Genomic DNA, 112005 nt, shown 5'->3' with positions numbered 1-112005 from the left:
AGGAATTCATGGGCTTCGTGGCTGGCTTCCAAATCGCCGTGTTCGCGTTCGTGGGCATCGAGCTGGTGGGTACGGCCGCCGCCGAAACCAAGAACCCTGAGCACAACCTCCCCCGCGCCATCAACGCGATCCCCCTGCGCGTCATGCTCTTCTACGTAGGTGCCCTGATCATCCTCATGTCCGTCACCCCGTGGACCGAGTTCAAAGCCGGCCAGAGCCCGTTCATTGCCATGTTCTCCCTGGCAGGCCTGGGAATGGCAGCTACCGTGGTCAACCTCGTGGTCCTCACCTCGGCCATGTCCTCCGCCAACTCGGGCATCTACTCAACATCCCGTATGGTCTACGGCCTGGCCAACGATGGCGACGCACCCAAGCTCTTCGGCCGCCTTTCCAGCCGCAAAGTACCCCAGAACGCACTGTTCCTGTCCTGCGTCCTGCTGCTGGCCGGCGTCGCGCTCCTGTACGCGGGCAAGGACGTTGGCGTGGCGTTCGACATGGTGACCACCGTGTCCGCAGTCTGCTTCATGTTCGTTTGGTCGATCATCCTGGCCAGTTACCTCGTGTACCGTAAACGCCGCCCCGAACAGCACGCGGCCTCATCGTTCAAGATGCCCGGCGGAATCCCCATGGTGTGGGTGGTGTTCGCCTTCTTCGCGTTCCTCGTCTGGGCGCTGACCACTCAGCCGGACACGCTCACCGCCCTGCTGGTGACGCCCATCTGGTTCGCCATTCTTGGTGTGGCCTACGCGGTTGTTCGGAAATCACCCCTGCACCAGGCCCGCGTGGCTGAGTGGAAGGCGATGGTGGAAACCGAAACCGCGGCAACGCGCTAACTCTTAGGACAGAAACAGCGACGTCGGCACCCTGACTTGAGTGCCGACGTCGCTGTTTTATTTCACCTTATGCCCCGCGTTAGGCGCTCCCTCGCCGGCGGCTGGCAACCAGTGCCAGGCCTCCAGCAACCAGAAGCCCTGCAGCGGCCCAGAGTCCGATCATGACACCGGTTGCGCCGGTGTCAGGAAGGTCGCCCGTCGTCGCAACGGGCGGCGGGGTGGACGCTGCGGCGGGAGGAACAGTGGCTGACGCGGCGGGAGGAACATCCACCACCGGCTTCACTATGACCTCGCTTGAGTCACTCCCCGTGGCCTCTCCTCCGCCGGGCACCGTTGCAGAAGCAACCACGACGTTGACGTAGGACTCTGTGACATTGCTCTGGGCAATGACCCGGCTGACCGTTTGCCCGGGTGCGAGAGTGGCAACTGGCTCGATGGCCCCGAGCGCGGGGTCGTCGAATCGGACATCCGTGAGTACCGTGTTGCCGGTGTTGGTCACGCTGAGTTGCCAGAAGACCGTCTCAGCCGGGTTGATGGTGACAGCCTCGCTCCAAGGCCCTTCTTGGGTAGTTGAGACGAGCTTGCCCACCGTCAAGCCGGGGAGAGCACCGAAGTAGTACGAGTCATCAGCAGCACTCAGGTCAGAACCGCCAAGGGGGTTCTCCGCCGATGCCGTCACAGTGTTCTTGTACTGGCCCTCAATAGCCTCGCCCTGAGCCGACAACACCACAGAAGCACCCGGCGCCAACAGGGGAACTGTCCCGGAGAACACCTCCCTGCCAGCGCTGTCCTTATCAACAACCAGGACATCCTTCAGGACAAAGTCGCCGGTGTTCTTCACGGTGTACGTCCACTTCACCTCGCTGCCGGGAACAACCTGCGGCCCCGGAGCAGCTTTAACATCCTCGCCATTGGTGGTCTTCACAACAGACAAACCGGTGTTGCCGCTGAGGTACCAGGATTCAGCGGTGACTGGAGCGGGCTGCTGCGCCAAAGGGGTCCCTGCTGCGTCCGTTGCCGTGGCAGTGGCAGTGGCTGTGTTGTGGTACTGACCTGCCACGGCGGCATCCTGAGCGGTGAAGACACGGGTGTCTCCGGGGGCCAGTGCGCCTGTATCGCTCGAGGTGGGTATCAACGTACCCGTGCTGCCATCCCCTGCGGAGAAGGCATCCGAGACGGCTACGTTTGAAAGCGGCGTATTGCCCGTGTTGGTGACCTCGTAGGTCCATGTCACATCGGAACCGTTAGCCACTATTGCACCGGGAGCTGAAGAGTAGACGGTCCCGTTGGTTTTCTTCACGATTCCGAGCCCAGGAGTTCCGGCCACATTCACAGCTGCCTCGTTAGTAGCGAACTGGACCGCTTCCCCGTTATACGTTCCTGTTGCGAGGAGTACGTTGCTTGCTTTCGCCCCGAAGCCGGGATCTCCTGCCACCTTGGTGGGAACCACCAAGGTGAAGTCATCCCCGGATGCCAGGACGTCAACGAACATCCGGAAGGCAGTGGCGTTGAGGGGATCAGTGGACCAGTTGCCCGAGGTGGCATCCGTTGCATCTGTGGAATATTCGATCCTTGCCCCCGCCGGTGCGCCCGTTACGGCGCCCGAAAGGACCACATCGAAATCGTCGCCCGTTGCCACCGCCGGCAAACGGTCGAAGAAGGTGGCGCCCGTCACCGGGTTTGGCAGGACGTTGCTGACGTAAACCTGCCAGAACGCGTCCTCGCCTACGGTGGTGGCCAAGGACCACGGACCCGTTGCCGAGGTTCCGGAAAGCTTATCCAGCAGCAAACCACCGGCAATATTGATCGATACACGGCCAATATCTTTGGCGACACTTGCCCGAGCGGCATCAAAATTGTAGATGTCTTCGCTGAAGAAGGGGGCGTAGCCAATCATCGGTACCGTCTGTTCGGCTGTGCCGCCGTCAGCAACTCCGATGAACCGTGGGTCTGCTGTGGAGGCATACGACTCAACCTGAACCGAGGAGGTGGTGGGCTGGTAGGCCTTGGCGAGGACCGTGACAGGAATGTCGTACTGCCACCCCGTGTTCTCAACCTTGCGGTCAGAAGCTTCCTTCGGATCCCGCATGGGAGTGATGTGATCGAAGGCGAAGGTAATGACCTGCAGTTCGCATCCTTCTGCATCAACCACCCGCGAGGTGGAATTCACCTTCACACCGTTGCCGATTGCCGGGATGGGCTCCACTCCCACCGAGAGGTCGGTGATGGGTGTGATGGCCTTGGTGGGATCGTACTGGACGCCGCAGGGAAGCACCACGGACATCGAGGCGTCCTTGTAGGTTTCCGACGGGTTTTGGTTGACGATACCGGCCCTGATAGTGCCGGTATCGCCCACACTCAGGACCGAGGGAGCTGAGACGTTGGTGGTCAGGTAGACAGAATCCACGGGAGTAAAGACGTCAGAAGCCTCGCCCGTGAGGTCCCCGGCCTTGAGGGTGGCCGTGTTGTTCACGGGTCCTGGCGGACTGCCGGCAGGACTGTTCACGGCGACCACACCATCGGTGATGTCCCGGAAGATTGGCACGCTTGCGACTGTGACTCGCATTTCCGAGCCAACGGACACCGTCTCGGCGCCAGGTGCAACGGAGATGCGCCACCCTGTCAGGACGGAGCCCGGCGGCAGGTCGAGCGTATTGTTCCCATTGAACGTCTCCCAGCTGCTGGAACCAGTGTTCTGCACGGTCAGCGCCAGATTGGTACTGGTGGAAGGCTGGGCAGGTGTAAAGGTCTGCCAAGCGTCAGAATAATCAGTCTGGTACTCAACGCGGTAAGGGAGATCATCGGTAGCCAAGACGGGGCTGAAGGCCACGTTGATAGCGGTGACATCGTTGTGGTGAAACCACTCCTCCGACGGGCCGCCGGCGGTACCGCTATCGGTCACTACGAGGTCCTCGGCCTTGGGGCTGTCCCGGGGCCCGAGGTAGGAGGCATTAACGTAGGTGCTTCTGGCGATCATGCCGGCGGAGGTCTGGCCTCCTGAAGATTTCTCGATGGCCGTTGTCACGCCACCTGCCGGACTGAATGCAGGGCCCTGTGCAGTAGCGGGTACGCCTGCCCTGACCACACCGTTGGCGTCTGTTGTCTCCAACGTGGCGGTGTTGACCGGAGGCCGCTGGCCGTCTTCCCAACCAGCTACATCCTCCGGGTACCGGACGGTCAGCCAAATGCCCGTGTTGCTTCGGTCCAGGCAGTATCCGGTGTGGTCGTATTGTTCGGTGCTGGTCCACGTAGCTGTGGGCCATGCACTCGTGTCCCATGTGCCCAGGTCGGTAGAGGCCGAGGCGAACACGGCACCGGCAGGCAAGACGTCAGTGAGTTTCTGCGCGTAGGCGGAGAAACTCAAGTAGCTTTCCTCCGAGCACACATTAAACCGGTAGGTCACCTCGCGATGGGTGGAGCCGGTGATGGTGGTGGCCGTCTTCTGCGCACGGTAATCATGGGGACCAGTGACCAGTGACGTCACCGGACCGGATGATACTTCCCCGCCTGGTCCTCCGGTACCGGTCATTTCCGTGCTCAGCGGAAAGCCCTCGTACTTGCGCCCGTTGTCCACCTGAGACACCGTGTACACAATGCTGACAAGATCCTCAGTGGTTTCGTCGAGGATCATGCTCAGTACTCGGGTAGCGGGATCGTAGCTGTGGCTCAAAACTGGTGAAGAGCTACCGGTAGGGAGCCCCGCGAAGGTAGTGCCCTCCGGGAGTGTTGTGGTCATGGTTACACCGGTTGCCGGATGGGAGGCGTCGACGCCCTCGAAATCAACGGTTGCAGTGTAGTTGTAATTCTGGCTCAGCGGGACCGTTTCCGGGGCGGTCAGTGAGATGGTGAAATCCCCTGCCGCTGCCATGGCCGGGGAAACGCCCAGCATCAGCGAACCCGCACTGACCACTGCGGCCAGTGCTGCCGCCGGAATCCGCATCACAGAGCGTCTCCGTGACGGGGGTATCCGAGGCTTGACTGTGGAGTCCTCCCTCGAACCCGGCGATTTTTGCCGCCGGCCGAAACGACCCCGTGACTGTACTGCGGACATCTATAGCTCCCTTGCTAGTCCCGGCCTCCCAACCCTGGTGCACACACAGCGGTGCACAGGGCAAGGAAGCTCGGGGTTTGGAAAGTGAGCGTTCGCTCTCTTCTCCTATCTAGTGGGGGAGGTATCGCAAACGTGACGAAGAGATTGCTGACCGGGGACATATGTTGATAACTCCGGCATGGGAAAGGGAGTGTCAGGCGAAGTACACGCCGATTCGGTTGCCGTCGATTTCCTCTATGCGGATATCGATGTCGTAGACGTCGTACAGCATTCCGGCGCGCATGATGTCTGCAGGCGTGCCCTGATGGATCAGGCGTCCGTTCTTCATGGCCAGGATGGTGTCCGAATAGCAGGATGCGAAGTTGATGTCGTGGACCACCAGCACGATGGTCTTTCCGAGCTCGTCAGCCAAACGACGCAAAAGCCGCATCATTTCCACCGAGTGCTTCATGTCCAGGTTGTTGAGCGGCTCGTCGAGCAACAGGTATTCCGTGTCCTGCGCCAGGACCATGGCAATGTAGGCGCGCTGGCGCTGACCACCGGAGAGCTCATCAACGAACTTGTCCGCCATGGAGGCCAGGTCCAGCTGCCGGATGGCCTCTTCAACGTGCTCAAGGTCCTCAACTGTTGGCCGCCCACCACTGTGCGGAAAGCGCCCGAACGCCACCAGATCACGCACGGTCAATCGCATGGTCAGGTGGTTTTCCTGCCGGAGGATGGCCATGGTCTTGGCCAGTTCCTTGCTGGGAGTGGCCGTCACATCCAGCCCGGCAACGGATACTCCCCCTGCGTCCATGGGCTGCAGGCGGCTGATCAAAGAGAGCAGCGTGGACTTGCCGGCGCCGTTGGGGCCGATGATGGACGTGATGCCGCCGCGGGGGATTTGGCAGCTGACATCGTCCAGCACAGTGGTGCCGCCGTAGCGCTTGGTCACATTGCGGACGGTAATCATGGACGGATACCGATCATTTCAGTGAGCCTTTCAGCAACAAATAGAGGAAAAGAATGCCTCCGGTGAATTCGATAATCACGCTCAAGGCAGTGGCGAACCCGAATACGCGTTCCAGCAGCAACTGGCCACCCACCAGGGCAATTGCACCGAGGAGGACCACGATCGGGAGAAGCCAAGCGTGCCGGAAACCGCGGCATAGTTGGTAGCCGAGGCTGACCACCAGGAGCCCGAAGAATGTCACCGGACCCACCAATGCCGTGGAAATCGCCACCAGCAGGGAGCATGCCAGCAGCACGCGCATCACCACTGGCTTGTGGTCGACGCCCACGTTGATGGCTACTTCGCGGCCCAGCGCCAGGACGTCCAGTGTGTGCCGCATGCGCCAGACGCCAACGCAGACCAGAGCGACCAGTACAGCAGAAACACCCAGCAAACCCGGGTCAACGTTGTTGAAGCTGGCGAAGAACAAGTCCTGCAGGATGATGAATTCGCTGGGTTCCATGAGCCGCTGAAGCAGCGAGGAGAACCCCCGGAACAAGGTCCCCAGCACAATCCCCACCAGCAACAGCAGGTGCAGCGATCGCGTGGCACCTGTGAACATCCACCGGTACAGGATGGCGCTGAACCCCACCATCAGCAGGATCTCCACCCCGAACTTGAGCGTGGACGGCGCCGTGGCCAGCGTTGCAGCTCCGGCCACGAAAGCCAAGCCGGTCTGCACCAGAATGTACAGCGAATCGAAGCCCATAATGGACGGCGTCAGGATCCGGTTTGCCGTCACTGTCTGGAACAGCAGCGTGGACACGCCCACCGCGACGGCCACCAGCAGCATCGCGGAGACCTTGATGATCCGACGCGGCAGGACGTACGCGATGTTCCCTTTGAGGTCGATTGTCAGGAAAACAGCAACCAGCACGACGGCGGCAATCGCCACTACGGCGATCACCAGTCCCGGCGGGGTGCTTCGGACGGCATCACGCCAGCGCGACGGCGACCATGGCCGCGGACCCGGCCTGACGCCGTCGGGCATTGGACGGATATGGGAGGCCGTCGCCGGGGTCACAGGAGTTTCAGGCATTGCGTTTCCTCAGGAGCAGGAAGAGGAACAGGATGGCGCCGAGCACGGACATGACCATGCCAACCGGCACCTCGTAGGGGAACCTGATGGTCCGGCCGATGATGTCGCAAACCAGCACGAAGGCAGCACCGAACAACGCGGTCCACGGAACGGCCCGGCGGAGGTTGTCTCCGAACAGCAGGGACACGATGTTGGGGACCACGAGTCCCAGGAAGGGCACAGCTCCAACCGTGGTGACCACCACGGCGGAGATCAGGGAGACGATCATCAGGCCAAGCCGCATGGTGCGGGCGTAGTTCAGGCCAAGGTTGGTGGTGAAGTCCTGGCCCATGCCTGCCACCGTGAAGCGATCGGCGGCGAAGAGGCCCACCAGGACAAGAACAGCAACAATCCACAGCAGCTCGTACCGGCCACGGAGAACACCGGAGAAATCGCCGATCATCCAGTTGCTGAGTGTCTGCAGGAGATCAAAGCGGTAGGCAAAGAACGTGGTAACTGCCGCAATAATGCCGCCCAACATGATGCCCACCAAGGGAATGAGGAGGGTGTTGCGGGCCGGGAGCCGCCGCAGGATGGCCAGGAACAACGCTGTGCCGAGGATCGCGAACACAGAAGCCACCACCATCTTGGTGAGAATTGGAGAGTCCGGAGCCAGCACGGTGACTACCAGGATTCCGAGCGTTGCGGATTCAACCGTTCCCACGGTGGAGGGCTCCACAAAGCGGTTCCGGGCCATGAGCTGCATGATCAACCCGGCAACGGCAACAGCCATCCCGGCCAGGACCACAGCCACGGTGCGCGGCACCCGCGAAACCCAGAAGATTTCCCAAGCGCCGGCGTCGTTCGCCAGCAACGCGGGCAGTGAGACGTCACTGACCCCTACGAAGATGCTGCCAACGGCGATCACCAGCACCACGGCAGCAGCCGCAACCAGGCGGGCGGTCTCGCCAGCCCGGTTGCGGCTTGCTGGTGCCGTGGGGCGCACGGCTGTGATTGTCACTTCAGTTAAGGGCTAGGCGACGGAGTCGGCCACTGCTGTGACCATGGCTTGGACGTTGTTCAGTCCGTAGCCCACGATGTACCAGCCGGCAGGATCGAGGTTGACGATCTTGTTGTTCTTGGCGGCGTTGGTGGACTTGACGAGCTCGTTGTCCAGGATCGGATTTGCCGTGGAACCGGCGGTGCCGATGGCGGTGTCGCGGTTGATGACGTAGAGGATGTCCGGGTTGGTTTCCTTGATGTATTCGAAGGAAACGGCCTCGCCATGGGAGCCTTCAGCCTTGACCTCAGCGGCCGTCGGAACGCCCAAGACGTCGTGGATGATGCCAAAGCGGGAGCCCGCGCCGTACGCTGTGACTTCGCCGCCGGAGGTCAGGACGATCAGGCCCTTGCCGGCGGTAGCTGCCTTGGTCTTGGTGTCCGCGACAACCTTGTCTACCTCAGCGAGCTTGGAAGCAACTTCGTCTTCCTTCTTGAAGATCTTGCCGAGCTTCTCTGTCTGGGCCTTGAAGCTTTCCATCGGCTTGGCGGCATCAACGGAGAGATCAATGGTGGGGGCGATCTTGCTCAGTTCTTCGTAAGCGCCGGCGGTGCGGCCGGAGACGATGATGAGGTCCGGAGCTGCGGAGCTGACGGCTTCGAAATCGGGTTCCTTGAGGGAGCCGACCTTGGCGTACTTGGCGTCGGAGAACTTCTTCAACGCTTCCGGGTAGCTGGCCTCGGGAACACCGGTGGGCTCGACGCCGAGCGCGTTCATGGTGTCCAGAACGCCCAGATCGAACGTGACAACCTTCTCCGGGTTCACGGGAACGTTGGACGTGGAGCCCTGGGCGTGCTCGATGGTAATGGTGCTGGCTTCCTCGGGTTGCGAAGACGCCGTTGCCCCGCCCCCACAAGCCGTAACAGTCAGCAAGGCAGCCCCTGCAGCCAGTGCCCCAATGTAGCTCGACAGCCTCTTCTTCACGCCAGTACTCCACTCACTAATAAGTCATAGATGTGTTGCCTAATTGCGCTTTGACTCTATTAGTTAGGTGAGGCTAACTTCAAAGCCGAAAGGCCCTCCAGCGGGTAAAAGTGAGCTATCTCACTGGTTTTTCTCCCGCTGGAGAGCCTTTATGACGATCGGTGGTTAAACTTACGCTTCGGCCTGCCGGTCCTCCACAAGCTTCTGGACGGCGGCGAAGAGCGGGTGCGGCGGCGTCAGTTCCGTGATGCGCTCGACGGCGGTCGCTGCGTCCAGCTCGGACAGAAGCTTTGCCAGTTCCACGGCTTCGTCATCATTGCCGTCGTCAAAACGGAGGGCTGCAGACATTGCCTCAAGCAATGCAACCGGCGTGACGCCGCGTTCGGCCAACTCCGCCGCCGGACCAACGAACCGTTCGTGCCGGCTTAGCTTCCTCAAGGGCGCCCGGCCCACGCGGTTCACGGTATCCGGCAGGTGCGGGTTGGTGAAGCGGGACAGGATCTTCTGCACATACGCTTCCTGCTCGGCCTCCGCAAACCCGTGCTTGGCCACCAGCAGTTCCTTGGTTTCCTCCAGCACCGCCCGGACCTTTGCTGCCACAGCCGGATCCGCCATGGCATCGGAGATCTTCTCAAGCCCGGCTGCGTAGCCGAAGTACGCCGCAGAAGCATGGCCGGTGTTCACTGTGAACAGCTTGCGCTCGATGTACGGGCCCAGCTCGTCCACGAAGGTAGCTCCGGGAATATTCGGGGCGTTGCCACCAAACGGCGTACGGTCGATGACCCACTCGTAGAACGTCTCCACGGTGACGTCCAGGCCTTGGCCCGGCACCTGGTTGGGGACGATGCGGTCCACTGCAGTATTGGCGAAGACAGCGACGGCGCCCAAGTCGCCCGCGGAGTCGTCCCAAGCCGCCTGGATTTCCGTGTGCAGGAGGTCCGTGGCGTTGATGGCGTTCTCGCAGGCCATCACCTGGAGGGGCGGCAGGTCCGTGGACCGGGCGGCCAGCCCGCGGGCGATCACCGGCGCCACGAACTTCAGGATGTGCGGCCCCACAGCAGTGGTGACCACATCCGCCGTCGAGATTTCCTCCACAACGGCAGCTTCCTGCGACGCGGAATTGAAGGCGCGGAAACCGGTGACGGTCTTGACCGCCGGGTGGTCGCCTACCTCGTGGACGTCGTAACTGCTTGCCGAAGCGAGCTGGCTGATCAGCGCGTCCGCGACGTCCGCGAACACCACCTCATAGCCGGCCTCGTGGAGCAGCAGCCCCACGAAACCACGCCCGATGTTGCCTGCCCCAAAATGAACTGCCTTCACTATGCGTTGACCTTTCCGAACAGCTCCAAAACTTCATCAACCGTGGTTGCTTCCTCCAATTGGGCCACCTGCGCCTTGTTGGTGAAGATCTTGGCGATCGAGGACAGGATGTGGAGGTGCTCGTTATTGATACCGGCCACGCCCACCACAAACTTCACTTGCTTGCCGCCCCAGTCGATGCCCTCCGGGTAGCGGATGATGGACACTGCCGAGTGGTTGATGTGTTCCTTGGCATCGTTGGTGCCGTGCGGGATCGCCAGGAAGCTGCCCATGTACGTGGACACGGATTCCTCGCGCTCGTGCATGGCGTGGACGTAGCTGACATCCACGGCACCGCGATCCAGCAGGAGCTTTCCGGCTTCATCGATCGCGGCGTCCCGGTCAGTCGCAGTTCCGTTCAGGACCACGCTTTCGCGGAGCAGGACACCTTTACCTTCAACGGGTTGACCGTCTGTTGCTTTACCGCCTGCGGCGGGGGCCGGCTCAGCGGCATGCGCACCATGGGCGGGGGCTGCTGTTGTGGCAGCTGCGGCGGGCTGTACGTCGGCGGCGGGCTCCGTCGTCGTGCCTGAGTCGGGCGTTACGCCTGTTTCAGATGCCGCACCTTCGCTGTTGCTGCTCCGGACCAGGTCCACGATTTCGTCGTACTTGGGGCTGTTCATGAAGTTGTCCACCGAGTAGTGAACGGCGCTGGCCGTCCTCGGCTGGGCACGTTCGGTGAGGTCCTGGTGCGTGACCACAACGTCGTAGCTGTCGCTGAGGTTGGCGATGGCCGAGTTGGTGACCTTGACGTCCGGGAAGCCGGCCGCCTTGATCTTGTTGCGCAGGACCGAGGCACCCATGGCGCTGGAACCCATGCCGGCGTCGCAAGCGAACACGATGTTCTGGACCGGGCGGGTGAGGACAGTGCCAGCCTGGGCACCGGCGCGTACTTGGCCGCCGGCGCTCTCACCGGTCAGGGCAGAGGAGACGGAGCTCTTCTTGCCCTTCATGGCTTCCATACGGGACGTGGCTGCGGAAAGGTCGTCCTCGCCCTTGTTCTTGGACGTGCGCAGGATGACCGCAGCGATGAGGAAGGACACGGCCGTCGCCAAAACAACCGCCAGGATGACGCCCACATAGCTATCACGGGATGTCTGTGCCAACACGGCAATGATCGAACCCGGGGCAGCCGGAGCCACGAGGCCGGAATTGGTGACGGCCATAGTGGCAATGCCCGTCATGCCGCCACCGATCGCAGCGAGGATCAGGATGGGCTTCATGAGCACGTATGGGAAGTAGATCTCGTGAATACCACCGAGGAAGTGAATGATTGCTGCGCCGGGAGCCGAAGCCCTGGCTGCACCGCGGCCGAAGAACATGTAGGCCAGCAGGATGCCGAGGCCCGGGCCGGGGTTGGCTTCGAGCAGGAACAGGATGGACTTGCCCTGTTCCAGCGACTGCTGAATACCCAGCGGAGTAAGCACGCCGTGGTTGATGGCGTTGTTGAGGAACAGGACCTTGGCGGGCTCGATGAAAATGCTGGTCAGCGGCAACAGGCCGTTATTGACCAGGAACTCCACAACCTCGCCAGCACGGTCCGTGAACCACTTAACAACATAGGAAAGGCCGTAGAAACCGCCCAGCGCCAACACTGCGCCCCAAATACCGGCGGAGAAGTTGTTGACCAGCATCTCAAAGCCCGGACGGATCTTGCCGTCCCAGAGCCGGTCGATCTGCTTCATGGTCCAGGCACCCAGCGGGCCCATGATCATGGCACCGATGAACATGGGAGAGTCTGTACCCGCGATCACGCCCATGGTGGCAATGGCGCCCACCACGCCGCCTCGGACGTCATAGACCATCCGGCCGCCGGTGTAGGCGATCAGGATTGGAAGCAGGTACGTGACCATCGGGCCGACGATGCCGCCGTTGGGTTCGCCTTCGGCATTGGTTCCGAAGCCGCCCAACTCGGCTACGGGAATCCAACCCTTCTCAATGAACAGGGCAGTGATGAGGCCCCAGGCGATGAAGGCGCCAATGTTGGGCATGATCATGCCGGACAGGAATGTTCCGAACTTTTGGACACCAACGCGGGCGCTGGTGCGGGGCTTCGCAACGGTCTCTGTTGCCATGTGAATTCCTAACGTGTGTCCCGCTGCGGCGCGGGGTCAGTCGATATAGATCGAGAGAGAACAGCCTTAGGAGCTGCTGGAAATGCGGTGAAGCCACTCAAGGAACAGCTTCAATTCAGAGCTGGAAAGTTGGTCCGAATGTGAGGCCTGCAGTGCCGCATTCAGGGCGATTGCCGCAACAACCACGGACGACTTACCGGAGTCGTCCGCTGCGGCGCCACGGGCGGTGTCCGTGGAGACGGCGAAAATCATGGAGTCCCGGGTCATCGTTGAGAGCTCGAGGTTCCGTTCTTCCACCGGTTCTGCGATCAGCATGAGCGTGACGCCCACGTTGGCGGCCAGAATGCTGCGTGCCGCCTCGCGGGGCGGCACGTTGATCTGACCGGCGATAGCGGCTTTGTTCAGCATTTCTTCCAGAAGCGCTTCAGCATCGGCCACGATTGCCGGCCGGCTTTCCGGTCTGATATTGCCGAACATCACCAAATACAGATGGGGTTGGCTCAGCCCGAACTGGACGTGGTTGTCCCACATCCGCCGGACGTCTTCCAAGGGCTCCCCGGACGGTGCAAAATCCCGCTCCCCCGCCACATACTCTTCAAATCCGGCCGATACGACGGCGTCGAACAGGCCTTCCTTGTCGCCAAAGTGGTGGTAGAGCGTTGGCGCCGTGACCCCGGCAAGCTTGGTGATCTGGCGCGTTGAGACCGCTGACCCCTCCGAATTCGCCAGCAATTCGGCAGCTGCGCGAAGCAACCGAATTTTGGGCGGAAGCTGGTCATCGAAACTCATAACCGCTACCCTAGCACCTATAGCGTTGCTATATGAAGTGGCTCACAAAGGAATTTTGTAGGCTAGTTTTCGAGGCTCCCGGTGCCGTCGCCGGCGGGCCTGAACCAACAAGCAGGAACAGAGGATTCAGTGCAGAATTTCCAAGGAGTAGGGGTAAGCCCTGGCCGCATCATTGGTTCCGTCCGCCAGATGCCCAAGCCGGTGAGCGAACCGCCGTCGGGAGAGCGTTTGGCAGCGGACGTGAGTCCGGAAGACGCCGTCGCGGGTTTGAAAGCGGCTGCGCAGGCGGTGCATGACGAACTCAAGGGACGCGCGGACAGTGCTTCCGGCGACGGCAAAGCCGTCCTCGAAGCCACTGCGCTCATGGCCAAGGACACCATGCTCCTGAAGTCGGCCGCGAAGCTGATCAATGCCGGCTCCTCGGCCGAAAGGGCTATCTGGGAAGCCGGCGCTTCCGTCTCCGAAATGCTGCACAACCTGGGCGGCTACATGGCCGAGCGCGCCACCGACGTCCTGGACGTGCGCGCCCGCATCGTTGCCGAACTCCGCGGCGTCCCCGCTCCAGGTATTCCGGCCTCGGACACGCCCTTCATCCTGGTGGCCGAGGACCTCGCACCGGCGGACACCGCAACACTGAATCCCGCCGTGGTCCTTGCACTGGTGACCTCGGGCGGCGGCCCGCAGTCCCACACGGCCATCATTGCGCGCTCACTCGGCCTGCCCGCCGTGGTGGCTGCACACGGCGTTGACGATATTGCCGACGGCTCCGAGGTCTACGTAGACGGCGCAGCTGGTTTCGTCGCTGTTTCACCCTCTGATGAGCAACGCGCTGCGGCGACTGCCTGGGCCGAGACCTCCGCGACACTTGCGGAGTTTGACGGAAACGGCACGACGGCGGACGGCCACCTGGTGCCGCTCCTCGCCAACGTCGGCGGAGCCAAGGACGCCGTGGCAGCTGCCGCTTTGGGCGCCCAGGGTGTTGGCTTGTTCCGCACCGAATTCTGCTTCCTTGAACGAGACACCGAGCCCTCCGTGGAGGAGCAGGCCGCGGCTTACAAGGCCGTTTTTGACGCGTTCCCGGGCAAGAAAGTTGTCCTTCGCACGCTCGACGCCGGCGCCGACAAGCCACTCCCCTTCCTCACGGATGCCACCGAACCCAACCCTGCACTGGGTGTTCGCGGCTACCGCACCGACTTCACCACACCAGGTGTCTTGGAGCGCCAGCTCGAGGCCATTGCCCGGGCAGCTTCGGAATCCGACGCCGACGTGTGGGTCATGGCCCCCATGATCTCAACGGCCGCCGAAGCCGGCCGCTTCGCTTCACTCTGCGCAGCTGCCGGAATCCAGACCCCAGGCGTGATGGTGGAGGTCCCCTCCGCTGCGCTGACCGCCGCCACCGTGCTGCGCGAAGTCGGGTTCGCGTCCCTCGGAACCAACGACCTCACCCAGTACGCCATGGCCGCCGACCGCCAGCTCGGACCCCTCGCGGAACTCAACACCCCGTGGCAGCCTGCCGTGCTCCGCCTCGTGCAGCTCACCGTTGAAGGTGCGGCGCAGGAAAGCTCCGGCCGCGAAGGCGATCCCAAGCCGGTGGGCGTCTGTGGTGAGGCAGCCGCGGACCCAGCCCTCGCCGTCGTGCTGACCGGCTTGGGTGTCACCACACTGTCCATGACCGCGCGCTCCCTGCCCGCCGTCGGGACCGTGCTGAAAACGGTGACGCTGGAGCAGGCGCAGGAACTGGCCCGGCTCGCTTTGTCTGCTCCGAGCGCTCTTGAGGCCCGCGACTGGGTCCGCGCCAAACTCCCCGTGCTCGAAGAGCTCGGCCTCTAACTTTTCGCTTCCGACTTTTAGGAGAAATCCATGCCCGAACGCACAGCCACCATCGCCAGCCGCTCCGGACTGCACGCCCGCCCCGCCGCCTTGTTCGCCGAGGCTGCAGGCGAGCAGCCCGTGGAGGTCACCATTGCCATGCAAGGCGAACCCGCCGATGACGCGCTCGACGCCGCGAGCATCCTTTCGCTCATGACGCTCGGCGCTGCCAAGGGTGACGTAGTGGTGCTGCGGGCCGAGGGGGACGGAGCCGACGCCGCGCTGGACGCACTGGTCAAGCTGCTGGAGACGGACTTGGACGCGGAGTAGCTGCTCGCCGGGCTGGCCGATACGACGATTCGCTGCACCTTAGACGATAGGAGTCGTCTAAGGTGCAGCGATCCGTCTCAATGGATGCTGGACGCGGTGTGCGACGGTTCAACGTGAGCCACGCGCTAGGCTTCTGCCATGGCATTGATAGCTCCCCGCGTCACTCCTGGCTTGCCCGCCGATGACGCCCGGAATCTGGCACGCTCCCTCCAAGACAGCGATGACATCACCGTGTTCGTAGATGGCACGGTCCACCGCCTGCCCACCGAGGCGAGGGACGCCGTCGTCGACCTCCTCGCCAGGCTGAGCCGTGGCGAAACGGTGACGGTGAGCAGCGTGGAGGAAATGCTCACCACCTCACAAGCCGCTGAGCTTGCCGGCATCTCCCACACCTATCTGCGCAACATGACCGATCGCGGCGAAATCCCGGTGGAGTACCGGGGAACGCATCGTCGCATCCGGCAGGCCGCCATCATTGAATGGCTGGCAACGCAGAAGAAAAAGCAGCAGGCCCAAGCGGCAGCGGAAGATGACGTCTCCACCGATTCCCAGAGCTAGCCAACCCACATCACCAGCATGCTGTTCAATAGCGGTATGGCAAAAAGCTCCCCTTCGACCGTTTGGCCCGTGGTGCACCAGGAGCGTCGTGCGCTGATCCAAGACCTCGAACCGCTTGAGCCACCGCAATGGCAGACGCCGTCCCTGTGCTCCGGCATCCGCCGCGACTACCCCGCCCAGCACGGGGCCACCGTACTCAGCGCATTACTGCTTGCGGTGTCAGGGCGGCCGATCGGGAGCGATGAAGTGAGCGGACCCGGAGCTCCGGTGTTCCTGCAACGGTTGGGAAACGAGTGAAGATGCCAGGGGACACAAAAGGATTGCTTTCTGCCGACGTCCCGGCCTTAGGCCTGACCGGCAGGATCCATTGGACGAAAGGCTCGCCTGCGCCGGAGCCGGGCGCAGAGCCGGGGAGCGAACCCGCGTACATCTTGATTCACGGGATCGGGGTGTCGCATAGATACCTGGCGCGGTTGCATGCTGTTCTCGCGGCGAGCGCACCGACGTACTCGCTGGACCTGCCCGGTTTTGGCGGGACGCCCAAGCCCGGGCGCCAGCTCTCGGTGGAGGACTACGGCGCGTTCATTGCCGATACACTCGCGTCGTGTGGCATCGACTCCTACGTGTTGGTGGGGCATTCGATGGGTACGCAATTTGCCATCGAGGCGGCCCTGCGCGCCCCCGAGCAGGTCAAGCAGTTAGTACTGATGGGTCCCGTGGTGGATTCACGGCATAAAAATGTGTGGCGGCAGTCGCTGGCCCTGACCCTCGACGGAATACTCCGCGAGAGTCCCACGTCCAACGCGATCGTCATGTCCGACTACTTCCGCTGCGGCCCCCGCTGGTACCTCACCGAGCTGCCGGTGATGATGAAATACCCCACGGAGAAAAGGCTGGCCGGCATCCAGGTACCGTTGCTGGTCCTGCGCGGTAGCCGCGACCAGGTGGCGGGCCCGGATTGGTCACTGCGGTTGTCCAGGACAGTGGTACAGGGTCGCTTGGTGGAGATTCCGGGCGTCGGGCACGTGGCGCAGCACATGCGTCCCAAGGCTGTGGCGGATGCCATCCGGAGCTTCGTCACCGCTACCACTCCGCACCGCTAAACACTGACGCACGACGCCGGCACCTGGACTGGGTGCCGCTTGTCGGGTAGCCGCGTCCCGGCTAGGCTGACGGAGCAAGCGCATTAGTAAGTTTGCTTACGAAAGGGCTGATCGTGACTGACAAAGACTCAACTGAAGAGACACAGGGCTTCGGCACCACCGGCGCCACAGGACCCTTCGCCACAGGATCCTATGACACGACCTCCGATGCCGACAGCATCCACGAAGATCCCGATATGCGCCAGGACGAGGACGAGGATCCCGCAGCCTCCGCCAACCCGGACCCCCTGGACGGCAACGTCACAGGGTTGGAGCCCGGCGGTGGAGTTCCTCCGGGAGAAACCCCGCCGGCCGAAGGCAGCATGAGCAGCGACCAAGGCCACCACGAGTAACTCCGCTGCAAGCCTCGCTGTTACGTTGCTAACCCGCTGTTTCGTTGCTGGCCAGCGACGTAACAGCGGGTTGGCAACGTTCTAGGCGTTCGGTAGCTTCAGGATCGCCCCGAGATCGTACTCAGCGGGCTCTTCCAGCTGCGCGTACGTGCAGCTCCCGGGGGTCCTGTCCGGCCGCCACCTGCGGAACTGCGTGGTGTGCCGGAACCTGTCCCCCTCCATGTAGTCGTACTTCACTTCGATCACGAGCTCGGGGCGCAGGGGCACGAAGGAGAAGTCCTTGCCCCCGCTCCAGCGGCTTTGGGCGCCCGGCATGCGTGAACCCCCGGCAGCCTCGTCCTGCCTGGCCCATTCGCCCCACGGGTGTTGGTCGAGTTCAATCTGATACGGCTCAAGCTCAGCCACCAAGGCCTCGCGCTTGGCTATGGGAAACGATGCCACTACTCCCACGTGATGCAGCCGGCCGGTGTCATCGTGCAGGCCAAGCAGCATGGAGCCCACTACTTTCGCGGTCTTGTGCCAGCGGAACCCAGCCACCACGCAATCGGCCGTGCGCTCGTGTTTGGTCTTGAACATCACCCGCTTGTTCGGGAGGTACGCCCCATCCAGTGGTTTGGACAGCACACCATCCAGGCCCGCGCCCTCCAGTTGTACGAACCACTCCTGTGCCCGTTCCAGATCAGTCACCGCAGGAGTCACATACACAGGCGGCTCGGCCTCGGCGAGCGCACGTTCCAAGATGGCCCGGCGCTCGGAGAACGGCTTGTCCATGAGGTTCTGATCGCCTAGCGCGAGGATGTCGAACGCAATCATGGACGCCGGGGTCTTCTCAGCAAGCATACGGACGCGGCTGTCGGCGGGGTGGATCCGCTGCTGGAGCACCTCGAATTCGAGCCGGCCACCCTCGATCAGGACGATTTCGCCGTCAATCACGCATTTGTCCGGCAGGTTCTTCCTGAGGGCATCCACCACCTCGGGGAAGTAGCGGGTCATGGGCTTCTCGTTGCGGCTGCCCAGGACGATCTCGTCGCCGTCCTTGAAGACGATGGTCCGGAAGCCGTCCCATTTGGGCTCATAGTGCCCAACATCGGGGATGGTTGGAACGGATTTGGCGAGCATGGGCGAGACGGGTGGCATCACAGGCAGGTCCATAGACAATGTCTACCCGCCGGTGCGCGCCGAAGCTAGTGTTGGCCAGGGATATCTTGGTCGAGCGGCCCAGCGAGTGCCGCCCAGCACCGGCCCCGAAGCCTAAGCGCTAGAAGCCTACCGCTTAGGCTGAACTACCGCCCGTTACATTAATGTGACTTTACTTTCCGGCTCATGTACCGTCGTAGGGCGACCCATATCTCCGCTGGGCCGCTTCCGGATTGACGCCGAGCTCTGCCGCAATCCGGGATCCGCCAGACCCGCGGCAGAGACGGGGGACCCAGGTTCCCGGGCTTGTTACCCACAAGCCCTTGGGGTGAAGCCGCCTTGCGCGGCCGGACGGCCTCGTCCGAACCCGACAGCTAACCTCGAAGGCGTTGAGAGGCAACCACCATGTCCCCAACCATGGATCAGCCGCGCCGCGCCCAGACTGAAGGCGAGCGCACCAAGCCAACCGGACGCCGTCGGGCCCAACCCAGCGGATTCCTTGACAACGCGCCGGCAGATTCCGCCGCCGTCAGCGGAACGTCAAGCACGACGCCGGAACCCGCCACTGCGGCCATGCCCGCCGCGGTGAAACCCACCACGCGTGCGGAAATCCGCGCAGCCGAGCGCGAGCGTGCTGCCCGGGCCGTACTCGCGCCCGAGGAATCGGCGGCAGCTCCGAAGTCCACCACACCGGGACCTCCTACCGCAGCCATCCCCATCGTTCCGCCGGCCAGCCAGAAGCCCGATTCACGGGAATCCAGTAGCCAGGAACCCGCCACCACGGCTATTCCAGTGGTGCAGCCTGCAACGCCGGAACCCGCAACTGCGGCCATTCCCGTAGTCACTGCCCGCGATGAGTCCGCGAGCACGCCGGAACCCACGGAGTCCCCGCGCGGCAAGTCTCCAGCTCAGGTGGCCGCAGCCGCTACAGCCTCGGCATCACTGGCAAGCCGCCGGGACGTTCGAAAGCCGGCCGCTGCGCCCACCACCAAGTCCGGTTTTGGCGCCACATCCTCGTTCGGCCGCGAACCGTTCAGCCGTGAACCACAGGCCGCCCTGCGCAAGGCAGCTTCGGTCAAACACATGAGCCAGCGCATGGCCGTGGTGGCGGGGGCCCTTGGCCTCGTGCTGACAGCCGGCGCTTTGGGGCCAGCCCTTGAACTTCCGTTCTTCGGCCAGGAAACCCCGTCGCAGGAAGCCAGCGGGGGCGAAGGCCGCACCTCGGGTTCGGCATCCCCCGGGCCCAAGGCTTCCTACACCACGGCGTCATCACCTTCGGCCTCCACGCCATCCACAGCATCAGGGGCAACGGCTTCCTCCGAGGCCGGCCAGCCCGCGACGATCGCGGAGGCACCCGGGGCGGTGTCGCCGTCGTCGACTCCCACCCCACAGGTTTCGCTCGCGGACCCGGTATGGGTTCCGTCAGCGGGCTCGTCCGCAGTCCCGGCAGTTCCTGGCGCCACCAGCCCGGCACCCACCCAGCCGGCCCCCGCGCCGAGCGATGTGCCGCCCTCGGACACCATCACTACACCGCCTGCGCCGACGCCAACGGGCACTCCCACACCGACCCCGACTCCCACAGGAACTGCGACTCCCACACCGACTCCAACGCCGACGGACACTGCAACGCCGACGTCCAAGCCGAAACCGGGCAAGCCGACCGCTGCCTCAGCACCGCAGCCCAGTGAATCGGCACTTCAGGACATCCTCGATGCCGCCCAGAAGGTATTCGGTTGAGCACCCGCGTGCCCCGTACGTCCACCCATGCGGGGTGGCATAGCCGGTACTGCAGCAGCAGCCGGACCGCCACGTTTCGTCGGCGGATGGGGCGCTGGAGCTGCCAGCGTTTGCGGCGCTCCTAAGGCAACACCGCATACTTCGTACTTACAAGAGGAGGCAGGCTTAGATCCGTGGCCGGACAGCCCAACGCCTGGCCTTCAGGGCCGCATGCAACTCGAGTCGGATCGCGCCACTCAACGGATCAGCACCGATGAGCTGGCGGATCCGGCCGAGCCTGTTGTAGATGCTGCTCCTGTGGAGATGAAGTTTGGCGGCGACGTCCTGAACCGAGCCGTCATTGTCATAAAGCAATTCAAGGACGGGCAGGAGTTCGCCGTTTTTGTCATGGTCCTCGAGTGCCCTGAAATGCACAGATCCTGTGTCATCCCAACCGCCCGGTGCTACCAAACGATCGAACAGCTGGTACACGCCAACAGTTCGGCTGTCCACGAGCTCACCCAAAGGGAGGTCTACTGCGGCCGCTTGGGCAGCAACCTTCGCTTGCCGGTACGCACCGGACAGCTGCCGGATAACTTGGAATGGTTCGCTGATCCCCAGGATTACCCTGTCCACTTTGCGGCCTGCGCGTTTGGCGAGCTCCAGTTGATAGTGCACCAAAACCTGGGCATGGTCCGCCCGGCCGCCCGACTCGCGGAACAACACAACGGAATGCGTCTCCGTTCCGGCGCTGAACAACGCGGCGTTCACGCCAATGGTGGACTGCAGCGCGGCAGATCGATGCGTCAGGGTAGCTGCAATGGGATCGACGTCGGACCTCGCGCCATCGGGGTCGAGGATAGTCACCAGCTGCCACGGACCGCGGCCTTGGATTTCCTTCCAACCCGCGACGGCGGCCACAGCGTTGGATTCGCCGCCGCAGGCTGACAGAAACTCCTGTTCACGCCGTCGCCGGAACTCCGATTCAGCCGTGTTGGAATCAAGGAGCAAGCCCGCCAGCAGGTCCAGCTCGTCCCGCACGCCTGGCAGTTCGGCGAGTATCGCCGTCGCGCTCTGTTCTTCAAGGTCAAGCTGCACCCACAAGTACCCCACGCGGAAACCGCGCACCAGCAAGGGGACACAGACGCGGCCCAACATGCCCAGTTCGTCGTTGGCTGGAACCACCACGGGTCGCACCGCCGTAGCAATGCCGTGAGCGAGCTGCCATGCGCTGACGTCGCTGGGTACCCGCTTGCTCAGGAGGAAGTTCACGCGGACGCGGTCGGCGTGGGACTGGTTGGAGCTGTAGGCGAGGAGAACGCCGTCGAGGTCTTCCAGGGAGAGCCCGCGGCCCAGCTTCAAAGCCACCCGTTCAACGATCTGTTCCACGTCCTGCTGCATCGGAAAAGCGTACCAACAGCAGGCGACACTTGACGCTTCAGTGCTCGACAAATGTCGAACTTGCCCGGCTAGGATCCTTGTATCCACAGGGTTTTCCTGTGCGGGCAGTTCTTGCTCCATGTCGCCTGCCTCACAGCCGGATTTATTCTGGAATCACAGCCCGCAACACATTTTTCGGCCGAAGAGGCCGCTAACGATGGAGCCCACAGATGATCATCGGTGTCCCCAAAGAAATCAAGAACAACGAGTTCCGCGTAGCCATCACGGCTGCCGGCGTCCACGAGTTCCGCACCCACGGACACTCCGTTCTGGTTGAACGCGGCGCAGGCCTCGGCTCGGGCATCACCGACGAGGAATACTCGATCGCCGGCGCAGAAATCGTCAACGAAGCCGACGACGTCTGGGCCCGCGCGGACATGGTCATGAAGGTCAAAGAACCCATCGCGGCCGAGTACCACCGCTTCCGCAAGGGCCTCATCCTCTTCACCTACCTCCACCTCGCCGCAGAGCCCGAGCTCACCGCCGAGCTCATCAACTCCGGCGTCACGGCCATCGCCTATGAAACCGTTCAGGAGGGCCGCACGCTTCCGCTCCTCGCCCCGATGTCCGAGGTCGCAGGTCGCCTGTCCGTAGTGGTCGGCGCTTCCTCCCTCATGGCTCCGGCCGGTGGCAAGGGTGTCCTCCTGGGCGGCGTACCGGGTGTGCGCCCGGCCAAGGTTGTTGTCCTCGGCGCCGGCGTTGCGGGAACCAACGCCGCCGCCATGGCGCTGGGCCTCGGTGCTGATGTCACCATCATGGACATCAACATCAACCGGCTGCGCGAACTCGACGCCCTCTACCAGGGCCGCCTGAAGACCGTTGCCTCCAACGCCTACGAGATCGAGAAGTCAGTCATCGACGCAGATCTCGTGATCGGCTCCGTCCTGATCCCCGGCGCCAAGGCACCCAAGCTGGTCACCAACGACCTCGTTGCCCGCATGAAGCCGGGCTCGGTTCTTGTGGACATCGCCGTTGACCAGGGCGGCTGCTTCGAGGACACGCACCCCACCACCCACCAGGAACCGACGTACAAGGTCCACAACTCGATCTTCTACTGCGTTGCCAACATGCCTGGCGCCGTTCCGAACACCTCCACGTACGCACTGACCAACGTCACCCTGCGCTACGCCGTGGCATTGGCCAACCTGGGCGTCAAGGCCGCCTTCGACCGCGATCCCGCGCTCGCCGCCGGCCTCAACATCGCTGCAGGCCACGTGGCACACCACTCCGTTTCCGAGGCACACAACCTGCCGCTGGTGACGGACTGGCACAGCCTGGTCACCGCATAGCGAACCCTTCGCGGCGACAGAAACACGTCCCTGGCCCGCTGTTCCGTTGCTGCCCAGCAACGGAACAGCGGGCTTCCGACGTTTCAGCGCGAAAAGTTCCGATGGGTGTCTCCACCTCAAGCTGCAGCACAGGCTCCTGGATGCCCAGCTTGTGGAGAAGCAGGCGAGTGCGTGTCTCCCCCACTGACTCGGATCTCTTATCCATTGCGGCGAGAACCTGACGCAGCCGCCGCGCACCCCGCGTGATCCTGCCGCTGTCCGGAAAATGTTGCAGGATTCCCGGATCAGCACCCCGCCTGAGGGCCTGGTCCGCGATAACCACGGCTGCTTCGAAAGCCAACGTTCTCGCACAGTCGATCACTGTCCGTTCAAGGCTCGTGACTCTGACCCGGCCTCCCCACGGCGCGGGCACTTCCGTGATTTCTTCCGGGTTCAACGGCCCACCGTGGGCAACCACATCCGCACCCGAACTTGCCTGGGCAGGAGAGAATGGCGTGGTGACATGCACTTGAGGGCCACCTTCCCAGTCAAGGCACCCATGGAGCCGGGCAGCACTCAGGTGGCTATACGTTGCTTGGCCCGACGTGCTGCACGCATGGGCCTGAATACGGAGTATCTCCCGTTCCCAGGGCTTGCGACGACGCCAGTCAACTGTCCGGACATAGGCACCGCGCCTCAGCCTCAGGAGCTTCCCCGAACGCACTCCTGCGGTCAGCGCGCGGTCCCCCAGGCCCGTGGCCGCAAGCTCGGGGGTTGAGGCAACAAGGGTGGACGGCCAATGCTCAGCGAGAAGGGCATCAAGCTTTTGTGATTGCATCTACCCATTTTTGGTGCAGGGGCGGCCGACAACCATCGATGATGCATCCTATGTGGACAACTACGTGCCGAGGCCGCTGTTCCGTTGAGGCCCAACGACGGAACAGCGGGCCGAGAACGGATTTGCGGTTAGGGCCTCGACGGGAGGGACGGAACCAGCTGCGACGGAACCGGCACAGGAACACCCGAGGGGCCAAGCTTGGAGGGATCGATCGTGGAGGGGTCGATCTCCGGCGGGGTCACGGGCAACACCGGCGGCGTGGGGACGACGCCGTTTCCGGGCTCCTGGTGCGACGGCGCGTTGGGGGTACGTTGCGATGGTTCGCCCCCGGGCTGCGGCTGGGGTTCGGGAGCAACAGGACTGACGGGTGCCGCCGGAGCAGGCTGGGGTTGGACAGTGGCAGGACCTTGCTGCGGCACGTCCGGAGCAGGCACCTGCTGCTCGGGGGTGGTGCCAGCGGGCGCATCGGGTTGGGGAGCGCTGCCCGAACCCGGGTTCAGTTGTGACACCACCGAACCGATTGCTGCTCCAAGATGCTGGAAAGCGCCCGGCAGGCCGCCCTCCGATGCGACGGCAGCGGTAGCCCCGCCTGCCATGGACACGGCAACGGCAAGGCCCGCGATGGCGGCGCGGCGCTTCTTACGACGACGTGCAGCGAGTTCGTCCACAGGAGCGGACCCGGGCTGGGGCTCCGGCGCAACGGTGGCGAGTACCGCCGTGGGTGCACCCGACGACGCGGACGGTCCCTCCGCCGTCGAGGGCTGTTCGGTGACAGCGAGCCGTTCTGTGGCGGCTGGGCTGCTGACCATGAGCGCGCGGACTGCGTCGGACGGCAAAGGGGCAGTGCCGGCCAGTGAACGGAGCTCCAGAAGTTCCGTGCGGAGGGCTGCGTCGCCGGAGAGGCCGGAGTCGGCCAGCAAATGGTCGATGGCCTGCTGGTCGCGGCGTCCGCGAGGCGTGAATTGTTCGCTCATGATGTGCCGTTCCTTAGTAGTGCACGCTTCTTCAGTGCACCCAATGCCCTGCGCTGGAGTTGTTTGACGGATCCCTGGGACTTGCCCATGATGGCCGCCGTGTCTTCCACCGAAACATCTGCGACGACCCGAAGTGCCAGGACCTCCCGATAATCGTCGGGAAGATCATCCATAATCTCGGTGACTCCCAGGCCGGCGACTCGTCCAAAAGCCTGGTCTTCGGCCGATGGTGACCGCCGCGCGTCCAGGTCCACTTCATATGGCGTGGAATCGGGCGTTCGTTCCCGCTTGCGATAGTGGTCAACCATCCGCGCGTGCGCGATGGTGAACAGCAACGTCTTGGCACCCTGAAGCCCTCCACGGAGCGAATCCAGCTTGGGATACAGGGCCAGGAATACGTCCTGCGTCACGGCTTCGGGGTCGTCCACGCCCCGTGCCCTGAGATAGCCAAAAACCGGTCCGGCGAAGTTGTTGTAGGCAGCCGTGAAGAGCAGGGCGGGATCATCCTGATCCGCCTGCACGTATTCATCAGCCAAAGGGTCTAGCACCCGTGGATGCCTCCGTCCCACACCACACTACGTAGCGGGGCTCCTTGTCCTAAGCCAAGGAGCCCCGCCCTTAAACCGTAACCGCTGCTTGCTTAGCGGACAGAATCGAGGGGTGCGCCCGGAACAGCCGGGACCTCGGAGGGAAGCTGAGTGGGCAGCTCAGGAGTCGCGGGAACGGCAGGAACAGCCGGCGCGGCGGGAACGCCCGGCACTGCGGGGACAGCCGGTACGGCAGGGGTTGCAGGCAGTTCGGACGTAACGGCGGCGTCGACGTCGGCCTCAGCCTTTGCCGAACCGTCAGCCTTCAGGCCGGCGGCCTTACCGGCTTCCACCACGGACTCGCAATGCGCCTCCACCTTGGCTTCGCCGCCGGCAGCGATGGTCAAGGACTCGAAGCCCGGAACCTTCGTGTCGGACTCCAGGCCGCCGTTGAGGAAAGCGGTGCAGAGACCGAAAGCCTCCGGGGAGGTGGCATCTTCTGCCGCAGCTTTGGCATCGGACACTGCGTCGGCAGCCTTGGCCTGGCCGGCTTCGGCGGCCTCAGTTGCCGTTGCCTTCGCGGTCTCGACGGCGTCAGTGGCCTGAGACTTGGCGGTTTCGGTAGCGTCGGCTGCTGCAGCTTCGGCTGCTGCGACGGTCTTCCCGGCCACCGGGGCCGGTGCTCCAACGAGGTCGTGGGCGGACTGCTGAATATCAGTGGGAAGTGCGCCATTGAACGCAGCGACGCCGGTTCCACCGGCAGCTACAGCTCCGGCAGCCAGGACGCCCGCGGCGACTTTGCTGGTGGCAAGGACAGTGAACAAGGACATGAAACCCTCCGACAAACGATTTTGGGATTGCCCCGGCCGCGGTTGGGTCGCGACCGGATGATCAGCGTGCGGACGTGGCCCGCACACCCCTTACATCGCTCGCGACGCCGGTGAGGTTACGCCTTGTCCGAATTTCTTTTTCAAGAGCTCGGATACTGCTTCTTGGCCGTGCTGCTACTTATCCACATAACGCTCCTTTTCCACACTGGCTAGATGTCCCCATGGCCGGGCACGTTGGGGCCAACTATGCTCAAGAAACCGCCCGGCACCTTTGGACGCCCGGCGATTGACATGGCACTACGTTCAGGGGATACGTGATGGGGCTGAGAATCTGATGGGGCAGGGACTGGTAGGCGCGGATGTCGGGGATCTCCGGCGTTTGTCCGCTGTCATGGACGCCGAGGCTGAGAAGATCACAAATCTTCAACAGCAGCTCACAGCCATGATCCAGGCAGGTTCGTACTGGCAGGGAAATGACGCCGACCAGTTCCGGAGCAGGTGGCAGAGCGATCTCCGCGGACGGTTGGGAGCAGCAGCCACATGTCTGCGGACCAACGCCCGCGCCCTAAAACTCAACGCAGACCAGCAGGAACAAGCCTCCACGGGCGGTCCCGGGGGACCCAAGGGAGGACCGTCAGCAGGGACGGGGAGGACAGCACCCGGGCCGCTGGAGTTCACTTTTGATCCCACCACCTACGGCCCGGTCACGGTGGAAGGCAGCGGCTCCTTCGACAGTAAAGCGTCGGGCGAAACGCACGGTTCCATAGGTCCGGCCGGCATCGACGTTGGCGGCTCCGGCGAGGCTTCCACCGGAGGTGAGATGACCTGGAAGGCAGGCTCTGAGTTCGGTCCTGTCAAGACGACAGTTACCAACGAAACGTTTGTGGGCGCGCGCGCCGAAGGCGAGTACGGGGCCAGTGTGCCGTTCGGGTTCGGACTGCCGAACGCCCACGCCAACGGCGAAGCATTCGCAGGCGCAGAGAACGTGACCACCGTACGATCCGACTTCTTTGACGGCTGGGTGACCGACACCTCCACCACGCGAATGATGACAGGAGTGGAGGCCAGCGCACACGCCAATGCCAGCAGCCCGTTCCTGTTTTCCGCGGGTGGGGAAGGCTTTGCCGGTCAAAAGGTCACCATAGATAACAAGACCGAGTTCGCCGGCGGCTTGTTCTCCGTGGGTCAGGGCGGAGAATTGCGGGCCGGAGCCTGGGCAAGCGCCGGCGAAGGCGAGGTCAGCGTCAAGGGCCGCGAGACCACCGGGACAGCCTTCAGCGCAGGTGCCGGAGCGGAACTGACTGGAAGCCGGTATGTAGAAGTTTTGGGCCAAACCGTAACTCTCAACGCAACGGTCGCCGCCGGAGCGGGCGAGGGTCACTTCTTCACGGCATCCGTTGACGAGGACGGGCTCACTCTGGGCGCGGGCGCCAAGCTCACCGCGGAACTGGGCCTGGGTGCGGGTGGCCAGATCACCCTCAGCCCCAAGGGGTTGGTGGATTCCGTCACCGGATTCGTCGATTTCCTGAACAACTGACATTCCTCACTCCAGTCCACTGCCGGAAAGGCTCCCATGTCGCAGCAGGTATTCCCGTCCACAGCTTTCCCCGCCTACCCCACCATCAAACTCAGCCCGCCAGCCGGGTGGACCCATCAGGTGGTCCCCGACGCCGTGGGCGCCTTGATGGCTCCTGCATCCGAAGGCCGCTACACGCCAAACGTGGTCATCTCCGTGTCCCGTCGATTGCCTGGCTACCAGCTGCAGGACATCGCTGCGTCCGTTGACTCGTTCTTGGACGCTTTGCCGGACGCCGTCCTGCTGGGCACAGAACCGGTAGTGATCAACGGAAGGGACTGGTACGTACGCGAGGCACGTTATACACACCCGCAAGCGGGCTCACTGACCCAGTTCACCGCCGTGACGGTGGTCCATCAGGACGCCGCTTCGGATATCGTCCAGCTGACTGGCAGCTGCCAGCCCAGTGAAGGCGAGGACCTGAAGGCCATCTATTCGTTGGTCGCCAGCGCTGACATTACGCCAGCGTCCTAGCCTGCTCGATCAGCTTCAGCACCTCAACCGAGTCCGCCGGATCCACAGGTAACGGAAGCGCGGATGCTGAGCCGCCGTCGTCGAGCTTTTCGGCGAGGATCCGGTAAAACTCAGGGTATGCACCGCGCTCCGTGGGGATAGCGGTGCGCTGCCCGTCTCCCTCCAGCGTGCCGTGGTTTTGGGGAGCTTCGACGCCGTACTCCGCATCCGTCGGCAGCCCGCCACCCAGCAGGTACGGCTCCTGCGGATCGGTGCCGAACTTTACGTAGCCGCCCTCTGTGCCGAGGATGCGAAAGCGTGGGCCATGGAGATGGCTGTTGAGGTTGAGGGTGACATGGCTGATCACCCCTGACTCGTGCCGGAGAGCCAGGAACACGTCGTCGTCGGCGCTTTCCTGAGGACGACGCGCCGTGATCTCTGCGAAGGTGACAGTGGCCGGTCCCAGGAATCGAAGAGCGAGATCGAGCACGTGCGTGCCGAGGTCAAACAGGACACCGCCACCGTCTTCGGCCGTGGCGCTGGCCTTCCAAGCCTTGGCGATTTCCGGTGCCCAGCGCTCCATGCCCACCTCGAACCGGGTCACGGTTCCCAGCGTCCCGGCGTCGAGCAGTTTCTTCACGGTGAGCGAGTCACCATCCCATCGCCGGTTTTGGTAGACGGTGAGGACACGGCCCAGTTTCCCAGCCAGTCGGATCAGTTCCTCACCCTCGGCGCTGCGCACCGTGAACGGTTTATCAACGACGACGTCGAGCCCGGCTTCCAGCGCAGCTTTCGCGAGTGGGAAATGGGTGGCGGGCGGAGTGCCCAGGACCACCAGGTCCAGTTGGTCCGCGAGAGCCAGGATGTCCTGTGGGGAACTGACGATGCGCGTTTCCGGGTACCGCTCTTTCGCTTTGGCCTGCCTTCCGGCGTCCGAGGTTGAAATAACTGCGAGCTCATAAGCAGGGTTGCTCGCGATGAAGGGCGCATGGAAGACGCTGCCCGAAAGGCCAAAACCTGCAACGGCGGTACGTATCGGCTGGGAAGTCATGTGCCTAGGCTACCGATCCTCTCTCACGTAATAGCCCTTTTACGCCAACCCTCTATCACCGGGTGAGAGAGGGTCCGGCTAAAGCACGAGGGAAGTGAGAGAGCATCCGGCTAAAGCCCGAGGGAAGTGAGAGAGGGTGGGCATGGCGAAGGCCGGGGACCTCCCCGAACCCGATTCAGGTTGAGGGAAGTTCCCGGCCTTCAGGAAACTACAGCTGGTCAAACTACAGCTGCGGGGAGCCTACTTCTTAGCGCCCTTTTCCCAGCCGATGGTGGTCCAGTCCGGAACGTTGGAGAGGCTCTTGAACAGGGACGGGCCGTAGTTGGCCAGGCCCGTGCGCACGAACTGGATCTCCGGGCCGTTCAGGACGGTACCCATGGAGAAGTACTTCTCCATGTGCTTCTTCTCTACTTCCATGGCGGCCTTGTTGCGCTCTTTGTCATCAGCGATGGTTGCAAGTCGCTTGATTTCAGCGTCGAGCTCAGCGTCGCCCAGGCCGTTTTCGTTGGTGGCGGAGTCGTAGTACTGCTTCACGGCGTCGGTGGCGTCCGGACCTACGGTGTAACCGGAGATGGTCACATCGAACTCGCGGCTACCAATCACCTTGCCGAAGTCAGCGTCACCGCGCTGGTCGATGGCAACATCCATGCCTGCAGCCTGAAGCTGCTTCTGCAGGGTCTGCGAGGTGGCAGCCGTGGTGGGGTCATCACCGAAGTTGGTGATCTTGAAGGAGACAGGAGTGCCGTCCTTGGCCATGATGCCCTTGTCGTTGGCCGTGTAGCCAGCGTCGGTCAGGACCTTCTTGGCAGCTTCCGCGCCGGTGTCCTTCACGGGGTAGTTGTCCTGGTAGTACTCGGAGAACGGCATGAGCATCATGGATCCCGAGCTTTCTTCGGACCAGTTCAGGCCGTTGAAGCGCACATCGCGGATAGCTTTGCGGTCTACGGCTGTGAAGATCGCCTTACGGACTGCGACGTCGGTCAGTGCCGGCCGCTTGGCGTTCAGGTTCAGTCCACCAGCAAACAGGCGCTGACCGCGGCGGACCTCGGAGTTGGTGGTGCCTTCGAGCTGCTTGTAGCGGCCCAGTGTGCGGCCGTTGGCCGCATCGATTTCACCGTTCTTGAAAGCGGCAATGGTTGCGCTGGGTTCCATCTGACGCCAGATGACCTTTTCCAGAACCGGCTTCTGGCCCCACCATTTGTCGTTGGGAACCATGGTGACGGTCTTGGCCGTGGTGTCGTAGTTCTCCACCTTGAACGGTCCTGCCATCCATTCGGGATGCATGTTGCCGGCAAATCCGGTGTTGAAGATTTCCGGGGTGTTGATGGCCGGGTGGATCAGGCCGAAGAACAGGCCTTCCAGCGGGAAGACGGGCTGGGTGGTGGTGACAATGACTTCTTTGTCGTTGGCCCCTGCTTTGACGGAGTCCACAAAAGCGTAAGCACCGGCGCTCACGATGTCGATGGACTTGTCCTCACCGCGGAGCATCTTCCAGGTGTTCTCAAAGGTCTTGACGTCGATGGGGGTTCCATCGTTCCACGTCGCTTTGTCGTTGATCTTGATGGTGACGGTCTGCTTGCCGTCCTTGACTTCGCTCTTGACCTCTTCGCAGAAGTCCTTGTTGGGCTCTGCCTTGCCGTCGAAGTCCAGCTTCCAGCAACCGCCGATGCCACCGCTGTTGATGGACGCGGTGTTGATAGGCGTCATCAGCGCGGAGTTGTCGGCACTGTTGCCCACATTGGAGAACCCGTTGAAGTCGGGACCAATGCTGCCTACAGCCAAGGTGACGGTGCCACCCTGCTCCAGGTCTTTGGCTTCCTTGGCGTTGACGCTGATCAGCTTGCTGATGTCGCCGCCGCTCTCTTCGGCCTTCTGCGAGGCCGGACCCGACGGCGTTCCCCCGCCGCAAGCGGTCAGCATGAGCGTTGCTGCGAGCGCTACGCCACCGATCGTCGTGTATTTCTTCATGGTTTGCCCTTCATGTTTACGACTGAAATATCTTGTGCGAATTGAGACCAGGGATTCTTCAATGCTTCATATGTCGTCAGGCATGCACCACCAGCATGTCGGCATCTATCTCTCCGTCCGGGAAGAAGCAGGCGAAGTCCTGTGTGCCTTCCTTTTCCGAAGCCAGTGGCGGCTCCAGAGTAAGGCACTTTTCCTGCTTTGCGGCAGGGAGGGCGGCAAACACGGGACACCGGGTGGCGAAGTTGCATCCCTTGGGAGCATCAAGCGGGCTGGGAAGGTCACCCTGCAGGATGATGCGTTCGCGGGTGCGTTCCAGGGAAGGGTCCGGCACCGGGATCGCGGACAGCAGTGCCCGGGTGTAGGGGTGGCGCGGGTTGTCGAAGACGTCGTCCACGTCTCCGGTTTCCACAATCTTGCCGAGGTACATCACGGCCACACGGTCTGAAATGTGCCGGACCACCGAGAGGTCATGCGCCACCATCAGGTAGCTCAGGCCCAGCTCTGCCCGGAGCTTGTCCAACAGGTTGATCACGCCGGCCTGGACGGAGACGTCCAAGGCAGAAACCGGTTCGTCCAGGACCACGAGCTTGGGGTTGACCGCCAGTGCCCGGGCAATGCCGATGCGCTGGCGCTGGCCTCCGGAGAACTGGTTGGGAAAGCGGTTCACATGGTCAGGTTGCAGGCCCACCAGCTTCATGAGTTCCATGATGCGTTTCTTGATGGCGGCCTTGGGCATGCCCAGGTTTTCCAGCGGTTCGGCCAGGACTTCATACACGGTGAAACGCGGATCCAGGGCGCCCGTGGGGTCTTGGAAGACCATCTGCATTTCTTTGCGCATGGCCATGGTGGTCTTGTGGTTGGTTGCTGCCTTGTTGCTGACGCCGCCGATCACCACTTCGCCCACCTGGTCAGGGTGGAACTCCATGATTTCCAGGAGCGTGGTGGTCTTGCCGCAGCCGGACTCCCCCACAATGGAGACGCACTCGCCTTCGCGGATGTCGAAGCTCAGGCCGTCCACGGCCTTGACCGTGCCGATCCGTCGCTTGATCAAGGCACCTTTGAGCAGCGGGAAGTGCTTCTTCACGTCCTTGAGTTCCAGGACCTTGGTACGCTCGCCGCGCGCCACGCCGTCGAACTTTGAGATGGGCTTGGGCGGTGCGTGGAAGATCTTGTGCGCGTCCGCGTCGCCGGAGAGTTCATTGGACTTGATGCACGCAGCCTTATGCCCCAGCGTCTGGCCTTCCGTGCCCGGCACCGGGAACAGCTCCGGCTCACCGTGCAGGCAGGCGTCGCTGACCAAGGGGCAGCGGGCGGCGAATGAACACCCGGTCACTGGCAATGCGAGGTTGGGCGGCGTTCCTTCGATAGGAACCAGCGACTGCTTGGTGGCGGTGTCCACGCGCGGGACGGCACCCAGCAAGCCGAGCGTGTACGGCATCCGGGGGTTGTAGTAGATGTCCTCCACAGTTCCGGTTTCCACGGGCTTGCCGGCATACATGACCATGATGTCGTCGGCCATGCCGGCTACGACGCCGAGGTCGTGCGTGATCATGACGACGGCGGCGCCGGTTTCCTCCTGCGCGGTGTGCAGGACTTCCAGCACCTGCGCCTGGATGGTGACGTCCAACGCCGTCGTGGGTTCATCCGCTATAAGTACGCGAGGATCGTTGGCGATGGCGATGGCGATCATGACGCGCTGGCGCATGCCGCCGGAAAATTCGTGCGGGAATGCTTTGAGCCGGTCCTTGGGGCTTGGGATGCCCACCATCCGCAAAAGGTCGACGGCGCGGGCTTCTTTGGCCTGCTTGCTCATGGTGGGGTTGTGGACCGTCAGTGCCTCGATGATCTGGTTACCCACCGTGTAAACGGGAGTGAGCGAGGACAGCGGGTCCTGGAAGACCATGGCGATGTCGCTGCCACGGTGCTTGCACATGGCTTTGTCGCTGAGGCCCAGGAGTTCCTTGCCCTTGTAGCGGACGGAGCCGGTGATGTCAGCGGTTTCAGGGAGCAGCCCCATGATGGCCATGGACGTGACTGACTTGCCGGAACCGGACTCGCCCACAATGCCCAGGGTCTTGCCGGGCATGAGGTCGAAATCCACGCCGCGGACTGCGTGGACTACGCCATTCTCAGAGTTGAACCGGACGTTCAGGTCGCGGACGCTGAGGACGGCGTCACCGGGGGCGTAGAGTCCGGCGTCGCGGAGGCGTTCGGCGGGAGTGATGTTGGTGCTCATTTGGTGGTCTTCTTCGCAGTCTGGGGCTTGGCCTGCTTCGCCCGGCCAATTGAACTGGAGCTGGGATCGAAGGCGTCACGGAGTCCGTCGTTCATCATGGCCAGCGAGCCTGTCAGCAGGAACATGACGGTCAGCGGAACCCAGAACATCCACGGGAAGGAGGACACCTGCCCCGTGGCTTGCCCGATCAGGACACCGAGGCTGACATCAGGGAGTTTGATGCCGATCCCGATGAAGGAGAACGCGACTTCGGCCAGGATGGCGCCGGTGATGCCACGGGTGAAGTCGAGGACCAGCAGCGAGCCGATGTTGGGGACAAGGTGGCGCCACACGATGCGTCGGGAGGGGACACCCATGTATTTGGCGGCTTTGACGTAATCGCGCTGCATGAGGGACATGGACAGCGAGCGCACCAGGCGGGCGGTTCCCATCCAGCTGAAGAACAGGAGCACGACCACTAGCAGGAGCCAGCTGGGGAGGTCCTTCAGCCCACCGCTGCCGCTGGTTGCCACTGCCACCACCAGGATGGCGGGCATCATGATGAGCGCTTCGAGGATGAACAGCATGGTGGCGTCCACCTTGCCGCCGAAGAACGCCATGGTGCAGCCGTACACGGCGGAGATCAGGACAGATAAGCCGCCCACGATCAGACCGATGAGAATGGACGTCCGGGTGCCATCGACAATGAGCGCCATGAGGTCTATACCGGCCTGCGTGGTGCCGAGCAAGTGGTCCGGCGACGGCGGCATGCCAATGTTCAACGGATCAATGGTGTCCTTGTCCCATGAGGTGAGGAACCCGCCAAAGATCGAGAAAAGGAACAACGCGAGGAAAATGAACAAGCCGGCGACGGCGGTCCGGTTCCGCATGAAGCGGCGGAAGATGATTCGGGACTTGCCAATGACGACGTCCTGGTCGCCAACCCGGGATTCGTCGATTTCCGCAATGGGATCAATGATGTTTGTCATTACTGGACCCTCACTCGTGGATCGACCAGTGTGGTGGCGAAGTCGGCAAGGATGGCGCCGATCGCGAAGATCACTGACCCGTAGGCCAAGGTGGCCGTGGCCACGTTGACGTCCTGCAGGCTGATGGCCTGGATGCTCCAGAGGCCGATTCCTGGCCAGGCGAAGATGGCCTCGGCGAAGAAGCCGCCGGTGAAGATTGCGGGGATGGTGAACGCGATGCTCTGGGCAACCGGGATGAAGGACACGCGCAGCGCGTGCTTCCTGATGGCCTGGTTGCGGGTGAGTCCTTTGGCCCGGGCGGTGCGGACAAAGTCGGCATTGACGTTGTCCAACAGGTACTGCCGCTGGGCGATCTGGTAGCCAGCCCAACCAAAGACGGTCATCGCGAAGGTGGGCACGGCATAGTGGGCCACCATGTCAACGAAAGCGGGCCAACCGGGGTCGATTCCCGGCGTCGAAATTCCTGTCACGAAGAAGATGCGCTCCCCGACGGCCTCGTTGATGCCGATGGCCCCGAGCTGCACCAGGAAGTAGGCGATGGGCGCGGGGAGGATGTGGACAAGGTAGCTGTAGGACGTGATGACGCGATCCTGGAACTTGTACTGGCGTGCGGCGGAATAGACACCGAGGGCGACGCCGATCACCAAGGTCAGGATGATCGAGGCGATGAACAGCCGGGTGGAGACCAACACGCGGTCGGCGAACTCGGCGTTGACGAACGCGCCGTTGGGGCTGCGGCCCCAGTCCCAGCGGGTGACAATGCCCCAGAGCCATTGAATGTACCGTTCCCACGGGTTCAACTCCGGATCAAGACCGAGTCCCCTGAAGGACGCCGCTACCTGTTCGGGGGTTGGCCGCGGGATCTTCTCCTGCTCCAGAACTGCGGGCTTCAGGGACGAGACCGCCAGGAAGTACCCTGCACTCGTGGTCAGGAAGATCATGATCAGGTAGATTCCCGACCGCTTCATCAGATATTTCAGCATGTCGGGTAGCTGCCCCGAATCGTGGCAAAACTCAAAGCTCGTCCTTCCGCGGTTCCCGGCTGTGGCCGGCGTCAGCTGCGAAGTGGCGCAGCGGGTGGTTGGGTCCCCCACGCCCCTTCAGTGATCACCAGCCCTGTATGGCATGCGTCACATTCAAGAGGAAACTACCACAATAACTGCTTCACGTTTTGCTTCACGGTGTCCAGTTTCGCGGCTGCAGCCAGATTGTTATGTGCAGGTTGCGTCATGTTTAGGACCCCAGCGATACTTATGGGCTCACCGAGGAGCGGGCAGGAGTGCCCCCACGGGCATATTCGCCGGCCCTTGGCTGTTTAGGCCGCGCGCAGGAGCCGCGTGATCAGCTCACGCCAGGAATCCGCAAGCCGGGTGGGTGAAATGCCCCGGACGCGGACGTCGTCCACGATTCGCTCAGGGTCCAGAGCGTACGTCAGGGACATCGCCATCACCCAAGGATCCGCGATTCCCGCCTCCCGCAGCAGGACCTCCAGATGTCGATGCGAAAGTTTGGTCGCGGGAACATCGAACCTGTTGCGGGTTGCAGCCCCGGCGGCCTTCAGGAGTTCACCGTTTTCCAAGACGAAATAGATCCGCCCCTCGCCGAACGCCACCAAACGATCCTTCGGTGACGCCCCGGGACCCAGAGGGGGTGGGCCGAACATGAAAGCAGCCTGGAATTCAGATTCCGAATCACTCAGCAGCGTCATCATCAGCCCGGCGCGGCTGCCAAACCGGCGGAACACAGTCCCCTTGCCCACCTGGGCCTTGCAAGCGAGCGCATCCATGGTCAGCGCTTCGGCACCAAACTCGGCCACCAGATCCCGGGCAGCGTTGAGGAGGCGCTCGCGATTTCTCGCTGCGTCGCTGCGCTCGTGGGGCGCACCTAGGGGCACGTCCGGCCTCATGGGGATCGAGCTCACAGAAATATTCTAGACCCCGGGAATAGAAAGCGGACCATAGTCCGTTTAGTATCGGTGAAGGCCACAAAGCCCACACAACGCAGGTCGGACCCGCAAGGCACCGGCCAGACACAAGGAGACACCATGTCCAAGAGCACAGTTCTTACCCTCGTCGGCAGCCTGCGCGCCGATTCCCACAACAAGAAGCTCGCCGAAGCCATCCAGCTGAACGCACCCGAGAACGTTGATGTGCAGATTCACGGCTCGCTGGGCACCATCCCCTTCTACAACGAAGACATCGACGTCGAAGGACAGGTCCCCGCCGAAGCCGCCGCCCTCCGCGCTGCAGCAGCCGACGCCGACACCATCCTGCTGGTCACCCCCGAGCACAACGGCACCATGCCCGCCTCCCTGAAGAACGCCATTGACTGGCTGTCCCGCCCGTTCGGTGCCGGCGCCCTCTCCGGCAAGCCGACCGCCGTCGTCGGAACCGCTTTTGGCCAGTTCGGTGGCGTGTGGGCGCAGGATGAGGCCCGCAAGGCCGCCGGGATCGCCGGCGCCAAGGTACTTGAGGACGTCAAGCTTGCAGTACCGGGTTCCATGATCCGTTTCGCTGAACTGCACCCGAAGGACGACGCCGAGGTTGTAGAGCAGATCAAGGCCATCTTCGAGCCCCTGACCGCCGTTCAGGAAGAAGAAGAAGCAGCAGCCTGATCCCCCGCTTTTGATGCCCCCGTTCCGCTAGCCGCGGAGCGGGGGCATTCGCGTTCCAGCGGCCTGCCTCGGCGGACGTGATCAACTCTTGTCCGAACCGTCACCGGAACGGCATGTTGTGTTCGGCCATCCCGTCCTACCGTTGGAAGTACAGGTGGATGGACAGGAGCGCGGGGCTGTCATGCATGCCGGCCGGGGAACAAAAAGCACGACGGCGATCACCGCTGCCTGCCTCATCTTCGGTCTGTGGGTGGCTGGCTGCACTACCGCACCTACCCCAGCTGCCGGTCCCACCCCCTTACCGACGGTTTCGGTCACCCCACGCTCCCCATCACCCAGCACCGCGCCCACGGCATCCGCGCCCGCTGCGTCAGTTCCTGCCCCACCTACTCCTCCCCCTGCACAGTCCGGGACTCCCTCCGTTGCCGTCCCTGCCGCTCCACCCTCACCGGCAACACCCACTCCCGCGCCCTCGATCACTCCTTCCGAGGCCCCACCGACCCAGCCGACCGCCGTCGTCGAGCCCTCACCCCAGCCAGGCACCAGCGCACCCGAACCAACAGCTACGCCCACCGTCATCCCCGTGGATGCTGACACCACCGGGCCGGCGGTCTACTACGTGGCAATTGACGACGGCGGCGCCCGGGGCGTGCGGTTCGGCTGCAACGACAGCCTGGTACCCGTCAGGGGCGTTGCCGTACCCGGCGATCCGCTGTCCGTTGCCCTCGGCCGGCTCCTGGAAGCCGGAATGCCAGTGGATAGCGATGCAGCCCTCTACGACGCGCTGGCCAATTCGTCGCTGCGCTATCTCTCCGGCTACATGAACGGGGCCACGGTGGTGGTGAACCTCAGCGGATCACTGCGGCCCGGGGGTGTGTGCGACATCCCGCGCATTCAGGCGCAACTGACGCAGACCATAGTGCAGGCCAGCGGCGCTTCACGTGCCGAGATCTACGTGAACGGCCGAACACTGACAGAGGCGCTGAGCGTGCGGTGATGACGGGCTGGGGGTGGCCCCGCAACCCGTTGTGAAGCCGCTGTTCCGTTGTCGCCCGGCAACGTGATAGCGGGCCGGCAACGTGATAGCGGGCTGGCAACGTGATAGCGGGCTGGCGGGGCTTGGAGCTTCATGCCGTGGCGATTGCCAACACCCTCCGTAGCGCCCACCCCACGCGAAGAAGCGCCAGGACGGAAGCGAACGCCAGCAGGAAAGCCAGAGCCTCCGGGATCCACAGTCCCGTAACGGAGTCTCCCTCCAGAACCACCGTGACCAGGGCGGCAACCACCAGCAAGCCCAAACCAGGGATGGCAAAAAGGAACACCTCGCCGATCTGGCGCCGGTGTGTGGCGGACAGCTTCTCCAAGGGAAGTTCCCGCTGACCTGGTGCAGCTTTCTTTCCCAACACGTTGATCAACATGGACACGCTGGTGAGAGTCAGCCCCGCCGTGGCCCCGGCCAGGGTGGCGAGTGTCTGGAACAGTGTTCGCCGGGCCCCAGGGTCCACGCTCTCCAGCATCAGCGGTTGACGCGCAAGCAGCGATATTGCCAGCCAGATGATCACGGCAAGCGCAGCCCAAGCGAAGTCAGCACCGGGATGCAGGAGAAACCAACGCCACAGAGTCCTGCGGCGCCCGTTCCGCTGGACGTCAACCTCGTACAAGCTCATGGTCGCCACCACCTTGGCTCTCCCCTGCTGACTGATCCGCCTCTCCGGCCGCCTTGCCTGCCTTTCCAGCTACTTGACGGGCCCTTTCAGCTACTTGCCCGGCCTTTTCAGCGCTCTCCGCGGCCGCCAGTGCCGCCCGGACAGTGGCCATTCCACCCGCAACGATGTCCGGCACCATACCCGAATCAGCTGAGCCCTTGATGTCCGGCAAAGTCCTGGCGAAAAACGCCTCGTTGTCCCTGGCTTGTTTGTTGAGGATAACGATTGCTTCTGCGGTGGATTTTTGAGGATCGTTGAAGACGTCCGGGTCCACTTCGATGTGCGAGATGAACCGCTCCTTGAGAAGGTCCACCACTTCACGGTCCCCAGTCAGGGAGTCCTTGCCCTCAGCCACCACATAGTCGAAATGATCCACGGATCCGGCCCGGCGAAAAAGGTGGATCAGTTGTTGGATCCGCTCCCGAATCCGCTGCTTGTCCTCGGCCTTGCCGGACCTGCCAACGCTCAAGGAAATCCGGAACGTGCCCTGATTCATGAGACGGGAAGCGCTGTCCAGGACGTCCGCCCATTCGCCGTCCATGAGCTTTCCGGACAAACGTTCAGCAGGAAGCGCGAACTCGAAACGGCTCACCTCCAGCCGGGTCAGGATTTCCTCGATGTCCTCGCGGACTACCGGCACCAGGCTGGGCTCAAGTCCCAGCATTCCTTCGAGGTACTCGCCCAGCCTGGACGCACGTGGTCCGTTACCGCTGGTCAGCACCGCGATGACATTGCGCTTCAGGAAGGCAAAGTACGTGGTCTCCAGCAGGTGGTCACCGGGAGCCAAAGGCAGGGGCTTGCGGCGGCCAAGAGCATCGCCGACACTCGGCAGGTTGGTGTCCCTTACCCTGTCCAACAGCAGCACTGGAAACGGTGATGATGCGGCGGCCTGTGCGAGCAACACCGTGCCGTCGATGCTCGTGAAGTGCCTGTCCGTCCCCGTATCCTGGGCCGTCTTCAACACCTCGACCACACGGCGGGCCGGAAACGGACGGCTGAGATCGTCACCGTTCAGCTGCTCGATCCGCCAGAACTGCACACTGCGCCGTGCCATGGATTCTCCCCTCGTCTTCCGTGACCCACGCTAGTGGCGAGGTCTGACATTAAAGCCGCGCGCCGCCGTCGTGCCTCATCCGGTTCCCGGTGCAGCGAAAGGTCACAGACTGTATTTGGGCCCCGGCGCGAAGAGCGAATCCATCTCATCGTGGCTGCGCGTGCCTGAGAGCCCGGCCCAGTTGCCATCGCCGAGGATCTCCTTCGCAACGCGGGCCACCTGGGCGTACGCCGCTTTGGCCGTGTTGCCACCGATGCTGACGCGCCGAACGCCGGCGTCGTGCAATTCCAGAGGCGACGGCGCACCGACTCCCGCAAGTGCGTTAAGCGGGGCGGGAATCCGGTTGGACAGCTCGTGGAGGACATGCAGATCCACCACGCCGGGAACGAAGATTCCGTCCGCACCCGCCGTGAGGTAGGCCTCGGCACGCCGCAGGGTCTCCTCGTAGGCGGTGTCCGGGAACTCGCCTGACAGGTACGTGTCCGTGCGGGCATTGATGAACAACGGAATGCCGCGCTCGTCAGCGACCAGGCGGATCAACGCGATCCGGCGCGATTGCTCGTCGATGTCAGTGAGCGGCTCGGTTGCTGAATCCTCGATGTTGATTCCCACTGCACCCGCGTCCAGGACGGCGTGGACGGTCGCCCGGAGTTCGTCATCGGTTCGCCCGTAGCCCGTCTCGATGTCGGCCGAAACCGGCAATCGGGTTGCCCCCGCGATGCGCCCCAGTGCTGCCATGGCCAAACCCCACGGCACGTGGTCCCCGTCGCGGAACCCCAGGCTCCAGGAAACGGCTGAACTCGAGGTGGCAATCGCCGTCGCACCTGCCTCCTCCACAACCCTGGCGGACGCGGCATCCCAGACGTTCACCAACACCAAGGGGGCGGGCCCGGCGTCGTGGAGCTTATGGAAGTGTTCGGCTTTGGTCACGGATCCCCGGTGCGCTGTCATAGCTACATTCCAGCCTTTCCCGATCCCCGCGTAAAGCGTGACCTGAGAAAGTAAAAGCTTACGAAAACATATGTTGCCTCATTAGCAACATCGGGGAGTATCCTGAGACTGTGACCCACGAAACATTGGATGCCGGCGCAACGCTGCCCGCTGAAGCCATCGACGCCATTGAGCGGGCCGCCACGGCCTCTCACCCGCACGAGGAACTGTTCTCCGCGCGGGCCGCCAACATCAAACAGTCCGCTGTCCGGGACGTCTTCGACATTTCCATGCAACCAGGCCTTGTCTCCCTTGCTGGCGGCAACCCCTACTTGCAGTCGCTGCCGCTGGAAAAACTCGGCCAGACCGCCGCCCGCATTATCGCGGAGGAGGGAATGACCGCCCTGCAGTACGGCGGCGGCCAAGGCACCGAAGAACTCCGCCAGCAGATCTGCACCATCATGGCCGCTGAAGGAATCACCGATGCCCACCCCGACAACATCGTTATCACCGCGGGATCCCAGTCGGCTCAGGACGTTGCCACCAAGGTCTTCTGCAACCCCGGCGATGTTGTGTTGGTGGAGAACCCCACATATGTAGGCGCCCTGAACACGTTCGAGGCGTACCAGGTTCAGGTGGAACCGATCGAAATGGACGACGACGGCCTGGTACCGGAACTGCTTGAGGCCAGGATCGCGGCACTCCAGTCAGAGGGCAAGAACATCAAGTTCCTCTACACGATCCCCAACTTCAACAACCCCTCCGGCATCACCTTGGCCGAGGAGCGCAGGCAGCGGATCGTCGATATATGCCGCACTGCGAATATTATTGTCCTCGAGGACAACCCCTATGGACTGCTGCGGTTCGACGGCCACCCGATCGCCCCCATGCGGGCCGCCAACCCGGACGACATCATCTACCTCGGCTCGTTCTCCAAGATCTTCGCTCCTGGACTCCGCATTGGCTGGGCGCTTGTTCCCGCACACTTGCAGCGGCGCTTCTACCTGGCCTCCGAGGCAGTGACGCTCTGCCCGCCGCCACTGAACCAGATGCTCGTCTCGGCATATCTCCGCGAGTACGACTGGCAAGGTCAGATCGACACCTACCGGGCCCTCTATGCAGAGCGCTGCAAGGCACTCCTGTCCGCGCTCCAGGAGTACATGCCGGCCGGACTCACCTGGACCCGCCCGGATGGCGGCTTTTTCGTCTGGGTCACCCTGCCTGAAGGCGTAGACACCTATCCCCTGCTCGGAAAGGCGATCGACGCCGGCGTCGTCTTCATCCCCGGCGCAGCCTTCTCACCAGCCGACGGGCCGTCCAATAAACTCCGCCTCGCATTCAGCGCCGTGCCGCCGGATACGATAGCCGAAGGCGTCCGCCGCTTGGCCCCCGTCCTGGCGGAAGCCATTGAAGCTACCAATGAAGGAGCACCGCAATGACCGGAGTTGTGATTGTAGGAGTAGACGGCAGCGAGACCGCAATGAGGGCAGCGCAGGCCGCCCAGCAGTTGGCGATCGGCCTCGGAGCCAGCCTTCGCGTGGTGAGTGCCTTCGACAGCAACCGGACAGAGGTTGTTGAGATCGGCACGGACAAGTGGATCGTCTCCGATGCCGCCGAGGCCGAAGCTGTGGCCCGCGCAGTAGCCGAGCGTCTGGCTGACGACCGCCTTGAGGTCACCTACTCTGCAGCCCGCGGCAAGCCCGGGGAAGCTTTGGTCAAGGAAGCTGAAGTGCATGAGGCCCGCCTGATTGTGGTGGGTAATCGTCGCATGCAGGGCTTGGGCCGCGTGCTTGGAAGCGTAGCCAACACCGTGGCACACACGGCACCCTGCGATGTCTACATCGCCAAAACCGACCAACCGTAAAGCGAGCTGAATCACGCGGCCGGGTGGGGAGTCTCACCCGGCCTTCGGCGCTTTTTAAGCAGGATCCACAAAGTCATCGTTATAAAATCGAGATGCCCCCAATGGCGCGTGCCACCTCCACTTACTGACTTCAGGGGATCATCTTTTGCTTACTTTGCAGCCGCGCCAGCGCGTGGGACACGACATTCTGCTTGCCCGCCACGGCAACCACATCAGCACCATGCGCTACGACCGGGGCAACGATCGCATCATCGCCATGCTCGACGACGGCTCCTGGGACAGCGCCCCCAACATGATCTCCCCCAGCCTTGAGATGCCCGAAACATTCGGCAGCGTCTTCCGCAAAGATTGGCGCTTCCTGTCCCTGGCGTGCGTCGCCATGGTGACCGTGGCCGCCGTCGCCATGGGCATCAGTGTTGAAATGGCAAACCACATGTCGACGACGGAACTTCAGGCGCTGCTGGTCAGTTACCCGGCGTTCTAGCGCCCTCGCGTTCCCCGGGCTTAGGTCCCGTCGGGGCCGCAGCCGCGGCGACCATGCCGTCGTCGAACGTGAGAGCTACCTGCCCTCCGGACTTCCGCCTGCGCAGCAGGAAAATAACGGCTCCGACTGCAAGCCACGCGGCGCCCAGCAGGTACGTGAACCAGGCCAGCGAAGTCCATAGCCAGGCGATGAAGGCAAAACCCAGCACCGGCATGACCAGATTGCGCACAATCCCCGCTGCTCCCCGCTTCCGCAGGTCGAAAAAGACCACCTTGATGGTTGCCAGGTTCACCACGGCGAAGGCGACCAGAGCCCCGAAGTTGATCATGTACACCGCCTGTTCCAGCGTGATGACAAGGGCAATCAAAGACACCGCAGAGACAAGCACCGCTGCGAAGTAGGGCGTCCGGAAGCGCGGGTGCAGCCTCGCCAAGGCCTCGGGCAGAATCCTGTCCCTTCCCATGGCATAGATAACCCGGCTAACGCTCATCTGGGCAGCAGTCCCGCACAGAACCAAACCGCAAAGGTTCACGATCACGAAAACCACCATGAGCACATCCCCTCCTGCGCGCTGCATGAGTTCGGTCCCCGCGGCGTCGAGGTTCATGATGGATCTCCACTCGGGAGCGATCAGACTACCGGCCACGGAAAACACGGTGTAGCCCAAGCCGGCACAAAGCGTGGACAGGACGATGCCCCGCGGCACATCGCGTTGGGGATTCCGAGACTCTTCGGAGAGCGTGGAAACGCCATCGAATCCCAGGAAGGCAAAGGCCACAATGGCAGCAGCCGCCATCACCGGTGCGACCCCACCTTCCCCCGGAGTCAGCGGCCGGGTAAGACTGTGGAAGGACACATCCGGGGCATTGACCACTGCCAGGACGAGGAACACCAGAATCACAAGGACCGAGGCCACCACCACGATGTTCATCTTCTTGATCCAAGCAACACCGATCACGCTGAAGAGCCCCACCACCATCAGGCAAATCAGGACAGCGAGCTGCGGCGGTATGACGGGCACCAGGCTATTGAGATACAAGCCGAACAGCAGGAAGTTCACCATCGGAAGGAACAAATAGTCCAGCATCATGGCCCAACCCACCATGAATCCCACCGGGCTGCCGAAAGCCCGCGAGGCGTAGGCGTACGCACCACCAGTAACGGGGACGTGCCTGGCCATCTGGCCATAGCTATGCGCGGTGAACAGCATCGCCACCAGTGCAGCGATGTATGCGGCCGGTAAATGCCCGTCACTGATCTCCGTCCCAGCCCCATAGACCGCCACCACGGACAGGATGCCCATTGATGTCAACCCAAAAGCGATGAGCGACGGTAGGCCCAGGACACGCTTGAGCGTAGGGGCCGATTGCGGTCCATCCGTTGCGTTTTTTCCAGTGATGGTCATGGTTCTCCTTGATGCGATCCAGGTCACATAAATGAATGTTGTTCATTAGAGTAGATCGCTCATGAGCCCATGTACAGCTTTGGTATCCCAGAAGAGCCAGCGACTTGGTTCTGTATCGACTTCTCTGCGAAATTTGTAGCCTCTTTGGTGCGGCCTTCTTTCCTTTAGCGAATTTTGGTATACCTAAATGAGGAAACGAGAGGACGCGAATGATGACACAAACGCCATCGACCGGCAGCAAGGATGAGCCCTCTCCAGGGCGGGGTTTGCTGTTCACGCCGGGTTTTGTTGACGCGCATATCCACCCCGACAAAACCACATGGGGCTCCGGCTGGCTATCCCGTTCACCGGCGCACACGCTGACGGATCTCATAGGGAACGATCTGAAGGCACAGCTCGAGTTCCAAGACAGCGTCGAGGACCGGGCTTTTGCCCTCATGAGCCATGCTGTGCTCAACGGAACCATGGCAATGCGGGCCCACGTGGACGTTGCCCCGCAAATTGGCCTCAGGAACATCCACGGTGTCCGTGCAGCCGCTGAGCGTTTAGCTCCGTTCCTGGACGTTCAGGTGGTCGCCTTCCCGCAGTTCGGACTGCTGAGCAACCCCGGCACGCTCGATCTCATGGAGGCCTCCTTGGCGGACGGGGCTGACCTTGTGGGAGGCATAGACCCGGAGTCAGTGGATGGCGACCTGCATGGACATCTGGATGTCATCTACGCGCTGGCGAACAAACACGGCAGGGATCTTGACATCCACCTGCACGACGTCGGCGCAGAAGGGTTGGCGCAGCTGCGTCTCATCGCCAAACGCACCGTAATCGAAGGCATGCAGGGCAGAGTCACCATCGGGCACGGCTTTGCACTCTGCGATGCCTCACAACCCGCCCTGGGCTTTACCTTGGACGCCATGGCCGAGGCCGGAATCTGGATGGCTACCTGCGCCCTGGGAGCAGACCCCGTACCTGACCTTGACCTCTTGGAAAAGCATGGGGTCAAGGTTGCCGTCGGATCAGACGGAGTCCGCGATGCCTGGTCACCGTTCGGCACCGGCAGCATGCTGGATCGCGCACACCTGCTGGGGTACCGCACAGGAGCATCCACCGATGCCGAGTTGGAGCGTTGCTTCCGGCTTGCCAGCTCAGCTGGGGCCGAGCTTGTTGGATCCGCTGCGGTAAGGAGCTTCACCGGTTCATCATCCCCTGATCGGCTCGAATTTGCTGCGAACTCCATCCCGGAACTCGTAGTAGACCGGCCCGCTCCACTGCGGGTGGTGCGGGGCGGTGGAGCCGTGACCCTCGACGGTTGAGGGCACCGCACGCCTGAAGATGCTGCGGCTAAGAGGTGCTGCGGCTAGAGCATCCACTCCCGCAACAGCCACCACAGGCCGGCGATCACAATGCCTCCAAACAAGGAGCCAGCAATGACCTGCGCTAAGGTGTGGGCCCGCAAAACCAGCCGTGACCAGCCAACAGCCGGCACGAGGAGCAGCAAAGGGAGCCAAGCCGGCCCAAACATGAGGATGGCAATCACCACTGCGGCCGCCAGGGCCGAGGCATGCCCGCTCATTTTCCAGAACGCACTGACAACGGCCAGAACACCGATGCCCCCTATGAGCGCGATGATCATCACCGTGACTCCCACAGGGCCGTTAAGCAAGTGCAGCACCAGCAACCCAACTAGCACGGAAACAAGCGTCATCAGAAGCAACGCGGGCCGCTGACGACGGTCGCTGACATGGTGGTCTGAGATCCTGCCCAGCTTCACCATCACCAGGACATAGGCCAAGGGCAAGACGCAGACGAACATCGCCGCGAGCAGCCCGAACCACATGGTCCCCGGGAACCCGGGTTCCGTAGCAGGGCTGATCATCAGAAGAACGAACACGACAACCGGTGGCTGGAAAACTTCCGTCAGCACGCGGGCCACCCTGCGCAACGGCCCAGTCACCACGTGAAGCTGTCCGTGGCCGGTTTCCTCCAGTGTTGCCCCGGCGCCAGAAGTAATCCCGGCGCCAGAAGTAGTCCCGGCGCCCGCTGTTGTCCCGGCTCCGGTACGGGCTTTCTCGTCAGTCAAGCAGAAGCGCCGGTTCTTCGAGTATGGAGGCTACGTCCGCCATGAAGCGTGCGGACAAATCACCGTCTACTACGCGGTGGTCGAAGGAACCCCCGAGCGTGGTGATCCAGCGGGGAATGACCTCGCCGTCCAGGACCCAGGGCTTCTGCTTGATGGTTCCGAACGCAATGATGGCTACTTCGCCGGGGTTAATAATGGGAGTTCCTGTATCAATGCCGAGTGCGCCGATGTTGGTGATGGTCAGACTTCCACCCTGCATCTCAGCCGGCTGGGTCTTCCCTGCCCTCGCTTTGGTCGCCAGTTCGTTAAGGGCCAGGGCCAGTTCCTTGAGGGACAGATCCTGGGCGTCCTTGATGTTGGGGACCATGAGGCCCCGAGGAGTCGCGGCGGCAATGCCCAGGTTCATGTAGTGCTTCACCTGGATTTCCGCACCACCTTTACCGTCGACGTTGTCCACCCAGGTCGCGTTGACGCTGGGGTTTCGTGCCGCGGCCCAAATCACTGCTTTGGCCAGGATAAGCAGCGGCGACACCTTGATACCTTCAAAGTCGCGGGAGACCTTTAGCCGCTTGACGAACTCCATAGTCCGGCTGGCATCCACATCCACGAAAATGCTGACGTGCGGAGCCGAGAAAGCCGAATCCACCATGGCCTTGGCGGTCGCCTTGCGTACGCCCTTGACCGGCATCCGCTCTACACGCTGGTCCTGCGGTTTCTTGGAAGCCCCCCAGAAGCTATCGGCCTGGTCAAGTTCGGCGTCGCGTTGGGCCTGGTAGCTCACCAGGTCCTCGCGGGTCACTTCGCCGCGTTGGCCGGTAGCCACCACATCTGCGAGATCGATTCCCAGATCCCGCGCGAATTTGCGTACGGGAGGCTTTGCCAGGACCTTGTTGACCAAGCCGCTGATGGTTCCGCCGATAGCGGCACCGCGGGAGGCCGCGGCCTGCGGCGCTTCGGGTTTGGCCGGCGTCCGGGGCTCCGGTGTACGGGATTCTGCCGCGACCACGGCGGAGGCCGCCGTCGTGCGGTGTGCAACCGAAGCTTCGGCTGCTTTGGCTTCAACGGCTGCCTGATGGTCCTGTACGGTGCCCTCCGCGCTCTCGGCGATGGTGGCTGCCTCAACCACTGACCCGGCTGGGCGTTTGCGCGCACGTCGCTTGACGGCGTCGGCCTTGGGGCCGGAACCGACCAACGGCCCGCCGGCCGGACGGTTGTCATCGCCGTCGTCGGTAGGCAGCTTGCCGTAAAGGGGCGTCTCGACGACGGGGGCCTCCGGAGCAGCCGGCGTTACCGGTGCAGCGTCCCCGTCCTGTCCTTCCGATACAGCGATGATCGCCGTGCCCACCTCAACCGTGATGCCTTCCTCAACCAGCAGCTCGGTGACAGTACCCGCAAAAGGCGAAGGGAGCTCGACGAGGGACTTGGCGGTCTCGATCTCGCACAGGACGTCGTTGATGGCAACGACGTCACCCGGCTTGACCTTCCAAGCCACTACCTCGGCCTCGGTCAGGCCTTCGCCAACGTCCGGCAGGTTGAATTTCTTTACAGTCACAGTGGTCCTCGTTTTCCGGTTACCCGGCAGCGAAGCCGGGCTGGATCAGGGCGGTTAGTAGGACGGCGGTGAACAGGCGGTCCTGGTGGAACCGGCGGTTCTAGTAAGAGAAGGAGCGGTCGAGCGCCTCAAGGATTTTGTCGATGTCCGGCAAGTAGTCCTCTTCCACCTTGGCGACGGGGTACGGCATGTGGAATCCACCGACTCGGATGACCGGTGCCTCCAGGTGCAGGAATGCCCGTTCACTGATGCGGGCAGCGATCTCTCCGCCGATGCCGCCGAACGTGGGGGCCTCGTGGGCTACGATCAACCGGCCAGTCTTCTTTACCGACGCTTCCACAGTGTCGAAGTCCAGAGGTGAGATGGAACGGAGATCGATGACTTCAATGCTCCGCCCGTCCTCCGTGGCAGCGTTCGCCGCCGCCAGAGCCACTGGCACCAGCGGGCCATAGGCCACGATGGTTGCATTCGTGCCTTCGCGGACTACGTGGGCTTTAAAGGGGTCCTCGGACAGCCCGGCGTCCTCTACATCAACCTCACCCTTGAGCCAGTAACGGCGCTTGGGTTCGAAGAAGATCACGGGGTCCTGGCATTCAATGGCCTTCTGGATCATCCAGTACGCATCGTGGGCGTTTGAAGGCGAAATGATGCGTAGGCCGGCAGTGTGCGCGAAGAGCGCCTCGGGAGACTCGGAGTGATGCTCGATGGAGCCGATGCCGCCGCCGTACGGGATGCGGATGACAACAGGAACGGTCAACTTCCCGAGGCTGCGCGCGTGGATCTTGGCCAGCTGGGTGGTGATCTGGTTGAAAGCCGGGTAGACGAAGCCGTCGAACTGGATCTCGCAGACCGGCGAGTATCCGCGCAGCGCCAAGCCAATGGCAGTGCCGACGATGCCCGATTCAGCCAACGGGGTGTCCACGACGCGTTCGTCGCCGAACTCTTTGATCAAGCCATCGGTGACACGGTAAACACCGCCCAGGTGACCGATGTCCTCGCCCATCAGCAAGGACTTGGGGTTGTTCGTCAGCGATGCCCGGAGACCTTCATTGATGGCCTTCGCAATGGTCATTGTTGCCATCAGTTAGCTGCCTCCTGGTCGCTCTCAAAGCCGGCCGAGTATTCCTCGAACCAAGCAAGTTCTTCCGCAATCAGCGGGTGTTGTTCGGCGTACACGCTGGCGAAAGCATCGCGGATGTCCGGGACCTCGAGGCCATGTGTTGTGCTGCGGACGTACTTGGCGAGTTCATCGCCGTCGGCCTTTACTTGGTCGAAGAACGCTTCGTCCGCCAGGCCTTCGGTGCGCAGGTACTTCTCCAAGCGGTCCAGCGGATCCTTTTCGCGCCAGGCAGCTTCTTCCGCGGATTCCCGGTACTTCGTGGGGTCATCGGCAGTGGTGTGTGCACCTACCCGGTAGGTGTAGGCCTCAATGAGCACAGGGCCCCGGCCCTCGCGGGCATGCTCGAGAGCCCACTCGGTAACAGCGTGGACGGCGATGACATCGTTTCCGTCCACCCTGATTCCCGGGAAACCGTAGCCCTTGGCACGGTTGGCCAACGGAACCTTGGTCTGGACCTCTGTGGGCACCGAAATGGCCCAGTGGTTGTTCTGGCAGAAAAACACCACAGGAGCGTTGTACGACGCAGCGAAGACCATGGACTCGTGGACGTCGCCTTCAGAGCTTGCGCCATCACCGAAGTAGGCGATAACCGCTGCATTGGGGTCCGCGGAATCTGTAGCCGCAGCGAGCTTCTGGTCTCTCTGGATGCCCATGGCATAGCCAACTGCGTGGAGTGTTTGAGCTGCGAGGACCAAGGTGTACAGGTGGAAGTTGTTCTCCCGGGGATCCCAGCCGCCGTTGGAGACGCCACGGAACTGCTTGAGTAGTTCGGCAAGGTCCACGTTGCGGACCAGGGCGACGCCGTGTTCGCGGTAGGTGGGGAAAATGTAGTCCTGCGACTGGCTTGCGTGGGCCGAACCGATCTGCGCGGCCTCCTGACCGGTCAGCGGTACCCACAAGGCAAGCTCACCCTGACGCTGCAGTGCCGTGGCTTCCTGGTCAAAGCGTCGGATCCTTGCCATGTCTGTGTAGAAGACACGGAGTTTCTCGGGGTCAATCCGCTTGGCGTAGTCCGAAAAGACGGGATCGGATCCCAATGTCCCGTCAGGTCCGAGCAACTGCACCATTTCCACTGGTTCGCCTGGCGCGGCTGCTGCCGCGGTGGTTGCCGCGAGAGTTTCTTCCGTCCCGGGGGGCAGTTGTGTCGAGCCCATTCCGTCTCCTTGCTTGCCGTGGCGAGGCGCCGGGCAATGTCTGTCGCTGGGATATATGCCCGTTCCGGAATGCATTCCGGAACGGGCATATATTTTGGCTTTCGTCCCTTACTTTATCGGCAGTAAGTAGCGTTGGCGCATTTGTTAACCGCTAGGAACCTTGCGGAGCCTTTGTATAACCTGCACAGAGATCCAAGAAGCGGGTGTTGGCTTCCACCTCGCCAATGCTGACTCGTACACCCTCGTTTCCAAAGGCACGGACTGACAGGGCCTGTTCCGCCGCCAAAGCAGCAAACTCCGCGCTGTGCTCCCCAAGATTCAACCAAACAAAGTTGCCTTGAGCCTCTGGAACAAACCAACCGAGTTCCCTCAGGCCAGCCGTCACGCGATCCCGTTCATCCACCAGGCTTTGTACCCTTTCCACAACCTGATCGAAATTCTCGATGGACGTAACGGCAGCTCGCTCCGCAATCTGGGAAACGGCGAACGGAGTGGCCGTCACCCGGAGATGCTGGGTCAGCAAGGGACCGGAGACACTGTAGCCAACGCGCAGGCCAGCCAGTCCGTGCGCTTTGGAGAAGGTCCTCAGAACCACCACATTGGGGTATTTACGGTAGAGCTTGATGCCGTCCACAGCCTCCGCATCCCGGACGAACTCCTGGTACGCCTCATCGATGACAACCACCACATTGGGCGGCACCGCCTGGATGAAGCGTTCCGTTTCCTCGGCCGTAAGGATGGGACCAGTAGGGTTGTTCGGCGTACACAGGAGGATGACCTTGGTGCGGACGGTTACTGCGGCAGCCATGGTTTGGAGGTCGTGGCGCCCGTCTGGCAGCAGCGGAATTTGGACACTTGCTGCCCCGGCGAGGCCGACGCAGATGGGGTACGCCTCGAAGGAGCGCCAGGCGTAAATCACCTCGTCCTGCTTACCGTCGTCATTCTGCCCTGCAAAGGTGCCCAGGATTTGGTTCAGTGCCCCCAGGCTGCCAGCGCCCGTGACAACATCGTCAGCCGGAACATCAAGGAAGTCAGCCAAGGCGTTACGCAGCTTTGTGGCCAGCGGGTCCGGATAGCGATTGATATCGGTCTGATCTGCGATTGCCTGCAACACTGCAGGAATCGGAGGCAGAGGGTTTTCGTTGGACGACAATTTATAGCTGGTGAGGCCCGCAATCGCAGCAGGTGGTTTACCAGCTGCATATCTGGGGAGCCTGTCCACGACCGGACGAGGGATTACGCCCTCCGGTACGTTGTCAGTAGTAGTCATGGCTTCAAGCCTACTTGCCCACCCATGGCTGACACCGAGCTCTTTAACAGCAGCGTGTGAAAGCATGGGTCCATGGGTTCATTCATCATTCGTGTCTTGATCAACGGGCTTGCCTTGTGGGTTGCAACCTGGCTCCTGCAAGGCATGGACATCTCCACCAGCGCCACGGAATCGGCCGCGGCCAACGCCGGACTCACCCAGGGCGCAGACACCGCCGGCATCATCCTGGCGTACCTGTTCATCGGCCTGATCTTCGGAGTGGTGAACGCCTTCGTCCGCCCCTTGGTCAGGCTGTTGTCCCTTCCGGTGACCATCCTGACGCTGGGTCTGTTCACTATCGTGATCAATGCAGCCATGCTGTACCTGACGGCATGGCTGAGTACCTTCACGCCCGTGCACCTCACTATTGACTCCTTCTTCTGGACAGCAATCCTTGCCTCCATCATCATCAGCATCATTTCCATGGTGGCGGGCCTTATTCCGGGTGCCAAGAAGCGCTAACACTTCCCCATCCGGACACGTCCGTACGAGCCCTACCTTGTTGCAGCTCCCTGCTTAGTCTTCTGGATGGTAGGTGGCGAGGGTGGGTGTGGAGACGGCGGTTGGACCGGAAGCGGAGCTCTTTCCAGCTTGAACCGAGTCACCTTGGCAACGCCGCCCACGCCCACAACACCAACAAACGCTGCAGTCGAGGCTGCCAGTGACTCGTCATGGCTCGCGGTCACCAGCGCAGCTCCTGCAGCATAGTTCTCCTGGGAATGTCCGGGGCCGATGCCGGGATCCTGCCCGTCCGGAGTTTTGACCTCATTTGTCAGCGTCACCGTCACCCGGTCTTTTGTGTCGACGTTAACTCGGCCTTCGGCTCCAGGAACCCAGTCTTGGGTATGTTCCAAATGCAGTGAGCTGATACCGGGCTCGGGGGTGATGCCTCCCACGGGAGATCCGGCCGTGAGCACATACTTAAGGTCGAATTCTTCGAGGAACGCCCTGTTCTGGCTGAGATTCATGGCGTGGAGACCTCCTTGGCTATGTCCTACTGCCACCACTTGATCGCCCGCCTCAGCGCCGGCTTCACGGAGTGCCTGCCCAACGGCAGAGACAACTTCTTCAGAGTCGTATCCCAGTGCTTCGCCAATTCCCTGCGTGTCGAAGGGATTGGTGCTGGGTGAATGAGGTTGGGTGCCCGGGATCAGTACCATCCAAGAAGGCGAGCCGTTGTTGTCGAGGCAGATAATCTCAATCTCACCGTCGTTGCGGGCATGGAGTCTCTCGAGACGACGAAGGCTTTCCGCCATGGACGGTTCCATATCCTCGACCGATTCGTCCATCTTTTCGATGCTGACGGGTCTTGGCCGCATGTCCGAAAGCCGGGGCACCTCAAGGATCTGGTGAACGACGCCCCCTGGAGTCGTCCAGAATGGAAGAAGACCTGAGGCCAGATAGTTGCTCATGTCCCGGGTAGGCGGCCAGGCCGGCTTTATCTCGCTAAGGTTCGGGAGCAGCGGCAGGACGTTTTTGGCTTCCCCTTCCACATAATCCCGGTGGCTTGCCCGCACACTTGCGCTGACCTCCACCAGTTCCTGCCGGACTCTTCCCACTTCCTTGCGGCTCTCGGCCACAGCATTGAGGGCTTTGCAGCCTGTTTCATAGGAGTCGTACAGAAAAGGTTCCAGGCCGTCTTGGACCTGGCGGGCCTCGTTTTCTATACCCACTAGTTGTTGAACCAGTCCATCGAGCGTTCCCGCGCCGCGGAGGAGTTCTTCGAGCTGAAAAGACATTCCGCCCACACCTCCCCTGATACTGAGGATTCCATCGTTGGCCGGAGGGGTGGGCTGCGGCGCTGCGCCGGCCCCGACGGGAGCTGAATCTGCCATCACTGCCCCCGTTCGCTGGAGACGGAGACGTTCTGAGAGTGCCTGAGCACCACCGCCACTGCGGCCTCCAGAGACTCACGTGCTCGCATCAGCGCTGAAGCATGCAAGGCAAGGGTTGTCCTGTATGCCCGCCCGGCAGGGGAGAGCCAGTCGTCTACCTGGGCTCTGCGCAGCGACGCAAGGACCACGTCCACTTGGTCCACGCACGATTGCATTCGCCAGGCCAACCTCTGTACTTCATGGCTTCGGGAAGCGCACTGCAAGGGATCAAATATGGGCGGGTTGGGTGCAGGCATCAAGCCGACGCTCATTGTCTGTGTACTCCATTGATTGTTCTGCTGATCGATAAGGTCGACGCTACGGAGCAGCAGAACCCACCGGAAGTTGCTTTGTCGCTTATGTGGATAACCTGAACGGCCGTCCACATAGCCTCGTCATGGTCTGCATGACCCCTCGCGGAACATGAAAGAATAGGCATCATGGCTGAATCCCTCCGCGTGTCTCTCGCTTCCGAACCCCTCGCCCTTGGCGCCCTCGACGGGCGCTACCGTGCCGCCGTCGCGCCCCTCGTGGATTACTTGTCCGAGGCCGCGCTTAACCGCGATCGCGTTCACGTCGAGGTCGAGTGGCTCATCCACCTGACCAGCCAGTCCGTTCTGCCCGGTGCCGGGCCTCTGTCTGACCAGCAGGTGGCCCAGTTGCGTGCCATCGTTACCGAATTCAATGCTGCGTCCGTCAACGAACTCGCGGAAATAGAAGCCGTCACCGTCCACGACGTCAAAGCTGTTGAGTACTACATCGGCCGCCGGCTAGGGGCAATCGGCATCGAGAACCTCACCGCCATGGTGCACTTCGGTTGCACGTCCGAGGACATCAACAACCTTTCCTACGCTGTGGGAATCAAGGGTGCGGTGGAGGATGTGTGGCTGCCCAACGCCACCGCCCTGGTGAAGCAGATCGAGGCCATGGCCGAGGCAAACCGCTCCGTGCCCATGCTGTCCCGCACCCACGGCCAGCCTGCCACGCCCACCACCTTGGGCAAGGAACTTGCTGTCATTGCTCACCGTTTGAACCGCCAGTTGGCGCGCATCGCCAAGACTGAGTACCTCGGCAAGATCAACGGCGCCACCGGAACGTACGCAGCCCACGTGGCTTCAGTTCCCAGCGCTGACTGGGAAGCGGTCGCCAAGACGTTCGTGGAAGGCCTGGGCCTCACGTGGAACCCGCTCACGACGCAGATCGAGAGCCACGACTGGCAGGCTGAGCTGTACGCGGACATCGCGCGCTTCAACCGCATCCTGCACAACGTTTGCACGGACATCTGGAGCTACATCTCCATCGGCTACTTCCGTCAGATTCCGGTTGCCGGGGCCACCGGCTCCTCCACCATGCCGCACAAGGTGAACCCGATCCGCTTCGAGAACGCCGAAGCCAACCTGGAAATCTCCAACGGGCTCTTGGACACTTTGGGGGCCACCCTGGTGACCTCCCGCTGGCAGCGCGACCTTACGGACTCCTCGTCGCAGCGGAACATCGGCGTCGCATTCGGCCACTCGTTGCTCGCCATCTCCAATGTGGCCAAGGGTTTGAAGGCCCTCGACGTCGCAGAAGAGGTCCTCGCGGGCGATCTCGACACCAACTGGGAAGTCCTTGGCGAAGCCATTCAGATGGTCATGCGGGCCGAGGCAATTGCCGGCGTCGAAGGCATGGAAAACCCTTACGAGCGCCTCAAGGACCTTACCCGCGGACAGCGTGTGGACGGCGCCCGCATGCAGGAATTCGTGCAGGGTCTCGGCCTCTCCGCTGACGCCGAAGCCCGCCTGCTCGCGCTGACCCCGGGCAAGTACACGGGCATCGCGGACAAACTGGTGGACCACCTTCAGTAAGGATCATCTGTTGTAGTACAGAACGCTCGACGACGGCGGGCCGGGGCTGGGTGCCTCGGCCCGCCGTCGTCTTTATCCAGCGATCGGCGATTAGGCTGGTGAACAGAAGTGCGTTCCATCCCGGTTGCTGCTACCAGCAGCTCAGCGGGGGCCCTGAGACACGGCGTGTCGGGCTATTCCGGTGCTCAGCCGGCTGGTTGGCTGGGAGTAACCGGGCAGGAGCGCGGGAGGCGAGCAAGGCCGAAACTGTTCCATCGGAAGGAGCGGAGCACCCATGAAGCTCCTGTTGATCAGGCACGGACAGACACCCGGCAACGTCGCAGGCCAGTTGGACACTGCGTTCCCGGGCCCCGGGCTGACCAAGCTCGGTGAGCGCCAGGCGTCCGCCCTGCCGAAGGCTCTGGCCCACGAAGCAATCGAAGCCCTGTACACCTCCACCCTGCTGCGCACTCAGCGGACCGTCGCTCCCCTGGCGAAAGCTACCGGATTGGAGCCGGCAATCCTGGACGGAGTCCATGAGATCGAGGCCGGCTCACTTGAAAAGAAGACCGACCACGAATCTCACCGCCGTTACATGAGCACCGTCTTTGCGTGGACGGATGGCCACTTGGATGTGCGCATGCCCGGGGCTTCTGACGGACACGACTTCTTTGCCAGATTTGACGATTCAGTCCAGCAGGTTGCGGCCGCCGGACATTCGACGGCGGCAATCGTCAGCCACGGTGCTGCTATCCGTTGCTGGGCGGGCCGTCGGGCGACAGACATCGACACCGTGTTCGCCGAAACGCATCAGCTCCCCAACACCGGGATTGTTGCGTTGGAAGGGGACCCGGAAAGCGGATGGCGGGTGCTGCACTGGGACCAAATCCCCGGCGGAGGCACGGCGCTGGCAGACCACACCGCCGATGACCCGACGGGCGAGGCACTTCACCCCTGATTCCATACTGCCCATGCCGGCGCACCGTCCGCCTTGCACGCTGCGGGCCCTACTCTGCACGCTGCGGGGCCTGCTCTGCACGCTGCGGGCCCTGCTCTGCTCGGTAAAACCACCCATAAGGGCGCAGAGCGGGCCTCACAACGCAAGAAAGTCCCGCAATTCTCCCACCCCTTACGCGCAGGAAACACCGCGGTAACCGCAGCTCCCTAGGCTTAGTACGCATAGACACCTCCCCGAAACCCGGCGAAAAGAGGCAAAGATGCAGACAAACCCACGGCTCAACATCCGGCAGGTAACTTGGGCGAATCCCGTGGGCGCAGACCTCCGCGCCGCACAGCAGGCAGAACTCGACGCGAGGTTCGGCACCACGGACCATGAGCCTGGGCCACCGCCGACGGAAGCAGACACAGCAGTTTTTGTGGTGGCTTACGAAAAATGCTCGGGCCAGCCTCTGGGATGCGGCGGTTTGAGAATGCTGGATGAGAACACCGCCGAGATCAAGCGGCTCTATGTGGTCCCGTATGCCCGCGGCTCCGGAGTGGCGAGCTCCATCCTGGCCGCCCTTGAAGCGCAGGCTCATTCGCACGGTTTTACTGTGATCGCAGCTGAGGCGGGGTCGGCCCAGTCAGACGGTCGAAGCTTCTATGAGAGCGCGGGCTTTGCGGCCGTCCCGAATTTCGGTCCTTACGTCGGTGCCAGCGGATCGTTTTGCTACTCAAAACGGATCGACTCGCACAGTGCCTCGCACACCGCCATGGCCTAGCGTTCGGGCGCAACATCAAGCGCAGGTTGCTTCAGTTCGATAATCTCGGATTATGGAAAAAGCAGACATCACCTTCCGTACCCGCAAATGGGTGCGGCCCGAGGACCTCAACGCCAACGGCACGCTCTTTGGTGGCAGCCTGCTGAAGTGGATCGATGAAGAGGCCGCGATCTACGCCATCCTCCAACTGGGCAACGGCCGTGCCGTCACCAAGTACATTTCGGAGATCAACTTCGTCAGTTCCGCAGTTCAAGGTGACCTGGTTGAGATGGGCCTGACCGCGAAGCGCTTCGGCCGCACGTCCTTGACCATGCGCGCCGAGGTCCGCAACATGATCACGCGCGAAGCGATCCTTACCATCGAGGAGATCGTCTTCGTGAACCTCGGCCCCGACGGCCGCCCTCAACCTCACGGCTACACGGAGATCACGTACGACCGCGATCGCATCCCCACGCACCACCTGACTGAAACGCTCGACGAAGACTGAACCTGCCGCCGTCGGGCGCTTGATGACCGCTGGTACCCGAAGACCGTCTGTGAGAGGGAAGGCGGGACGCTAACCGGGATGGAACGTTCGGTGAAACCAACAACCGCACCGTTGAACCCACCTGCCCCAGCAGGGTAGAACGGGTAGATGAGCAACGACGTGAACTCCTGGATGGATCAGTACGAACGCGCGTGGACCTCGAATGATCCCGCAGAAATCAGGGCGCTTTTCACCGAGGACGCCGTCTACTACGACCGGCCCAACACGGCGAAACCGTGGAACGGCCACGAAGAGATCGTCAAAGCATGGGCTGACGCCGGGGACAAGCCGGAGGACTGGACGTTCGAATGGACGCTCTTGGGCAGGGACGGCGACACGGCTTTCGTCCAGGGCCTGACCACGTACCTTAACGGCGACCCCACCTACGACAACCTGTGGGTCATCCGGTTTGCTGAGGACGGCCGCGCCCGCGAATTCACGGAGTGGTACATGGCCCGCAAATAGCTAGCGGGATTTATAGAGGACGTTGGGGTGGATCCAGGCGGACCCGCCAGTGGAGCTCTTGGCCGCGTAGTACTCCACGTCGTCGTACGTTGTCAGCAACCGGGCTGACCCGGCTTTGATGTCCGTATCCACACTGATAAGGCTCACGGTCCCCGGAAGTTCGTCCTCCGCCGTCGCTTCCCGCACCAGGACATCCAGGCCCGTCGGCGACGAACAACCAGCCACTCCGAGCATAGTTACAACAGCAAATACAGCTACAACACGACGATTCATGGGACTGTCCCTCAGGCTGCCTCGTTCATTCGAGCCTAACCCACGCGCAGGCCGCGGATACCAAAGGGTCAGTAGCTTTCGCGGTCAGCCGTCTTAGACACCGGAATGAACGTGGATGCAAAGCCCTCGGAAGCGCGGGCCAGCACCGCAACATCGGCGCCCACCAGGACAAAGGAGGCCCCGGCGTCGAGATAGGCGCGGGCTGTTGCCTCGTTGAAGGCGTTCACGCCTGCGGGCTTGCCGGCCGCTTTTGCGGCTTCAAGGCAATGCTCGACGACGGCCCTCACCAAGGGATTCTCCTGCTGTCCCAGCAGCCCCATGGAAGCGGCCAGGTCCGAGGGGCCGAGGAAGATGCCGTCCACGCCGTCGACCGCCAGGATCTCCTCCACCGCTGATGCCGCAGCCTCCGATTCGATCTGGACCGTCAGGCTGATCGATTCCGAAGCGGACGCCAAGTAGTCCGGGACCCGGTTCCAGCGTGATGCGCGGGCCAGAGCCGAGCCGACTCCCCGCACCCCGAGTGGCGGGTACCTTACCGCGGCCACTGCGGTGGCTGCCTCGAAGGCCGAGTTCACCATGGGGATCAGCAGGTTCTGCACACCGAGGTCCAGGTATTGCTTGATGATCACGGTGTCGTTGACGGGTGGCCTGACCATGACCTGCGGCGGGTACCCGCTGACGGCGTGGAGCTGCGCAAGGATGGATTCGAGCCCGTTGGGGCTATGCTCGGCGTCGATCAGCAGCCAGTCCAAACCGGAGCCCGCGCAGATCTCCGCCACGAGCGGACTGCCGGAACAGACCCACATGCCGGCCAACGGACGGCCGGCTTCGGAGAGGGCCGAATAGAAGGTGGGGCTCAGCTGAAGTGACATGTCACAACTCCCAACGGTCCGTAGTCCGCGTGCACGGTATCACCTTTGTACACCCATAGGGGACGTGTAAACGAGCCCGCCAGGATGATATCTCCGGCTTTCATCGAGTCACCGTGCGCGGCAATTTTGTTGGCCAGCCAGTGGACCCCGTTGGCCGGGTGATCGAGCACTCCAGCGGCCACTCCGGTCTCTTCCACGGTCTGGTTTTTGTACAGAATGGCGGAGACCCAGCGGAGGTCGACGGCGTCGGGCCGCACCGGGCGGCCGCCCACCACCATGGCGCCCATCGCAGCGTTGTCCGAGATGGTGTCCACGATGGTCCGGCCCTCCATTTCGATCCTGGAGTCCAGGATCTCGAGGGCCGGGACCACGTAGTCGGTGGCGTTGAGGACGTCGAAAATGGTGCAGCCAGGTCCTTTGAGCGCGTCTTTGAGGACAAACGCCAACTCCACCTCAACCCGCGGATGCGTGTACTGGTCCCACTCCACTGAGCAGCCGGTTTCCAGGACCATGTCATCGAAAATGGCACCGTAATCAGGCTCGGTGATGCCCGTGGCGGCCTGCATGGCTTTGGACGTGAGGCCGATCTTCCGCCCCACCAACGTGCGGCCTGCTTCTTCGTTCCGCCGCATCCAGAGCTGCTGAACGGCGTAGGAGTCCTCCACCGTCATATCGGGGTAGCGGGCAGTCAACCGCGGAACCGGCGTACGGGAACGGCCGGCTTCGAGGAGCTCGTCGGCAATGGCTTCGATCGTCTTCGCGTCCATCATGGTTTAGACCTGCGCTCCCAGTTTGAAGCCCTCGGCAGCTTCGCCGGAGGCAGCGTCGGCGCGGGTGTAGGAGAAGCCATCGGCGCCCACGGTGACGGCCATTTCGGACTTGTCTTCGCGTTCAATAATGGGCTGCGGGTTTCCGTCGAGGTCCAGGACCGGGGAGGCCTCCGTGTACCAGGACGGGACCACGGGGTTCCCCCACCAGTCACGGCGCTGGTTGTCGTGGACGTCCCACGTGACGGTGGGGTTGTCCGGGTCTCCGGTGTAGTAGTCCTGGGTGTAGATCTCCACGCGGTGGCCGTCCGGGTCCAGGATGTAGAGGTAGAACGCGTTGGACACGCCGTGGCGCCCGGGGCCGCGTTCGATCCTGTCCGAGATGCGCAAGGCGCCCATCTTGTCGCAGATCTGGATGATGTTGTGCTTCTCGTGCGTGGAGAACGCGATGTGGTGCAGTCGGGGTCCGTTGCCGCCGGTCAGGGCGGTGTCGTGCACGGTCTGCTTGCGGTGCATCCAGGCGGCGTACGTGACGCCGTCGGAATCTTTGATGTCCTCAGAGACGCGGAAGCCCAGACCCTCGAGATAGGCCCGGCCGCGCGGAACGTCCGGGGTGACCTGATTGAAGTGGTCCAAGCGGACCAGTTCACCGGCGGAGTAGAGGTCGTAGCGCTGGGTGAGGCGTTCCACGTGCTCCACGTCGTAGAAGAACTCGTACGGGAAACCCAGCGGGTCCTCCACGCGGACGGAGTCGCCCACGCCCTTGGTGAAGCCTTCCTTGCGGCGTTCCACCCGGCAGCCCAGCTCGCGGTAGTACGCCTCGGCGGCGTCCACCTCGGCCGGGGACTTCACCCGGTACGCGAACGCTGCAGCGGCGGCGACGGGGCCCTTGCGAAGGACCAGGTTGTGGTGGATGAACTCCTCGAAGGAGCGCAAGTAGATGGTGTTCTCGTCCTCTTCGGTGACGTGCAGGCCCAGGAGGTCCACGTAGAACGCGCGGGACTTCTCGAGGTCCGTGACCACGAGTTCCAGGTAGGCGCAGCGGACAATGTCCGGCGCAGGGACCGACGGGGTGGGGATGGGGCCGGTGAAGTTGCTCATGGGATTCTCTCTTCGTTGAAAGGGGTCAGATGGATGGAGTTTTTGTACAGGTACGGCCCTTTAGAACGGGTTTAAGGGGCGTTATCTGTACAAAAACTCCGAGTTTAGGCGCCGAATTTGGGGGTGTGCACGGATCCGAGGGTGATGTGCACGGCCTGCTGGTCGGTGTAGAAATCGATGGAGCGGTAGCCGCCCTCATGGCCCAGACCGGACGCCTTCACGCCACCGAACGGGGTGCGGAGATCGCGGACGTTGTGGCTGTTGAGCCACACCATGCCGGCTTCCACGTTCTGGGAGAAGTTGTGGGCCCGGGTCAGGTTCTGCGTCCAGATATAGGCCGCCAGGCCGTACTTGGTGTTGTTGGCCAAGGCGAGGGCTTCGTCGTCGTTCTCGAAGGGCGTGATGGCCACGACGGGACCGAAGATTTCCTCTTGGAAGATCCGCGCGTCAGGCGCGACGTCGGCAAACACCGTGGGTGCGATGTAGTTGCCTTCAGGGAGGTGGTCGGGTCGGCCGCCACCGGCCAGGAGCCGGCCTTCGGACTTGCCGATCTCCACGTAGGACGCCACCTTGTCGTAGTGCTCCGGGTGGACGAGTGCGCCCACCTGGGTCTTGGGATCGTGGGGATCGCCCACCACGATCTTCTTGGCCCGTGCGGCGTACTTCTCGCAGAATTCGTCGTAGATGGCCCGCTCCACCAGGATGCGGGAGCCGGCGGTGCAGCGCTCGCCGTTGAGCGAGAAGACCCCAAAGAGCGCGGAATCAATGGCTGCGTCCAGGTCTGCATCTGCGAACACGACACACGGGGACTTGCCACCGAGCTCCATGGACAGGCCCTTGAGGTTTTCGGCCGCGTTCCGGAAGATGGTCTGGCCCGTGGTGGTCTCACCGGTGAAGGAAATCAGCGGAACATCCGGGTGCTTCACCAGTGCATCGCCGGCTTCTTCGCCTAGGCCGTTGACCAGGTTGAACACACCGTCAGGCAAGCCTGCGTCCTTGAAAATCTGCGCCCACAGTGACGCGGACAAAGGTGTGAATTCGGCAGGTTTCAGGACCACGGTGTTGCCCGTGGCCAGGGCCGGGGCAAGCTTCCAGGACTCCAGCATGAACGGGGTGTTCCACGGGGTGATCAGGCCGGCGACGCCGATCGGCTTCCGGTTCACGTAGTTAATTTGTGAGCCCGGGACCTTCATGGCGTCGTCGAACTGGGCCACGATCAGGTCCGCGAAGAAGCGGAAGTTCTCCGCCGCACGGAGGGCCTGGCCCTTGGCCTGGGTAATCGGCAAGCCGGTATCGAAGGTTTCGAGTTCGGCGAGGCGTGCTTCCTGCGCCTCCACGGCATCGGCAATCTTGTTCAACACCCGGGCACGCTCGCGGGGCTTCATCTTCGGCCACGGGCCGTTGACGAACGCTTCGCGTGCCGCGGCGACAGCAAGGTCGATGTCTTCCTTTTGGCCGGCAGCAGCGGTGGCGTAGTTGCCGTTGGATACCGGATCCAGGACGTCGAAGGTCTTGCCGGACACGGAGTCAACGAACTCACCGTTGATGAAGTGCTGGATGTGGGTGGGCAGGTCCTGGGGGACGTAGTGCTTGGTGGTTTCTGTAGAGGTACTCATCATTGAAGTCCTTACTGGTTCTTTGCTGTGGCGAGGTACGCGTCCAAGGTGGCGGCGCGGTGTTGTCGGGCTGCTTTTTCGATGGTGTCGGCATCTGCTCCGCCCTCGATGAGCTGAAGGAGTGCCTCGTGTTCGCGCACCGATTCCTGGGCGCGTCCGGGGACAAAACGGAAGGTGGTCGATCGCAGGGACGCCAGCCTGTTCCACCCCCGGTGCACGAGGTCCAGGATGTGCGGGTTGGGGCAGTGCTCAAACAGGACGCTGTGGAAATCCTGGTTCAGCGCGGTGAAGCGGACGGGATCAAAATGCTCCAGGCATTCACGCATCTCGGCGTTGACCGCACGCGCACGTTCTATGGCAATGGCATCGATCAGCGGCGCGGACAACGCGGTGGCCGCACCTTCCACGATGCTCAGCGTCTGCATGGTGTAGAGGTACTCGGTGGGATCAATGCCCGAGACCGTGGCGCCCACGTTCCGCTCGAACTTCACCAGCCCTTCGGCCTCCAGCCGGCGGATCGCTTCCCGCACGGGAACCACGCTAAAGCCCAGGTCCTCGGCGATCTTGGCGAGCACCAGCCGGTACCCCGGCGTGTAGGTGCCGTGGATGATCCGCTCCTTGACGGCGGCATACGCCTGCTGGGATTTACTCTCGACGGCGGCGCTATCGACGGCGGTTTCAGGCACCGTGGGCTCCTTCCGCGGTTTGCTGGCGAGCGGACCACTCCTGGAAGCGTGCCTGCCATTCCTTGTTCATGGGGTAGAGCCCGTCAACGCTGTTGCCTTCCTGCACCATCTGGAAGATGAAGGTTTCTTCCTTCTCCTGGGCAATGCAGTCATCGGCAAGTTCATCGGCGATGGCCGGCGGGATCACCAGAATGCCGTCCGAGTCGGCCACAATGATGTCCCCCGGCTGCACGGTAGCGCCGCCGCAGGCGATGGTGATGTCCGTGTCCCACGGAATGTGGCGGCGGCCCAGCACTGCCGGGTGCGGGTTGGCGAAGTAGGTAGGCATGTCAAGGTCAGCCACGGCCGAGTAGTCGCGGACGCCGCCGTCAGTGATGATCGCAGCGGCGCCGCGCACCTGGGCCCGCAGTGCCAGGATGTCCCCCACGGTGCCGGTGCCCTTCTCGCCGCGGGCTTCCATGACCAGGACTTCGCCCTCGTTCACGGAATCGATGGCACGTTTCTGGGCGTTGAATCCGCCGCCATGGGTTGTGAACAGGTCCTCGCGGTTGGGAACGTAACGGAGAGTCCTGGCGAGGCCCACCACTTTGCGGTCCGGACGGGTTGCCTGCAGTCCGTCGATGCTGACATTGTTCAGTCCACGCTTGCGGAGCTGGGAAGAAAGGGTCGCCGTAGCAACGGACTCCAGCTTCGCCTTCAGCGCCGGAGTCAGCACGGAAACGGCAGGAGCCAAACCGGCAGCTTCGCGCGATCCGTAGGCCTCTTCCCGCTGGGTGTCATCAGTCCTGGGCCGGGCACCAAAGTCCGCGAACGGCGTCGTACCTTCCGTTACTCTGGTGGCCAGACGGCCGCTGCTGAAGTCGCCGCCGGTGACTTCAATTTCGACGACGTCACCCGGCTTGGCAACAGAGGCGCCGGCCGGGGTGCCGGTGAGGATGATGTCGCCCTCTTCGAGCGTGAGCAGTTGGGAGAGGTCCGCGATGAGCTGCGCGAACGGGAAGAGCAGGTCCTCGGTGGTGTCGTCCTGGACCAGGTCCCCGTTGTGCCAGGTGCGAATTCGCAACTGGGCCGGGTCAACGGCGTCGGCCGGGATCAGCGTGGGGCCAACGGGAGTGAAGCCGTCGCCGCCTTTGGAGCGGACATTGGAGCCCTTGTCCGCGTAACGGAGGTCGTACACGCCGAGGTCGTTGGACGCGGTGACCCACTCGACGTGGCTCCAAGCGTCCTCAAGACTGACGCGGCGGGCGGACTTGCCGATGACGAGAGCGATCTCGCCCTCGTAACCGAGCAGTTCGCAACCGGCGGGGCGCTCAACCGTGCCAGGTACATCCGCGGAGCCGAGCGCCAAAGACGAGGACGGCTTCAGGAAGTACGACGGCTGCTCGGGAGTACGCCCGCGCTGGGCAGCACGGCTGGGGTAGTTGATGTGGACGGCAATGACTTTGCGCGTCCGGGCCAGCATGTCCTGGCTGACTTCCTGGGTCCGAAACTCCAATGTCACGGCGCCTCCTCTTCCTCGAATACGATCAAGTACGAAATCGTATACGAATTACTATGACGGCGAACGTGACCTTCGTCAACCCCCCGTACGCACCCAACCGAGTAGCAGCAGAGCGCGTTTTCAGGGCTCACAACGCGCTCTGCTGCTACCTAGTTGGGTGAGGGTGGGTTTGGGGGGAAGCCTACAAACTGTCGGTGGGCTCCCGTAGGGTACCGGCATGGACATCATCCTTGTACCCGGATTCTGGTTAGACGCGTCGTCGTGGGAGGAGGTGACGCCGCCCCTGGAAGCAGCTGGCCACACGGTTCATCCGCTGACGCTGCCAGGGCTGGAGTCGGTGGATGCCTCACGCGCGGGCATCGGCCTCCGCACGCACATTGACGCCGTGGTGGCGAAGGTGGACTCCCTGGACGGCAAAGTCGTCCTGGTGGGCCACTCAGGTGGAGGGGCCATCATCCACGGCGTGGCAGACGCCCGCCCGGACCGGGTGGCCCACGCCATTTACGTTGACAGCGGACCGCTCGGTGAGGGCGGGGTCATCAATGATGAACTGCCCGACGACGGCGACGACCTCCCGCTGCCGCCTTGGGAACTGTTCGAAGACGAAGACCTGATTGACCTGACTGACGAACTGAAGGAAGCGTTCCGTGCGCGGGCCATCCCCGAGCCCAAAGGCGTTGCCTTTAACCAGCAACACCTGAGCGATGCCCGGCGCTACGACGTTCCGGCCACCATCATTGCCTGCCAGTTCCCGTCCTCTCTCCTCAAGGAGTGGATGGATGCCGGGCACCCTTTCACCGCGGAACTCGCCAGGATCCATGACGTCGGGTACATCGACCTCCCCACGGGACACTGGCCGCAATTCACCAAACCCAAGGAACTGGGCGAGGCGATCCTGACTGTGGTGGAACGCGTCAGCTAAGGCTTGGGCGGCGTGTTGGTGGCAGGCCCTTCCGGTGCAGCGCCGCCCTCGCCGGTCCAGTCGCTTCCTGTGGTGTCATCAAGGGCGGGATCAGAGACGACATCCGACTTAATGGTGGGAACGGTGGACGTGCTGCTGGAAGTGGAGTCCGTGTGCTGGCCCGACTTGGGGGAAGTAATGCCCGGGAACATGGTCTCGGCCTTTTCCATCAACTTCTTGCCGGCCTCATACAGGTTGTCCAGAATGTCCGGAACCGACTCTTGGACCGCTTCCGTAGCTTGATGGACGTTCTCTTGCACGTCCGGGTTCTTCCAGACCTTCTCCGTGCCTCCGCGGATCCGCCGGTACACCTCCGGCCAGGACTTCGATCCCCACACGTAGCCGACAGCCACGCCAACTGCGAACAATGCTTTGCCTTTCACAGCGATCACTCCTTTCGAGGTGTTTGTATATCGACATTAGCCCCGCGCGCCGCACCCTGTCACCTGCACTTTGACGGCGGGGCGGCTTATTTGATGGCGGGGTGACTTAACTGTGACCGCCAAAATAGAGCATTAAATTCAACTGCTTTGCCAACCATTGGAATTCCACAGAACTAACAGGATGACAACCCCATGGATGAAAACCCTGAGGACCGGGGCTGCGGGCCGATGGCCCGGAGGAGCATGAGGGCGCAAACCTGAAGCCGTCGCGCGAGAAAGTTCAGCGCACTGCCAAGGGGTTCATGGACTCCCTTAAGGGCCACTGGAGCACGAATCCCCGGTGTTTGGAGGCCGCAAGCAAGGGCGCGCTAATAGTCAGGTTACTTGCTACTAGTCCCGGGAGCAGCTAGCGTTGCTGATGTAGCACCCAGTCCGACCCCATCGGCACGGGTACTTTGTTCGCTGTAATTCATAATTTCATCGGGGTTGCGCAGTTCGTTCCACTCCCCACATTCCATAGGGCCTTCAGGGCCCGCATTTGGTGCCTACATTTTGGAACAGGGCACCCGATGAACTGAACCTCTTCATAATGTTCATGGGATCTCCATCAACAAGAAAGTAGGAACAAAAATGGGTTTCTTTGGTTTTCTTCTGCTCGGTCTTTTGGCCGGCGCTATCGCTAAGCTTATTCTTCCCGGCCGTCAGGGTGGCGGCTGGCTCATCACTCTCGTGTTGGGCGTCGTCGGCGCACTCCTGGGTGGTTGGATCGGCAGCCTCATCTTCGGCACCGGGCTGCAGGAATTCTTCTCCCTCACCACGTGGCTCCTGGCCATCGGCGGCTCCATCATCGTGCTGCTGATCTACGGCCTGGTCACCGGCCGCAAGGCACACCATGGCTAACAGCCAGAACCACGACGCCAATGGCGATGAACTCGACGGCCAGTATGTCGAGGGCGATTACGGCGACGCAGGCGCGTCACCGGAAACGCTGAAGGAGGACGCCGGCGGTGATTACACCGAGGGCGACTACGCCGAGAAGACGGTCCCATCCGCGGACGCAGAGCTCGACGAGCACAACACGGAAGACACCCCAAAGGACCGGCCCTTCTCATCCGAACCGGATGAAGAAGCGTCAGGCTCCAGTCGGCCGTAACATCTGAATACAGTCAAGAGCCCGGAGAACTGCAGCTGCAGTCTCCGGGCTCTTGCGTTGCCCGGGACCTGATATTTTCGGGCACGGATTGTTGGGCGCTCGGTCTGGACACGCGGGTAGCGTCGAAGGAAAGGATGGAGGCAGGTGCAAGAGGGAGACGGGGTGCCGGACATGATGCACGGCTGGAACCGGGCAATAGGGCTGATCGAGCAGGACTTGACCACGGACATCGAAGTACGGTTTTTGGCCAAAGCCGCTTTGACGTCCGAATATCACTTCAGACGGATGTTTTCCTCCCTGGCAGGCATGCCGGTTTCTGAGTACATCCGTAGGCGGCGCCTCACCGCAGCCACGGCGGAGATCCTGGAGGGCCTTACGGTCCTGGACGTGTCCGTTCGCTACGGATACGGATCGGCAGAAGCATTCGCCCGTGCCTTCAAGGCCATGCACGGGCTGAGCCCCTCCGAGGCACGGCTTCCGGGCGCAGTTCTCCATTCCCAGCCTCAACTGAGGTTCCACCTCCGAGTCGAAGGGAACACCGACATGAAACACCGCATAGAAGACAAAGAAGCTTTCCGCCTTATTGGCCTCAAAGCCCGCGTACCGCTGGTCTACGAAGGACCCAACAACGCCATCATCGAATTCCAGCGCGGCGTGGATCCTTCTGTCACCAAGCGTTTGCTGGAGCTTGCTGATATGGATCCGGCCGGCTCTGTGTCCGTAACGGACAACCTCGAAGAACAGCGCACCGAGGGCAGCGAACTGGACTACTGGCACGCGGTGGTCTCTACCCAAGCGGCTCCGGAAGGTTTCGAGTCCCTTGAAGTCCCGGCAGGCTTATGGGTGGTCTTTGAAGCTGAGGGAAAGTTCCCGGAAGTCCTGCAGGGCATGTGGGCAGACGCCGCAACGGAATGGTTTCCTGCCAACCCTTACAGGTGGGCACCGGGACCCGAAATGCTCAGCGTCCAAGTGGGGCCCGGGGGCACGCACGGCCGCGGCCAGTTGTGGATCCCCGTGGAAAGGGAAGAAGCGGGTTAAAGCCCCTTGCCACCCGTAACGGGAAGGACCGCCCCTGAGATGTAGGATCCTTCGTCGGATGCCAGCAGCACGTAGGCCGGTGCCAGCTCGGCCGGCTGGCCTGCCCGGCCCAGGGGCGTGTCCTGCCCGAACGTGGGCAGTTTGTCCGGCCATTCGGTAGCTGGGATCAGCGGAGTCCAGATGGGGCCCGGCGCCACAGCATTGACGCGGATACCCTTGGGTCCCAGTTCCTCGGCCATGGCCTTGGTGAAGGCTACTTGTGCTGCCTTGGTCATGGCGTAATCGACCAACTGTGCGGAGGGGTTGAAGGCCTGTATCGAGGCCGTGACAATGATGGAGGCACCTGGACGAAGATGCGGAATGGCTGCCTGTGCCGTCCAGATGAGGGAATACAGATTGGTCTTGAAGACGCGGTCGAACTCCTCGGTGGGGATAGTCTCCAGCCCTTCGCGGTTCTTCTGGTACGCCGCGTTCAACACCACTACATTGAGCCCGCCAAGCTCCTGCACCGTACGTTCCACGATCTGCGCCGCGAAGCCTTCATCCCGTGCGTCGCCGGGCAGCAGCAGGACCTGCGAGCCGCACTCACGGATCCATTCCGCCGTCGACTGCGCGTCTTCTTCTTCCTCCGGCAGGTAGCTGATAGCCACGTTGGCACCTTCACGGGCGTACGCGATGGCGACTGCCGCGCCGATGCCCGAGTCACCGCCGGTGATGAGCGCGATCTTGCCTTGGAGACGCCCATGCCCCACGTAACTTTTCTCGCCGTGATCTGGTTGCGGATCCAACGGTTTGGTAAGTCCGGGCTGTTTCTGTTCCTGCTGGGGGAACTTGCCCGAGTGGTACCCGCGGCGGGGGTCCGATGGCGCGGAGGAGAGGCGGTTCCCGTCGGTTAGCGGCTTATCAGCCTGGTTCGGATCACCTTGCGTCATGGTTCTGCCCCTTTTCAGATTGCACTACACGGTTCCTGTGCCCTGTACCCAGCCTCCCAAGCTCCTAAACCTGGATAGCCCTAGGTCCGCAGCGTCCTCGCTTTGACCATGAGAAACAGACCGTAGGCAATGAGCCCCAGAGCCACGGCAGCCAACAGATAAGGCCCGTAGGGCTGCTCCTTCAGGGCTTTCAGGCCGCCGTCAAGCCCGGTTGATTGTTCGGGCTGGGCGCGGGCCGCGGCGATAACCACCAGCAGGCCAACCAGGAACAAAGCGATTCCTTTTGCGATGTAGCCCACCACGCCAACCCAGAGTTGGAACTTATGCACCGACTGGTTGGACGACAGCGAAAGGTCTTTGGTGAACTTCTTCCGGAAGCCCCTGACCACAAACACGATGCCGGTAATGGCGATACCTGCACCGAGGGCAATGAGCAGGAATACCCCGAACGGCGCCTGCATGAGAGTCGCGGTGAAGTCGCTGCTGGACTCCCTGCTGTTCCGGCCTTGCCCCAGCACGAAGGACACGATGGTGGCAGCCAAGGCGGCGAATACCAAGGCCTGGCCAAGGGCAGAGAGCCTCTTGGTCAGCTTGTTGTCCGAGACGTTCCGATAACCAAGGATGGCGTTTCCCAATTGCCACAGAGCAAGCGCCGCACAGGCCGCGAAGCAGGCCCAGAGCAGGACGGGTCCGGCTGGCTTGTTGGCCAGCTCGGTCACTGCCCCGCTGACGTCGGCCTCGCCGCTGCGGCCCACCGCGAGCTGGATTGCGATGACGCCAATGAGGACGTGCAGCAGGCCGCTCACGGCGTATCCCGCGCGGGCAACGGCTGCGAAAGTCTGCGAATTAGCGGCTTCCTCGGCCACGTCGGCGGCCTTTCTCATCTCATCCTTGATGACAAGCCTCCTTGTTGAGTGGACTGGATTCCATGGTCCCTTAATCGACGTCGGGCAGGGTACCTTCCAAGGGAAAGGTCCCTGCCCGAATCACAAACCGTGGTGTCCTAGAACCCAACAACCGACTGCGGCCAGATGCTCCGGAGACCCGCGCCAAGGGGATTGAACTGCTCACGGATGGTCACCACCGCACGGGCCTGACCAGCGGCGTCCGCGGCATGGCCAGCGGTGTCGGCCGTGCCCGCAAGTGCTTCGGACTTCGTGTGAGCCGAGCCGGCAGGTACGGACTTGGCGGAGATCTGGTCAGTCATTTCGGTGGTCCTTCCTGGAAGTTCCCGTCAGCTAATTGGCTGATGTTTCAACCATCGGACGGGGTCCTCAAGAAGGACGCCGGGTCATCTCAAGATTCGCTCAAGATTTCGCACCAGCGCACCAGCGGGACTGCATGAGGAGACTCAAGGCATATCCAGCATCTTCCGGGCACAGGGCCGCAGGGCTACTCCTCCAGGCGCTCGTTCAGCAACTGCTCTATATCGGCAAAACCAAGTCCCGCCGCGATGGCAAGATCCGGAAGGCCCGCACCGGCCGCTGCGGCGGCACGCATTGCCGTAGCCAGGCAATCCCGCGCCTCGTCCATCTCCCATTGAAGACCCTCAACCCGCGCGGAGGCCGTCCACACTTCGTCCAGCAGGCTGGTCCTCACTGAGGGACTGGAGGTGGCACTTGGCGCCCCGGAGGTCACCGTAGGGAGAGCCTCGCCCTGTTCTTCACTCACAAGTACTGCAGTCATTAGAGCCCTCCCGTGTAAGAATGTGTCTCGACAAACTAGTTATATGGGAATCTAACTAAATAAGCCAGTGATGACCTTCGGACATGTGATGCACATCACATAAATCAACCGTGAGGAATGCCCCAGTCGTCACGTCCTATTCATGACGGCGCAACAAGCACCGCATCAAACCGAAAGGAGTGATCGTCTTGACGATCCAAACGCACACCCCCGCAGACGTTCCCGCCAAGAACTCCCAGGCGACCCCGGCACCCGTGCTGGACACCCCCAACAAGGGTAAAGACGGCCGCGGAGCCACCACCGTCGCCGACGGCGTAGTAGCAAAAATTGCGGGCATCGCCATCCAGGAAATTCCCGGCGTACACGCCCTTGGCGGTGGAGCAGCCAGGGCAATCGGCAATCTCCGCGAGAAGGTGGGCCAGAAGGACCTCACCCAAGGCGTCAGCGTAGAAGTGGGGCAGACCCAGGTGGCTGTGGACGTGACCCTGGTGGTCGAATACCCCCATCCGCTTCAGGAAGTCGCAGACAACGCACGCGACGCTGTCTACACCGCGATCGAAGACCTGGTGGGCATGGAAGTCACGGAAGTCAACGTCACCATCACTGACATCCACGTGCCGTCCGACGACGCAGACGTAGAGGACTCCGAGCGTGAACCGAGGGTGTCATGAACCCCACTATCGCAGGCGTAGCCATCGGCGCCATCCTGGCCGTGGCGGGGCTCGCCTTCGGGTTCTGGGGCCTGCTGCTCACGGCACTGTTCATGGGAATCGGAGCAGTGCTGGGCCGCGCAGCCGAAGGAAAGCTTGACCTTCGCGGGGTGCTGGACGCCTTGCGGGGCAAGCGCTCATCCACATGAACGGGACAAGATCCGCCACCATGAGTCCCCCCACGAGGCGGCCTGACGGCAAGGAAACACGGGGCCATAACCGGATCACCCATCACGCGATCCGGCAAACCGTGGAAGCAGTCACCGCCCGGGCCTTCCGCGTCGGCAAAGACAACGTCACCGCTGCTTTGGAGGACGACGCCGGCAAACTCGGCGTCAGCGTCTCCATCAAGTTGAGGCTCGAGCCACTTTTGGAACCGCGGAACAGTAGCGGCACCATCTTCGAACGGGCTCAGCAGGCCCGCGCTGAGATCACGTCCCGGGGTACCGAACTCGCCGGACTGGAGATCGGACGGGTGGACATCCGCCTTACCGGCGGGAAACAGGAAGTGCCCAAGGAAAGGAGAGTGACATGAGCAAGGATCCACACATCCGGCGCCTGGTTCGCCGGGAAACGCACTCTTCCCGCGCCGTGCCCTCTATCCTGACGGCTTCTGTCCTGCTGGCAGCCTCGCTCTGGCTGAGCCTCGAATCCGTGCTGTGGTTACTCAAGGATCAACCCCTGCTCGTCAGCCCGGCCCAGATGCTGCGGTGGCTGGAGGAACTTCCGGGAAAGACTGTCCCGGCGGGCCTGATCGCGGCCGGCATCGGCGTGGCATTGCTCGGGCTGCTCGTCCTGGGACTCGGTGTGGGGAGGGGCCGTCGGCGCCGCCGTTCCCTGGAAAGCGACCGCGCAGCAGTAGTGGTGGACGACGACGTCATCGCAGCAGCCGTCTCCGGACGGGTTCGGCTCGCCGCCGGCCTTGCACCGGGCCAGGCGACCACCACCGTGGGCGGACGCTCAGTGCGAGTCCAAGTGCGTCCGACGTCGGGCCAACCGCTCGCGGTGGACAGGGTACGGGAAGCGGTCGACGGCGAACTGGCCGCCTACGGATTGGACCGCCGGATGACATCCGGCGTCCGGGTTCTGACGGAAGGAGCGGTGGGGCAATGAGAAACACACATCGGGGCCTCAACCGGATTTTGCTGACCCTCGTGGGGATCCTGTTGCTGGGTATTGGTGCCGCACTCATCGCGACCGGTACCCTCCCATCGGCGGCGGACATCTGGACCACCACGGCATCCTCAGTGCGGGACCAGGCCCGGAGCCTTGCCGGGACGGCACCTCTACCCGAACCGGTTCGGAGTTGGTGGCTGGTGCTGGGAGTTGCCCTGCCCTTGGTGGGCGCAGTCCTCAGCGTCGCTTGGCTGGCGAGCCAAGGCGGAGGCAAAACACCCCGCTTGGCCGAGCAATCCGACGGTACCGCCGGACGAACTGTTGTTGACGCCGGGCTGGTCTCCACCGCTATCCGGGAAGCCCTCAACGGGAACAAGGATGTGCTCTCAACCTCCGTCTCCGCTTGGGAATCACGCCGTGGCACCGCGCTCCACATCCGCCTGGAGGCCCGCAAAGGGGCATCCCCCAGGGAGCTCACGCACACGGTGGAACACCTCCTCCGGAGCACCGACTCCTGGCTGGGACATCCATTGCCCGCGCTGGTCCGGATCACCAGCGGCCCACGCACACAGATTTCCGGAACCCGTCGCGCGCGGTGACCGTCTCTCAGAATTTCCACTAAAACACGCGCGACTCAGCAGAGACCGTGCACAACAAGAAAAGGGAACACCATGGGAATCAACGACAAGATCAACAACGCAGCCACCGAGCACCTCGGTGCAGCCAAGGAAGGCGCCGGAAAGCTCACCGGAGATCAGTCGCTGGAGCGCGAAGGGCAGCACGATCAGGCACAAGCCAAGATCCAGCAGGCAGGCGAAAAGGTCAAAGACGCTGCAGCCGATATCACCGAGAACATCAAGGATGCGGCGCAGAAGCTCAAAGAAGGTTTCTCCAAAAAGTAGCTTGCGGCCCGGGACGGTTCTGCTGGCCAGCGGGACCGTCCCGCCACTGAGCATCATCAGGACCACCGAGACCTTGGACGACCATAGATGGGGAAGGCAGAAAACGTGACTGGTTCACCCGCAGCGCAGCACCAATTGGACCTGGTGCCCGATGCTCTGCTGGCCGGCCGGGCCGCAGACGGTGACACCGCAGCCTTCGAGGCACTGGCGCGGCGCCACGGCCCGTTGATGCGGGCCACGGCCCGGCGATTGACCGGCTCACAGGCAGACGCCGACGACGTCGTGCAGGAAACACTCGTCCAAGCCTGGAAGCAACTGGACAACCTCCGCGACCCCGCAGCAGTCAAGGGATGGTTGCTCAGGATTGTCGGCAGCCGCAGCATCGACCACCTCCGGAGACGCCGCAATCATGCAGGCCTCGACGCCGTGGAGAACCAGGTGGAACACGACGCCAAGCCGCAGGCAGCTGACCCCGAGCACAGCGCAGTTATCACCTCCCGCGTGGAGGCCCTAAAAGCGGCGCTCGCAAAGCTTCCCGAGGAACAACGCCGATGTTGGGTTCTTAAGGAATTCAATGACCAGAGCTACGAGGAGATCGCACTGACGTTGAATATCAGCCAAGCCAGTGTCCGCGGCCGCTTGGCCAGGGCACGGATCACCCTTGCGCGCATGATGGAGGAATGGCGATGAACACCCCCGAAGATTCCTTGGACTGCGGGCACAGCCTTGCCGAACTAAGCACTTACCTGGACACCGGAGAGATTGCAGATCCCGCCCATCTCCACTCATGCCCTGAATGCCAAGCTGGCCTGGCATCGTTGCGCCGGCTATCCCAACTGGGCAGCGAACTGCTGACGTCGGATCTGGCCGATGCAGGCTCGGGCCATGACGACTGGATGCAGTCCATCCTGGACAACCTCCGGCTGGAGCTGCGTCCAGGCAGGAGCATTCCCCTGCAGGCCGGGAACCCGAAGGACACCCTTTGGGAAACCGAGGGTTCAATCTCAGCACTCATCCGATCCGTGGCTGACGCCCTGCCTGGCACGGCCGCCGGCAAGTGCCGGTTGCATGGCGACGTCACCACACCAGGAGCCGGAATTACCGTGGACGTGGAGATAGCCGTGGTGTACGGACACCCCCTGGATGAACGTGCCGAAGAGCTGCGCCGTGAGTTGGCGCAGACGCTCGCCTTCCAAACGGAGCTGAACATCGAGACCATCAACATCACCGTGAGGGACGTTCTGGAACCGCCTTCCGCCGCAGACCAGGTTCCCTCTCCACCCACCAGCCCCGCACCCACCACTCGGGAGGATCAGCCATGACGGAACATCTGGAACCCGGGAGCATCCAATCCGCAGGTGCTTCACCCGCAGTGGCGGAGGAACTGCTCGGTGTCATCCAAGGAGTGGAGGGAGTTTCTGCCGTATATCCGGCCCAGCCCTTATGGCAGTCGATAGCGGGTGCGGCCATGGCTGCCGTGACCGGGGAGATTCTTCCCTTGGTCTCCGTCACCGGCGATGGAGACGCGCTCGCAGTCAAGGCCCGGATTGGCGTAGGCACCCTTCGCCCCGCACCCAGCGTGGCCCGCGAAGTAGCCGGCGCGGTCCGCACGCACCTGCTCCCCCGGGATGCCGCCGTCGAGGTATACGTGGTCAAGGTAGGACCCTGACCGTCTTCTCATCCACCCGGCGCTTAGGTTACCTGTAACTGCTGGACGGTTATGGCCCCTTTGAGTACCAGCCGAAGCGTCCCGCTCGCGGTCCAAGCCGGGAGAACGGAGGGGTCGACGTCGATTCCAACCTCGCCGCTGTAACCCTCCTTCAGTTGGCACTGGCCAAGATCGAGCCAGGTGTCGGCTGGCCCGGAGGTCTGCACGCTGATGCTGCAGTCACCAAAGCCCTTCCCTGTCCTGGCGGACAAGACCTCACAGTTGACTGCAGTTATTGGCAGGCCGTCCCACTTGCGGTAAACCGCCCATGCAGGTTCGAAGGGATCTGCTGGAGTGATCGCTGTACCCGAGAGGGGCTGAGAGGGCACCAGGTCAATGTTTGATTTCGTGTCGTAAAGCCGCGCCGGCACCCACGTCCCTGCTATCCGCCGGGAACGCTGTCCGCGATCCGGGACCTGAATGGCCACGCTCACTGGCAGCCTCTGGGCGGAAGAGCCCACCAGGATCCGGTACTCCCCGGGTTCCACCACCATGGCCTCCGCGACGGTACTGAACGTGGCCAACCGTTCCACAGGGATGCGCAGGGTGGCCGTTATGCGAGCGCCTGGAGCGAGTTCAACCCGCCGGTGGGCAACTAAAAGCCGCCGCGGAAAGTGGTCCTGATGGGTGGGAGCTGAGGCGTAGGCCTGCACCAACTCGTGGGCCACCCGATCTCCCTGGTTGGTGAGGGTGACGTCCACGCCGATGGTTTTGCTGGCAGGGTCGCTGCTGACAACGGCATTCGTGTACTGGACATCTCCATAGCTGAGGCCATGACCCAGCGGATAGAGCGGCTCCGCACGCGTGTACAGGTACGTGGATTCGGATCCGATGATGTCGTAGTCAAGAATGTCCGGCAGGTCCCGGTTCCGGGCGAACCACGTTTGCGGGAGGCGTCCCGTGGGTTCGGCGTCTCCGCTGAGCACGTCCACCACCCCCGGACCCAGTTCCTGGCCCCCGTGCGATGTCCAGGCGATAGCGGGGAGATCGGCCAAATCACCCAGTGCATAGGGATAAGAGGAGACAACAAGCAGGATGGTTTTGGGATTCGCATCCTGCACGATCCTGACGAGTTCCTGCTCGGACTGCGGCAGGTCCAAGGATTCCCGATCCTGGGTTTCCCTCCCGCCAAGGTGGGGATCGTTGCCTACTACTACCACTGCCACATCTGATGAAGCGGCCGCAGCATGCGCTGCATGGTGCCCGGATTTGATGGTTCTGACCACAAAGCGATCAGCGGCGGCTTCCACCCCGGAGGCCAGCACCAAACTCCCTGTCCCTGACTCGACGCGCACCCATTGGGAGGAGGCAACGTGCTGGATGGCAACGGTTCCGTCGTGGGAATGCACCAGGCGGAAGGTTTCCTGCACCACCCACCCTCCGATTCGATCCGCCGAAGCCCTGAGGTAGTTGTCGGTGCCGGCTGCGACAAAACGCCCGGTCAAACTTGACTGAAGACTGAACTCGCCGCTCCCCCAGTCCTTCAGCGTGAAGTGTTCCCCAACAGCTGGTGAGGTTGTGTCCGCGACCAGGACGCCGCCGTCGTCGTCGGTGGTTTCCGACGGCGACGGCAGCCCCAGGTAGGTGCCTGTACGGACGCTTCGCAGGGTTATAACGTCCAGGCCGTCCTCAGCTATGACGTCCTGGTAACGCCGGGAAAGAGCCTCTGCTATGCCACACTCGTTCTGCAAGGTGCCGCTGTACCAGTCACTCAGGACGCGCTGGCCCAAGGTTCCAATGACGGCAATGGACCCAGGGTTGTTCCCCAGTGGGAGCAGGTGGGGATCCGGCTGATTACGCAGCAAGACCACGGACTTCCGGGCAGCTTCGCGGGCCAGGGCCACGGTTGCAGCCGCATCGCTCTCCCCTGCGCTGGTCGAAGAAGAGCCGTGATGGTCGCCGAATTCTCCCGTCCTGGCGCGGAGCGTGAGGAGCCTGAGCACGCTTCGGTCAAGGTCATCCACCGTCAGCAGGCCCCGTTCCAAGGCGTCCTCAAGGTAAGACACTGACGGGCCCGGGTTGTCGCCGTCGTCAGTGAAGTTATCCACCCCTGCCTTGAGCGCGGCAGCGTAGGCGGACGCGCCGTCGGGAAAGTACTTCTCGGCGCGGAAGAGTGCGGAGGGCGCACCTGCGTCACTCACCACAACCACCGAGCCGCCGTTGGTCCATGTCCGCAGATGCTTGTTGACCAGGTCCGAGACGTGGGCCGGGCGTCCGTTGACCAGGTTATAGGAGAGCATTACCGCTCCAGCTACGCCGTCCTCGATGGGTTGCCGATATGCCGGCAACTCGTATTCGTGCAGGACCCTGTCGCTGAGGTTGCTGGAGGTGAGGCTGCGATCGTGCTCGTTGTTATAGCCAAGGAAATGCTTCAAGGTGGGCACCGTCAACCAGGTCCCGGCATCGGCTCCTTTGAGTCCTGCGCAAAAGGCGCTGGCAAACCGGGCAGTCAGGTGCGGGTCCTCGGAAAAGCCTTCCTCGTTCCTCCCCCATAGCGGGTGTCGCAGCGGGTTGACCACGGGGGCCCACACGTTGAGGCTGACGCTGGGGTCCATTTCCTTTTTTGCTTTGACCTCGCGCCCTATGGCTTCGCCCACCCGGGTGATGAGGTCCTCGTCCCATGTTGCAGCCAACCCTACGGGCTGCGGGAAGACGGTTGCCGGTCCAAGCCACGCCACACCATGGGCAGCTTCGGTGCCTGTCCTGAAAGGTGCCAGGGCAAGCTCGGGAACCGCGGGGGCATGCTGATGGAGCATGGCGATCTTTTGCTCCAGCGTCAGGAGGCGGAGCAGGTGTTGCGCTGCCTGGACATGGCTTTTAGTCACGAAGAGTGTCCTGTCATTGACTGTTGAATCGCTTCTACGAATGGGCGTCGAACTTCAGTGTTCCATCAGCTCACTGTGATGTGCAACACCCAAACCATTGCGTCAAAGTCAGCGAATAGCCTAGGGTGGACGCAATCGAAGCGTTTCGACAGTTCTTGCAATGAATTCATCACAAAGGAGTGTTTCATGCTTGGTTCCAACACGCCGCCGTTTAAGACTTTCCGGGAAAAACGCTCGGAAGCACCACCTCGCGGAACGGGGGCAATCAACGTCAACCGCCGGTCCTTCCTGGGCGTCCTTGGCGGCGCGGTATTTCTGGCAGCTGCACCGTCAGCCCTCACAGCCTGCAGCCCGGAGCGTCCGCACCCCTTGCCACAACTTCCGGTGGTCTGGCCGAGGCAGTCGCCAAACTGGTCCCGAGCTACATTCCGCTGGATCTGGTGAAGCCGGACATTCCCTCAGTCAAGGGATCCACCCCCGGATTTACCACGCTCCCGGCCACCCTGGTTAAGTCCGTGAAGGACACGCCCGGCAAGGGAGGCACCTATACAGCCATGACACCTGCATGGTGGGCAATCCCGCCGTCCCTGCCGGAGAACAGCTACTACAAAGCCGTGAATGCCGAGCTCGGAACCACCATCAACTTCCAGGTCAACGACGGCAATAGTTATGCAGACAAGATTCAAACCGTCCTCGCCTCGCCCAAGGACGTCCCGGATTGGGTAGTCATACCCTCCTGGAACCTGCCGCCGCGATTCGGTCAGGCGGCCAAGGGCATCTTCACCGACCTGTCAGAGTTCCTGGCCGGGGACAAAGTGAAGAAATACCCCAACCTTGCCAACATCCCCACTGCCTCGTGGAAACTGGGCTGCTTCGATGGCGGCCTCTACGGACTTCCCTACCCCGGCGCCCTGATCTCCGACGCCATCTTCTACCGGGCAGACATCTTCGAGCAGCTGGGAGTGGAACCGCCAAAGTCTGCCGACGACTACCTCAAGGTGGCCAAGCAGCTGACGGATCCAGCCAAGAACCGCTGGGGTTCGGAGGACGTGTGGAACGGCGCCCAGATCATTCACGGAGTGGTTCCCAAATGGAAGCAAGTGGACGGAAAGCTCCAGAACAAATTCGAAACGGACGAATACCGCGCTGCGTTGGAGTGGACTGCCAAGCTCTTCGCGGACGGTTCGGTGCACCCGGACGCCGTGGCCGGCAACGCCCAGCAATCCAAGCAGCGCTTCGAGTCCGGCGCATCGCTCATGGCATCGGACGGCGTAGGTGGCTGGCACGAAGCACTGGCCCGGGTCCTGCCCTCCAACCCGGGTTTCAAAATGCTCCCCATGGACTACTTCGCACCCGACGGCGGGGCGCCCACCCTGTTCCGTGCCCAGCCGGCAGCAATCTTCAGCTTCATCAAGAAAACCGATGACCCCGCCAAGGTGGAGGAGCTGCTCGCATTGGCCAACTTCATTGCTGCCCCCTTTGGAACACAGGAAAACCGGCTGATCACCAGCGGCGTGGAAGGCGTGCACTACACCAAGGACTCCCAGGGCATCCCTAAAATGACTGAAAAGGGAAGCCAGGAAGTTACCAGTACTTACGCCTTCCTTGTGGCGGGCCCGATCGTCAATTCCATGGTCCAGTACCCGGGACTCGTAGAAGCCCAGTCCGGATGGGAGGCCCGCCAGGCACCCCATGTGACGGAGGATGCTTTCTTCGGTATGCAGATTGAGGAACCCACCAAGTTCGCCTCATTGGGTAAGCCCTTCAACGACCTCGCCAAAGACATCGTCCGGGGCCGCAAGAGCATTAAGGACCTGGACAGCGAAGTGGCCTCCTGGCGGAGCAAGGGTGGAGACGAACTGCGCGACTTCTACGCCGGCTTCCTGGCCTAGGACGGCACTCCATGACTATCGAAACCGAAAAACCCTCGCCCTCAGCGGGAGGCGATAAAACGGCAGCCCACAGCAGCGGGTCAGCCAGGGAACCCCAGACCGGCAAGAAATCACAGACCGGAAAGCGCCTGCAGGAGCAGGTGTCCGGACGACCCCGGGCCGGCAGGCTGGCCCGATTCAAGCGCGACCGGTCGTTGGTGTTCATGGCCTTGCCCGCGGTCCTCCTATTGGCCGTATTCGCCTACCTCCCCATGCTCGGTAACGTGGTGGCGTTCCAGGATTACTCCCCCTTCATAGGCTTCGCCGACAGCCCATGGGTTGGCCTGGATAACTTCTCCAGGGTCTTTGGCGATCCCGATTTCTGGATGGCCGTCAAAAACACCCTGGTCATCACTGCCTTTCAGCTGGTCTTCTTCTTTCCCATTCCCATCGCTCTGGCCATTCTGCTGAATTCGCTGATCAACCCCAGGCTGCGCGCAGCCATCCAGGCCGTGGTGTACCTGCCACACTTCTTCTCGTGGGTTTTGGTGGTCTCGGTATTCCAGCAAATCTTCGGCGGCGCCGGCCTGTTGAACCAGTCCCTGCGCGCCAACGGCTGGGAGGCCGTTGACGTCATGACCAACCCGGATACCTTCCTCTTCCTGATCACCTCCCAAGCCATCTGGAAGGACGCCGGGTGGGGCATCATCGTGTTCCTCGCTGCGCTGAGCGCCATTGATCCCGCCCAATACGAGGCGGCTGCAGTGGACGGCGCCGGCCCGTGGAAGCGCATGTGGCACGTCACCCTGCCGGGGCTCCGAAGCGTGATCGTCCTGCTGTTGATCCTGAGGCTGGGAGATTCCCTGTCCGTGGGCTTTGAGCAACTCATCCTTCAGCGGGACGCCGTGGGTGCCGGGGCAGCGGAGGTGCTGGACACGTTCGTCTACTACACCGGCGTGCAGAACGGCGATTGGAGTTATGCAGCCGCGGCCGGCCTCATCAAAGGCGTTATCAGCCTGGCCCTGATCCTTGCGGCGAACAAAGTCGCCCACATATTTGGCGAGAGCGGTGTGTATTCAAAGTGAGCATCCTGGTCAGAAATACCAGAAAACCGGACAGCATCTCCCAACGCGCAGCCTGGGAGGAGGAACCCGGCGTAGTGGCGAAGGCCGGGAAGTTCCTGATTCTCGGCGCTGTGGTCCTGGCCGTGCTGGGGCCGCTGTACACCATTGTGCTGACCAGCGTTTCTTCCCAGGCCACCATCACGCAAGCCGGTGGTTTGGTGTTGATCCCGGGGGAAATCACCTTTGCCGCGTATCAACAGATCCTCAGCGGCGGGGTGGTCACCAGGGCCGTCCTGGTCAGTGTGGGCGTCACAGCGACGGGAACGGCATTGAGCATGGTGGTTTCGGTGCTGTGCGCCTATGGGTTGTCGCGTCCGGGCTCGTTCGCACACACACCCATCCTGTTCACGCTGCTGATCACCATGTTCTTCAGCGCGGGAATCATTCCGGCCTATCTGCTGGTGTCCAGCCTGGGCCTGATCAACACATACTGGGCGCTGATCCTGCCCAGCTGTATCTCCGTTTTCAACATCATCATCCTCCGCGGGTTCTTCATGGGCATTGACCGCGGCATCCTGGACAGCGCGCGCATGGACGGCGCCAGCGACTGGCGGACGCTCACGCAGATTGTGCTGCCCATGTCCAAAGCTGTCACCGCCGTCATTGCCCTCTTCTATGGGGTTGGCTATTGGAACGCTTTCTTCAACGCCGTCCTCTACATCAACGACAGCGCCATGAATCCGCTCCAGGTGGTGCTGCGTTCCTACGTCCTTCAGGGCGTGACGGTGCCTGGGCAGATCGACGTGGGACAGGGCGCAGCTGCTTCGCCGGCACTTCAAATGGCCGTCATTGTGCTGGCCATGGTGCCGATCCTGCTTGTTTATCCGTTTGTTCAGAAGCACTTCACCAAGGGCGTCATGATCGGTGCGGTCAAGGGATGACTGGGGTTCAGGGAGCTTCGGCCGTTGTCTCGCCCGGCGTCAAGGATGGCGCAATAAGCCTCAGTTCTGCGGGCTTGTCACGGCTCAGCCGATCCATCACCATTTCCACTGCGGACCGCCCAATGTCCATGGCCGGAATGGATACGGCGGTCCACGGGCGGGCTGCCGCTTTGGCTACATCTGCCGGCGCAATGACAACCACTGAGATGTCCTTGGGAATGGCCAGGCCCCGGAGTGAAAGCTCTTCCCGGAGCATGGGAAGCAGGGCCTCGTTGTGCACCACCAGCGCAGTGGCCGGATGTTTTCCGGTGAAGATGGCGTCCAGGGACTCTGCCAGCTGCGGGGAATCCGCCTCACATGCCACGGCCCGGCCGGTGGCGCCAAAACTGTTTGCGGCGTCGGTGAACCCCTGCAAGGCGCGGTCTGCATACGTGGCGTGGCGTTTCAGGGAGGCAGGCGGTGAGCCGATGAACGCGATGCTTCGGTGCCCCAGGTCCCAGAGATGGCGGACCGCCAGCCGGGATGCGCCGGAGAAATCGAAGTCCACACAGCTCAGCCCCCGCGGCTCGTCCGGCATGCCGATCAGGACCGCTGGCTTCTGCAAACGGGCCAGGACGGGAATACGGGGATCGCGGGCTTCGATGTCCATCATCAACAACCCGTCCACCATCGATTGCGAAGTGACTCGTTCGATGCTTCCGGGGTCGTCCTGCGTCAACAGCAGGACATCCTGGTTGAAGGTCCGGGCAGTGGTTACCACGGCGGTCACGAACTGCATCACCACGCCAACGTTCACGTCCGGCCGGAGCGGAACCACCAACCCCAAAACGTTGGACCGGCTTGAGGCCAAGGCCCGGGCGCTGGACCGGGGACTGTAATTCAACCGCGCCATGGCGGCCTCAACGACGTCGCGTGTTTCTTTCGAAATAGTCCGCTTACCACTCATCACATAAGACACCGTGCTGGTGGATACCCCGGCCTCCCGGGCGACATCGGTGATGGTCGCACTTGTTGAAGCCCTTCGATTATCCATAGCCACCATTTAACCAAGGAAAAAGAATGCAACTCCGTAGCCACGGCCTGAAAAACGTGACTGATGGGACCGGCCTGCTCTTCGGCGCGGACTACAACCCCGAACAATGGCCGGAAGAGACCTGGCCGGAAGACATAGCCCTCATGAAGCGGGCAGGCATCAACATAGTGACCGTTGGGGTGTTCAGCTGGGCCCGGCTCCAGCCCGAAGAAGGGCAGTGGAACTTCGGCTGGCTGGACCGTCTCCTGGACTTGTTGGCTGACAACGGAATCCGTGTTTGCCTGGCAACACCCACCGCTTCCCCGCCCCCATGGCTGGGCCACCAACACCCTGATTCGCTCCCCACCACCGCGGACGGCACCACGCTCTGGTACGGCTCCAGGAACCAGTTCTCGCCGTCATCCTCCGCCTACCGTGCAGCGGCGTTGGCCGTCACCTCCCGGCTCGCCGCGCGCTACGCGGCCCACCCAGCCGTTGCCATGTGGCATGTGGGCAACGAGCTGGGTCAAATCAGTTACGACGACGAAACGGCCGTGGCGTTCAGGTCATGGCTGCTGCGCCGCTACGGATCCCTCGACGCCGTCAACTCGGCGTGGGGGACGGCTTTCTGGAGTCAGGGCTACGGCAGTTGGGAAGAGATCCTTCCGCCGCGTGCCGCGCCGTACATGCATAATCCCACCCAGGTCCTCGACTTCCACCGGTTCACCTCAGAGGCTCTCCTCGAGTTGTTCGTGGCGGAACGTGATGTGATCCGAAACCATGCCGAGCAGCCGGTCACCACCAACCTGATGGGCTTCTTCCGGGGTGCTGACTACTTTCGTTTTGCGCAGGAAACAGACTTCATTGGCAACAACCACTACGTTGATCCGGCAGAGCCGCAATCTTGGGAAACCGCAGCGCTCACCCACGATCTTTGCCGGGGCCTGGCCGGGGGTGCGCCGTGGATGCTGATGGAGTCGGCAACCTCGGCGGTCAGTTGGCGCGGTCACAACGTGCCCAAGGACCCGGGCGCCCTCCGCGTGGACTCACTGGCAGCTGTCGCACGGGGCTCCGATGCCGTGTGCTACTTCCAATTCCGCCAGTCCGCCTTCGGAGCCGAACGCTTCCACTCCGCAATGGTTCCCCTTGCGGGAGCAGACACGAGGGTGTTCCGCGAAGTTTGTAACCTGGGTTCAGACCTTCAAGAGCTTCGCCTTCTGGCAGGCACCCCTGCTCACGCACGGATTGCAGTCTTGTTCGACTGGGACAGTTGGTGGGCTTCGGAATCACCGGACCGCCCCAGCAACCGGCTGGGTGTCATGGACCAGATGCTCGCGTATTACCGGCCCCTGCTCCGGCGCGGGCACTGCGTGGAAGTCATCCACCCCTCAAGCCGCCTGGGACGTTACGATCTGGTGCTGGCACCGAGCCTGTTCCTGCTGACCGAAAAGGACGCTGAAGCACTGGACGCGTGGGTACGCGCGGGGGGCACCGCCGTAGTAGGTCCCTTTAGTGGAGTGGCCGATGCCAACGGCCATCTTCGGAACGGCCGCCACCCGGCAGTGCTCGCGGACCTGCTGGGAGTGACAGGGGAAGAGTGGCGCCCGTTAGCCAGCCCGGTGCGCCTGGCATTCGGCCAGGGCGTCGCGATGGACGCAGAGGCGCTCAGCTGGTCCGAGGACCTCCGCATCCACTCAGGCAGCGCCTCACCCGTGGCGTCCTTCGCCGCCGGCCCATTGTCCGGCCAGCCGGCGGTGGTGCGTAACAACCACGGCAAGGGGTGGAGCTGGTATGCCGGAGCCGACCTGCCCGAGGACGCCGTGGATGTAGTGGTCGAGGGCGCGCTACGGGATGCAGGAATCGCCTCTGTGGTGGCCGGGAAACTGCCGGCCGACGTCGAACTCGTCCAGCGCGGCGACTACCTTTTCCTGCTCAACCATGGGGACGGGAGCCGCCACATAGAACTCAACCAGCACATGAGAGCCAACGGACCCTCCATAGACATGCTCACAGGCACCAGCCACGAGGCGGAACTGACGCTTCCTCCCTACGGAGTCCTGGTCCTGAAATGCGGCCCGACTACCCAAAACCCGCACTCGCCACAAAAGAACGGAAACTGAGTCACCATGAAATTCACTGACGGATATTGGCTCTACCGCAAGGGCTTTTCCGCCCTGCGCCCGCAAGACGTCTCTGATGTGGTGGTCAATGAAGATGCCTTGACGGTTTACGCCCCTACCAAGCGCATCGCCACCCGCGGGGACGCGTTGAACCTTCCCCAGATCACCGTCACTTTCGACGCCCCGATGCCCGACGTGATCGGGGTGACCATTGAGCATTTCCAAGGCGGTTTGGACAAGGGGCCCAGGTTCGAGGTCAAGCACGACGGCGCCGCACCAACCTTCCGGGTCGATGAAGACTCCGCGCACATCACCTCGGGAGGCCTCACGGCCACAATCAACACCCGTGGGGACTGGGGCGTCGATTTCTTCGGCGACGGCCGCTTACTGACCAGTTCCACGCCCAGAAGTGTAGGGGTCATTACGGACGATCAGGGGCGGACCTTCGTCCATGAGCAACTCAGTCTGGGTGTTGGGACCAACATTTATGGATTGGGCGAGCGCTTCGGCGCCTTCGTCAAGAACGGTCAATCCGTGGATATCTGGAATGAGGATGGCGGAACGTCCAGCGATCTTGCCTACAAGAACGTCCCATTCTTCATGACCAATGACGGCTATGGCGTGTTCGTGAACCACCCGGAGTTGGTTTCGTTCGAAGTTGGCTCGGAGGTGGTCTCCAGGACCCAGTTCAGTGTGGAGGGCCAGAGGCTGCAGTACTACATCATCCATGGGCCCTCCCCTAAGGACATCATCCGCCGGTACACCGAACTGACGGGCCGGCCGTCCCGAATCCCGGCATGGTCCTACGGTTTGTGGCTGTCCACGTCATTCACCACGGACTATGACGAGAAAACAGTGACCTCGTTCATTGACGGAATGGAGCAGCGGAAACTTCCGTTGTCGGTGTTCCATTTTGACTGCCATTGGATGCGTTCCTTCCATTGGAGCGACTTCATCTGGGATCCGGCCACGTTCCCTGACCCTGAGGGAATGCTTCAACGCCTGCATGATCGTGGACTCAAGGTCTGTGTGTGGATCAACCCCTACATCGCCCAACGTTCACATCTCTTCCGTGAGGGTGCCGATCTGGGCTACCTGGTGAGGCGTCCGGATGGTTCGGTGTGGCAGTGGGACATGTGGCAGGCGGGCATGGGTCTTGTGGACTTCACCAACGCCGATGCGGTGCGCTGGTATCAGGACAAGCTGCGGGTGCTGCTGGACCAGGGGGTTGACTCCTTCAAAACGGACTTCGGCGAGCGCATTCCCACCGATGTTGCCTGGCACGACGGCTCTGATCCGCAGAAGATGCACAACTACTACTCCCAGCTGTACAACCGCGCGGTCTTTGATCTGCTGAAGAAAGAACTGGGCGAAGGTGAAGCCGTAGTGTTCGCCCGTTCCGCAACTGCCGGCGGCCAGACCATGCCGGTGCACTGGGGCGGAGATTGCGAATCTACGTTTGCGGCCATGGCAGAGTCGTTGCGCGGCGGCCTTTCCCTTGCGGCCTCCGGATTTTCGTTCTGGAGCCACGACATTGGAGGCTTCGAGGGGACGCCTGAACCGGAAATCTTCAAACGCTGGATCGCTTTCGGACTCCTTTCCTCCCATTCGCGACTCCATGGCTCCAATTCCTACCGCGTTCCCTGGCTGGTGGACGAGGAGTCCGTGGAGGTTCTCCGACACTTCACCGAGCAGAAAATGCGTCTGATGCCCTATTTGCAGATGGCGGCAGAAGAAGCATATTCGCAAGGCATTCCGCTGATGCGCCCCATGTTCCTGGAGTTCCCGGAGGACCCCGGCTGCGCACCTTTGGACCGGCAGTACATGCTGGGGCCGGATCTCCTGGTTGCTCCGGTCATGAATCCGGGCGGCGAGGTTTCCTTCTATCTTCCCGAGGGCACATGGACGCATCTTCAGACGGGAGAAACCCTGAACGGTCCGCGCTGGCATCACAAGGCGTACACCGTGATGGACGCGGCGGTGTGGGTACGGGAGGCCGCTGTCATTCCGATCGGCACGGTATCCAACCGACCCGACTACGACTGGGGCCAAGACGTGGAATTCCACGCCTTCGCGGCCCCCGACGGTCTTGAGCGCAGAGTGCGGGTGCCTTCGCCGGATGGAAGCAGCAGGGTTTTCACGGTGCGTGTTCAGGACGGAAAAGTCACGGCAACGCTCCTCTGACGGTCAGCTTGCACCGCTTTGATTCGCTGCGGCACCGCAGCGGCACCGCAGCAAACGTACGACGGCGACCTCCCGCCGTCGTACGTTTGCTGCTGATAACCGGTGACCGGCTTTAGCGCGCATCCTTCTTGGCTTGGCGCTGGGCTCCTTGGGACCGGCTGGAGGCGTCGCGTTTCACGCCGCCGGTCGTCTTCTGGTGGGACCGGCTCCGTCCGGGACCGGTTCCTGACCTGGCACCGGCACCCACGGAATCCGGCCCCGTTGACTTCCCGGCACTGGCGCGTTCCAGGCGCTCATGCTTGAGGGCTTCGGCGGCTTCGTGAGCTACACGGGCGAGTTCGTTGCTCACGATCGAAAGGGCTTCCTCGAACACGAAGGCCCGTGCCCTGGCTTTGTCCGATTTGTTGGAAGCAGCTCCGCGCCCGCCGGCCTCCAAGACCTCGTCAGCGGCTTTACGCCGGTAATTGGTGGTGTATTTGTTGCGGGCCCGCCGCACCCGTTTGTGCAACTTCAGCAGGCCGTCCTCGTCAAGGAGTTCGAGCCTGGCCGGCTCCAACTCCCGAATCAAATCCAGTTGATCTTCCTTCAACACCCACAGATATTGGTCCATTGGCCGATACTTGCATACCTCAATGACGGGGGAAAGAGGTTATCGAGTTATCACTCGAAGCAGGCGAGGACTCTGTGATTATTCGAAGAGATCCGGGGCTGCCGTCAGCGCAACGTAGGCCCACACATCAAGGCCGAGGGGCTCCAGTGCTTTGACAACCGCCCGCCGGACGGCATCTTCCTCGCCCACGTTCCAGTCAGTTCCCGCCACCACGAAATCTACTTCCACGTAGAGCTTTCGCCCCACTTTTCCGGATCGAATAAGCGGTTTTTGCAGCCCGAATTCTTGCCGCACGGCCTGAACTGCATCAGTGATGGCTGCGTCCAGTTCCTTGGACGGTGCACCTTCGAGGAGTTCGTTCAAACCGGTCCGGATCAGTCCCACGGGAATGTAGGCCAGGATCAGGCAGGCAACAAGCACCAGGACCGGATCAACGTAGAGGGCAACATCGTCCAGGCCAAGGCCCTGCAGGACCAACGCCACCACAGCACCCAGTACCATCATGACGCTCAGGATTGCCCCGGCGCGCCACTGCGCAATTTCTGCAACCACCAGATCCGAATCAGGTGCCGCCCGCCCCATCCACCAGACAAGCGCGAACCCAATCGCCGCGGTGATGACCCCATAAACAGCAATAATGGCGGCGCTGACCGGAGAACCGCCGTCGCGAATGATTACCACAGCGTCACCTGCCGCGACCAGCAGCGTTCCGGCCACCGCCAGGCCCTGGATGAGCACCACCAACGGGGTGAAGGCATCCCGTCCGAAAGGGAAGCGACGTGTGGGTCCGCCTGCGGACGCAGACGACGCTTTCAAGGAGATCGCTGTAAGTATCAACCCGATCCCCATGTAGGCACCGTCGAACACAATGATCCTTGTCCCGCTGAGGACCCCCAGCATGATGGCCCCGGCCGCCGAGCCAACGGACACCCACAACGAAATCCCCAGGGCCCTCCGCTCTGCCCCCACCTCTCCGGCCGACATCAGTTGCTACCCGTGGCGAGGGCGTCCAGCAGACGGATGAACACGGCGATCCAGCCGTAGATGATCACAAAAGCGACCAGCTCAAAAGCGGTCAGGTTGAAATAGCCCACCGGGAAGAACAGCACGAGCGAGACGATCAGGGCGGCCAGAAAGCCCCCGCACACCAAGAAGAAGCGGCCCGGCAGCCCCCTCAGAATGAACGGGGAGGCCAGTAGCAGCAGAATGAAGACCACGGCCATACCTGAAGCAAACAGCGTATGGATCAGGAAACTGACGGATAGCGGCACAACCCCTACGCCGGCCAGCAGCAGTCCCATGGCAACGAACGCGCCGGAGCAGAGGCCCGCACTCCACCGGTGCACCAGCACACCGCGCGCGATCAGCGACTTCAGATCCCGGTCCAGGTACACGGCGAACGTGGTGATGAAGAAGCCCGCAACGATCAACGACAGGTTGAACAGGCCACTGGACGCCCCGCCCAGTGTGCCGAGCTGGCTGAAATGGTACTCCCACCATTTGGGATCCTGCGACGTCGCCATGCTCGCCACAATGCTCATGACCATGAACAGGACCAGCAGCCCTGACAGTTTCCGGGTGCTGATGTCCGCCACGGAAAGGTAAATCCAGTAGACGGCAAGACCGGAGGCCACCGCCATCCCCACTGTCGCCGCATAGATGTCCACGGTGAGGCCTTGGAAGCTGCGTTGCAACAACAGGAACGAGGAAACGGTGGCGATCGCTGCGATCAGCGCGTGGACCAAGGCAACAGTGGACGCATCCACGATGAACTTCCAGGGAGGCAGGCCCAGCCGCCAGTGCTGGTCCGGAAGGTACCGCGAGCGCCAGTAGCCAATGTACGCCGCAGCCATCCCGAGCACCAGAATGGCACCCGCGGAGATGAGGCCCAGGGAAACGCCACCCCACAAGGGCGGCGTCCGGCCAAAGAAGATCAGCAATGCTGCCAGGCCTGCCACCACCGCCGCGGAGGATGCGGCCAGGAGCGCCTCGGATTCGGTTGCCATCCGGTTCTGCGGGGCTGGGTGGACGGGTGACGGCGTTTCAGAGGTGCTTCTTCTCGCTGCTGCCGGTTGGGTCATAGTGCGGCTCCTCCCAAAGAACCTGAACCGCCCTTCCGCTGATCCATGGCATGCTGAGCCGTGGCATTTCGATGAGCAGTTTGCTGCTCCGGTTCCACGAGCCACGCCATGGCTTCGGCCTCGGAGGAAAAGAACCGGGTGGGGCAGGGTGCCGGTTGGGCGGCCAGCTGATAATCCACCAGCATTCGGTCAACCGCGTTTTCGCCCAGCAACGCGATCCTGGATGCCGCGCAGGGCTCTACGAAAACGTCCCGCGCGGCCCGGCTCAAATGGCTCGTTTTAGCCATTCTGACCAGCAGGGGGTAGCGATTACCGGCAGCGAACTCGTTGACCGCGTCCACGGCTGCCCGGGCATTCTCGGCTTCGATCCGGGCTCCCGGAGCCCACGCCAATGACAGGACATTGTCCGGCTCAAGCTGGAGCGTGTAATCGACGTGGTTCGCCTCAGCCATAGAACCGTCTCCATCTCTGCAAATACGCAGGACTGCCCGCGGGCCACGGACTGACTCCACCCTGCACCACGCGGCAATCATCCCGTCTCATCCGAATAGAGTGATCTTTGCCGTGAATGTGGGGATGTTCCGCATCCCGTCAGGCGGTGAAGCGGCGTCTGTAGTCCGTGGGCGAGGTGGAGAAGGTGCCGGCAAAGTTTTGCCGGAGGGTCACTGCGCTGCCGAAGCCGCAGTCGGCCGCAACCTGATCGATGGACAAGTTGGTGGTTTCCAGGAGTCGGCGGGCAGCATCAAGCCGGCGACTACGTATCCAGGCAGACGGCGTCGTCCCGGTTGAGGCACGGAAGGCGCGCACAAAGGTTCGCCGGCTCATGTGGGCTTGGGCCGCGAGCCGGTCAATACTGAGGGGTTCAGCCAGTCGCCCCATGGCCCATTCAAGCAGCCTTGCCATGGGGTCGCCTTCGGCTCGCGGCGGAAGGGGGTGCTCGATGTACTGGGCCTGCCCGCTCTCGCGGTGCGGAGCGATGACCAGGCTTCGCGCCACCTGGTTTGCTGCCGCAGACCCCAAGCGGCCCCTCACCACATGCAGGCAGGCATCGAGCCCGGAGGCCGTACCGGCAGAGGTGAGGACGTCGCCGTGATCAATGTAGAGCACTGTTTGGTCGAGGGACACCTCGGGGTGCCGGACAGCGAGGGAATCAAACGCTTGCCAGTGCGTGACGGCAGAACGGCCATTCAGAAGGCCGGCATCTGCAACGGGGATGGCTCCCAGGCACAACCCCACAATGGTTGCACCCCTGGCGTGGGCTTGTCGGAGGATCTTACTGAAAGCCTCGCCGGGCTCGCGCTCGTCGTCGAACCACGAGGGCACCACCACGACGTCGGCCCGTTCCGCCGTCGAGGGTCCCTGAACCTCCCCCAGCGTGTACCCCTCAGCGGTTTGGACGGGGCCCGCCCGGTGGGAGAACAGGGCGGTGGTCCACTCGGCCAAACCCTGGCGTGACACTTCGCCGAACACCATTTGCGGCACGGCCAGGTGAAACATCGTGATGCCGTCGAAGGCATATACCGCGATCCTCACACCGTGCTCCCTAATCCTTTGGCCCGAATCAATCGTATATAGGCATACGTGCCACTGGTGCCTAAAGGGACTCGGCCCAAAGATGAGAAGGGACATCCAAACACAAGCAACCACCTACGGAGAACACCATGAGCACAATCCGCCGCGCCCTGATCCTTGTAGACGTCCAGCAGCAGTACTTCAGCGGGCCACTGGAAATTCGGTACCCGCACCACCAGGAGTCGCTGCCCATGATGACCCAGGCGATCGATGCTGCAACCGCCGCAGGCATTCCCATCGCAGCGATCCAGCACAGCGAAGGTGAAGGCGCGCCCGTTTTCGCCCCGGGATCTGCTGAATACGAGCTACACCCTGAGGTGGAAGCCCGCAGGACCGGTTTCTGGAAGAACGTCGTCAAGCGTTACGGTTCGGTGTACGCCGGCACCGATGTTGCTGCCTGGCTCCGCGAGCACGACGTCGACACCGTCACCTTGGTGGGTTACATGACCAACAACTGCATCCTGGCCTCGGCCGTCGAGGCAGAATTCCTTGGTTTTGCCACCGAAGTCCTCTCAGATGCAACCGGTGCCATCAACCTCAGCAATGAGGCAGGAACCGCTGACGCGAAGACCGTGCACACCACCTTGATGGCGTTACTCAACTCCAACTGGGCTGCGGTTGCCTCAACCCAAGCATGGGTCAAGGCGGTCCAAGGCGGGCAGGCCCTGGAGAAGAGTGACCTGGGCACTTCTGCCATGGCAGGAGCCGCAGTACGCGCAGCCTCCTGATCAGCCCCGTCAAAGCGGGCGCCCTCGCTTGAGGGGCGCCCGGGCACCCCTAATGCGAGGACGGCGTTTCCGAGCTTTCACTCTCCCGTTCTTCCGTTGCCGTCTGCGTCTTGGAGGTTTGCGCATAGGAGGCAGACACGCGGCGGTAGACGGGAGTGAGGAAAGCGATCAGCGCCACCACGATCATGATGATGCCGGCGGCCAGGAACACCAGGGCGATGCCGCGGGAGATCCCCTCGCCCAGCAGCGGTGCGAGGTTGGCAGATCCCTCCGCGGACCGGGCGTACGGGATGATCCAGAATTGGGCGATCGGGGCAATGAGGAAGGCAGTGATGGGCGCCGCAGCGGACTCGAATGCCATGGCGAAGCCAAACACCCTGCCCTGCCGGGGAAGTGGCACCACGCTTTGGATGACGGTCTGCTCGGCGGCTTCCACCACGGGAACCAGCGCCATGTAGAGCCAGATTCCTACGATGTAGAGCCAGGCCCACTCGCGGAAGGTGAACAAGGCGCCGATGAATCCCATGAGCACCACGGCAATGAGCATGGTCCGCAGGGGGTTGGACCCCAGGCCTAATTTGCCGACCAGTGCGCCGCCCACAATGAAGCCTGTGGCACCGATGGCAGAGACGACTCCCCACATTTCAACGGAGAACATTTCCAGGCCATAAGGGTCCATCAACGCCATGTAGACGCCGCCGATGAAGTTGTTGAACGTGGAGAAGAGAATCAGCGCGAAGAGCCCGGAGATTGCCATGACGGCAGCCCACGCCCCCCGGAGGTCGAAGCCGCCTTGCGCATCGGAGGCCGCCGCCTTCACCTCCTCCGGCAGACGCAGGGTGAGCAAGTGCGCGAAGGCCAAGGCGGTCAGCACCAGGGCGACAACTACGGTCCAACCCATGCCCAGCAACCCCACCGATAGCCCGGAGAGGACCGAGGTGACAATGAACATGAGCCCTTGCACCATGCCCACCAGCCCGTTGGCGTTGGCCCGCCGATCCGGTTCGATCAGGATGGTGACGGTGGTGGATAGGGCAATGTTCCGCATGTTTTCCACCACTGCACCGATCAGGATGATCATGGTGAAGATCCAGAACCATGGCTGCGTCAGGTCCAGGAGCGCCTGCTCCGGTGTCAGCAGGAACATGACGCCTGAGAGGACGAACATCCCCATGGTGAAGGCTGCGGCGAAACGCATCACGGCAAGCTTCCGGTAACGGTCCACGAACGTTCCGAAGCTGATGCTGGAGAGGGCGATCAGCAGCATGTACGCACCGCCGATCACTCCGGTGGCAATGACGTTGCGTGTCTCCAAGTACACCCAGAACGTCAGGGCGAACCACAAGTAGCTGGTGGTGATATTTGCCAGGGCAGTGTTCACCAGGATCCCGGTGAAAGTACGGGATCTTTCCGCGGGGGTACGTAGGGAGAGATCGATGCTGTCAGTAGACGCGGCGGAGGCCGGTTCCTGCTCGGTCATGCGTCCCAGTAAACCACCGCCGCCAGCGTCCCGGTAGTATCGGCAGGGAATCCTAATGACGCTTGGGGGAGTAATAATATGACGGAAGTTCAGGGCCAGCTTTCCTTCACTGATGACATCAGCCGGGACCTGGAACTACAGGAGTATGGCTTGGACCCGGCCTTGGATTCAGTACTGCTTCCCAATGCTGCCGTCATGAGCGCCCTGCAGAACCTGGTGCGGCTCGCCACGGAGCTGTGCGGCGCTCCCTTTGGCGTGGTCAACATCATCAGCGCGGAGTACCAGCACCAGATTGGCGCCTGGGGCGTGGACCCGGGCGTCTGCTCCCGTGAGGACTCCATGTGCGCCAAGGTGTTCCTCTCCCGTGAGAGGACAGTGGTGGCCGATGCCTCAAAGGATCCGCGCTTCGCGGACAATCCCTTTGTTACCGGTGAACTCGGAAAAGTCCGCTTCTATACTTCGGTCCCCCTGCAGACAGAATCCGGATTCGTCCCTGGAACCTTATGCGTCTTCTCGGATAAGACAAAAGAACTGCGCCCCGAACAGGTGAGCATGCTGGAGGTCTTGGCAAAGCAGGTGGTGGAGTTGTTGGAACTTCAGCACCGCACCACCCAGCTGGACCGGACCTATGCCGAGTTGAAGGACAGCAATGCCAAGCTCGCCGAGTTTGCCGGACGCGTCAGCCATGATCTCCGCATTCCCCTCACCACCATCCTGGGCTATGTGGAACTGGTGGAGGACGACCCCGATGTAGAACCGAACAGCACGGCTGCGCGTTACCTGGACCGCATCGGCTCCAGCGGACGACGGATGCTGGGCATGCTGGAGGATGTTCTGAGCTATTCCCGGGTGGGCGGCGCAGTCCAGCCCACCCACGTTTCCCTGCGCCAAGTGACCGAAGAAGTTGCCCGCGACCTGGGCATCGAGAATCACGGGATTGTGGAGGTGGAGGATTTGGCCCTCCATGCCGACCATGGACAACTCCGGACGCTGCTGCAGAACCTGCTCTCCAATGCCATGAACTACCGCAGTCCTGATCGCGATCTCCGCGTCCGGATCAACGGGGTTTCCAATTATCATGGCGCCACGATCTTCGTGGCGGACAACGGCAAGGGCATCGAGCCCGGAGATCGCGCCAAAGCCCTGGAGCCCTTGGTGCGTCTGCGGCGGGAAGGCGACGGCCCAGGTTCCGGACTTGGTCTGGCCACGTGCAGCAGCATCGCCAAAGCACATGGGGGCGAGCTCACGTTGACCGAAACTCCCGGCGGCGGAACAACCGTGGCGGTCAGCTTTCCCGCAGGTCTTTAGGCTACTTACCCTCGCCGGGTCCTTTGGCCTTTTCAGACTTTTTCTCGCTCTTTCCGTTGCTCTTTTCCTTGGCAATGTCCGGGCCCGGTACCGCTGCGGGCGCGGGCGCCGGCGCTTGCACTGGCGCAGGATTCTGGGCGGGCTCCTGAAGATTGACGACGTCAGCGGGCTGGACGTCAGCACTTCCGGCGTCGCCGCTACCGGCGTCGGCAGGCTGGGCATCAGCAGGCGATGGCGCAACAGGGATGGCGGGCACCACCGGCGCAGCTGGCTGCGGCTCCGCCTGCGAAACGCCTGTGTCCGAAGGCTGGGAGGGATCGGCAGTGTTGCTTGCGGGCGCGAAACCCTGAGAGAGAATCAGCAGGGCCAGCGGAATGGTCACCGCTGCCGCGGCCACGCCACGGACGGTCTTGGGTCGCCGTTTGCTGAAGTCCCTAATGCCGGTAACTGTGGCCTGCTTCCGGGTGACTGCCCGCAGAGGCGGCCGGCTCGGAACCTGCGGCAGCACGGCGGTCCTTCGCCCGGCCTGTATCCCTTCCTCGGCGAGCGCCTGCTCCACGTGCTGCGCAGTGGGGCGCTTCCCCGGATCCATGTCTGTCATTGCTTCGAGCAACTCCCGCAGCGGAGCCGGCAATTCCAACGGAACCTGCGGTGCCCGGTGGAGGCGCGCTGATGCTGTCTCAATGGGGGTGCCCGGGTACTCGGCCCTGCCGGTGAGGCATTCGAGCAGTACCAAGCCCAGCGAGTAGATGTCGCTCGCGGGAGTCAGGCCCAGGCCTTGAGCCTGCTCGGGGCTAAGGTACTGGGCGGTCCCCACGGTGAAGCCGGTTGCGGTGAGCCTGTTGTCGTTCATGACCAGAGCGACGCCAAAGTCTGCCAGCTTGACGGTCTGCGCCAGGCCGTCGTGGTCGGATACCAAAATATTGGCCGGCTTGATGTCGCGGTGGATAACGCCGTGTTGATGGACCTGGGAGAGTGCCCCGGCCAGCCGGATGCCGATCCGCGCGGTCTCGGGAACGGTCAGCGGCCCGTCAGTGAGCACGGCGCGCAAATCCCTGCCCTCAGCAAGTTCCATCACCAGATAGGCACGTTCTTCGTCATTGCGCGTGTCGACTCCGGCGTCGAAGGCAGCCACCAGCCCCGGGTGGTCGAAGGCGGCCAGGAGCCGCATTTCGTTTTCCTGGCGGGCCCGGAACGATTCGTCGCCGGAACCGGGCAGGAAAATTTTGATGGCCACGTCGCGGCCGAGCAGCAGGTCCGTCGCCTGGTACACGGCTGACATGGCGCCTCTGCCCAGAACGGGTCCCAGCTGGTAGCGGCCGTCAAGTGTTTCAGCGGCACCTGCAACGTCTGTTCCTGCAGTTGCGGCTGAGGCGGGGAGATGGGGGTCCACGGCCTCGTAGTTGTTGCCCACGAATGTCACGTCCTTCAGGCCGACCTGGAGCCGCGGACCCAACCACTGTCCTAGCGTCACCACGCAATGCCGTCATTCAAACTTTCACGATGGCCGCGCGGCCGTCTGCTTCAGCCACGTGCGGCCCAGGCAAACAGCCCACACAGCATCATCCGGTTTACCAGATAAGTAATCAGGATACTGATTAAGCAGCCGGATGGGTAATGCTAAGACGCAATTGCCCGGCTATGGCGCGATCCGGAGCCGGTCCACCGCCACCCGGGACTCAGCATGGACCTGGGTGAATCCGGCGGAGATCGGGCCGGGCGGCACTAACCGCAGCAGAACGCCCGACGGCGACCTCCCGCCGTCGGGCGCTTCCTCACGTGACGTAACGTCCCTACGTGACGGAGGAAACTGCGGAGCGGCGCGCCTGCAGGGCACAATGGAAAGCATGACCCTCACAACTTTCGCCCTCGTCCGCCACGGCCAAACCGACTGGAACGCGGAGCGCAGGTTGCAGGGGGCCACTGACATCCCGCTCAACGACGTCGGCCGCGGACAGGCGCGCGACGCCGTCGACTTCCTCTCAGACCAGGCATGGGACACCGTAGTGTCCTCGCCACTGAGCCGTGCCGCCGAAACTGCCCGGATCATCGCCGACGGCCTGGGACTCAAAGTTGCCCGGCTGGTTCCGGAGCTCACCGAGCGCAGTTTCGGTCCCGCCGAAGGACTCCAGGCAGGGCCCGAGCTGGAGGCATTGCGCATCCCGGGCGGCTTCCGTGGAGGCGAAACAGACCAGGCCGCTGCTGACCGCGGCATTGCCGCCTTGGAATCACTAGCTGAAGAATTCGCCGGCAAACGCGTCCTGGTGGTTGCACACGGCACCCTGATTCGGCTGACCTTGAGCCAAGCGATCGGCCGCACCCTGAGCAGCGTGCAGAACGCTGTGCTCAACCTGGCCCACCACCATGTGACCGACGGCTGGCAGCTGGAGTACTTCAACGGCCAGCGCGTCACGGCCGACGTCCAGCCCTAAGCCGTCAACCCCAGCCGGGACCCCCGTATACCAGTCGCTGCATCGGGGACCAAGACGCAGGCTTGAAGCAGCTATCGAGCGTCGAGCCGGGCCCTCAGTTGCTCCGTGTAGTCCGAATAGGCGGCAGCAATCTCTTCCAGGTCAACGGTCTGCGGGAAATCGATCACGGGTTGATGTTCGGCCAGATACGTCGTGGTTTCTTCAACAACACGCTGCTCCTCAAAGACGTCCAGGCCCGCCTCAGCCAGGAAATCCGGGTTGGTGTGGACCAGGGACTCCCCGGTTTGGCCTTCCGAGGCCCACCGCACCAAGTACTCGTTGTGATTGACCAGTTCAATGTCGAATGACTTCTCCATGGCAGCAGCCTACGCCGCTAGGGAGATGGCGCTGACATACCCCGCATCGGCTTGGCTATCTGAATTCGGCTCCGGCCAAGATGGTCTCCGAACGGCTTGACCACAGGCGCACCCTGAACTGTCGCCGCCGGGCCCTCCGGGCGACTGGCCCTTCGGGTCCGGACGCACAACAGCGCACGACGGCGGCCTCCCGCCGTCGTGCGCTTCTTCGATAAGTTGCGGCTGCTAGACCTCGGGGCGCCGCTCGACAACCGTGTGGGGATCGCCGCGGCGTTCAACAACAGTGCGGCGGGTCCTGTTGGACATGGCGATGGAGATGATGAGGCCGATGATGCCGACCCCGATCAAAATGTAGCCGACCAGGACTTGGTCGAGGAAGGGGATGATTCCGGGGGCGAGCGCGAAAGCCAGAATAGCTCCGATGGCAATCAGTGCAATGGAAGAACCAATTCTCATAACGTGCTCCTCATATTGTTTTGGCGCAGTCAGGGCCTGCGTCAAATCTGTGTCATCAGGATACTTACGAACAAGAGCTCCGGCCAGTCATCGCCACGCCGCGTTCATCGGCGTTAATTAATGACCGTAGCGTTCCGCCACCCTGCCGATTGCATCCTCGGGAGTCGGCGCTGGACCAAATACCTGCTCCTGGCGGCTGATGTCCGCAACGTACCTGCCGGTCTCGAACCACGCCACCATGCTTGCCATATCGCCCACCAACGGCAGGACTTTCGCGGTCACTTTACCGAGTCCCGCTATGGCCCCGGCGGGTACGGACATCACCTTGATCTGCTTTCCCGCCCGACGGCCAGCCAGCTCCGCCGCTTCATGAATACTCACCGGCCGGCTCCACCCGATGTCAATCCGCTCACCCTCAACAACGTCCGCGTCCACCGCCTCCGCAAGGTACGCGGCGACGTCACTGGCCAGGACGAAAGTGAGCCGGGCATCCTTGGAACCGAGCCACACGAAGCGGCCCTTCGCGAAGGGATCCCCGCCCATCCCCACCGCTTGGTCGAAGAACGCGCCGGGCCTGAGGGTCACAAAGGGAACACCGAGATCTTCGAAAGTGTCCTCGGCCTTCTTCTTGTTCCAGAAATGGGGAATCTGGGGAGTCTGGTCGCACGTGACGATGCTGATGAGCACGAAGCGCGGCACCCGGGCGTGCTTCGCCGCGACAGCCAGGTTGTTGTTGCCGAAAGTGTCGATCGCTGTGGCGTTCTTGTCATTGCGCGTATAGCCGGCCGCCGTCGAGATCGCCGCCGAAACACCGGTCATCGCAGTGATCAAGGAGGCGGTGTCCAGCATATCCCCGCGGGCAATCTCAACACCCTTGGCAACAAGCTTGGCCGCATTGGACTTCGGTCTCACCAAAGCGCGGACTTTCTTGCCACGCTTGAGAAGCTCGTCCACCACTTGGCCACCCAGGAAACCCGTGGCACCAACAACAAGGACAGGTAGGTCTTCGGCCACGGCTTCTCCTCAAGGGTTTGTTCCTAGGGTCAGTGGTAGCACGCGACGGGAGCTCCGGGCTAGGGCATGTTCAGCCGAGCACATTGCCCTCGCCTGCGTGGCTTACCCTGCGTGGCTTACCCTGCGTGGCTTACCCTGCGTGGCTTAGATGGTGATGACCACCTTCCCGCGGGCTTTACCGGCGTCGAAATAACGCATGGCCTCGGGGACCTGCGCCAGCGGAAACGTTCGGTCTATTGCAGGAGTGATGGTTCCTGCGTCCAAGAGCTCCGCAAGGTGTTCCAGATCCCCAGCCGTCTGGGTTCCCACTATCATGGTGAGCCGCTGCTTGATGAACGGGGAGAGTGCCACTGCCCGCAATTGGCGATCCATGCTCCCCGTCCACGAGCCGCCTTCCTCACCACCGGTGATCACAGCAGTACCGGCAGGGGTGAGCGACCGCCGAAGTCGGGCAACGGACGGGTTGCCTGCGATGTCGATGATGACGTCGTAGCGTTCCGCGCCATCAGCAAAATCCTCCGTGGTGTAGTCGATGACGTGGTCTGCGCCGAGGGTTCGGACCAAGTCCAGCTTGGCGGTGCTGGCAACGCCGGTGACCCGGGCGCCTGCAGCCTTGGCGAGCTGCACCGCGTAGCTGCCCACGCCTCCGGAGGCGCCGGTGATCAGTACGCTGAGCTCCCTGGATGCCGCCGCCTTTTCCTTTGGCATCGGGGCCTTCATCGGATCAATACCGCCGGCGCGCAGCGCAATCAGGGCAGTGCAGGCTGAAACCGGCACCGCAGCGGCCTGCTCGAAGCTAATACCCGAGGGCTTGTGCGCAAGATGATTTTCACCGGCAGCGGCGTACTCAGCGAAGGTTCCCTTCCCCGACCCGAAGACATGGTCACCCACAACAAACCGCGTCACTTGTGAACCCACCGCCTCAACGGTACCGGCGAGGTCCAGCCCGGGAACGGGATGCCTCGGAGCGCGGAAACCGTAGACCGGGCGCAGCGCATACGGCAAACCGCTGGTGATGTGCCATGTCCCGCGATCCAACCCGGCGGCCTGAACCTTCACCAGCACTTCATTCTCACCTATGGCGGGGCGCGGGACCTGAGCCTCGCGCAGGACGTCGGCGGAACCGTAACCCTCCTGAACAATGGCCCTCATGAACGGGCCCGGCATGGACCGCCGCTTGTGATGACGTGATTCCTTGGCTTGCTGACCAGTGGTCATGGCCGGACCTCTCAGGGTGTGCGTTGATGGGTTACGGGGTTGTTTCAGCAATTTCGTACGCTGTACCAAAGACGTTACCGTACACTGTACTAAAGGTCTAGGGGTACTAAACGTCTAGAGGTACTAAAGGTTTAGGACCTAGACCACCAGCACCAAACCGCCATGAACCCGTTCCAAGCCGAGGGAGATCCCGTGACCGCAGCAGCCCAGCGCCTCCCCCTGAGCCGGGAACGCGTCCTGGAGTGCGCCGTCGCGCTCGCGGACGAATCCGGGCTCGCTGCGTTGACCATCCGCACGCTTGCTCACAGCATGGGAACCAAACCCATGTCGCTCTACTACTACGTAGCCAACAAGGACGAAATCCTGGACGGAATCGTGGACATGGTCTTCAGCGAAATCGACCTTCCGGCGTCCGACGGCGATTGGCGCGAAGAGATGCAGCGGCGGGCAACGGGAGTGCGAGCGGCACTAAAGCGGCACCCCTGGGCAGTCGGGCTGGTGGAAAGTCGGTCCGCCCCGGGACCGGCCACACTCCGGCACCATGAAGCGACACTCGACACTTTGCGGAGTGCGGGGTTCTCTGTGCAACTAACCGCCCACGCTTATGCCCTGCTGGACAGCTACATCTACGGATTCGCCGTCCAGGAAGCTGCCCTGCCGTTCGAGGGCCGCGACACTGCAGCGGAAATCACCAAACCCATCATGGAGCGCTTCTCCACAGGTGAGTATCCGCGCATGGTGGAGATCGCCGTCGAGCATGTCCTCAAACCCGGATACGACTTTGGCGACGAGTTCATGTTCGGCCTCGACCTCATCCTGGATGGACTCCAACGGTTGAAAGCCGGCACCGAATAAAAGCCATCCCGCAGGACGCGCGAGTCTCATTGGAGGCACTCAGGCGCGCGGGGTACGGTTCGGGCATAGCTGACGACGCCGACTGAGGGAGTTTTGTTCATGGCCAGGATCGAGGACTACGCCATCATCGGGGACCTGAACACGGCTGCCTTGGTGGGGCGCAGCGGCTCCATCGACTGGATGTGCCTGCCGCGCTTCGACTCCCCGGCCTGCTTCGCCGCACTGCTGCATAACCCCGACGCTGGCCGCTGGCTCCTTGCCCCCGCCGGGACACCCGACGGGGGAAACTGCACGCGACGCCAGTACCGCGAAGACACGTTGATCCTGGAAACGGAGTGGGAAGTTGCCGGCGGCTCGGTCCGGGTGATCGATTTCATGCCCGTCCGCGACGACGCCGTGGATCTGGTGCGGATCGTCGAGGGGCTGTCCGGCGAGGTAACCATGAAAATGGAGTTGGTTCTGCGCTTCGACTACGGCCGGGTGGTGCCGTGGGTCCGGCATAGCGAGCACGGCATCAGCGCGGTGGCCGGCCCCGACTCGGCCTACCTCACCACCCCGGTCACCCTGGAGGGCCGGGACAAGCGCACCTACAGCGAATTCACGGTGAAAGCAGGCGACCGCGTTCCCTTCGTGCTGCGATGGGCGCCAAGCCACGAACGGGAGCCCCGACGAATCGATCCCTTCCGTGCCGTTTCCGGAACGGAGAAGTTTTGGCTGGAATGGATTGGACGCAGTGAGATGTCCGGCAAATACAAGGAGCCGGTGGAACGGTCCCTGATCACCCTTAAAGCCCTGACGTACGCACCTACCGGTGGGATTGTGGCCGCCGCAACTACGTCCTTGCCCGAGCAATTGGGCGGGCCGCGGAACTGGGACTACCGTTACTGCTGGCTGCGCGACGCCACGCTGACCTTGCAGTCGCTGCTCGCTGCGGGCTACACGGAGGAAGCCGGCGCGTGGCGGGATTGGCTGCTGCGCGCTATCGCCGGCGACCCTTCAGAGCTTCAGATTGTGTATGGGCTCGACGGCGCCAGGAGACTTCCGGAGGCGGACATTCCCTGGCTCTCCGGTTACGAAGGTTCACAGCCGGTCCGTACCGGAAATGCCGCTGCCCCGCAGCTTCAGTTGGACGTGTGGGGCGAGGTACTGGATGGTCTCTCACTGACCCGGGCTGCTTCTCCTCAGGGCACGGTGGACACGTCATGGGACATCCAGGTGGCGTTGATGGAGTACCTGGAGGGTGCATGGAACCAGCCTGACAACGGGCTGTGGGAGATGCGCGGACCGCGCCGGCACTTCACCCATTCCAAGGTGATGGCCTGGGTGGCTGCGGACCGCATGGTCAAGGCGGTGCGTACATCCGGCTTGCCTGGCCCGGCTGACAGGTGGGCGGCGCTTCGCAGCGAGATCCACGCTGACGTCATGACCAAAGGCTTCGACAAAAAACTCAACACCTTCGTCCAGTCCTACGGAAGTACGGAATTGGACGCGAGCCTGCTCCTCATTCCACGGGTGGGTTTCCTGCCGCACCGGCACCCGCGGGTTGCCGGGACCGTAGATGCCATCCAGAAAGGACTTAGCGATGACGGCTTGGTCCTGCGTTACCGCACCCAGTCCGGGCACGACGGACTCCCGGGTGACGAAGGTGTCTTCCTGGCGTGCTCGTTTTGGTTGGTGGACGCGCTGCTGGGAATCGGCCGCACCGGCGAGGCGACCGAGCTGTTTGAGCGACTACTCAGCCTGCGCAACGATGTGGGCCTGCTCAGCGAGGAGTGGGATCCTCGGACGCAACGGCACCTCGGAAACACACCGCAGGCATTCAGCCACTTCCCGCTGATCCACAGCGCGCTTCAACTCCACCAGGGCGAAGCCCACAGCAGTGACACGCCGCTCCATCAATCCAAACATCCAGAGCGAGCCAGCGGCTCTACCCTTCGGAATGGCCCTCGCCTTCGGTGACAGACGTTCCGTCCTTATGGCTGGCTTCCTCCAAGTGAAGGTCCAGCTTGCGTTCGGCTTCGCGGCGACGCTGGCCGACGGTCCGCATCTGCTGCGTTGTAGGATCTCCCCGTTCTTCTGACGCCACACTGTATGTTGCTACGCCCTCGGCGGGCTGCACATTCTCTTGTTCGCCCATATGACTATGGTCCCATCCTTGGGTGGCCAGAGATAGCTTGATGCCGGCGTTGTGAGGCCCGCTCTGCGCACTTAAGTGGGTTCTTAGGGTGCAGAGCGGGCCTCACAACCTTCGCCCGGAAGTGGGCCCCGCCGTCGGGCCTTTGATAGAAATCGCTTTCACGGATCAGGAACATAAGCTACATTTATCTCCAGCGGTTTTCGGGATGCCATCCCTATAATCGGAATCAAGAAATCCGCATCCCTACTCACACGGCTACTACCTCTAGCCATCACTCGCTTGGAGACAAGATTGACTGAGAACAGCGTTGTTCAGAATGCCCGCCGGCCAGGTACCGGCACCCCATCCGAGGTGAAGAACGTCCGCCGCGCCGCATGGGCCGGACTGATCGGAACTGCCTTGGAGCAGTACGACTTCGTGATCTACGGAACCGCCTCCGCGATCATCTTCAACACGATCTTCTTCCCCAACGTAGAGCCCGCAATCGGCATCCTCGCAGCGTTCGGAGCCTACGCCGTGGGCTTCGGCGCGCGGCCCCTGGGTGGACTCTTCTTCTCCAAATACGGCGACAAGTTGGGCCGCAAGTGGGTGCTGGTGGCCACCCTTTTCCTCATGGGCATCGCCACTTTCGCCATCGGGCTTCTTCCCACATACCAGCAAGCCGGGCTCTGGGCACCAGCGCTGCTGGTTGCCTGCAGGTTCCTTCAAGGCTTCGGCGCCGGTGCTGAGCAGGCCGGCGGCGTGGTCCTGATTGCGGAAACCGCTCCCAAGGGCACGCGCGGCAAGTACGCCTCACTCGTCTTCGTAGGGGCCGCGGCCGGCACGGCGCTTGGAGCTGTGGTGTGGATTCTGGTCCAAATGATGCCCAAGGAAGCCCTGGAGTCCTACGGATGGCGACTGGTCTTCTTCTCCTCCATTTTCGTGACGATCGCCGCCTACGTCATCCGCCGAAAGCTCAAAGAGTCCCCGGTCTTCCAGGAACTTCAGGAAGAAGGCGCTATCGGCAAGAAGGACACCCCGGTGGCAGATGTGGTCAAGAACGGCCGCAAGAACCTTTTCCGCGTGTTCTTCATGAACGTCGGCGCCAACGCCCACTCCTACCTGTTCCAGGTGTTCCTGGGTTCCTACCTCATCAGCCAACTCAAGATCGACGCGACGTTCATACCGAAGGTCCTGCTGGTGGGCGCCCTGTTCGCGTGCGTGTCCGCTTACGTTTTTGGCAACCTCTCGGACAGATTCGGTCGTCGGTCCACGTACTTGGTGGTCACCACGTTCCTCTTCATCTTCCCCGTCCCGGCCTTCCTGCTGATCAATACCGGCAACCTGTTCCTGATTTCGCTGGTCATCGTCCTGGGCTTCATCTTTGCCGCCCAGGGATCCGTAGGCGTCCAATCCGCATACTTCCCTGAGCTCTTCGGCGCACGCTACCGCTACGCCGGCGTGGCACTTGGCCGTGAGTTCTCCTCCGTTTTCGGCGGCGGCATAGCCCCGCTGATCTGTTCCGCATTGGTTACTGCCTTTAGCGGATCCTGGGTCCCGGTTGCCATCTACATGATGGCCATCATGGGGATCAGCCTGTTCACAACCATCAAATCCCCGGAGACGGTCGACCGCGACCTTCTCCTTGAAGAGGACGCCAAGTAATGCCGCAACCCACCACCCCCACTCATCCCACCAAAATAGTCATCACCGACTGTGATCATGATTCGATCGAGATTGAGCGTGCTGTCGCCCGGGCTGCCGGCGTTGAGCTGGTGTTGGCTCAGTGCCGGACCGAGGACGAGGTCATCCATGCTGCTGCCGGCGCGGACGCGATCGTTGTGCAGTACGCGCCTATCACCGCCAAGGTTTTGGACGCGTTGCCGGGCCTGAAAGCGATAGGCCGTTACGGCGTCGGGGTTGACACGCTCGACGTCGCAGCGGCCACTGCGCGCGGCGTCGCCGTCTGTAACGTTCCCGACTACGGCACCGAAGACGTCAGCGATCACGCGATCGCGTTGGCTGTGAGCCTGGCCCGCGGGATTACGCAGTTGGACCGTGGCGTGCGCCGCGGCGATTATTCGCTGGGACCGGTTCAGCCGTTGCACCGGATCAGTGAGCGCGTGTTCGGGGTGGTGGGTTTGGGCCTGATTGGTGCAGCCACGGGCCGGAAAGCAAAGGGACTTGGTTACCAGGTCATTGGTTCGGATCCGCTGCTGGCTCCCGGGGATGTCACGGAGGACGGGATCACTGTGGTGAGCTTCGAGGAACTCATTGCCGGTGCTGATGTGATCTCCCTCCATGTGCCGCTCAACCAGCACACCCATCACCTGATCAACGGTGACGTCCTGGACCGGGTGAAGCCGGGCGCTGTGCTCGTCAACACTTGCCGCGGCGGAGTGGTGGATACCGAGGCCGTGGCAGCAGCCCTCGCGGACGGTCGTCTGCACGCTGCCGGCCTGGACGTCTTCGAAGTCGAACCCTTGCCCAGGACCAGTCCGTTGCTCGAGCTGGACAACGCGGTCCTCACGCCCCATGCGGCTTGGTACAGCGAGGAATCCTACGCGGAACTCAAGCGACGCACGGTGGAGAATGTGGTGGAGGTGTGCGCCGGCCGCACACCGCGGAACATCCTTAACATTGAGGTGTTGATGGGGAGCGTGTCCGCATGAGCATCGAAACTGCAGCTGAAACCACGTCACTGACCATGGGCGCAGCCGTCTGGACCGGTCCGGACACCATCGCATACCGGACCATTCCGCTCCCCGAGGTGCCGGAAGGTTGGGCATTGGTCCGGTCAGAGCTCACTGGTATTTGCGGGACGGACTTTTCCATCCTTCATGGCAGCCACCCCCGGGCCGAAGCGCCGGTGGTGATGGGTCATGAGATCACGGGGATCGTGGAGGTCGCAGCCCCGGGGGGTCCGGCAGTGGGAACACGGGTGATCGTGGAGCCGCTGATTCATTGCGGGAACTGCCACCCGTGCCGCCAGGGTGACACGCATGTGTGCCGGAGCCTGAAGCTGTACGGGATTGACGTCGCCGGGTCCTTGGCAGAGTACGTTGCTTTGCCGGCGGAAACACTCATCCCCATTAACTCCGGGGTTCCGGTCCAGGAAGCTGCGTTGGCTGAGCCCCTGGCGGTGGCGGTGCATGCGGTGTCCCGGTCCGGGCTTCGCGGCGGGGAACGGGTGGTGGTGTTCGGCGCCGGTCCCATCGGCATCCTCACCGCCTTGGTCGCCCGGCATGAAGGGGCCGGCAGCGTGCTGATTTCCGAGCCCTCGGAAGAGCGCCGCAAGGTGGCCGAGGAGCTGGGCTTTGACACCGTCCCTACCGGCTCCGACCCCGTGGCAGCCGTTCTGGACGCTACGGGTGGGGACGGCGCGGACATTGTGTTCGATTCCGCAGCCCACCCCTCCGTGGCGGCACTGTTGCCTAAAGCTGTCCGGGTGCTGGGCACCATCGTCTTGGTGGGTGTGTACAAGAAACCCGTCGAGGTGGACCTGCAAGCCCTGACCTTTGCAGAGAACACGGTGGTGGGTGTCCGCGTCTACACGCGGGCGGACGTCGAACGCGCCGTGGAACTGATCGAGGGCGGCAATCTCGGGCTCGGACGCATCCCCGTGGAGGTCTTCCCCCTCGATCAAACGCTGGCCGCGTTGACCAAAGCCATGACCGCCGGGGCGGTCCTCAAAGTATTCGTGGGCCCCGCCACCGCCACGGCGGCAGCGGCCCCCGGCAAGGAAGAAGCATGAAAGACACAACGGGAACTGACACCGGCACCACTGAGACCGTGGCGCTGCGGGCGCCTTTTGACCTGACCGGCTCGACGGCGGCCATCACCGGAGCTTCCCGCGGCATCGGCTTGGGCATCGGATTGGGATTGGTCCGGGCGGGCGCGAACATTGTCGCGCTCCAACGCGGCCCGCTCGCCCCGGAACTGGCAGCAGCCGCGGCAGAAGCCGGCGTGAGGGCCGAGGCCGTGGCCATCGACCTGTCCAGCCAGGACTCCGTCACCCATGGCATCGAAACGACGCTGGGCAGGCACCGGATCGACATCCTGGTCAACAACGCCGGCACGCAGATCCGCCATGATTCCGTGGAGTTCCCGTTGGAAGACTTCGACGCGGTCATGAACATCAATACCCGGGCCGTGTTCCAGCTTTGCCAAGGCTTCGGCAAGCCCATGGTCGAACGCGGGCACGGCAAAATCATCAACCTCGCATCCCTGCTGTCCTTCCAGGGCGGCTTACGGGTCCCGGCCTACGCAGCATCCAAGGGAGCGGTAGCCCAACTGACCAAAGCCCTCTGCAACGAATGGGCCCCGCACGGGGTGAACGTCAACGCCGTCGCGCCCGGTTACATCGCCACGGACATGAACGAGGCACTCTTGGCCGACACCGTGCGGAACGAACAAATCTCCACCAGGATCCCGGCAGCCCGCTGGGGAACAGGGAACGACCTCGCCGGCGCGGTGGTGTTCCTGGCCTCCCCGGCCGCGGACTACATCCACGGCATCGTCCTGCCCGTGGACGGCGGGTGGCTGGCCCGATGAACAACTCTCACAGCCCGGCACGCCCGGGCCCCTCGGCGATCCTGACAGCCCATCCTGTGGTGGCCGTCATGCGGGCACACCACGCCCGCGAGTACGCCCCCGTGATCGAGGCGCTGATCCGCGGCGGGCTCCGGTCCTTTGAGCTGACACTGAGCACCGAGGGCGTGTTCGCCGAACTGCCCCGGCTTAAGGAACGCTTCGGTACGGACGCCGAAATCGGCGTCGGCACCATCACCACCGTGGACCACGCCAGGCAGGCCCTCGAGGTAGGTGCGGACTACCTTGTCACCCCCGCAACGGTCACCGCAGTGGTGAGCGCCGCCGTCGAACGTAACATTCCGGTGTTCCCGGGTGGCCTGACACCCACCGAACTACTCGCCGGCTGGGAAGCCGGCGCCACCGCCGTGAAGCTCTTCCCCGCCTCCACGGTCGGACCCGGCTACATCAGCCAACTCCGCGGACCCTTCCCACAAATGCGGATCGTTCCCTCCGGCGGCATCGGGATCGAGGACGCGCCGGCCTGGATCGCGGCCGGCGCCCTGGCCGTGAGCCTCGGCGGCCCGCTGCTGCGCGACGCCTTCACCGGCGGGAACCTGACCGAACTCACCGCACGCGCCGAAAAACTCAGCAAGCTCGTGGCTGAGGCCGCGGACGCGAGGACAGCCACATGAGCTGCAGTAACGGGACATACACGGACGTGGTGACCATGGGCGAAACCATGGCCCTCATGAAAGCCGTAACGCCGGGCCCCCTGGCACACGCCGGGTCAATGGGGCTGGGCATGGGCGGGGCCGAAACCAACTTCGCCATCGCCCTGCAACGCCTCGGCGCCAGCGTGACCTGGCTCGGGCGCGTCGGGCAGGACAGCCTCGGAGACCTCGTACTCCGGGAAGTGGCCGCCGAAGGCATCACCACACTCGGCATCCGCGACCCCCACGCCCCCACAGGCCTGATGATCAAGGAACGCCGAACCCAGGAACACCTCAAAGTCTGGTACTACCGCACCGCCAGCGCCGGCTCACGCCTGGCACCGGAAGACGTCCCCGTCGACGCCATCCAAAACGCGAAGCTCCTGCACCTGACCGGCATCACACCCGGCCTCTCCGCAACAGCGCATCAAGCCGCGCTGCACGCAGTAACCGTGGCCCGCGAAGCCGGGGTGACCGTCTCGTTCGACCTGAACTACCGCGCAGCCCTCTGGACAGAAGAGGAAGCCGGGCCGGTCTTCCGGCGCTTCATCGAACAAGCAGATCTTGTTTTCGCCGGCGACGACGAAGCCGAAATCGCAGTAGGGCCCGGAGCGGACTCACTCCAGCTCGCCCACAAAATCGCCGCGTTGGGCCCCCACCAAGTGATCATCAAAAACGGCCCAGCCGGTTGCGTCGGTGTGATCGACCACGCTGAATACCGCCAGGAAGCAGTGCGCATCAACGCTGTGGACACCGTCGGCGCAGGAGACGCCTTCGTAGCCGGCTACATCTCCGACCTCCTAGCCGGAGCCCCCATCCAGGACCGGCTCCACACCGCAGTACGAACAGGCGCCTTCGCCTGTCTCGTCCCCGGCGACTGGGAAGGCATGCCACACCGCCACGAACTCGAACTACTGGACGCCTCAGAACCCGTGAGGCGGTAGCCGCCGTCGGGTCGGAAGGGCTGGGTCTGCCGGGGCTAGATCCAAGCCCTTTCGAATCCGGGAGGAAGGCAACTGGTGAGCTCCGGCTGGAACTTCTGAAGCAACACAACAAGGGACTGGATGCGCTCAGGGGTCATGTGGACGCTGGGGGCCGAGACTGACACGGCGGCAGCCATGACACCGCTCAAATCGGGTATCCCGATGGCCAGGCACGTGATCCCGAGTTCGTTCTCCTGATCATCCATGGCGTAACCATTGTGCTTCGCCCGGTGCAGCGCATCCAGGAAGTCTTCGGCCGTCCTAATGGAAAGCGGCGTGGGAGTGAAGGTGTGGTTAAAAGCCTTGATCGCCTCCGACTCGTCCTTCTCGGCCAGCAGCACCTTGCCCAGTGCAGTGGTTTGAGCCCGTCGGCGGACGCCGGGGTAGGAGGTCATCTCGAACCCGCGGTGACCACGGGCCTTGGCCAGGTACACCACTTCATCCCCGGAGAGTATTCCCAAGTGGGTGGCGTCCAGGGTAATCCGGGCGATGTCGGACAAGATCTGCTGCACGGCCCCTGGCAAGTCGATGCTGGTTTGGGCTTGAGTGCCCAGCTCCAGCAGCTTCACGCCAAGGTGGTAGCTTCGGTCTTCGGTTTGGCTCAGGTACCTTGCTCCAACAAGTGAGGTCAGCATCCTATGGGTGGCCGAGCGACTGAGTCCCGAGGCTTTGGTAATGTCCTCGAGCCGATGGTTGCCTGCCGCTACATGGTCGATCAGGCTGAGTCCGCGTTCAAGCGTGCGAGCTCCTGCGGTGGTGGCTTCCATGCTTCAAATTCTCCCACGCAACAGGCACGGATCCCTATATTTGGGAACCCTGGCGCCCGACGGCGACCTCCCGCCGTCGTAAGCTTTTGCACTGCCTCGGGCCCCGGGCTCTCCGGCGGCGACGGCTCTGCAACTTCTCCAAGGGTGGGATGGAGTCCAGCGCGGTTTGGCACGCGCGGTTGGCAGAAGTCGACTCCTGCGCACGTGCGCGTGCATATTCTTGGCCCGGCTGACGCCGATGAATGAGGCACAGCAATTAGTAAGCATCCTTGCTTTCCTGCAGAGCGTGGTGTTTTCTTGATTAACCCAAATTCAGGGACCCGGCTTAGGAGCTGACATGGCATATGAAAATGACGCAGGATCAAGCACCCCTCAGGGCCGTAGGAACGACGTCGTTGCCGCGGAGAAGGAACGCTTCGGCGGAATCAAGTGGGGTTCGGCATTCTTCGGCTGGTTAACCGCCATCGGGATGACCGTCCTGCTAAGCGCCTTGGCCACGGCCATAGGCGTAGGCGTAGGAGCGGCAAATCCATCCGAGACCCAACAAGCGGCGGAGCAAGCCCGGCAGAACGTTGAAACCCTGGGCATTGTGAGTGGAATCGTGCTGGCGGTCGTCTTGTTTCTTGCTTACTACTGCGGAGGGTACGTCGCTGGCCGGATGGCGCGTTTCGACGGCGTGAAGCAAGGACTCGCCGTGTGGCTTTGGGGCATCATCATCGCCATCATCGTGGCGATTCTCGCAGCGGTGGCTGGGAGCCAGTTCAATATTCTCGGCAATCTTAACGGCGCCCCGCAGATTCCCGTCGACGGAAGCCTCATGACCGCCAGCGGCATCGTTGGACTCGCCATCGCCCTAATCGTCCCTCTCCTCGGCGCGATCGTGGGAGGCGCGGCCGGAATGCGATTCCACCGGAAAGTCGATCAAGCCGGCGTCCACCACCAAACCGGGCTCGTCGGTTAGGCCCAGCGCAAGGATTAGCCCTGCCAAGGATTAGCCGTGCCAAAGATTAGCCCTGCTAAAAGACGCTCGCGCCGGGCGTTGGCATTTGGCAGTTGGGTGGGGTTTTCCACATAGCATCGATTGGGTCTGATGGTGGTGAAGCCTTCGTGACAGGGTTGGGTTATGGAAGGCATTGGGCAGGTCGTGGCGCGGCGGGAAGGTTCCCCCGGCGCCAGTGAGGTGCCTGGAATTGTCTCCCCCGTTTCCTCGGACATGCTTTCCCGGCCATCGGCGCGCAAGCCCCCGACGGCGGCAGGACCCGCCGCTGATCCCTCTTGGAACGCTGGGCTGCTTCTTGGATTCGAATCGTTGCATGGGCTTGGGGAACCGGGGCCGGAAGAAGTACCCGGGTTGCTGCACAAGCAGTCGTCCGGGCGCGGGGAATCCACCCTGACAGAAGAACCAGTGCTTG

The 112005-nt window shown here is 62.6% G+C and carries 112 protein-coding genes and 1 riboswitch (1 of these 113 only partly in view); of the genes, 54 read left to right on the top strand and 58 right to left on the bottom strand.

All coding sequences use genetic code 11. From position 1 onward, the window contains the following. Positions 1-833, top strand: the 3' portion of a protein-coding gene (gene cycA, locus EU811_RS06085; RefSeq protein ID WP_187697086.1) for a D-serine/D-alanine/glycine transporter. It extends 628 nt beyond the left edge of the window; 833 of the gene's 1461 nt are visible here — the last part of the coding sequence; the start codon falls outside the window, past its left edge; the stop codon is at positions 831-833. Positions 834-912: 79 nt separating this feature from the next. Here the strand turns inward: cycA and EU811_RS06080 are convergent, their stop codons facing one another. The 8 genes from EU811_RS06080 to EU811_RS06045 form a co-directional block, all read right to left on the bottom strand. Continuing rightward, positions 913-4773: an LPXTG cell wall anchor domain-containing protein gene (locus EU811_RS06080; protein ID WP_238703321.1), complete on the bottom strand. Its 3861-nt coding sequence runs from the start codon at positions 4771-4773 to the stop codon at positions 913-915. A gap of 304 nt (positions 4774-5077) precedes the next feature. Then, positions 5078-5836, bottom strand: a complete 759-nt coding sequence (locus EU811_RS06075) for an iron ABC transporter ATP-binding protein (RefSeq protein WP_142937587.1) — start codon at positions 5834-5836, stop codon at positions 5078-5080. A gap of 13 nt (positions 5837-5849) precedes the next feature. After that, positions 5850-6914, bottom strand: a complete 1065-nt coding sequence (locus tag EU811_RS06070; RefSeq protein WP_238703318.1) for an iron chelate uptake ABC transporter family permease subunit — start codon at positions 6912-6914, stop codon at positions 5850-5852. After that, complete coding sequence (locus EU811_RS06065) at positions 6907-7914, bottom strand: ABC transporter permease (RefSeq protein WP_142937586.1); 1008 nt, start codon at positions 7912-7914, stop codon at positions 6907-6909. Before EU811_RS06065 ends, EU811_RS06070 begins: the two co-directional genes overlap by 8 nt. A 12-nt stretch (positions 7915-7926) precedes the next feature. Further along, positions 7927-8877, bottom strand: coding sequence for a siderophore ABC transporter substrate-binding protein (locus EU811_RS06060; RefSeq protein ID WP_142937585.1), 951 nt, complete (start codon positions 8875-8877; stop codon positions 7927-7929). A 171-nt stretch (positions 8878-9048) separates the two neighbouring features. After that, positions 9049-10197 (bottom strand): mannitol-1-phosphate 5-dehydrogenase, encoded by a 1149-nt coding sequence (locus EU811_RS06055; protein WP_142937584.1) that lies wholly within the window; start codon positions 10195-10197, stop codon positions 9049-9051. Beyond that, positions 10197-12311 (bottom strand): PTS mannitol transporter subunit IICBA, encoded by a 2115-nt coding sequence (locus tag EU811_RS06050; RefSeq protein ID WP_142937583.1) that lies wholly within the window; start codon positions 12309-12311, stop codon positions 10197-10199. Before EU811_RS06050 ends, EU811_RS06055 begins: the two co-directional genes overlap by 1 nt. 66 nt (positions 12312-12377) lie before the next feature. Then, positions 12378-13100, bottom strand: a complete 723-nt coding sequence (locus EU811_RS06045; RefSeq protein WP_142937582.1) for a TetR/AcrR family transcriptional regulator — start codon at positions 13098-13100, stop codon at positions 12378-12380. A 129-nt stretch (positions 13101-13229) separates the two neighbouring features. Here EU811_RS06045 and ptsP point away from each other — a divergent pair, with 129 nt between their 5' ends. The 6 genes from ptsP (at position 13230) to EU811_RS06015 (ending at position 17292) form a co-directional block, all read left to right on the top strand. Next, positions 13230-14930: a phosphoenolpyruvate--protein phosphotransferase gene (ptsP, locus tag EU811_RS06040; RefSeq protein ID WP_142937581.1), complete on the top strand. Its 1701-nt coding sequence runs from the start codon at positions 13230-13232 to the stop codon at positions 14928-14930. Between the two features lie 30 nt (positions 14931-14960). Beyond that, positions 14961-15239, top strand: a complete 279-nt coding sequence (locus tag EU811_RS06035) for an HPr family phosphocarrier protein (RefSeq protein ID WP_089596564.1) — start codon at positions 14961-14963, stop codon at positions 15237-15239. A 138-nt stretch (positions 15240-15377) separates the two neighbouring features. After that, entirely contained in the window at positions 15378-15797 is a 420-nt protein-coding gene (locus EU811_RS06030) for a helix-turn-helix domain-containing protein (RefSeq protein WP_142937580.1), read from the top strand. Between the two features lie 36 nt (positions 15798-15833). Continuing rightward, entirely contained in the window at positions 15834-16094 is a 261-nt protein-coding gene (locus EU811_RS06025) for a hypothetical protein (RefSeq protein WP_238703317.1), read from the top strand. A 2-nt stretch (positions 16095-16096) separates the two neighbouring features. Next, on the top strand, positions 16097-16900 hold the full coding sequence (locus tag EU811_RS06020) for an alpha/beta fold hydrolase (protein WP_142937578.1): 804 nt from the start codon (positions 16097-16099) through the stop codon (positions 16898-16900). A gap of 113 nt (positions 16901-17013) precedes the next feature. Continuing rightward, a complete protein-coding gene (locus tag EU811_RS06015; RefSeq protein ID WP_142937577.1) occupies positions 17014-17292 on the top strand; it encodes a DUF6480 family protein in 279 nt (92 codons plus the stop codon). A gap of 81 nt (positions 17293-17373) precedes the next feature. Here the strand turns inward: EU811_RS06015 and EU811_RS06010 are convergent, their stop codons facing one another. Continuing rightward, the gene (locus EU811_RS06010; protein ID WP_142937576.1) at positions 17374-18444 is read right to left on the bottom strand and encodes an ATP-dependent DNA ligase; all 1071 of its coding nucleotides are present in this window, start codon (positions 18442-18444) and stop codon (positions 17374-17376) included. 239 nt (positions 18445-18683) lie between these two features. Next, a riboswitch (cyclic di-AMP (ydaO/yuaA leader) is annotated at positions 18684-18832 on the top strand. Positions 18833-18834: 2 nt separating this feature from the next. Here EU811_RS06010 and EU811_RS06005 point away from each other — a divergent pair. Continuing rightward, positions 18835-20166 carry a hypothetical protein gene (locus EU811_RS06005; RefSeq protein WP_142937575.1) on the top strand — a complete coding sequence of 444 codons (1332 nt, stop codon included), beginning with the start codon at positions 18835-18837 and terminating at the stop codon, positions 20164-20166. Positions 20167-20331: 165 nt separating this feature from the next. On the opposite strand, the gene EU811_RS06000 is transcribed toward EU811_RS06005, so the two are convergent. Next, positions 20332-21546: a PucR family transcriptional regulator gene (locus EU811_RS06000; RefSeq protein ID WP_142937574.1), complete on the bottom strand. Its 1215-nt coding sequence runs from the start codon at positions 21544-21546 to the stop codon at positions 20332-20334. Positions 21547-21755: 209 nt separating this feature from the next. Here EU811_RS06000 and ald point away from each other — a divergent pair, with 209 nt between their 5' ends. Continuing rightward, positions 21756-22874, top strand: coding sequence for an alanine dehydrogenase (ald, locus tag EU811_RS05995; protein ID WP_142937573.1), 1119 nt, complete (start codon positions 21756-21758; stop codon positions 22872-22874). On the opposite strand, the gene EU811_RS05990 is transcribed toward ald, so the two are convergent. From EU811_RS05990 to EU811_RS05975, 4 genes are all read right to left on the bottom strand, one after another. Further along, complete coding sequence (locus EU811_RS05990; RefSeq protein WP_142937572.1) at positions 22864-23691, bottom strand: type IV toxin-antitoxin system AbiEi family antitoxin domain-containing protein; 828 nt, start codon at positions 23689-23691, stop codon at positions 22864-22866. The two genes, ald and EU811_RS05990, sit on opposite strands and share 11 nt — an antisense overlap. Before the next feature lie 128 nt (positions 23692-23819). Then, entirely contained in the window at positions 23820-24665 is an 846-nt protein-coding gene (locus EU811_RS05985; RefSeq protein WP_142937571.1) for a hypothetical protein, read from the bottom strand. Next, positions 24662-25213 carry an RNA polymerase sigma factor gene (locus EU811_RS05980; protein WP_142937570.1) on the bottom strand — a complete coding sequence of 184 codons (552 nt, stop codon included), beginning with the start codon at positions 25211-25213 and terminating at the stop codon, positions 24662-24664. The genes EU811_RS05985 and EU811_RS05980 overlap by 4 nt, the downstream gene beginning before the upstream one ends. Before the next feature lie 92 nt (positions 25214-25305). Then, positions 25306-26022 carry a hypothetical protein gene (locus tag EU811_RS05975; protein ID WP_142937569.1) on the bottom strand — a complete coding sequence of 239 codons (717 nt, stop codon included), beginning with the start codon at positions 26020-26022 and terminating at the stop codon, positions 25306-25308. 334 nt (positions 26023-26356) lie between these two features. Between EU811_RS05975 and EU811_RS05970 the strand changes: the two genes are divergently transcribed. Together EU811_RS05970 and EU811_RS05965 are read left to right on the top strand one after the other, a co-directional pair. After that, entirely contained in the window at positions 26357-27559 is a 1203-nt protein-coding gene (locus EU811_RS05970) for a WXG100 family type VII secretion target (protein WP_142937568.1), read from the top strand. Positions 27560-27595: 36 nt separating this feature from the next. Further along, positions 27596-28072 carry a hypothetical protein gene (locus tag EU811_RS05965; protein WP_142937567.1) on the top strand — a complete coding sequence of 159 codons (477 nt, stop codon included), beginning with the start codon at positions 27596-27598 and terminating at the stop codon, positions 28070-28072. On the opposite strand, the gene EU811_RS05960 is transcribed toward EU811_RS05965, so the two are convergent. The 6 genes from EU811_RS05960 to EU811_RS05935 all read right to left on the bottom strand — a co-directional run bounded on the left by EU811_RS05960 (position 28056) and on the right by EU811_RS05935 (position 36195). Further along, positions 28056-29102, bottom strand: coding sequence for a Gfo/Idh/MocA family protein (locus tag EU811_RS05960; RefSeq protein ID WP_142937566.1), 1047 nt, complete (start codon positions 29100-29102; stop codon positions 28056-28058). The two genes, EU811_RS05965 and EU811_RS05960, sit on opposite strands and share 17 nt — an antisense overlap. Before the next feature lie 240 nt (positions 29103-29342). Then, complete coding sequence (locus EU811_RS05955) at positions 29343-31070, bottom strand: ABC transporter family substrate-binding protein (RefSeq protein ID WP_142937565.1); 1728 nt, start codon at positions 31068-31070, stop codon at positions 29343-29345. A gap of 76 nt (positions 31071-31146) precedes the next feature. Then, on the bottom strand, positions 31147-33306 hold the full coding sequence (locus EU811_RS05950; RefSeq protein WP_142937564.1) for a dipeptide ABC transporter ATP-binding protein: 2160 nt from the start codon (positions 33304-33306) through the stop codon (positions 31147-31149). Then, positions 33303-34274 (bottom strand): ABC transporter permease, encoded by a 972-nt coding sequence (locus EU811_RS05945; RefSeq protein ID WP_142937563.1) that lies wholly within the window; start codon positions 34272-34274, stop codon positions 33303-33305. Before EU811_RS05945 ends, EU811_RS05950 begins: the two co-directional genes overlap by 4 nt. Further along, positions 34274-35257 (bottom strand): ABC transporter permease, encoded by a 984-nt coding sequence (locus EU811_RS05940; RefSeq protein WP_142937562.1) that lies wholly within the window; start codon positions 35255-35257, stop codon positions 34274-34276. Before EU811_RS05940 ends, EU811_RS05945 begins: the two co-directional genes overlap by 1 nt. 332 nt (positions 35258-35589) lie before the next feature. Beyond that, a complete protein-coding gene (locus EU811_RS05935) occupies positions 35590-36195 on the bottom strand; it encodes a TetR/AcrR family transcriptional regulator (protein WP_187697085.1) in 606 nt (201 codons plus the stop codon). 123 nt (positions 36196-36318) lie between these two features. Here EU811_RS05935 and EU811_RS05930 point away from each other — a divergent pair, with 123 nt between their 5' ends. Further along, entirely contained in the window at positions 36319-36888 is a 570-nt protein-coding gene (locus tag EU811_RS05930; protein ID WP_142937561.1) for an NAD(P)H-dependent oxidoreductase, read from the top strand. An 88-nt stretch (positions 36889-36976) separates the two neighbouring features. Continuing rightward, positions 36977-37885, top strand: coding sequence for a GerMN domain-containing protein (locus tag EU811_RS05925; protein WP_238703316.1), 909 nt, complete (start codon positions 36977-36979; stop codon positions 37883-37885). A gap of 130 nt (positions 37886-38015) precedes the next feature. Here the strand turns inward: EU811_RS05925 and EU811_RS05920 are convergent, their stop codons facing one another. From EU811_RS05920 to EU811_RS05910, 3 genes are all read right to left on the bottom strand, one after another. Further along, positions 38016-38555, bottom strand: coding sequence for a hypothetical protein (locus tag EU811_RS05920; protein ID WP_142937560.1), 540 nt, complete (start codon positions 38553-38555; stop codon positions 38016-38018). Next, entirely contained in the window at positions 38536-39648 is a 1113-nt protein-coding gene (locus tag EU811_RS05915) for a hypothetical protein (RefSeq protein ID WP_142937559.1), read from the bottom strand. The genes EU811_RS05920 and EU811_RS05915 overlap by 20 nt, the downstream gene beginning before the upstream one ends. A gap of 102 nt (positions 39649-39750) precedes the next feature. Continuing rightward, the gene (locus EU811_RS05910; RefSeq protein WP_142937558.1) at positions 39751-40599 is read right to left on the bottom strand and encodes an isocitrate lyase/PEP mutase family protein; all 849 of its coding nucleotides are present in this window, start codon (positions 40597-40599) and stop codon (positions 39751-39753) included. A 110-nt stretch (positions 40600-40709) separates the two neighbouring features. Between EU811_RS05910 and EU811_RS05905 the strand changes: the two genes are divergently transcribed. The 3 genes from EU811_RS05905 (at position 40710) to EU811_RS05895 (ending at position 42926) form a co-directional block, all read left to right on the top strand. Further along, on the top strand, positions 40710-42017 hold the full coding sequence (locus EU811_RS05905; RefSeq protein WP_142937557.1) for an aminotransferase-like domain-containing protein: 1308 nt from the start codon (positions 40710-40712) through the stop codon (positions 42015-42017). After that, positions 42014-42442 (top strand): universal stress protein, encoded by a 429-nt coding sequence (locus tag EU811_RS05900; protein WP_142937556.1) that lies wholly within the window; start codon positions 42014-42016, stop codon positions 42440-42442. Before EU811_RS05905 ends, EU811_RS05900 begins: the two co-directional genes overlap by 4 nt. Before the next feature lie 172 nt (positions 42443-42614). Further along, a complete protein-coding gene (locus tag EU811_RS05895; RefSeq protein WP_142937623.1) occupies positions 42615-42926 on the top strand; it encodes a hypothetical protein in 312 nt (103 codons plus the stop codon). On the opposite strand, the gene EU811_RS05890 is transcribed toward EU811_RS05895, so the two are convergent. After that, on the bottom strand, positions 42907-44331 hold the full coding sequence (locus EU811_RS05890) for an APC family permease (RefSeq protein WP_142937555.1): 1425 nt from the start codon (positions 44329-44331) through the stop codon (positions 42907-42909). The genes EU811_RS05895 and EU811_RS05890 overlap by 20 nt on opposite strands. Positions 44332-44540: 209 nt before the next feature. Between EU811_RS05890 and EU811_RS05885 the strand changes: the two genes are divergently transcribed. Further along, the gene (locus EU811_RS05885) at positions 44541-45638 is read left to right on the top strand and encodes an amidohydrolase family protein (RefSeq protein WP_142937554.1); all 1098 of its coding nucleotides are present in this window, start codon (positions 44541-44543) and stop codon (positions 45636-45638) included. 44 nt (positions 45639-45682) lie between these two features. Here EU811_RS05885 and EU811_RS05880 read toward each other — a convergent pair whose 3' ends face one another. The 5 genes from EU811_RS05880 to EU811_RS05860 all read right to left on the bottom strand — a co-directional run bounded on the left by EU811_RS05880 (position 45683) and on the right by EU811_RS05860 (position 51501). Continuing rightward, the gene (locus EU811_RS05880; protein WP_142937622.1) at positions 45683-46279 is read right to left on the bottom strand and encodes a phosphatase PAP2 family protein; all 597 of its coding nucleotides are present in this window, start codon (positions 46277-46279) and stop codon (positions 45683-45685) included. A 118-nt stretch (positions 46280-46397) separates the two neighbouring features. After that, positions 46398-47957 (bottom strand): dihydrolipoamide acetyltransferase family protein, encoded by a 1560-nt coding sequence (locus EU811_RS05875; RefSeq protein ID WP_142937553.1) that lies wholly within the window; start codon positions 47955-47957, stop codon positions 46398-46400. Between the two features lie 100 nt (positions 47958-48057). Then, entirely contained in the window at positions 48058-49038 is a 981-nt protein-coding gene (locus tag EU811_RS05870) for an alpha-ketoacid dehydrogenase subunit beta (protein WP_142937552.1), read from the bottom strand. Next, entirely contained in the window at positions 49038-50231 is a 1194-nt protein-coding gene (gene pdhA / locus EU811_RS05865) for a pyruvate dehydrogenase (acetyl-transferring) E1 component subunit alpha (RefSeq protein WP_142937551.1), read from the bottom strand. Before pdhA ends, EU811_RS05870 begins: the two co-directional genes overlap by 1 nt. Before the next feature lie 151 nt (positions 50232-50382). Then, on the bottom strand, positions 50383-51501 hold the full coding sequence (locus tag EU811_RS05860; RefSeq protein ID WP_187697084.1) for a histidinol-phosphate transaminase: 1119 nt from the start codon (positions 51499-51501) through the stop codon (positions 50383-50385). Between the two features lie 72 nt (positions 51502-51573). On the opposite strand from EU811_RS05860, the gene EU811_RS05855 reads away from it, so the two are divergent. Continuing rightward, positions 51574-52002 carry a phage holin family protein gene (locus tag EU811_RS05855; protein ID WP_142937549.1) on the top strand — a complete coding sequence of 143 codons (429 nt, stop codon included), beginning with the start codon at positions 51574-51576 and terminating at the stop codon, positions 52000-52002. A 32-nt stretch (positions 52003-52034) separates the two neighbouring features. On the opposite strand, the gene EU811_RS05850 is transcribed toward EU811_RS05855, so the two are convergent. Together EU811_RS05850 and EU811_RS05845 are read right to left on the bottom strand one after the other, a co-directional pair. Continuing rightward, complete coding sequence (locus EU811_RS05850) at positions 52035-53375, bottom strand: hypothetical protein (RefSeq protein WP_238703315.1); 1341 nt, start codon at positions 53373-53375, stop codon at positions 52035-52037. Next, complete coding sequence (locus EU811_RS05845; RefSeq protein ID WP_238703314.1) at positions 53375-53578, bottom strand: hypothetical protein; 204 nt, start codon at positions 53576-53578, stop codon at positions 53375-53377. Before EU811_RS05845 ends, EU811_RS05850 begins: the two co-directional genes overlap by 1 nt. A gap of 276 nt (positions 53579-53854) precedes the next feature. Here EU811_RS05845 and purB point away from each other — a divergent pair, with 276 nt between their 5' ends. The 5 genes from purB (at position 53855) to EU811_RS05820 (ending at position 57952) form a co-directional block, all read left to right on the top strand. Beyond that, the gene (gene purB, locus EU811_RS05840; RefSeq protein ID WP_142937547.1) at positions 53855-55261 is read left to right on the top strand and encodes an adenylosuccinate lyase; all 1407 of its coding nucleotides are present in this window, start codon (positions 53855-53857) and stop codon (positions 55259-55261) included. A 274-nt stretch (positions 55262-55535) separates the two neighbouring features. Further along, a complete protein-coding gene (locus EU811_RS05835; protein ID WP_142937546.1) occupies positions 55536-56198 on the top strand; it encodes a histidine phosphatase family protein in 663 nt (220 codons plus the stop codon). Between the two features lie 259 nt (positions 56199-56457). After that, a complete protein-coding gene (locus EU811_RS05830) occupies positions 56458-56961 on the top strand; it encodes a GNAT family N-acetyltransferase (protein WP_142937545.1) in 504 nt (167 codons plus the stop codon). A gap of 52 nt (positions 56962-57013) precedes the next feature. Then, entirely contained in the window at positions 57014-57448 is a 435-nt protein-coding gene (locus EU811_RS05825) for an acyl-CoA thioesterase (protein ID WP_011776502.1), read from the top strand. Between the two features lie 147 nt (positions 57449-57595). Continuing rightward, a complete protein-coding gene (locus EU811_RS05820; RefSeq protein WP_142937544.1) occupies positions 57596-57952 on the top strand; it encodes a nuclear transport factor 2 family protein in 357 nt (118 codons plus the stop codon). Here EU811_RS05820 and EU811_RS05815 read toward each other — a convergent pair whose 3' ends face one another. From EU811_RS05815 to EU811_RS05785, 7 genes are all read right to left on the bottom strand, one after another. Further along, positions 57953-58225: a hypothetical protein gene (locus tag EU811_RS05815; RefSeq protein WP_142937543.1), complete on the bottom strand. Its 273-nt coding sequence runs from the start codon at positions 58223-58225 to the stop codon at positions 57953-57955. Positions 58226-58293: 68 nt separating this feature from the next. Then, positions 58294-59097 carry an HpcH/HpaI aldolase family protein gene (locus EU811_RS05810; protein WP_142937542.1) on the bottom strand — a complete coding sequence of 268 codons (804 nt, stop codon included), beginning with the start codon at positions 59095-59097 and terminating at the stop codon, positions 58294-58296. Next, complete coding sequence (hpaH, locus tag EU811_RS05805; RefSeq protein WP_142937541.1) at positions 59082-59867, bottom strand: 2-oxo-hept-4-ene-1,7-dioate hydratase; 786 nt, start codon at positions 59865-59867, stop codon at positions 59082-59084. The genes EU811_RS05810 and hpaH overlap by 16 nt, the downstream gene beginning before the upstream one ends. A 3-nt stretch (positions 59868-59870) precedes the next feature. After that, positions 59871-60965: a 3,4-dihydroxyphenylacetate 2,3-dioxygenase gene (gene hpaD / locus EU811_RS05800; RefSeq protein ID WP_142937540.1), complete on the bottom strand. Its 1095-nt coding sequence runs from the start codon at positions 60963-60965 to the stop codon at positions 59871-59873. Between the two features lie 104 nt (positions 60966-61069). Further along, a complete protein-coding gene (gene hpaE, locus EU811_RS05795; protein WP_142937539.1) occupies positions 61070-62581 on the bottom strand; it encodes a 5-carboxymethyl-2-hydroxymuconate semialdehyde dehydrogenase in 1512 nt (503 codons plus the stop codon). 11 nt (positions 62582-62592) lie between these two features. Further along, the gene (locus EU811_RS05790; protein WP_142937538.1) at positions 62593-63267 is read right to left on the bottom strand and encodes a GntR family transcriptional regulator; all 675 of its coding nucleotides are present in this window, start codon (positions 63265-63267) and stop codon (positions 62593-62595) included. Further along, positions 63260-64729 (bottom strand): fumarylacetoacetate hydrolase family protein, encoded by a 1470-nt coding sequence (locus tag EU811_RS05785; protein ID WP_238703320.1) that lies wholly within the window; start codon positions 64727-64729, stop codon positions 63260-63262. Before EU811_RS05785 ends, EU811_RS05790 begins: the two co-directional genes overlap by 8 nt. Before the next feature lie 256 nt (positions 64730-64985). On the opposite strand from EU811_RS05785, the gene EU811_RS05780 reads away from it, so the two are divergent. After that, complete coding sequence (locus EU811_RS05780) at positions 64986-65690, top strand: alpha/beta fold hydrolase (protein WP_142937536.1); 705 nt, start codon at positions 64986-64988, stop codon at positions 65688-65690. On the opposite strand, the gene EU811_RS05775 is transcribed toward EU811_RS05780, so the two are convergent. Next, entirely contained in the window at positions 65687-66112 is a 426-nt protein-coding gene (locus EU811_RS05775) for a hypothetical protein (protein WP_142937535.1), read from the bottom strand. The genes EU811_RS05780 and EU811_RS05775 overlap by 4 nt on opposite strands. A gap of 630 nt (positions 66113-66742) precedes the next feature. On the opposite strand from EU811_RS05775, the gene EU811_RS05770 reads away from it, so the two are divergent. The 3 genes from EU811_RS05770 to EU811_RS05760 all read left to right on the top strand — a co-directional run bounded on the left by EU811_RS05770 (position 66743) and on the right by EU811_RS05760 (position 68303). After that, entirely contained in the window at positions 66743-67012 is a 270-nt protein-coding gene (locus tag EU811_RS05770) for a GlsB/YeaQ/YmgE family stress response membrane protein (RefSeq protein ID WP_142937534.1), read from the top strand. Then, positions 67005-67265, top strand: a complete 261-nt coding sequence (locus EU811_RS05765; RefSeq protein ID WP_142937533.1) for a hypothetical protein — start codon at positions 67005-67007, stop codon at positions 67263-67265. The genes EU811_RS05770 and EU811_RS05765 overlap by 8 nt, the downstream gene beginning before the upstream one ends. A gap of 144 nt (positions 67266-67409) precedes the next feature. Next, a complete protein-coding gene (locus tag EU811_RS05760; protein WP_238703313.1) occupies positions 67410-68303 on the top strand; it encodes an AraC family transcriptional regulator in 894 nt (297 codons plus the stop codon). On the opposite strand, the gene EU811_RS05755 is transcribed toward EU811_RS05760, so the two are convergent. From EU811_RS05755 to EU811_RS05740, 4 genes are all read right to left on the bottom strand, one after another. Then, entirely contained in the window at positions 68300-69235 is a 936-nt protein-coding gene (locus EU811_RS05755; RefSeq protein WP_142937532.1) for an SDR family oxidoreductase, read from the bottom strand. The two genes, EU811_RS05760 and EU811_RS05755, sit on opposite strands and share 4 nt — an antisense overlap. An 80-nt stretch (positions 69236-69315) precedes the next feature. Next, the gene (locus EU811_RS05750) at positions 69316-70119 is read right to left on the bottom strand and encodes a DUF1206 domain-containing protein (RefSeq protein ID WP_142937531.1); all 804 of its coding nucleotides are present in this window, start codon (positions 70117-70119) and stop codon (positions 69316-69318) included. 119 nt (positions 70120-70238) lie between these two features. Next, complete coding sequence (locus EU811_RS05745; RefSeq protein ID WP_142937530.1) at positions 70239-70442, bottom strand: hypothetical protein; 204 nt, start codon at positions 70440-70442, stop codon at positions 70239-70241. 185 nt (positions 70443-70627) lie between these two features. Then, complete coding sequence (locus tag EU811_RS05740; protein WP_142937529.1) at positions 70628-70921, bottom strand: hypothetical protein; 294 nt, start codon at positions 70919-70921, stop codon at positions 70628-70630. Positions 70922-71109: 188 nt separating this feature from the next. Here EU811_RS05740 and EU811_RS05735 point away from each other — a divergent pair, with 188 nt between their 5' ends. From EU811_RS05735 to EU811_RS05695, 9 genes are all read left to right on the top strand, one after another. Continuing rightward, positions 71110-71592, top strand: coding sequence for an Asp23/Gls24 family envelope stress response protein (locus EU811_RS05735; RefSeq protein WP_142937528.1), 483 nt, complete (start codon positions 71110-71112; stop codon positions 71590-71592). Then, positions 71589-71780, top strand: coding sequence for a DUF2273 domain-containing protein (locus EU811_RS05730; protein ID WP_142937527.1), 192 nt, complete (start codon positions 71589-71591; stop codon positions 71778-71780). The genes EU811_RS05735 and EU811_RS05730 overlap by 4 nt, the downstream gene beginning before the upstream one ends. A 20-nt stretch (positions 71781-71800) precedes the next feature. Beyond that, positions 71801-72166 (top strand): hypothetical protein, encoded by a 366-nt coding sequence (locus EU811_RS05725; protein ID WP_142937526.1) that lies wholly within the window; start codon positions 71801-71803, stop codon positions 72164-72166. Further along, on the top strand, positions 72163-72744 hold the full coding sequence (locus tag EU811_RS05720; RefSeq protein ID WP_142937525.1) for a hypothetical protein: 582 nt from the start codon (positions 72163-72165) through the stop codon (positions 72742-72744). Before EU811_RS05725 ends, EU811_RS05720 begins: the two co-directional genes overlap by 4 nt. Then, positions 72741-73346 carry a hypothetical protein gene (locus EU811_RS05715; RefSeq protein ID WP_142937524.1) on the top strand — a complete coding sequence of 202 codons (606 nt, stop codon included), beginning with the start codon at positions 72741-72743 and terminating at the stop codon, positions 73344-73346. Before EU811_RS05720 ends, EU811_RS05715 begins: the two co-directional genes overlap by 4 nt. A 72-nt stretch (positions 73347-73418) precedes the next feature. After that, entirely contained in the window at positions 73419-73649 is a 231-nt protein-coding gene (locus EU811_RS05710; RefSeq protein ID WP_142937523.1) for a CsbD family protein, read from the top strand. Between the two features lie 105 nt (positions 73650-73754). After that, positions 73755-74339: an RNA polymerase sigma factor gene (locus EU811_RS05705; RefSeq protein ID WP_238703312.1), complete on the top strand. Its 585-nt coding sequence runs from the start codon at positions 73755-73757 to the stop codon at positions 74337-74339. Then, positions 74336-74971 carry an Asp23/Gls24 family envelope stress response protein gene (locus tag EU811_RS05700; RefSeq protein WP_142937521.1) on the top strand — a complete coding sequence of 212 codons (636 nt, stop codon included), beginning with the start codon at positions 74336-74338 and terminating at the stop codon, positions 74969-74971. Before EU811_RS05705 ends, EU811_RS05700 begins: the two co-directional genes overlap by 4 nt. Beyond that, positions 74968-75318 (top strand): hypothetical protein, encoded by a 351-nt coding sequence (locus tag EU811_RS05695; RefSeq protein ID WP_142937520.1) that lies wholly within the window; start codon positions 74968-74970, stop codon positions 75316-75318. The genes EU811_RS05700 and EU811_RS05695 overlap by 4 nt, the downstream gene beginning before the upstream one ends. A gap of 23 nt (positions 75319-75341) precedes the next feature. On the opposite strand, the gene EU811_RS05690 is transcribed toward EU811_RS05695, so the two are convergent. After that, positions 75342-78182, bottom strand: a complete 2841-nt coding sequence (locus tag EU811_RS05690; protein ID WP_238703311.1) for a beta-glucosidase — start codon at positions 78180-78182, stop codon at positions 75342-75344. 440 nt (positions 78183-78622) lie between these two features. Here EU811_RS05690 and EU811_RS05685 point away from each other — a divergent pair, with 440 nt between their 5' ends. The 3 genes from EU811_RS05685 to EU811_RS05675 are packed head-to-tail and all read left to right on the top strand — an operon-like array spanning position 78623 to position 82058. Further along, entirely contained in the window at positions 78623-80074 is a 1452-nt protein-coding gene (locus EU811_RS05685) for an extracellular solute-binding protein (RefSeq protein WP_238703310.1), read from the top strand. An 11-nt stretch (positions 80075-80085) separates the two neighbouring features. Next, positions 80086-81138: an ABC transporter permease gene (locus tag EU811_RS05680; RefSeq protein WP_142937519.1), complete on the top strand. Its 1053-nt coding sequence runs from the start codon at positions 80086-80088 to the stop codon at positions 81136-81138. Beyond that, entirely contained in the window at positions 81135-82058 is a 924-nt protein-coding gene (locus EU811_RS05675; protein WP_223941188.1) for a carbohydrate ABC transporter permease, read from the top strand. Before EU811_RS05680 ends, EU811_RS05675 begins: the two co-directional genes overlap by 4 nt. A 7-nt stretch (positions 82059-82065) precedes the next feature. Here EU811_RS05675 and EU811_RS05670 read toward each other — a convergent pair whose 3' ends face one another. Next, a complete protein-coding gene (locus EU811_RS05670) occupies positions 82066-83091 on the bottom strand; it encodes a LacI family DNA-binding transcriptional regulator (protein ID WP_142937518.1) in 1026 nt (341 codons plus the stop codon). Between the two features lie 26 nt (positions 83092-83117). On the opposite strand from EU811_RS05670, the gene EU811_RS05665 reads away from it, so the two are divergent. Together EU811_RS05665 and yicI are read left to right on the top strand one after the other, a co-directional pair. Next, a complete protein-coding gene (locus tag EU811_RS05665) occupies positions 83118-85190 on the top strand; it encodes a beta-galactosidase (protein WP_142937517.1) in 2073 nt (690 codons plus the stop codon). A 6-nt stretch (positions 85191-85196) separates the two neighbouring features. After that, positions 85197-87374 (top strand): alpha-xylosidase, encoded by a 2178-nt coding sequence (gene yicI, locus EU811_RS05660; RefSeq protein WP_142937516.1) that lies wholly within the window; start codon positions 85197-85199, stop codon positions 87372-87374. A gap of 112 nt (positions 87375-87486) precedes the next feature. Here the strand turns inward: yicI and EU811_RS05655 are convergent, their stop codons facing one another. The 5 genes from EU811_RS05655 to EU811_RS05635 form a co-directional block, all read right to left on the bottom strand. Next, complete coding sequence (locus tag EU811_RS05655) at positions 87487-87984, bottom strand: hypothetical protein (RefSeq protein ID WP_142937515.1); 498 nt, start codon at positions 87982-87984, stop codon at positions 87487-87489. A 78-nt stretch (positions 87985-88062) separates the two neighbouring features. Continuing rightward, positions 88063-88968: a cation diffusion facilitator family transporter gene (locus EU811_RS05650; RefSeq protein ID WP_142937514.1), complete on the bottom strand. Its 906-nt coding sequence runs from the start codon at positions 88966-88968 to the stop codon at positions 88063-88065. Continuing rightward, positions 88968-90065 carry a DUF998 domain-containing protein gene (locus EU811_RS05645; RefSeq protein ID WP_142937513.1) on the bottom strand — a complete coding sequence of 366 codons (1098 nt, stop codon included), beginning with the start codon at positions 90063-90065 and terminating at the stop codon, positions 88968-88970. The genes EU811_RS05650 and EU811_RS05645 overlap by 1 nt, the downstream gene beginning before the upstream one ends. Further along, positions 90062-90517: a DUF7793 family protein gene (locus EU811_RS05640; RefSeq protein WP_165450158.1), complete on the bottom strand. Its 456-nt coding sequence runs from the start codon at positions 90515-90517 to the stop codon at positions 90062-90064. Before EU811_RS05640 ends, EU811_RS05645 begins: the two co-directional genes overlap by 4 nt. Positions 90518-90656: 139 nt before the next feature. Next, positions 90657-91598, bottom strand: coding sequence for a GlxA family transcriptional regulator (locus EU811_RS05635; protein WP_187697083.1), 942 nt, complete (start codon positions 91596-91598; stop codon positions 90657-90659). A 128-nt stretch (positions 91599-91726) separates the two neighbouring features. Here EU811_RS05635 and EU811_RS05630 point away from each other — a divergent pair, with 128 nt between their 5' ends. Continuing rightward, the gene (locus EU811_RS05630; RefSeq protein ID WP_142937511.1) at positions 91727-92365 is read left to right on the top strand and encodes an isochorismatase family protein; all 639 of its coding nucleotides are present in this window, start codon (positions 91727-91729) and stop codon (positions 92363-92365) included. A gap of 49 nt (positions 92366-92414) precedes the next feature. Here the strand turns inward: EU811_RS05630 and EU811_RS05625 are convergent, their stop codons facing one another. Beyond that, positions 92415-93845 (bottom strand): MFS transporter, encoded by a 1431-nt coding sequence (locus tag EU811_RS05625; protein WP_142937510.1) that lies wholly within the window; start codon positions 93843-93845, stop codon positions 92415-92417. A gap of 78 nt (positions 93846-93923) precedes the next feature. Here EU811_RS05625 and EU811_RS05620 point away from each other — a divergent pair, with 78 nt between their 5' ends. Beyond that, on the top strand, positions 93924-95153 hold the full coding sequence (locus EU811_RS05620) for a GAF domain-containing sensor histidine kinase (RefSeq protein ID WP_142937509.1): 1230 nt from the start codon (positions 93924-93926) through the stop codon (positions 95151-95153). A 1-nt stretch (position 95154) separates the two neighbouring features. Here the strand turns inward: EU811_RS05620 and EU811_RS05615 are convergent, their stop codons facing one another. Further along, positions 95155-96567, bottom strand: a complete 1413-nt coding sequence (locus EU811_RS05615; RefSeq protein WP_142937508.1) for a serine/threonine-protein kinase — start codon at positions 96565-96567, stop codon at positions 95155-95157. A gap of 424 nt (positions 96568-96991) precedes the next feature. Here EU811_RS05615 and EU811_RS05610 point away from each other — a divergent pair, with 424 nt between their 5' ends. Continuing rightward, on the top strand, positions 96992-97585 hold the full coding sequence (locus tag EU811_RS05610) for a histidine phosphatase family protein (RefSeq protein ID WP_142937617.1): 594 nt from the start codon (positions 96992-96994) through the stop codon (positions 97583-97585). Between the two features lie 71 nt (positions 97586-97656). Here the strand turns inward: EU811_RS05610 and EU811_RS05605 are convergent, their stop codons facing one another. The 4 genes from EU811_RS05605 to EU811_RS05590 all read right to left on the bottom strand — a co-directional run bounded on the left by EU811_RS05605 (position 97657) and on the right by EU811_RS05590 (position 100629). Continuing rightward, positions 97657-97941, bottom strand: a complete 285-nt coding sequence (locus EU811_RS05605; protein WP_142937507.1) for a hypothetical protein — start codon at positions 97939-97941, stop codon at positions 97657-97659. A 225-nt stretch (positions 97942-98166) separates the two neighbouring features. Beyond that, entirely contained in the window at positions 98167-98397 is a 231-nt protein-coding gene (locus EU811_RS05600; protein ID WP_043470828.1) for a DUF6458 family protein, read from the bottom strand. 117 nt (positions 98398-98514) lie between these two features. After that, complete coding sequence (locus EU811_RS05595; protein ID WP_142937506.1) at positions 98515-99411, bottom strand: SDR family oxidoreductase; 897 nt, start codon at positions 99409-99411, stop codon at positions 98515-98517. A gap of 144 nt (positions 99412-99555) precedes the next feature. Further along, positions 99556-100629 carry an NAD(P)-dependent alcohol dehydrogenase gene (locus tag EU811_RS05590; RefSeq protein ID WP_142937505.1) on the bottom strand — a complete coding sequence of 358 codons (1074 nt, stop codon included), beginning with the start codon at positions 100627-100629 and terminating at the stop codon, positions 99556-99558. Between the two features lie 162 nt (positions 100630-100791). Here EU811_RS05590 and EU811_RS05585 point away from each other — a divergent pair, with 162 nt between their 5' ends. Together EU811_RS05585 and EU811_RS05580 are read left to right on the top strand one after the other, a co-directional pair. After that, on the top strand, positions 100792-101484 hold the full coding sequence (locus EU811_RS05585; protein WP_142937504.1) for a TetR/AcrR family transcriptional regulator: 693 nt from the start codon (positions 100792-100794) through the stop codon (positions 101482-101484). A 99-nt stretch (positions 101485-101583) separates the two neighbouring features. Next, positions 101584-103443: a glycoside hydrolase family 15 protein gene (locus EU811_RS05580; RefSeq protein ID WP_142937503.1), complete on the top strand. Its 1860-nt coding sequence runs from the start codon at positions 101584-101586 to the stop codon at positions 103441-103443. On the opposite strand, the gene EU811_RS05575 is transcribed toward EU811_RS05580, so the two are convergent. Further along, complete coding sequence (locus tag EU811_RS05575; RefSeq protein ID WP_142937502.1) at positions 103412-103621, bottom strand: hypothetical protein; 210 nt, start codon at positions 103619-103621, stop codon at positions 103412-103414. The genes EU811_RS05580 and EU811_RS05575 overlap by 32 nt on opposite strands. A gap of 291 nt (positions 103622-103912) precedes the next feature. Between EU811_RS05575 and EU811_RS05570 the strand changes: the two genes are divergently transcribed. Genes EU811_RS05570 through EU811_RS05545 form a run of 6 tightly spaced genes read left to right on the top strand, consistent with a single transcriptional unit; the run spans position 103913 to position 109787 of the window. Beyond that, a complete protein-coding gene (locus EU811_RS05570; RefSeq protein WP_142937501.1) occupies positions 103913-105265 on the top strand; it encodes an MFS transporter in 1353 nt (450 codons plus the stop codon). Beyond that, positions 105265-106272: a C-terminal binding protein gene (locus tag EU811_RS05565; protein WP_142937500.1), complete on the top strand. Its 1008-nt coding sequence runs from the start codon at positions 105265-105267 to the stop codon at positions 106270-106272. Before EU811_RS05570 ends, EU811_RS05565 begins: the two co-directional genes overlap by 1 nt. Next, positions 106269-107354, top strand: a complete 1086-nt coding sequence (locus EU811_RS05560) for a zinc-dependent alcohol dehydrogenase (protein ID WP_142937499.1) — start codon at positions 106269-106271, stop codon at positions 107352-107354. The genes EU811_RS05565 and EU811_RS05560 overlap by 4 nt, the downstream gene beginning before the upstream one ends. After that, complete coding sequence (locus EU811_RS05555) at positions 107351-108154, top strand: SDR family oxidoreductase (protein ID WP_142937498.1); 804 nt, start codon at positions 107351-107353, stop codon at positions 108152-108154. Before EU811_RS05560 ends, EU811_RS05555 begins: the two co-directional genes overlap by 4 nt. After that, the gene (locus tag EU811_RS05550) at positions 108151-108825 is read left to right on the top strand and encodes a bifunctional 4-hydroxy-2-oxoglutarate aldolase/2-dehydro-3-deoxy-phosphogluconate aldolase (protein WP_142937497.1); all 675 of its coding nucleotides are present in this window, start codon (positions 108151-108153) and stop codon (positions 108823-108825) included. The genes EU811_RS05555 and EU811_RS05550 overlap by 4 nt, the downstream gene beginning before the upstream one ends. Beyond that, a complete protein-coding gene (locus EU811_RS05545) occupies positions 108822-109787 on the top strand; it encodes a sugar kinase (RefSeq protein ID WP_142937496.1) in 966 nt (321 codons plus the stop codon). Before EU811_RS05550 ends, EU811_RS05545 begins: the two co-directional genes overlap by 4 nt. 35 nt (positions 109788-109822) lie before the next feature. On the opposite strand, the gene EU811_RS05540 is transcribed toward EU811_RS05545, so the two are convergent. Continuing rightward, complete coding sequence (locus EU811_RS05540; RefSeq protein ID WP_142937495.1) at positions 109823-110593, bottom strand: IclR family transcriptional regulator; 771 nt, start codon at positions 110591-110593, stop codon at positions 109823-109825. Positions 110594-110930: 337 nt separating this feature from the next. On the opposite strand from EU811_RS05540, the gene EU811_RS05535 reads away from it, so the two are divergent. Together EU811_RS05535 and EU811_RS24090 are read left to right on the top strand one after the other, a co-directional pair. Next, complete coding sequence (locus EU811_RS05535) at positions 110931-111554, top strand: hypothetical protein (RefSeq protein ID WP_142937494.1); 624 nt, start codon at positions 110931-110933, stop codon at positions 111552-111554. Positions 111555-111716: 162 nt separating this feature from the next. After that, a partial coding sequence (locus tag EU811_RS24090) for a hypothetical protein (protein ID WP_238703309.1) occupies positions 111717-112005 on the top strand: 289 nt, incomplete at its 3' end.

This window comes from Arthrobacter sp. TS-15 (genome assembly GCF_006964045.1).
In the GTDB taxonomy this organism is placed as follows: domain Bacteria; phylum Actinomycetota; class Actinomycetes; order Actinomycetales; family Micrococcaceae; genus Arthrobacter.
The sequence above is the reverse complement of the archived record's forward strand: the minus strand, read 5'-3'. Positions and strand labels throughout refer to the sequence as shown.

Excerpts from the sequence above, each read along its gene's own strand:
- EU811_RS06035 (WP_089596564.1), top strand. The coding sequence starts at position 14,961 with ATGCCCGAACGCACAGCCACCATCGCCAGCCGCTCCGGACTGCACGCC.
- EU811_RS05740 (WP_142937529.1), bottom strand. The coding sequence starts at position 70,921 with ATGACTGCAGTACTTGTGAGTGAAGAACAGGGCGAGGCTCTCCCTACG.
- EU811_RS05550 (WP_142937497.1), top strand. The coding sequence starts at position 108,151 with ATGAACAACTCTCACAGCCCGGCACGCCCGGGCCCCTCGGCGATCCTG.
- EU811_RS05825 (WP_011776502.1), top strand. The coding sequence starts at position 57,014 with ATGGAAAAAGCAGACATCACCTTCCGTACCCGCAAATGGGTGCGGCCC.
- EU811_RS05835 (WP_142937546.1), top strand. The coding sequence starts at position 55,536 with ATGAAGCTCCTGTTGATCAGGCACGGACAGACACCCGGCAACGTCGCA.
- EU811_RS06050 (WP_142937583.1), bottom strand. The coding sequence starts at position 12,311 with ATGGCAACAGAGACCGTTGCGAAGCCCCGCACCAGCGCCCGCGTTGGT.
- EU811_RS05630 (WP_142937511.1), top strand. The coding sequence starts at position 91,727 with ATGAGCACAATCCGCCGCGCCCTGATCCTTGTAGACGTCCAGCAGCAG.
- EU811_RS05855 (WP_142937549.1), top strand. The coding sequence starts at position 51,574 with ATGGGTTCATTCATCATTCGTGTCTTGATCAACGGGCTTGCCTTGTGG.
- EU811_RS05720 (WP_142937525.1), top strand. The coding sequence starts at position 72,163 with ATGAGCAAGGATCCACACATCCGGCGCCTGGTTCGCCGGGAAACGCAC.
- EU811_RS05665 (WP_142937517.1), top strand. The coding sequence starts at position 83,118 with ATGCAACTCCGTAGCCACGGCCTGAAAAACGTGACTGATGGGACCGGC.
- EU811_RS06080 (WP_238703321.1), bottom strand. The coding sequence starts at position 4,773 with ATGCGGATTCCGGCGGCAGCACTGGCCGCAGTGGTCAGTGCGGGTTCG.
- EU811_RS05830 (WP_142937545.1), top strand. The coding sequence starts at position 56,458 with ATGCAGACAAACCCACGGCTCAACATCCGGCAGGTAACTTGGGCGAAT.
- EU811_RS06030 (WP_142937580.1), top strand. The coding sequence starts at position 15,378 with ATGGCATTGATAGCTCCCCGCGTCACTCCTGGCTTGCCCGCCGATGAC.
- EU811_RS06075 (WP_142937587.1), bottom strand. The coding sequence starts at position 5,836 with ATGATTACCGTCCGCAATGTGACCAAGCGCTACGGCGGCACCACTGTG.
- EU811_RS05540 (WP_142937495.1), bottom strand. The coding sequence starts at position 110,593 with ATGGAAGCCACCACCGCAGGAGCTCGCACGCTTGAACGCGGACTCAGC.
- EU811_RS05640 (WP_165450158.1), bottom strand. The coding sequence starts at position 90,517 with ATGGCTGAGGCGAACCACGTCGATTACACGCTCCAGCTTGAGCCGGAC.
- EU811_RS05580 (WP_142937503.1), top strand. The coding sequence starts at position 101,584 with ATGGCCAGGATCGAGGACTACGCCATCATCGGGGACCTGAACACGGCT.
- EU811_RS05565 (WP_142937500.1), top strand. The coding sequence starts at position 105,265 with ATGCCGCAACCCACCACCCCCACTCATCCCACCAAAATAGTCATCACC.
- EU811_RS05535 (WP_142937494.1), top strand. The coding sequence starts at position 110,931 with ATGGCATATGAAAATGACGCAGGATCAAGCACCCCTCAGGGCCGTAGG.
- EU811_RS05910 (WP_142937558.1), bottom strand. The coding sequence starts at position 40,599 with ATGACAGCGCACCGGGGATCCGTGACCAAAGCCGAACACTTCCATAAG.
- EU811_RS05890 (WP_142937555.1), bottom strand. The coding sequence starts at position 44,331 with ATGACCATCACTGGAAAAAACGCAACGGATGGACCGCAATCGGCCCCT.
- EU811_RS06025 (WP_238703317.1), top strand. The coding sequence starts at position 15,834 with ATGGCAAAAAGCTCCCCTTCGACCGTTTGGCCCGTGGTGCACCAGGAG.
- EU811_RS05985 (WP_142937571.1), bottom strand. The coding sequence starts at position 24,665 with ATGAGCGAACAATTCACGCCTCGCGGACGCCGCGACCAGCAGGCCATC.
- EU811_RS05695 (WP_142937520.1), top strand. The coding sequence starts at position 74,968 with ATGACGGAACATCTGGAACCCGGGAGCATCCAATCCGCAGGTGCTTCA.
- EU811_RS05820 (WP_142937544.1), top strand. The coding sequence starts at position 57,596 with ATGAGCAACGACGTGAACTCCTGGATGGATCAGTACGAACGCGCGTGG.
- hpaE (WP_142937539.1), bottom strand. The coding sequence starts at position 62,581 with ATGAGTACCTCTACAGAAACCACCAAGCACTACGTCCCCCAGGACCTG.
- EU811_RS05725 (WP_142937526.1), top strand. The coding sequence starts at position 71,801 with ATGAGTCCCCCCACGAGGCGGCCTGACGGCAAGGAAACACGGGGCCAT.
- EU811_RS05670 (WP_142937518.1), bottom strand. The coding sequence starts at position 83,091 with ATGGATAATCGAAGGGCTTCAACAAGTGCGACCATCACCGATGTCGCC.
- EU811_RS05950 (WP_142937564.1), bottom strand. The coding sequence starts at position 33,306 with ATGAGCACCAACATCACTCCCGCCGAACGCCTCCGCGACGCCGGACTC.
- EU811_RS05765 (WP_142937533.1), top strand. The coding sequence starts at position 67,005 with ATGGCTAACAGCCAGAACCACGACGCCAATGGCGATGAACTCGACGGC.
- EU811_RS05755 (WP_142937532.1), bottom strand. The coding sequence starts at position 69,235 with ATGACGCAAGGTGATCCGAACCAGGCTGATAAGCCGCTAACCGACGGG.
- EU811_RS05970 (WP_142937568.1), top strand. The coding sequence starts at position 26,357 with ATGGGGCAGGGACTGGTAGGCGCGGATGTCGGGGATCTCCGGCGTTTG.
- EU811_RS05785 (WP_238703320.1), bottom strand. The coding sequence starts at position 64,729 with ATGCTGGCCCGGACGCGCAAAGTCATTGCCGTCCACATCAACTACCCC.
- EU811_RS06020 (WP_142937578.1), top strand. The coding sequence starts at position 16,097 with ATGCCAGGGGACACAAAAGGATTGCTTTCTGCCGACGTCCCGGCCTTA.
- EU811_RS05750 (WP_142937531.1), bottom strand. The coding sequence starts at position 70,119 with ATGAGAAAGGCCGCCGACGTGGCCGAGGAAGCCGCTAATTCGCAGACT.
- EU811_RS05870 (WP_142937552.1), bottom strand. The coding sequence starts at position 49,038 with ATGGCAACAATGACCATTGCGAAGGCCATCAATGAAGGTCTCCGGGCA.
- ald (WP_142937573.1), top strand. The coding sequence starts at position 21,756 with ATGATCATCGGTGTCCCCAAAGAAATCAAGAACAACGAGTTCCGCGTA.
- EU811_RS05930 (WP_142937561.1), top strand. The coding sequence starts at position 36,319 with ATGTCCAAGAGCACAGTTCTTACCCTCGTCGGCAGCCTGCGCGCCGAT.
- EU811_RS05770 (WP_142937534.1), top strand. The coding sequence starts at position 66,743 with ATGGGTTTCTTTGGTTTTCTTCTGCTCGGTCTTTTGGCCGGCGCTATC.
- EU811_RS06045 (WP_142937582.1), bottom strand. The coding sequence starts at position 13,100 with ATGAGTTTCGATGACCAGCTTCCGCCCAAAATTCGGTTGCTTCGCGCA.
- EU811_RS05700 (WP_142937521.1), top strand. The coding sequence starts at position 74,336 with ATGAACACCCCCGAAGATTCCTTGGACTGCGGGCACAGCCTTGCCGAA.
- EU811_RS05585 (WP_142937504.1), top strand. The coding sequence starts at position 100,792 with ATGAACCCGTTCCAAGCCGAGGGAGATCCCGTGACCGCAGCAGCCCAG.
- EU811_RS06000 (WP_142937574.1), bottom strand. The coding sequence starts at position 21,546 with ATGCAGCAGGACGTGGAACAGATCGTTGAACGGGTGGCTTTGAAGCTG.
- EU811_RS05560 (WP_142937499.1), top strand. The coding sequence starts at position 106,269 with ATGAGCATCGAAACTGCAGCTGAAACCACGTCACTGACCATGGGCGCA.
- EU811_RS05915 (WP_142937559.1), bottom strand. The coding sequence starts at position 39,648 with ATGGCACGGCGCAGTGTGCAGTTCTGGCGGATCGAGCAGCTGAACGGT.
- EU811_RS05815 (WP_142937543.1), bottom strand. The coding sequence starts at position 58,225 with ATGAATCGTCGTGTTGTAGCTGTATTTGCTGTTGTAACTATGCTCGGA.
- EU811_RS05645 (WP_142937513.1), bottom strand. The coding sequence starts at position 90,065 with ATGACCCAACCGGCAGCAGCGAGAAGAAGCACCTCTGAAACGCCGTCA.
- EU811_RS06005 (WP_142937575.1), top strand. The coding sequence starts at position 18,835 with ATGTCCCCAACCATGGATCAGCCGCGCCGCGCCCAGACTGAAGGCGAG.
- EU811_RS05555 (WP_142937498.1), top strand. The coding sequence starts at position 107,351 with ATGAAAGACACAACGGGAACTGACACCGGCACCACTGAGACCGTGGCG.
- EU811_RS05575 (WP_142937502.1), bottom strand. The coding sequence starts at position 103,621 with ATGGGCGAACAAGAGAATGTGCAGCCCGCCGAGGGCGTAGCAACATAC.
- EU811_RS05610 (WP_142937617.1), top strand. The coding sequence starts at position 96,992 with ATGGAAAGCATGACCCTCACAACTTTCGCCCTCGTCCGCCACGGCCAA.
- yicI (WP_142937516.1), top strand. The coding sequence starts at position 85,197 with ATGAAATTCACTGACGGATATTGGCTCTACCGCAAGGGCTTTTCCGCC.
- EU811_RS05650 (WP_142937514.1), bottom strand. The coding sequence starts at position 88,968 with ATGTCGGCCGGAGAGGTGGGGGCAGAGCGGAGGGCCCTGGGGATTTCG.
- EU811_RS05945 (WP_142937563.1), bottom strand. The coding sequence starts at position 34,274 with ATGACAAACATCATTGATCCCATTGCGGAAATCGACGAATCCCGGGTT.
- pdhA (WP_142937551.1), bottom strand. The coding sequence starts at position 50,231 with ATGGGCTCGACACAACTGCCCCCCGGGACGGAAGAAACTCTCGCGGCA.
- EU811_RS05710 (WP_142937523.1), top strand. The coding sequence starts at position 73,419 with ATGGGAATCAACGACAAGATCAACAACGCAGCCACCGAGCACCTCGGT.
- hpaD (WP_142937540.1), bottom strand. The coding sequence starts at position 60,965 with ATGAGCAACTTCACCGGCCCCATCCCCACCCCGTCGGTCCCTGCGCCG.
- purB (WP_142937547.1), top strand. The coding sequence starts at position 53,855 with ATGGCTGAATCCCTCCGCGTGTCTCTCGCTTCCGAACCCCTCGCCCTT.
- EU811_RS05960 (WP_142937566.1), bottom strand. The coding sequence starts at position 29,102 with ATGACTTCCCAGCCGATACGTACCGCCGTTGCAGGTTTTGGCCTTTCG.
- EU811_RS05990 (WP_142937572.1), bottom strand. The coding sequence starts at position 23,691 with ATGCAATCACAAAAGCTTGATGCCCTTCTCGCTGAGCATTGGCCGTCC.
- EU811_RS05860 (WP_187697084.1), bottom strand. The coding sequence starts at position 51,501 with ATGACTACTACTGACAACGTACCGGAGGGCGTAATCCCTCGTCCGGTC.
- EU811_RS06070 (WP_238703318.1), bottom strand. The coding sequence starts at position 6,914 with ATGCCTGAAACTCCTGTGACCCCGGCGACGGCCTCCCATATCCGTCCA.
- EU811_RS05920 (WP_142937560.1), bottom strand. The coding sequence starts at position 38,555 with ATGAGCTTGTACGAGGTTGACGTCCAGCGGAACGGGCGCCGCAGGACT.
- hpaH (WP_142937541.1), bottom strand. The coding sequence starts at position 59,867 with ATGATGGACGCGAAGACGATCGAAGCCATTGCCGACGAGCTCCTCGAA.
- EU811_RS05620 (WP_142937509.1), top strand. The coding sequence starts at position 93,924 with ATGACGGAAGTTCAGGGCCAGCTTTCCTTCACTGATGACATCAGCCGG.
- EU811_RS05730 (WP_142937527.1), top strand. The coding sequence starts at position 71,589 with ATGAACCCCACTATCGCAGGCGTAGCCATCGGCGCCATCCTGGCCGTG.
- EU811_RS05965 (WP_142937567.1), top strand. The coding sequence starts at position 27,596 with ATGTCGCAGCAGGTATTCCCGTCCACAGCTTTCCCCGCCTACCCCACC.
- EU811_RS05940 (WP_142937562.1), bottom strand. The coding sequence starts at position 35,257 with ATGCTGAAATATCTGATGAAGCGGTCGGGAATCTACCTGATCATGATC.
- EU811_RS05625 (WP_142937510.1), bottom strand. The coding sequence starts at position 93,845 with ATGACCGAGCAGGAACCGGCCTCCGCCGCGTCTACTGACAGCATCGAT.
- EU811_RS05780 (WP_142937536.1), top strand. The coding sequence starts at position 64,986 with ATGGACATCATCCTTGTACCCGGATTCTGGTTAGACGCGTCGTCGTGG.
- EU811_RS05900 (WP_142937556.1), top strand. The coding sequence starts at position 42,014 with ATGACCGGAGTTGTGATTGTAGGAGTAGACGGCAGCGAGACCGCAATG.
- EU811_RS06010 (WP_142937576.1), bottom strand. The coding sequence starts at position 18,444 with ATGGACCTGCCTGTGATGCCACCCGTCTCGCCCATGCTCGCCAAATCC.
- EU811_RS05850 (WP_238703315.1), bottom strand. The coding sequence starts at position 53,375 with ATGGCAGATTCAGCTCCCGTCGGGGCCGGCGCAGCGCCGCAGCCCACC.
- EU811_RS05655 (WP_142937515.1), bottom strand. The coding sequence starts at position 87,984 with ATGGACCAATATCTGTGGGTGTTGAAGGAAGATCAACTGGATTTGATT.
- EU811_RS05605 (WP_142937507.1), bottom strand. The coding sequence starts at position 97,941 with ATGGAGAAGTCATTCGACATTGAACTGGTCAATCACAACGAGTACTTG.
- EU811_RS05885 (WP_142937554.1), top strand. The coding sequence starts at position 44,541 with ATGATGACACAAACGCCATCGACCGGCAGCAAGGATGAGCCCTCTCCA.
- EU811_RS05810 (WP_142937542.1), bottom strand. The coding sequence starts at position 59,097 with ATGTCACTTCAGCTGAGCCCCACCTTCTATTCGGCCCTCTCCGAAGCC.
- EU811_RS05600 (WP_043470828.1), bottom strand. The coding sequence starts at position 98,397 with ATGAGAATTGGTTCTTCCATTGCACTGATTGCCATCGGAGCTATTCTG.
- EU811_RS05955 (WP_142937565.1), bottom strand. The coding sequence starts at position 31,070 with ATGAAGAAATACACGACGATCGGTGGCGTAGCGCTCGCAGCAACGCTC.
- EU811_RS05745 (WP_142937530.1), bottom strand. The coding sequence starts at position 70,442 with ATGACTGACCAGATCTCCGCCAAGTCCGTACCTGCCGGCTCGGCTCAC.
- EU811_RS05680 (WP_142937519.1), top strand. The coding sequence starts at position 80,086 with ATGACTATCGAAACCGAAAAACCCTCGCCCTCAGCGGGAGGCGATAAA.
- EU811_RS05975 (WP_142937569.1), bottom strand. The coding sequence starts at position 26,022 with ATGTCCTTGTTCACTGTCCTTGCCACCAGCAAAGTCGCCGCGGGCGTC.
- EU811_RS05545 (WP_142937496.1), top strand. The coding sequence starts at position 108,822 with ATGAGCTGCAGTAACGGGACATACACGGACGTGGTGACCATGGGCGAA.
- EU811_RS05590 (WP_142937505.1), bottom strand. The coding sequence starts at position 100,629 with ATGACCACTGGTCAGCAAGCCAAGGAATCACGTCATCACAAGCGGCGG.
- EU811_RS05715 (WP_142937524.1), top strand. The coding sequence starts at position 72,741 with ATGAGAAACACACATCGGGGCCTCAACCGGATTTTGCTGACCCTCGTG.